Origin of the sequence: Falsiroseomonas sp. HC035 (assembly GCF_050563525.1) — a bacterium.
GTDB lineage: Bacteria > Pseudomonadota > Alphaproteobacteria > Acetobacterales > Acetobacteraceae > Falsiroseomonas.
In genome coordinates this window covers 54,158-165,101 of record NZ_JBNXUN010000003.1, presented here as the reverse complement: position 1 = coordinate 165,101, position 110,944 = coordinate 54,158, and the positions used below count along the sequence as shown (strand labels likewise).

Sequence of the window (110,944 nt, the reverse complement as noted above, 5' to 3'; positions counted from 1 at the left end):
GGGCAGCGCCGCGAGCGTGAGGCGCGCGCCTGCCGCGATGAGCGTTGCTGCCCGGCGCTCGGGCCCGTCCGGAAGCTTTTCGGCGAGGGCCAGCAGCTCCGCGCCAAGCCGCTCGATCGCGGCATGGCGACCTCCGAGGACGTCACCAGCGCCGGCTTCGATCGTCGCGAGCAGCTCGACGAGGCTGGACCGGCAAGACTGCACCTGCTGCGGGTTCATCGACGGGCTGGTTGCGCCACCAAGCCGCTGCTCGGCCCTTTCGCGGGCCTTCATGAGAACGGCAAGCACCGCGATGGACGCTGCCGCCGCGTCCCGGCCGGCGAGCCCGATCGCGGCAACGGAGCAGGCCGCCTGACGCACGCGTGCGGGCGTGATGGTCGGAAGCGCCGCCAAGTGTGGCCAGAGCTGGTGGTCATGCAGGGTCGGCGAAGCGAGGTTGATGGCCGCCTCCCATTTCAACACATAGATGCCGCGGCCGCCGAGGCCAGCCAGGACAAGCTCCGATCCACCTGTAGCCGCGCGACGAAGCCGCGCCCCGGCCAGCATCGGGGTCGTGAACGGGACGGCGACACCTCGTTCGGCGAAGGTCGGGGCGCGGTCGGGCTGCGCCATCGCATAACGATCCAGGATGCCGAGATCCGGTGTGTACATGCGATGCAGGATGACATGCGACCTGTGAACGCGCCCTGAAGGTTCGTTCTTGGACAGGGCGCGCGCGGGCTGCGGAAGCCGACCCGCGGCATGCCCCGGCGTCCCCGCCTGCTTCTGTCACAAAGTCTCAGCGCGACCGTCACACAGCCGTCGCGGCTCGCCCGGTAAGTCCCGCCGCATCGGATGGAGCGATGCGGCATGGCGCGACGGCAGAATGTTCTCCTCATCGTGGTGGATCAGTGGCGGGCGGACTTCGTGCCCGCACTCGGCGCCGGATTCCTGCGCACGCCGAACCTGGACCGGCTGTGCCGCGAGGGCGTGACGTTCCGCAACCACGTCACCAATACCGTACCCTGCGGGCCAGCGCGCGCCAGCCTGCTGACCGGACTGTACCTGATGAACCATCGCGCCGTGCAGAACACGGTGCCGCTGGATGCGCGCCACACCAACCTCGGCAAGCAGTTGCGCCTGATCGGCTACGATCCGGCGCTGATCGGCTACACGACGACGACGCCGGACCCGCGCAGCACCGGCCCGAAGGACCCGCGCTTCACCACGCTCGGCGACCTGATGGACGGTTTCCGAAGTGTCGGCGCCTTCGAGCCGAACATGGATGGCTATTTCGGCTGGCTGGCGCACCAGGGCTATGAGCTTCCGGCGAAGCGCGAGGACATCTGGCTGCCGGAGGGCGAGGACGCCGTGCCCGGCGCCACGAACCGTCCCTCCCGCATCCCGAAGGAGCTGTCGGACACCACCTTCTTCACGGAGAAGGCGCTGACCTACCTGAAGGGCAAGGGCGACAGGCCCTGGTTCCTGCACCTCGGCTACTACCGCCCGCACCCGCCCTTCATCGCGCCGGCGCCCTACAACACCATGTACGACCCGGCCGACATGCCGGCTCCGATCCGCGCGCCGCGGTGGGAGGCGGAGGCGGAACAGCATCCGTTGCTGCGCCACTACCTGCGCGCCATCGGCCAAGGCAGCTTCTTCCACGGCGCCAAGGGCGCCGGCGCCGGGCTCGACGAGGCCAGCATCCGGCAGATGCGCGCCAGCTATTGCGGCTTGATGACCGAGATCGACGACGCGCTCGGCCGTGTCTTTGCCTACCTCGAGCAGACCGGGCAGTGGGATGACACCAGCATCATCTTCACCTCCGACCATGGCGAGCAACTCGGTGACCACTGGCTGCTCGGCAAGCTCGGCTATTTCGACGAGAGCTTCCGCATCCCGCTGGTCGTGAAGGGCGCCGGCGGCACGGCGCGTGCGGGCCAGGTCGACGAGGCGCTGACCGAAAGCGTCGACGTGATGCCGACCATCCTGGAATGGCTGGGTGGCGAGGCGCCACGCGCCGCGGATGGCCGGTCCCTGCTGCCGCTGCTGGCGGGAGACAAGCCTGCCGATTGGCGCGACCTGCACCACTACGAATACGATTTTCGCGACATCCACTACTCGCAGCCCGAGACCGCGCTCGGCCTGACGATGGACACCTCCAGCCTCTGCGTCGTGCAGGATGCCGACTACAAATATGTCCACTTCGCCGCCCTGCCGCCGCTGTTCTTCGACCTGAAGCGCGACCCGAACCAGTTCGAGAACCGCGCCGAGGACCCGGACTACGCGGGCCGCGTAAAGGACTACGCCCAGCGCGCCCTGTCCCTGCGGCTGCGCCACGCTGAACGCACCCTGACCCATTTCCGTGCCACGCCGCAGGGCCTGGACGAGCGCCGCCCGGCATCGCCCGCGCTCCGCGCCGCCGCCGAATAAGGAGCCACGCCATGCAGATCTCCCGCCGCCTGATCCTCGCCGCGCCGGCGCTGGCGCTGCCGCGCTTCGCCATCGCGCAGGGCGACAACCGCCCCTCCATCACCATCGCCGTGCAGAAGGTGGTGAACAGCAACACGCTGGAAGTGCTGCGCGAGCAGTCCAACGTCGGCGAGCGCGTGTTCTTCTCCTCCCTGTGGGAAGGGCTGATCAGCCGCGACTGGCTCGGCCAGCTCGGCGCCGTACCGGGACTCGCCACGGAATGGCGCCGCATCTCGGACCAGGTGGTCGAGCTCAAGCTGCGGCCCGGCGTGCGCTTCCACAACGGCGATGAGATGACGGCGGAGGACGTGGTGTTCTCCTTCTCCCGCGACCGCATGTTCGGCACCACGCTGGCCACCGCGCAGGGCCGCACGATTCCGATCGGGGAGGGGATGCCGGCGCCGCGGGCCGGCAAGGAACTGCCGCCGGAAGTCCCCGCCGTCGCCCGCCGGTCCTGGCCGGCGCTGGAGCGGGTGGAGGCGGTCGACAAGTACACGGTGCGCTTCCACAACGCGACGCCGGACGTGACGCTGGAAGGTCGCCTGTCCCGCTACGGCAGCGAGATCATGAGCCGCCGCGGCTTCGAGGAGGCGGCGACCTGGCTGGACTGGGCGCGCAAGCCCGTCACCACGGGCCCCTACATGGTGGCCGAATACCGCCCCGACGTGTCGCTGACGCTGGTCGCGCATGACGCGTATTGGGGCGGCCGCCCGCCGCTGCGGCAGATCCGCTTCGTCGAGGTGCCGGAGGTGTCCTCCCGCATCAACGGCCTGCTGTCAGGCGAATACCAGTTCGCCTGCGACCTGCCGCCGGACCAGATTCCCGGCATCGAGGCCAACCGCGCCTTCGAGGTGCAGGGCGGCACCATCCTCAACCACCGCCTGATCTGCTTCGACAAGACCTTCCCCGCGCTGCGCGATGCGCGCGTCCGCCGCGCCATCACGCATGCGATGGATCGCCAGGCGATCGTCGACAGCCTGTGGGCCGGCCGCACCGAAGTGCCGAAGGGGCTGCAATGGCCCTACTACGACGAGATGTTCCACGCCGACTGGTCCGTGCCCGCCTACGACCCGGCCTTGGCGCGCCGGCTGCTGCGGGAGGCGAACTACCGTGGCGAGCCGATCCCCTATCGCCTGCTGAACAACTACTACACCAACCAGAACGCGACGGCGCAGGTGCTGGTCGAGATGTGGCGCCAGGTCGGCCTGAACGTGCAGATCGAGATGAAGGAGAACTGGTCGCAGATCCTGGAGCGCAGCCCGACGCGCGCCATCCGTGACTGGTCCAACAGCGCGCCCTTCAACGATCCGGTCTCGTCCATCGTCAACCAGCACGGCCCGAACGGCCAGCAGCAGCAGGTCGGCGAGTGGACGAACGAGGAGATGAACCGCCTGTCGGTGGAACTGGAAACCAGCACGGACCGGCCGCGCCGCCGCGCCATCTTCCGCCGCATGCTGGAGATCACGGAACGCGAGGACCCCGCCTACACCGTGATCCACCAGAACGCGACCTTCACCGCCAAGCGCCGCGACATTCGCTGGAAGGCGAGCCCCGCCTTCGCGATGGATTTCCGTGGCAGCAACTGGGGGGCCTGAGCCATGCATCGCCGCAGCTTCCTGCTTGCACCCGGTCTTCTGGCACCGGGCCTTCTCGCGATGCCGGCGCTGGCGCAGTCCGACCAGCGGCCGACCATCACCATCGCGGTGCAGAAGATCGCCAACACCAACACGCTGGAGACCCTGCGCGAGCAGTCCAACGTCGGCACGCGCACCTGGCACAGCTACGCCGAGACGCTGATCGAGCAGAGCTGGACCGGCGACCTCGGCCTGAAGCCGGCGCTGGCGGAATCCTGGCGCCGCATCGACGACCGCACGGTGGAGCTTTCGCTGCGCCGCGGCGTGCGCTTCCACGACGGCCGCACTATGACGGCGGAAGATGTCGCCTTCTCCTTCAGCGCGGAGCGCATGGGCTGGGGCATGACGGTGGAGCAGGCGCGCAACCTGTTCGCCGTGATCCCCGGCCAGACCCAGGGCCGCACGCCGCCGCCGGAGGTTCTCGCCGTCGCGCGCCGCACCTACCCGGCCTTCGAGCGCATCGAGATCGTGGACAGCCACACGGTGCGCTTCGTGAACAAGGTGCCGGACGTGACGCTGGAAGGCCGCATCAGCCGCAACGTCGGCATGATCCTGTCGCGTGACGCCTTCGAGAAATCCGCCTCCTGGCTCGACTGGGCGCGTCGCCCGATCGGAACCGGGCCATATCGCATCGCCGAGTTCCGCCCCGACCAGTCGCTGACGCTGGAGGCCTTCGACGACTACTGGGGTGGCCGCCCGCCGATCGCGCGTCTGCGCTTCATGGAAGTGCCGGAAGTGGCTTCGCGCATCAACATGCTGCTGTCCGGTGAGGCGGATTTCGCCTGCGACATGCCGCCCGACCAGATCGCGACGGTGGAACGCAACCCGCGTCACCAGGTGGTCGGCGGCCCGATCATGAACCATCGCCTCACGGTGTTCGACAAGAACCACCCGGTGCTGGCCAACCCTCTGGTGCGCCGCGCCTTCACCCACAGCATCGACCGCGACGCCATTACGGCCGCGCTGTGGGATGGCCGCGCGCCGGTGCCGAAGGGGCTGCAATTCCGCTTCTATGGCGAGATGTTCCACGACGACTGGGCCGCGCCGCGCTTCGACCTGGCCGAGGCACGCCGCCTGCTGCGCGAGGCGAATTACCGCGGGGAGGCGATCCCCTATCGGCTGCTGAACAACTACTACACCAACCAGACGCCCACCGCGCAGATCCTGGTCGAAGGCTGGCGCCAGGTCGGGCTGAACGTGCAGATCGAGATGCGGGAGAACTTCCCGCAGGTGCTGTCGCGCGAAGGAAGCCGCGGCGTGCGGGACTGGTCGAACAGCGCCAGCTTCAACGACCCCACCGCCTCCATCACATCCCAGCACGGGCCGCAGGGCCAGCAATGGCAGATCGGCGAATGGCGCAATGAGGAATTTGGCCGCCTGTCCGGCGAGCTGGAGACCAGCATGGACCGTGCCCGCCGCCGCGTTGTGTTCCGCCGCCTGCTGGAGATCGCGGAACGCGAGGACCCTGCCTATACCGTGCTGCACCAGTCGGTGAACCTGACGGCCAAGCGGCGCGAGATCGCCTGGACCGCCGCGCAATCCTTCGCCATGGATTTCCGTGGCCGGAACTGGGGCGCCTGATGGCGGCGCCGCTGGTCACGCTGCAGGGTCTGAAGGTTTCCTTCGACGGGCAGCCGGCGCTGCGTGGCATCGATCTCGATGTCGCGCGTGGTGAATCCGTGGGGCTGGTCGGTGAATCCGGCTGCGGCAAGTCGGTCACTTGGCTCGCCGCCCTTGGCCTGCTGCCTGGACGTGCCAGCATCGGCGGCAGCGTGAGGCTGGACGGACAGGAATTGCTGCACGCCGCGCCTTCGGTACTGGACCGCGTACGCGGCGGCCGCATCGCGATGATCTTTCAGGACCCCGCCAGCAGCCTGAACCCGGTGCATCGTATCGGCCGTCAGATCACGGAAGCGCTGCGCCTGCATCGCGACATGGACGGCGCGCAGGCGCGGGCGGAGGCGAAGCGGCTGCTCGACCAGGTCGGCATCCCGGATGCGGCGCGTCGGCTGGATGCCTGGCCGCATGAACTCTCGGGCGGCCAGAACCAGCGCGTGATGATCGCGATCGCGCTGGCCGGCCGGCCCGAACTGCTGGTGGCGGACGAGCCGACCACGGCGCTCGACGTCACCATCCAGGCGCAGATCCTGACCCTGCTGCAGGATCTGCGGCGGGAGACGGGGATGGCGCTGGTGCTGATCTCGCACGACCTCGGCGTGGTCGCGGATAGCTGCGAGCGCGTCTGCGTCATGTATGCCGGGCGCATCGTCGAACAGGCGCCGAGCGCGCGGCTGTTCGAGGCGCCTGCGCATCCCTATACGCGGGGCCTGATCGGCGCGCTGCCGCCCCTCGATGGCCCCCGGCGAAAGCTTGCCGCAATCCCGGGCGGCGTGCCGGAGCCCTGGGCGATGCCGCCCGGCTGCGCCTTCGCACCACGCTGCCCGATGCATGTCGGTGCCTGCGATGCGGGGGTACCCGACCAGGCCAGTATCGCGCGCCAGCACCGCGCCGCCTGCATCCGCGCCACGGTGCCGGCCAGCCATGCCCAGGTGGTCTACGCATGAGGCAGGATGCGGAGTTGCTGGTGGCGGCGGGCATCACGCGCCGCTACGCCATGCGTCGTGGCCTGATGGGTCGCACGGTGGAGGTGCGTGCCGTCGACGGAGTCTCGTTGAAGCTGGAACGTGGCCGCACGCTCGGACTGGTTGGCGAATCCGGCTGCGGCAAATCGACCACGGGCCGTCTGGTGCTGGGGCTGGAAGCGCCCGATGCCGGCAGCGTCGCCTTCGAGGGAAGGCCAATGCCGGCGCCAGACACGCAGCCTTGGCGCCGCCTGCGTGCCCGCATGCAGATGGTGTTCCAGGACCCGCTCGGCGCGCTGGACCGGCGCCTGACGATCGGCGCGCAGGTGGCGGAACCGCTGGAGATCCACGACATCGGCAACAAGGCCGACCGCACCGCCCGCGCCGCAGACCTGCTGCGCAGCGTCGGGCTGCGGCCGGACCAGGCGGCGCGCTACCCGCACGAACTCTCGGGCGGCCAGCGCCAGCGCGCCGTGCTGGCCCGCGCACTGGCGACCGACCCGGCGATGCTGGTCTGCGACGAGCCGATCAGTGCGCTGGACGTTTCCATCCAGGCGCAGGTGATGAATTTGCTGGTGGAGATCCAGGACCGCCTTGGCCTCGGCATCCTGTTCATCAGCCACGATCTGCGCGCGGTGCGTCAGGTAAGCCACCGCGTCGCCGTGATGTATCTCGGCCGCATCGTGGAGGAAGGCGAGCCCGATGCGGTGCTGCGCGACCCGGCGCATCCCTATGCGCAGGCGCTGGTCTCGGCCATCCCGCATCCCGGCAAGGTCGGACGGGGCATCGTGCTGCAGGGGGACCCGCCGAACCCGGCGGACCGTCCCTCCGGCTGCGCCTTCCATCCGCGCTGCGCCGTCGCCACCGCGATGTGTGCGCGCGAAACGCCGGTGCTGAAGCCGCGCCCCGTCGATGGCCGGCTGGTCGCCTGCCACGTGGCGCAGGGCGAGGTCGCGCCCGGCTTCGGCCCGATCCGAGAGGCTGCCTGAGATGATGCGTTTCCTCGCCGGCCGCCTGCTGCGCGCCGCGGTCACCATCGTCATGGTGGTGACTTTCGCCTTCGTCGTGCTGCGCCTGTCTGGCGACCCGGCGCAGATCATCATGGGCGCCGACGCGCCGCCGGAAGCGGTGGACGCCTTCCGCGTGGCCTGGGGCCTCGACCAGCCCGTCTGGCTGCAATACTTCCACTACTTCGGCGCCATCTTCCAGGGCGACCTCGGCCGTTCCATGCGCGATGGACGCGACGCGATCGTGCTGGTGGCGGAGCGCATTCCGGCGACGCTGGCGCTGACCATCCCGGCGCTGGTCATCAAGCTCGGGCTCGGCATTCCGGCCGGCATCACCGCGGCGCTGCACCGCAATTCCTTCATCGACCGGGCGGTGATGATGCTGGCCGTCGCCGGCTTCACGGTGCCGTCCTTCGTGCTCGGCCTGCTGCTGGTGCTGGTCTTCGCGGTGCAGCTTGGTTGGCTGCCCTCCGGCGGGCAGGAAAGCTGGCGCCATGCGATCCTGCCGATCATCACCATGGGCGTCGGCGGTGCCGCGGTACTGGCGCGCTTCACGCGCAGCGCGATGCTGGAGGTGTTGGGCCAGCCCTACATCCGCACCGCCTCCGCCAAGGGGGTGCCGTGGCGCGCTGTGGTCTGGGGCCATGCGCTGCCGAATGCCGCCATCCCCACCGTCACCATCGTGGGCTTCATGGTCGGCAGCCTGATCGCCGGCGCGGTGGTGGTCGAAAGCGTATTCTCCTGGCCTGGGGTCGGGCGGCTGCTGGTGGTCGCCGTGGCGAACCGGGATCTCGCCGTGGTGCAGTGCATCCTGCTGCTGGTCGCCGCCACCATGGTCACCGCCAATCTGGTGGTAGACCTGCTGTACGGCCTGCTCGACCCGCGCCTGCGCAACCAGCCGAAGCGCGCGGCGGGGGTCGCCTGAACATGTCCGACATCACCGCCCCCGCCACGCCGATCGCCGCCGCCCCGCCCAGGCCGGCACGGCCGCTGCCGCCGCCGATGGTGCTGTTCGGCCTGGCCTGGCTGGGCGCCATGCTGGTCATCGCCGTGCTCGCCGATGTCATCAGCCCCTATGGCTACACCGCGCTCGACCTGCGCAACCGCCTGTCGCCGCCGGTCTTCATGGGCGGCACCTGGCTGCATCCGCTAGGCACGGATGAGCTGGGGCGGGACGTGCTGGCGCGGCTGATCTATTCGATCCGGATGAGCCTGCTGATCGCCTTCGGCGCAACCATCATCGGCGCGGTGGTCGGCACCACGCTCGGCTTCCTGGCGGCGCATTTCCGTGGCTTCGTCGAACAGGTGGTGCTGGCGCTGGTGGATTTCTCCGCCAGCCTGCCCTTCCTGATCCTGGCGCTGTCGGTTCTGGCCTTCTTCGGCAACTCGATGGCGCTGTTCATCTGCCTTCTCGGCTTCCACGCCTGGGAACGCTATGCCCGCATCGCCCGCGGCCTCGCCATCAGTGCCGGGGCGCAGGGCTATGCCGCGGCGGTGCGGCAGCTCGGCGCCTCGCCCTGGCGCATCTATGGCCGGCACGTGCTGCCGAACATCGCCTCCACGCTCATCGTCTCGATGACGCTCGCCTTCCCCGAGATCATCCTGCTGGAATCCGGCCTGTCCTTCCTCGGCCTCGGCGTGCAGCCGCCTGAGACCTCCCTCGGCTCCATGGTGGGCTATGGCCGCGAATACCTGACACGGGCACCCTGGATCCTGCTGGCGCCGGCCTTCACCATCATCCTGACGACGCTCTCCGTCTCCCTGATCGGCGACTGGCTGCGCGACCGCCTGGACCCGACGCTGCGCTGAGCAGGGAGACTTCGACCGGATGCCCCGTTTTGTCCTGATCGCCCTCGACGGGCTGCGCCCGGACATGGTCTCGGCCCAGGCCACCCCGAATCTTACGGCACTCGCCGCGGCCGGGACGCGCTTCGCCAACGCCCGCAGCGTCTTCCCGAGCGAGACGCGGGTGGCGACGCCCTCGCTTATCACCGGCTGCCGGCCGGGCGGGCATGGCATGGTCGCGAACACGCTGTTCGATGCCGCCGCGGCGCCTGGCCGGCTGCTGCGGACCAAGCTGGTGGCCGATGTGATGGCCCTGGCGCAGGGCGCCGAAAGCCCGCTGGAACGCCCCAGTCTGGGCGAGCGCCTGGCCGAGGCAGGGCGCAGCTTCGTCCTGGTCAGCGCCGGCACCGCGGGGGCGGCGCGGCTGCTGCATCCGGCGGCCGATAGGCTCGGCGGCTTCCGCTGGAACGTCGAGGATACGGAGGGTGCGACCGCCGCGCTGGTGCGGGCCGAGCTCGGCGCGACCCCGCCGCATGCCGTGCCGAACCTCGGCCGCATCGCCCATGCCGGCCGGGTGCTGCTGGAACACGTGCTGCCGAAGCTGCGGCCCGATGTGGCGCTGCTGTGGCTGTCGGAGCCGGACATCGCCTTCCACTGGGGCGGCCTGCGATCGCCGGCGGCGCAGCAGGGGCTGCGGGCCGCGGATGCCGTGGTGGGCCAGGTGATGGCCTGGCGGGACGCCCAGCCGGATGCCGCCGAGATCGGTCTCATCGTGCTGTCCGACCATGGCCATGTCACCGGGCGGGGCAAGATCTCCCTCACGGCGGAACTGCGCCGTGCCGGGTTCCGCGCCGGCGATGGCCTGGCGCCGGATGTGGACGTGGTGGTCGCGCCGGCGGCAGCGCCCGGGCTCTGGTTCCGCGACCCGTCCCTGGCGCCGCAGGTGGCGGATTTCCTGGCGACGCAGCCCTGGGCCGGGCCACTGCTGGCGCGCGACCCGGGCATACTGCCGGCCGGCCACGCCATGGCGCTGTCCGTGCTCGGCAGCGGTCATCGCCGCAGCGCGGATCTTGTCGCGACCTTCGCTGGCCATGCGGAGGCCGATGAATGGGGCCTGCCCGGCCACGCGCCTTTCGATGCGCCGGACGTGCCGGAGGGCGGCGGCATGCATGGCGGGCTGCACCGGGCGGAACTGGCGACGGTGCTGGTGATGCAGGGCGGCGGCTTTCGACGCGGCGCAGTGGCGGAAACGCCGGCCGACCTGACCGACATCGCGCCCACCGTGCTGTACCTGCTCGGCCTCGATACCCAGCGCTGCGAGGGCCGGCCCCTCATGGCCGCCTGGGATGCCGCGCGGGACGTGAAGCCGATCGCCGAGCGGCTGGAATTGCCACGCGGCTTCGTGCTGGAGGCGATGCGTGCGGAGCCTGACGGGCGGCTCTACCCGACTGGAATGGTCGCGGAACGGCTGCCTTCCCGGTCCAGTGGTACGGCCTGACAGCCGGATGGCCAGCGTCTTGCCTGCCTCTCGGGCGTTGTTGCGCGCACGCGCCAAGCCGACACTGTTCCAGCGTTTGTGACGGTTTGTTGCCGGCGCGGGTACGCTGGCAACTCCGGCCGCGCCGGGATCGTTGCAGCGCGGATGACAGCCAAGCAACGTGACGCCCCGCCGGCCAGTCGCCGCCTTGCCCTGGCCGGCGGCGCGGTGGCCGCGCTTGCCGCCGCTAGCCTCGCGGCCTGGCTGATGTGGCCGGCGCCGGACCGGCAGGCTGACGCACCCGCGCCGCCGCCGACGCCCGTGGTGCTCGCCACCGCGGACGCCGGCCGCCTGGTGCGGGAAATCCGTGCGCTTGGCACCATCGTCGCCACCAGCAGTGTCATGCTGGCTGCCGAGATCACAGGCCGCGTCACGGAATTGCGCTTCGAGGAAGGCGCCGAGGTGGCCGAGGGCGAGGTGCTGGTCACGCTCGACCCTGGCCCCGCGGAGGCCGAGGCCCGGGCTGCCGAGGCCGAGGCGGCGGAACTGGAACAGCAATTGTCGCGATCCTCCCGCCTCGCCCGTGGCGGCTTCGCGCCGCGCGGCGACGTGGCGGATCTGCGCCAGCGCCTGGCCGGGGCACAGGCGCGGGTGGCGGCGGCCGAATCGCGGCTGTCGCAATCGCGTATCCGGGCACCCTTCGCCGGCCGCCTCGGGTTGAAGCAGGTCAGCGTCGGCACCCTGGTGCAGCCAGGCACGCCGCTGGTGCCGCTGGACGCGGTGGACCCCATTGACCTGCGCTTCGCCGTGCCGGAACAGGAAGCCGCGCGGATCGCGGAGGGCGCCGCCATCCGCGCCACATCCACCGCCCTGCCGGGCCGGATGTTCGAGGGCGAAGTCCGCATCGTGGCGCCCCGCGTCGACCCGGCGCTGCGCACCGTGATCATCCAGGCGCGCCTGCCCAATGCCGACCGGGCGCTGCGCCCGGGCATGCTGATGCAGGTGGTGGTGGCGGCGGAGGTGGTGGAACAGGCGGTCACGGTGCCGCCCCGCGCCGTGGTGCTCCAGGGGCCGGAGCATTTCGTGTTCCGGGTGGAAGACGGCATTGCCCGCCGCACCCCGGTCCGCATCGGCCAGCGCCTGCCACAGCGCATGGAAATCCAGGACGGGCTGATGGCCGGCGCCCAGGTGGTGCTGGAGGGCCTGCAGGGGTTGCAGGATGGCGCCCGCGTCGATGCCGCCGCCCCGGCCGCGGTGGCGCGCCGCGAATGAAAAGCCTGTTCGACCTGCCGGTGCTGCGCCCGGTCCTGGCGCTCGCCTTCAACCTGCTGCTGGTCGCCATCGGCATCGGCGCCGCCTTCACCCTGTCCGTCCGGGAATACCCGGATGTCGACCCGCCCGTGGTCTCCGTCCGTACCTTGTACAACGGCGCCCCGGCGGAGGTGGTGGAGCGCGAGGTGACGCGCATCATCGAGGACAACCTGTCCGGCATCGCCGGCATCCGAATCATTCGCTCGATCACCCGCGATGAAACCTCGATCATCATCATCGAGCTGACCACCGGCACGGACCTGGATGCCGCGGCGGCGGAGGTGCGCGACAAGGTCGCGGGCACCCGCCGCGACCTGCCGGCCGGGATCGAGGACCCGGTGGTGGAGAAGGCCTCGGCCGACGAGGACGCGGTGATGTACCTCACGCTCCGCTCCGACATCCTGAACACGGCCGAACTCACGGATCTGGCGGAACGGCGGCTGGTCGATGCGCTGGGCATCGTGCCGGGGGTCGCGGGCGTCGAGATCTATGGAGGCCGGCGCTATGCCATGCGGGTCTGGCTGGACCAGGCGGCGCTGGCGGCGCGCGGGCTGACCCCGGTGGATGTGGCGGACCGGCTGCGGGCTGAAAACCTGGAGGTTCCGGCCGGGCGGCTCGAGACGGGGCTACAGGAACTGACGCTGCGGGCGCTGACCCGCCTCGGCTCGGTCGAGGATTTCCGGGCGCTGGTGCTGCGGGAAGGAGAGGGGGCCAGCGCCGGCCGCGTCCGCCTCGGCGATGTGGCGCGCGTCGAAATCGGCGTCGAGAACTATCGCTCCGCCTTCCGGGCCGGGGGCGGGGAGGCGATCGCCATCGGGATCCTGCGGCGGTCCGACGCCAATGCGCTGGAGGTGTCCTCCGGCATCGCCGAGACCGCGGAACGGCTGGGTGCGTCGCTGCCGCCGGGCGTCAGCCTGCAACTGTCCTATGACGAGGCGCTGTTCATCCGGGAGACGCTGGCCAACGTCGCCTGGACGCTGGCGATCACCATCGCCATCATCATCGCGGTCATCTTCCTGTTCGTGGGCTCGCTGCGCGCCACGCTGATCCCGGCGGTGACCATCCCGGCCTCCATCATCCCGGCCGTCGCGGTGGCGGCGGCGCTGGGGTTTTCCATCAACGTGCTGACCATCCTGGCGGTGATCCTCGCCATCGGATTCTGCGTCGACGACGCGGTGGTGATCCTGGAGAACATCCGCCGGCGGCAGCAGCAGGGCGAGCCCGTCCTGCTTGCGGCTGTGCGGGCGACGCGGCAGGTGGGTTTTGCCGTATTTGCCTCCTCCGCCGCGCTGCTGTCCGTGATCCTGCCGCTGGCGTTCCTGCAGGGCAACGTCGGCAGCCTGTTCGCGGAATTCGCTGTGGTGCTGGCGGCCTGCGTGGTGTTCTCCACCGCTGCAGCGCTGACGCTGGCGCCGCTGATGTCGGCGCGGGTCTTCGCCGGAATGCAGGAAGATGGGCGGATCGCCCGCACCAGCATCCGGGCGCAGGACTGGCTGCGGGACCGCTACCGGGGCGCGCTGCGTGTGCTGCTGGGCGCGCCGGCGCTGGTGCTGCTCGGCGGGCTGGTCTTCGCCGGGGCGGGCGGGCTGGCCTGGATGGCGCTGCCGCAGGAACTGGCGCCGGACGAGGATCGCGGCTCCGTCCTCATCATCGCCGAAGGCCCGGAAGGCGCCGGCTACCCGGACACGCTCGCCTCGGTCCTGAAGATCGAGGCGGCGCTGGCGCCCTTCGTCGGGGACGACGCCCCGGCCGAGGAGTTCCTCAGCATCGTGGCGCCCGGTCGCGGCGGCGCGGCGCAGACCAACCGCGCGATCGTCATCCTGCGCCTGAAGCCCTGGGCGGAGCGCGAGATGTCGCAGGCCGCCCTGGTGGCGGAGCTGCGTGGGCGCCTGGCATCCATCCCCGGCATCCGCGCCTTCGCCGTGGCGCCACCCAAGCTCGGCCAGCGCCGCAGCGGCCGCCAGTTCCGCTTTGCCGTGGCGGGGACGGAGCGGGAGCGCGTGCGCGAATGGGGCGCCACCATGCTGGGCGAGGCCGGCGCCATTCCGGGCCTGGTCGCGCTCGATACCTCCGACAAGGCGACCAAGCCGCAGCTCGAGATTCGCATCGACCGTGATCGCGCCTCGGCGCTGGGCCTGGATGCTGCGGTGATCGGCGACACGCTCGGCGTGCTGTTCGGCGAGCGCGAGGTGACGCGCTGGCTCGATCGCGGCGAGGAATACGAGGTGATCCTGGCCGCCGAGGCCGAGGACCGCGCCGCGCCCGGCGATGTCCGCAATGTCCACCTGCGTGCCCGCACCGGCGAGCTGATCCCGCTGTCATCGGTCGTGGAACTGCGCGAGGTCGGCACGGTGCGGGAACTGCGCCGGGTGGACCGCCTGGCCGCCGTTGAGATCGGCGCCAACCTGGCCCCCGGTGCCACGCTGGGCACCATGATCGAGCGCACGGAGGCCACCGCCGCCGAGGCGCTGCCGGGCGATGCGACGCTGCGCTGGCTCGGCGAGAGCCTGGATCTGCAGGAGACCGGACAGGCGGTGCTGGTGATCTTCGCGCTGGTGATGGTGCTGACCTTCCTGGTGCTGGCCGCGCAGTTTGAAAGTTTCCTGCACCCGCTGATCGTGATGACGGCGGCCCCATTGGCACTGGCCGGCGGCCTGCTGACGCTGCTGGCCGCCGGGTTGACGGTGAACATCTACAGCCAGATCGGCATGGTGCTGCTCATCGGGCTGGTCGCCAAGAACGGCATCCTGCTGGTGGAATTCGCCAACCAGTTGCGCGACGAGGGGATGGCGCCGGCCGAGGCGGCGGAGGAAGCCGCGGCGCTGCGCCTGCGCCCGATCCTGATGACCACGGCCGCCAGCATCCTCGGCGCGCTGCCACTGGCCTTCGCCACCGGCGCCGGGGCCGAATCACGCGGCACCATCGGGTTGGTGATCGCCGGCGGCTTGACCCTCGGCACGCTGCTGACGTTGTTCGTGGTTCCGGTCGCCTATGCGCTGCTGGCCCGCTTCACCAGCGCGCCCGGAGCGCGGGCGGCGGAGTTGCGGCGGCTGGAGCGCGACGGCGCGCCGCAGCCGGCAGAATAGATGATGGAACCCAGCCGCAGGAGCTTGCAGCCGTGACCGAAACTCCCTTCTGCGGCCTGCCGCCGCTGCCCGGCATGGCGACCTGGAACACCCACCCGGTCCTGCTTGCCGTGCTGCTGGCCGGTGCCGCCGGCAGCCTGTGGTTGGGCCGGCGGGAGGCCGGATGGTCGCTGGCAGGCTGGGGCATGCTGGCGGTGGCGCTGGTTTCCCCCTTGTGCAGCCTGTCCGTCGCCCTGTTCAGCGTCCGGGTGACGCAGCACCTTCTCGTGGTGCTGGCGGCGGCGCCGCTGCTGGCGATGGCGGCGACGCGGCTGCGCCTGGTGCGGCTTGGCGGCGTGGCGCTGCCGGCGGTGGGCTTCGCGGTGCTGCTGTGGCTCTGGCACCTGCCGGGCCCCTATGCTGCGACCTTCGCCGGGGACGGCATAGCCTACTGGCTGATGCACCTGTCGCTGGCGGTCTCCGCCACCTGGTTCTGGGCGGCGCTCGTGCGGCACGGCCCCACCCGGCCGCTCGGCACCTCCGTCGCGGCGCTGGCGACGGCGATCCAGATGGGCGTGCTGGGCGCGCTGCTCACCTTCGCGCCGCGGCCGCTCTATGCCGTCCATGCGCCGGATGTGACGCTGCCCTGGGGCTTCACGCCGCTGGAGGACCAGCAGCTCGGCGGCTTGCTGATGTGGGTGCCGGGCGGGCTGCTGTTCGTGCTGGTGCTCGGCGCCGGACTGGCGCTGGCGCTGCGGCCGCAGCTTCGCGCGGCGCCCTAAACCATGATCCGCGCCAACAGAAGCGCGGACCATGATCTGGTCCTGTGATTTTGCGCGTGACCGACGCCTCCGGCCGTTCCAGCCTTCGGCGACAACGCTCCAGCCCAGCCTTCTCGCCAGCGGGTCGGGATCAGCGCCGATTGCCAACCAGGCTGTTGCCGGGCCGTGGCGTCGGGGCGGGATCTCCCTACCGTTCGAACCGGCGTTCCTCAGGCGCAAAGAACCTCCATCGGGCGCATCATCTCGTGATCCTCGTGACTGAGGATGTGGCAGTGCCAGACGTAGGAGCCAGCCTTCTCGAAGCTCGCCGCGATCTCCAGCATCTCGCCCGTGGCGACGTAGAGTGTGTCCTGGCGGCCGCCTTCCTCCGGCATCAGGGCGCGCAGCGCGTCGCTGATCCAGATGTCGTGCTGGGCGTAGTCGATCGATGCCGCGGTGCCATAGCGGCCGTAGCTGATCAGCCCGTCCGCGGTCGTGTCATCGGGTGTGCCGTCCTCGTCCTCGTCCTGGAAGGCGATGTCGCGGCGGCCGATGCCCTGGTACTGGGTCAGGTGGAGGTGGACCGGGTGCGCGTCGGCGGTAAAGTTGAAGATCTCCCACTTCTCGGTGCTACCGAACAGCGGCGTCTCCGTGACAGGATCGGACCACAGTAGCGGCCCGAATTGGTTGATCTCGACCATGTCGTGTTCGTGTCGACTATGGAACGATCCTGCTTCGGCAGCTCCCAGAAGCGGCTGGACGCGGCCGTACTCGTCGACGCCTTCGAACAGTTCGACCTGGCGGACGTGGTCGAAGGGCCCGGACATGATGTCGTGGTGATTGGGGTTGAGCAGCGTGCCGGGTGCCACGCTCGCGGTGGTGTCGGCCTTGATCGTGGACTTGACCGTGAACTGCATCACGTTGCCCACCGGGTCGGCCGCCGTCGCCGCGGTTGCATCGATGAGGCTCCCTTCGCCGTCCAGGCCCTTGAAGGGCGAGTAGTCGGGCCCCCTGTTGACCAGGCGGACGGTGTCGCCCGGCGAGGCGCCGGAGAAATCGATCGCCACTTTGATCCTGTCGCCCGGCGCCAGCACGAATTCCCCGTTGAGGTCCACGGCGCGGGGCAGCAGCCCGCCATCCGTGGCGACCGCGACAACCTCGGCCCTGCCCTCGAAGTCGAGCAGGTAGAAGCGGCTGTCCGAGCCGTTGAGCAGCGTGAGAGTGTAGCTGCCGCGCCCGACATCGAGGTTCGGCCAAGCGACGCCGTTGACGAGGATGTGGTCGCCGAAGAACTCTGGCAGCGCACTCGCCGCGTCGGCGCCGTTCCACTCGAAGAAGGTCGCCCCGACCTCTCCGAGCACGTAGCCGGACCCGCCGCTCCCGTCTGGCAGGACGTCGCCCGCATGGGCCGGGTAATAGAGCTGCCCGTCCGTGGTGAAGGCCTTGTCCTGGATCACCAGCGGAATCTCGCGGTCCGGCAGGACCCCGTCCTTGATCAGTCGGGCCTCATTGGCATCGGTCAGCTTGTAGTTGCCCGCGAGGCCGGCATAGACGTTGAGGCGCGTGAGGCCGAGGGCGTGGTCGTGGTACCACAGCGGCGCCGCTTCCTGCTCGTTGAGGTAGGTGTAGGTGTCGCCGGCGTAGTGGGGCCCGGTCTCGGCGGGGCCACGAGCCCCCTTGGTCTGGGTGTACCAGGCCTCCGGGTGGCCGTCGAAGGCGGCGTCCGTCTCGCCCCCGTGAAGGTGGGCGACCACGGGCACGAAGCCTTTCTGGATCGTCTTCAGGACTGGGTCCGCCCGATGCACGGTTTCGTCCACCGGCAGCAGGTGGCCGGAGAGCGGCAACTGGTTCTGCCACCGGACAGTCACCGGGCTGCCCTGCTGGGCCAGCAGGGTCGGCCCGAGGTAGCCGCCGGTGTCGCCGACGCCGTAGCCCCAGACGGTCGTGGTCAGCGGTTGCCCGTCCGCGTCGTGCAGGCCCATCTGCACGTCGTTCTCCCGGATCTGCAGGACCAGGCTCGGTCGCTTCGTGAGGTCGATCTCCTTGGGGATGACGAGATTGCTCGTGAAGCCATAGTGCTCGAACTGGTATGTCGCGTTGAGCAGCGCCATCTGCGCGGTCCCTTCCCGATCAGCTCCTTGCCCGCGGCCGCGTCCGCAAACAACGCCGGGGAGGCATGCCCGCGGTCAGGCAGCAAGTGTCTGCAACTCAGGCGCATGCAGGTCCCGGCTGCCTTGATGCCGGTCAACTTTCGGATTCACGTTTGCGCGCAGGTGGCGCCCGGCGTGGTCGCGCGGGCCCGCACCCGACGCGCCGCCGGAACCGGTGTCAGCCGCGCAACAGGGCCAGTGCGGCGCCGTGCCGGGCGACAAGGGCTTCGCGTGCCGCGGCATCCTCGGTGCCGGCGAAGCCCGCATCCCGCGCCAGGTCCAGATGCCCACGCAGCACCGCGCGGCGTTCCGCGTCGCGTTCCAACGTGCTGACGGAGGTCAGGACCTCCATCAGCCGGATGATCACCGCCGGCTGGGTGGCGGCGGCCTGCCGCAGCATGTGGAACATGGCGTCGACCAGGCCGGGATAATCGGTCACCGGGCGGACCAACCGCGTGCGGCCGTCCCGCCGCACCTGGGCGGATGGCAGCGATCGGCCGGCGATTAGGCACAGCGCCGCGCCCAGGCGGTCCAGAACCGTGATCGCGGTGAACGGGTCGTTGATGCCGGGGGACAGGGCGCGGAGGGCGATTTCCACCAACTGCCGTACCGCGAATTCCAGGTCCTGCTCAATGCTGCGGGCATCACCGAGGGAGATGGCCCGGTCCAGCAGATCCTGCGCTTCGGCCCGCAGGCGTGCCGGCACCACCTCCGCCACTTCCGTGCCAATGAAGACGAAGTCGCCGGGGCGGACGCGCAGCCATAGCACCGCGTCCTGCCCTGCTGCCCAATCCGCCAGCGTGTCCTCATCCAGCACGCGCAGGTAGCCACTGGCCGGGGCGGTGAGCGTGGCTGTCGGCTGGTCCGGCCGGGGCGCGGGCGGCAGCGCCGCTGCATCGCCATCCACCTTCTCAAGGGCCGTGCTCAGATCCCGGTGTACCAGCGCCACCACGCGATCCACGCTGATCGAGGTGGCGACGTGGTGCAGGAACCAGATGAGCACGCCGACGCAGCCGAAGGCCATCAGCAGCCCGACCGAAACCGCGAGCTGGGGCACAAAGGCGCCTTCCTCCGCCTCATGCACGGACCGCAGCGCCACCAGCGAATAGGCGAAGGTCGCGAGGAAGGCGCCCAATGCATACTGGTTGCCGGCGTCGCGCGTGAAGTTGCGCAGCAGCCGCGGCCCCATCTGGTTGGAGGCGAGCGTCAGCGCCGCGACGGTGATGGAAAAGGTGGTGCCGGCGACGCCGATGGTGGCCGACGCGACAGTCCCCAGCACATCCCGCGCCCCGGCCGTGCCGCCGGCATAGACCAAGTCGGCCAGCCCATCCGGCAGATCCACCATGCCCTCCGCTCCGACCAGCCCGGCCGCCAGCAGGATGGCGACCAGGGTCATGGCCGAGGGACGCAGCCAGAAGGAGGCCATCAGGTCGGCCCAGGCCTGGCGAAGGCGGACAGGCGTCATGCTTGGTGTCTCATGCCGTTGCTGCCTCGCCGTGGTCGGAGACTTCGCCACGGTCCGAGGTGTCTCACAAGGCTTTGTGACAAATTATCGAATGTCGGATTGCAAATATAAGACTAAAGCGGCCGTCATGAGTGCGTAATCCAATGCATATTGGTAACGGAGGCAACTCCATGGCAGCTTCGGAGGTTCGTCAGTTGAATCCTGGATACAGTCCCGCACATGGAGTGGAAGATTCCTTCGCTTCACTAGATACGAAGAGCAGGAACGAGATCTTAATTGACCCATCCCAGGTCTTCCACTGGCAGTGCCTGATCATCGCCGTGCTCATCCTGGCGCACCTCGCGGTCTCCTGGGTGCACCTCGAGACCGGCCGGGACTACATGCTGGGGCTGAGCCCGCGGTTCCAGCTGTTCACCGAAGCGAGCATCCCCGCCTTCTTCTCCTCTGTCATGCTGTTGGCAGCGGGTGTCGTCGCGGCGGTTCTGTCGCGTGTCGTGGGTGGCTGGGCCTCTCGCGACGGACGCGCATGGGCGTTCATCACCGTGCTGCTGGTTTACATGGCGGTGGACGAAGCCACGGCCCTGCATGAAATCGCCGCCAACCTCGGCCAGCGGGAGGCCGGGTTCGGCATGCTGTACTACGCCTGGGTCATCCCCTTTGGGATCCTGGCCCTGACCTGCATGCTGGTGCTGCTGCCTTTCTGGTTGCGGCTGCCGCCCCGCACGAAGTGGTGGCTCGCCGCCTCCGCCACGCTGTTCCTCGCCTCCGCTATCGGCATCGAACTGGTCGAGGCCACGCTGGTCGCCGAAGCCGGGGAGGAGGAGGCCCGACTGCAATGGAACGTCATCGCCCTGCTTGCGGTGGAGGAGGGGGGCGAGATGCTGGCGGTCGCCATGGCGATCCGCGCCCTGCTGTACCACCTCGCCATGACCCAGCGCGGCGATGGCCGCGTGGTTCGCCTGGGCGTCGGCTGAGGTCAGGTCCCGCAGAAGGTCTGCAGCACACGCTCCTCCGGCTTCGGCGGCAGCGCGTGGCGCGGATGGTCCGGCTGGTCCTGGAAGGGACGGGACAACACATCCACCAGCGTGTCGAACACCGTGAAATCGACGCTCGTCACGGCGGCGGCAATGGCCTCCTCGACCAGGTGGTTACGCGGGATGAAGGCGGGGTTGATGTCCCGCATCGCCTCCGGGTCCAGCGCCCCCTGTGCCCGGCGCGCTGACCAGGCCTCCGCAAAGCCAGCGTAGGCGGCGGGGTCGGCGAACAGCGTGCGGGCGGCGGCGGGGTCGGTGGAAAGGGCACGGAAGGTCAGCGTGAAATCGGCCTCGTTCGCGGCCATGCGCGACAGCAGGTCCTGGATCAGGGACGGGTCATCCTCCTGCACCCCGGCGAAGCCGAATTTCCCCCGCATCTCGGCCAGCCAAGCGGTTTGAAAGATCGGGCCAAATTCCATCAAAGCCGCCTGCGCGGCCTGCATGGCCGCATCCTCGCCCTCGGCCATCAGCGGCAGCAGCGTCTCCGCCAGACGCGCCAGGTTCCACTGCGCGATGCGTGGCTGGTTGGCGTAGGCGTAGCGGCCGGCATGGTCGATGGAACTGAACACCGTGGCCGGGTCGTAGGCGTCGAGGAAGGCGCAGGGGCCGTAGTCGATGGTCTCACCGGAAACCGCCATGTTGTCGGTGTTCATCACGCCATGGATGAAGCCAAGCCCGAGCCACCGCGCCACCAGCGTCGCCTGCCGCGCCACCACACCGCGGAAGAAGGCCAGCGCCGGGCGTTCGGCGGCCGCGGCCTCCGGGTCGTGCCGCGCGATGGCGTGGTCCAGCAGGATCTGCACCGCCTCGGCATCGCCGCGGCTGGCGAAGAACTGGAAGGTGCCGACGCGAATGTGGCTGGCGGCGATGCGGGTCAGCACGCCGCCGGGCAGAGGGGTTTCCCGCATCACCTCCTCGCCGGTGGTGACGACGGCCAGCGACCGGGTGGTGGGCACGCCGAAGGCCGCCATCGCTTCGCTGATGATGAATTCGCGTAGCACCGGGCCGAGCGCGGCGCGGCCATCGGCGTGGCGGGAGAACGGGGTGGCGCCGGAGCCCTTCAGCTGAATGTCGCGGCGCTGGCCGTCGCGCCCGATCACCTCGCCGAGCAGGATGGCACGGCCATCGCCGAGGCGCGGGGTGAAGTGGCCGAACTGGTGGCCGGCATAGGCCTGGGCGAGAGGCTCCGCGCCCTCCGGCACGGTGTTGCCGGCGAGCACATCGGCAGTCAGAGCGGCCGGGTCGATGCCGAGGTCGGCGGCCAGGGCGTGGTTCAGCCGGATCAGGCGCGGCGCCGCGACCGGGATGGGGGACTGCCGGGCGAAGAAGCGCTCCGGCAGGCGGGCATAGGTATTGTCGAAGGGAATACGGGGCGCCATTGGGGGCTCCTTTGGGGGAGGGTGCGCGCACACCCCCACACCCCACCCTCTCCCCCAAGGGGGGAGAGGGCCTTCATGTCAGGCTTCCAGGAAGCTGCGCAGCGCGCGGCCCTGAGAGGATTGGCGCAGCTTGCCGAGCGCCTTCGCCTCGATCTGGCGGATGCGCTCGCGCGTCACGCCGAAGGTCCGGCCGACTTCCTCGAGCGTGTGCTCGCTGTTCATGCCGATGCCGAAGCGCATCCGCAGGATGCGCTCCTCGCGCGGCGTCAGGTCGCCCAGCACCTTGCCGGCCGCATCGCGCAGCCCGGCGCGGGCGGCGGCATCGAAGGGCAGGATGGCGTCCTTGTCCTCGATCAGGTCGCCGAGGCGGGCATCGCCCTCCTCTCCGATCGGGGCCTCCAGGCTCACCGGCTCCTTCGCCAGGCCCTGTACCGTGCGCACCTTCTCCAGCGGCATGCCGAGCCGGTTCGCCAGTTCCTCCGGCGTCGGCTCGCGGCCGGTCTGCTGCGCCAGGCGGCGGCCGGTGCGGACCACCTTGCCCACCGTCTCCGTCATGTGGACGGGGACACGGATGGTGCGGGACTGGTCGGCGATGGCGCGGGTGACGGACTGGCGGATCCACCAGGTGGCGTAGGTGGCGAACTTGAAGCCGCGCCGCCAGTCGAACTTCTCGACGGCGCGCATCAACCCCAGGCTGCCCTCCTGGATCAGGTCGCCCAGCATCAGGCCGCGGTTGCGGTACTTGCGGGCGATGTAGACCACCAGCCGCAGGTTGGCCCGCGTCAGCTCCTCCCGCGCCCGGCGCATGTCGCGCTCGGCGCCGGCGGCCTCGGTGTGCAGGCGGCGCAGCTGCGGCGCCGTCAGGCCACAGGCAGCCTCGATACGCGCCAGATCGGCGCGCACCTCGACCAGGCCGGCCTTCAGGTCGCGCAGCCCGGCGCCCTTCGCGGCGCCCTCCAGACGCGAGGCGGCCCCGGACGCACCGCCATTCCACAGCTTGAGGAACTCGCCACGGCTGATGCGGGCCGCCTCGGCCAGGCGCAGGGCGCGGCCATCGAGCATCATCAGGGCGCGGTTCGCCTCGCGCAGCCGCTCGATCAGCTCCTCGATCCGGGCTGGGCGCAGGCGCAGGCCGGTGACCAGCGCCACCGCCTCGGCCCGCGCCTTGGCGGCCTTCGGCCCGGCGGCGCGCAGCGTGGCGAGGCCTTCCAGCGCCGTCTCGATGGCGGCCAGGGCCTCCGGCTTGAGACGCGCGTCGATCGTCGCGTGCGGCGCCTCGACGGCGGCATCCTCACCCTCCGGCGCCGGCTCCAGCAGGGTTTCCTCGGGCAGGCTTGCGGCGGCGGTCGCTTCCAGCTCGATCACGTCGCGCAGCGGCATGCGGCCGGCGGCGATCGCGTCGCGCCAGGATTCCAGCGCGGCGGCGGTGGTCGGGCTTTCGCACAGCGCGGCCAGCATCGCGTCGCGCCCGGCCTCTATACGCTGGGCGATGGCGATCTCCGCCTCGCGCGTCAGCGGCTCGGCAACGCCCATCTCGCGCAGGAACAGCGCCACAGGGTCGTCGGATCGGCTGGCGGCGGCGGCGGCGGCCACGCTGATGTTGCGGCCGGCGGGCTGGCCGTCCGGCGTCTCCAGCGGCTCATCGGCGCCGAGCGAGGGGCTCTGCGCCTCGTCGTCGTCACCGCCCTCGGACCGTCGGTCGTCGCCGGCGCCGAAGCCGAATTCCTCGAGCAGGGAATTGGCCGCGTCCTCGATCTCGTCCATCGGCAGCGGGTCGGCCACCATCTCGGTGTCGAAGGCATCGCCTTCCGGCAGGCCGGACATGTCGGCATTCGCCCCGGCATGACCGAAGGGCGCCGGCTCCGTGCCGGCCATCTCGTCCTGATCCGTTGCCTTGCGTGCGAACATGCCGTCCATTTGTCGATCCGCTCCTCTTCGCCCCGCACCGCGGTCGAAGATCTCGTCTTCACCAACCCAGCATCACGGCGTCTCCGGCAACGGCGCGGGCCCGCTCCGGCCCTGGAAGGCCGGCAGGCGGGGCCTGCAACGAAGGGGGGACGCGCCGCCTCCAGGGCCTGGAGGCGAGTGGCCCATATGGGAGTTTGGGCCCGCGGAGACACCCCTTATCGGAAGAAACCGGGATTTTGTCCCGGCTTTTCTGCATGGCACACGCGCAAGCGCGAAAATCTGCCACTTGGCACCTGCGTGATCATCCCGGGGCTTTCGCCCGCTCGCCGCATCCCAACCTGGAATGCATGAAGGAAGTCTTTCTCAACCGCATCGCGACCGCGACGCCCCGCCACCAGGTGCACGGCGCCTTCCGTGCCTTCGCCGCCCGGCAGGCCCTGGGTCGGGACAGCATCGCCTTCGGCCGCATGGCCACACGCGCTGACATCGAGACGCGTCATTCGGTGCTGGAGCCCTCATGGCCCGAAGGATCCGGCACCGCCTGCGGCTTCTACCGCCACGGCGGCGCCTTCCCCACGACCCGCGCCCGCATGGCGCGGTGGGAGGCGGAGGCACCTCCGCTGGCGGAGGCCGCGTTGCTGCGCCTGGGGCTGGAGGATGAGGGTCCGCGCATCACCCACATCATCATCGCCACCTGCACCGGCTTCGTCGCCCCCGGCCTCGACCGCCACATCATCGACCGCTTCGGGCTGCCGCTGAACGTGGAGCGCACCACCGTCGGCTTCATGGGCTGCCAGGCGGCGATCAACGCGCTGAAGCTGGCTTGGCACATCACCCGCAGCATACCGGAGGCGCGGGTGCTGGTGGTGTGCCTGGAGTTGTGCACCCTGCACCTGCAGGACACCACGGCGCTGGAACAACTGCTGTGCTTCCTGCTGTTCGCCGATGGCTGCGCCGCCGCCATCGTGTCCTCCGAGCCTCAGGGGCTGCGGCTGGAGGGTTTCGACAGCGTGGTGATTCCGGCGGCGCATGAGCAGATCACCTGGCGCATCGGCGACGCCGGCTTCGACATGACCCTGTCCGGCATGGTGCCCTTCACGCTGGCGCATGCACTGCCGGACCTGGCACCGGTGATGCTCAGCGGGCGGGCGGTTCGGGATGTGGAACATTGGGCGGTGCATCCGGGCGGCCGCAGCATCCTGGATGCGGTGGCGCACGGGCTGGATCTGCCGGACAACGCGTTGACCACCAGCCGCAACGTGCTGTCGGACCACGGCAACATGTCCTCCGCCACCGTGCTGTTCGTGCTGGCGCGGATGCTGGCGGAAGGGCGCCCCGGCGTCGGCTGCGCGCTGGCCTTCGGTCCCGGCCTGTCCGCCGAGGCGATGCGCTTCGAGGCCGGCTGACCATGCCGCGCAGCCAGGCCGCCGAGATCATGGACGACCCCGGCCAGTCCGAGGCGGATTTCGACGCGGCGCTGGCCGACCTGGCGCGCATCAACCGCATGACCTTCGCCACCGCGCCGCTGCTGCGCTTCCTGGACCGGGTGGCCGCGGCCCATCCTGGCGAGGCGCTGTCGGTGCTGGATGTCGGCGCCGGTGGCGGCGATGCGCTGCGGGCGATGGCGGAATGGGGCGCACGTCGCGGCGTGGCGCTGGACCTTTGGGGCCTCGACCGCAGCCCCTGGGCGGAACGGCACGCGCTGGCAAAGGCGACGCCGGCGCGCTGGATCACGGCGGACCTGTTCGACCTGCCGGCGGAGCGCCGCTTCGATGTGGTGGTGTGCGGCCTGTTCGCGCATCACCTGGACGATGCCACGCTTGCGCGCTTCCTGCGCTGGCTGCCGGCCCATGCCAGGCGGCGCTGGCTGATCCTGGACCTGCACCGGCACCCTATCCCCTGGACCGCCGTCTGGGCCGGCACGCGACTGCTGCGGATGCATCCCATGGTCTGCCACGACGGACCTGTTTCCATCGCCCGCGGCTTCGACCGGGCGGATTGGCGACGCCTGATCGCCGAGGCCGGGATCGACGCCACGCCGCGCTGGGTGCTGCCGTTCCGCTGGGCGGTCGAAGGGCCGGGTGGCGCGTGAGCACGCTGGTCCTCGGCGGCGGCCCGGCCGGCACTGCCGCGGCAATTGCCCTCGCCCGTGCCGGGGCGGCGCCGGTGCTGGTCGAACGCGCGGCGGTGACGGCCGAGAAAGTCTGCGGCGAGTTCCTCGGCGCCGACGCGGCGGCGTTGCTGGCCGGGCTCGGCCTGGACCTGCCAGCACTGGGCGCGGTGCCGATTCGGCAGGCCCGCTTCGGAGCCGGGGCGCGCCGCAGCACGGTGGCGCTGCCGTTCCAGGCCTGGAGCCTGCCGCGCGCGACGCTCGACGCCGCGCTGCTCGATACCGCGATCCATGCCGGTGTCCGGCTGCGCCTCGGCGTGGCTGCCGTTGCCGCGGCGCCGGACGCCGGCGGCTGGCACCTGCGCCTGGCGGATGGGGCCGTGCTGCGGGCCGGCAACCTGGTCCTGGCGACAGGCAAGCATGAGCTGCGCGGCCTCGCCCGCCCGGTGTCCGGCGGAGCGATAGGTCTTAAGCTGGCGCTGGAGGGTGCGGAGATGGCGGACGCCATTGCGCTGCTGTCCTGCACCGGTGGCTATGCCGGGCTTCAGCCCCGGGGTGGTGGTGGCGCGAACCTCTGCATGGCGATGCATCTGGGCACGCCGGGTCTGGCGCGGGCGGCGCGCGACCCAGTCGCCTTGCTGGCGCATGTGATGGCAGGATCCGAACTGGCGCGGGACCTGCTGGCGCACGCCCGCCCGGCTTGGGCGCGGGTGATGACGGTGGCGGGCGTGCCCTATGGCTTCATCCACCGGGATGCGGGTCCGGCTGGGCTGTTCCGGGTCGGCGACCAGGCCTCGGTGGTGCCGTCCCTGTGTGGCGACGGCATCGCGATGGCGCTGGCCTCCGGTGTGCGGGCGGCGACGGCCATCGGCGCTGGCGAGGGCGCCGCGCTGCATCATCGTCAATGGGCGCGGGCGGTGGCACCGGGGATGCGGCTGGCGGGGCTGGCCGATGGCCTGATGGCGCATGCGCCGGGCCTGCTGGTGGCGGCCATGGGTGCGGCGCCCGGCCTCGCGCGGTGGGGCGCACGACGCACCAGGATGGGACTGGTCTGAGCCGAAAGGGGTTGACCATCGGCCCGCGTGACGCCATACGCCCGCCATCCCAGCCTGTCCCGTTCGTCTAGAGGCCTAGGACACGGCCCTTTCAAGGCTGTAACACGGGTTCGAATCCCGTACGGGGCATTTCCCACGATCCACGTGCGGCGTCTGCGGTCTTGCTCGGCAGCCAACAGAACTACAGCGCGCGCGAGCCTGCCGGCGCCTGGACCCTCGCGCATCCGGGGCCATCCGATGCGGATGAATCCGAAGCATGTCGGTACTTAAACGCAACGGGATACATCGTATATAACGCCTGGGTTGCCATTCGGTCGCGGATCGTTGGCTCTTGTGCAAGAACAGCGTAGCGAGACGGCACGAAGGCCAAGCTGGCGCCGGTAATGAAGGCCTTCGTCATGATCCCGGGTGGCGCCGCCGAGGATCCTCGCTCGTTTCCGCCGGCTGGCGTCACAGGCAGGCGCTGGGTTCCGCGAGCTGGGCGTTCAGCCGGCTGATCAACTCACGCATCTGCACCGGTTTCTGGATGTGGTCGCTGGCGCCCTGGGCACGGCTTCGCTGGCCCGCGCGCCTGTCGGCCTCGCCGCTCAGGATCAGGATGGGAATCCTGACGCCGTTGAGGCGCAGTCGCTGGCAGAAATCGCCGCCATGCCCATCCGGCAGGTGCTGGTCAAGCAGCATCGCGTCGAAGGCTTCCCCCCGCAGACCGAGCTTGGCGTCCGCTTCCGCGATGCTCGCCGCGCCAGTGGCGCTGAGATCAGCGTCGGAGTCGATGACATCCACCAGCAGGCCGCGCAGGATCGGATCGTCCTCGACCACCAGAATTCGCGCTGCGATTGCCAATCTCGTATCCTGCTACCGGAGATTGCAGGATACCCCAATGAGCTGGATTGCAGCGCAATTAACTTTCTTGGAGCGTTCACGAACGCTGGCGCACGCGCGGCATGGGCGGTGGCAATGGCCCCGGCGTGGTCTGCGGCGGGGTGCGTCCGCCCGGACGCACCGCGGGTCTAGCGTCGGGCCCGGATGATCAGGCCGATGGAGGTTGCGACAAACCCGTCGATGCTCAGTCGCAGGTGCGGCGGCAGGGACGCCGTCCGCGGGAAGGTCTCCGCCAGCCCGTAGGGCGGCAGGTCGACATAGCCGTCGAGGATTCCGGTCCCGGGCGAGAAATCCAATGGCAGAACCTCGTGCCCCGCCGCCTCAAGGCGGCGCGCAACCTCCTCGATATCGCGCTGGCGGAACAACACCGTCGGCCAGTTGTCGAGCGTCACCTCGTTCGAGCCGGCGTTGTATTCCGTGGTGTGCACGGCGATGCCGCCGGGGCGGAGGCAGGCCATGGCCTGCTCGATGAAGTGCAGTCCGGCTTCGATCGAGCCCAGGTGCTCCAGCGAACAGGTCGACCACACCACGTCGAACCGTCCGGTAAGATCGGTCGGGATCGAGGTCATGTCGACCTCGCGGAACGCGCAGCGCTCATGGAACAGCGCGTCGGGAATGATGCCGGGACGTCGCAGCGGGGCGAGTTCGGCGGCGTTTTGCTGCGTTTCCCGCCAAACCTGGGCCCGCGGATCCTGGGAGGACAGGTCGGTGGCCAGGACGCGCAGGCCGCGGGAAGCCAGCACGGCAGGGATCGGCTCCTGCCCCACCGCGAAGCCAAGCGCCTCCACCCCCTCGCGCATCGCCCCGCCTTCCCAGAGGGCCTGCAGCACGAAGCCGGTTTCCCAGACCTTGCGGTGGTACATCGGCTGGATCTGCGCCTGGCCCAGCCAGTATCGCAGCCAGGGGCTTTCGACATCGGCCTGCTGGCACAGCCGTCCGCCGAGCCCCATGCGCGTCGGCGTGCCCGGCAGGTCGCGCATCGGCGCCACCTGCCACAGCCGCTCCGCCTGTTCCGTGCCAAGCACCTTCAGGTTGCTGATCAGGTTCGGGATCTCGCGGATCGCCAGGTGCGCGGGATCAAGGTTCGGCGTGCCTCGCGGCAGGGTCCGGCGCACCATGCCCTCGGCGACCGCATGGACCGCCCTCGGCAGCAGGTCCTGCTCGATGCGCGCTTCCAGCGCCTGGGCGCGGCGCTCGGTCTCGGTCCGCAGGCTCTCGAGTTCGGCACGAAGGGTCGCAACTTCGCGTCGCAGTGAAGCGACCCTCCGCGCCCGTCCGCGCAGCCGCCGGAACAGGTCCATCAAAGCCGAATCTGCCGGATCATGAAGTCGCCCAAGTCAACATGCGCCGCAACATCGCATCGTTCCCCTCCCGCCTCAATGCAGGCCGCTGGGTTGCAGCTTAGGAGCCGCTCCCTCCGGTCGATCCGATACACCGGGTCAAGTTCGCCGGAATTCGGATGACGGTCCAGGGCGCACCATCAGGAGACGGGTACCGCCGCACAAGCCAACTCAGCGCCGGCCCTGAAGCGACATTGCACAATCTCCATTTTTCAAAACGAGAACGAAAAGGGAAGCTGATCGATGAGAAGCCTGATCGAAGCCGCCAGGCTTGCTGGGACCCTGTTGTCTTCCCGTCTCGCCGTGGCGGACAGGATCCCTGTGGCGGATCTCCGGCCCGGCACGATAGCGACGGTCGACGCTAGGAGTGAGGCGGGCTTTGCCGTTCGAGGAGCACTGGCTCCATGATTCCTGGCAGTCGGGTCGGATCGCGGCACGGCTGCCGCGCGGGCAGGATCGTTGCCCTGGCGCTGCGATGCGTGGCACAGGGTGGCGCCCCGCAGGATCGCCACCATGCCCAGGACCCGTTTCAACCTTGTGCTGTCTGGCGTGCGCCTCGACGGCCATTTCGTTGATCTCGGCCTGAGCCAGGGGCGCATCGCCCGGATCGCCCCGGCCGGGACGCTGACTGCGATCGAGGGCGGCGCGGCACCCGAGATGTGCCAGGGCCTGCTGGCATTGCCTGGCCTGATCGACGGCCATATCCACCTCGACAAGACCTTCCTTGGCCTGCCCTGGATGCCGCACCAGCCGGATGCCACGGTCATCGGACGGATCGCCGCCGAAAAGGCGCAACTGGCGGGCATCGAGGAGCCGATGGCGCAGCGTGCCCGGCGAATGGTCGACCACGTCGCCACCCGCGGCACCACGGCGCTGCGTACCCATGTCGATGTCGATGCCGCAACCGGCCTGCGCGGGCTGGAGGCGCTGCTGGCGTTGCGGGCGGAGGTTTCGCACCTGGTTTCGATACAGATCGTGGCGTTTCCCCAATCCGGCGCGCTGGCGCATGCGCAGGTGCTGGAGGATGCGGTCCGCGCCGGTGCCGATGTGGTCGGCGGCCTGGACCCCGCCGGCATCGACAGCGACATTGAGGCGCAGCTGCGCCTGGTGTTCGGTATCGCCGGGCGACACGGCGTGCCGATCGACATCCACCTGCACGACCCGGGCGAACTCGGCGCCTTCGAACTGCGCCGCATCGCCGCCCATGCCAGGGCTACCGGCATGGCCGGCCGCGTCGCCGTCAGCCACGCCTATGCGCTCGGCCAGGTGGGGGAGTCGACGCTGGGCCACACCGCCGCTTCGCTGGCCGAAGCGGGTGTCGCGATCATGACCAACGGCCCCGGGCCGGAGGCCATGCCGCCGATCCAGCGGCTGGTGGCAGAGGGTGTCGCGGTGTTCGTCGGCTCCGACAACATCCGCGACGCCTGGTCGCCCTACGGCAACGGCGACATGCTGGATCGCGCCCGGCTGGTCGGCTACCGCGCGGCCCTGCTGACCGATACGGAGCTGCGCCTGGCGCTGGACCTGGTCACCACCGCGCCGGCCCGGGTCCTGGGCCTGCCTCCGCCGCTGCTGGCCGAGGGCGCCGCGGCGGACCTGGTGCTGGTCGCGGCGGAGCATGTGGCGGAGGCGGTGGCGACGGCGCCGCCGCGGGCGCTGGTGGTGAAGGCAGGGCGGATCGTGGCGCGCGGCGGCGTGTTGGGGTGAAGCGTTAGAAGGAACTGCCGAGGTTGATCGAGAAGCCGCGGTAGCCCTGGTCCGCCTGCATCAGGGTCAAGCCCACGGACAGCGGCAGGCTGGTGCCCCCGGCGATGGATTGCCCGAAGCTGAAATAGCCGCCGTATTCCTGGTAGTTCTTGATGTAGAGCTCGTCGCCGGTGAAGCGCGTATCCACGGCGAAGACCGTGGCCTGGACGTTGCGGTTGAACCAGGTGCCGATGTCCTGCGTCGCCACGATGCCATTGCGGTACATGACGTTGGTCAGCTCGTAGCTGACGCCGTAGCCGCTGACGTTCACCGGCAGCGTCTGCAGACGGCTGATCATGTTGCCCAGGACCAGCCGCGTGCCCGGCCGCGCCTGCCATTGCAGAGAACTGGTCAGGGAGGCCGACCACATGCCGCCGACCGCGCCGATGTCGATCGACCCCACGCCGCCGCCGCGGAGCATCGGCGTCAGCGACCAGGCCAGCGTGTCGGGCAGCCCGATGTTGATCGGCAGCCGCAGGCCGACGCCGAAGGAGCCGGAATAGGATTGCGCGGCCTCGGTCGATGTCAGGGTCAGCGGCACATCGAGCAGCAGCGCCCGGCCATTCTCGAGAGCGAAGGAGGTCGACAGCGGCAGCGTGTAGACGTCGGTGTCATAGCCCTGCGCGCTGTAGCTGCCGAACCGCGCACCGAAGCCGTAGCGCCCGCCGCCATTGCCGCCCAGGCCCAGCGCGCTGCCGAAGTCGGAGGCGCCCATCTGCGACATCAGGCTGTTCGGGTTGCCGGCGACGGGATCGATGGAGGTCGTTGCCACCGCCTGTTGCAGCACCCGCGTCAGCGCCGAACCGCCACGCCCCTTCAGCCATTCCAGCGCCAGGTCCTGGCTTTCGTCACGGGTCGCGCCGGTGAAGGTCTCGTCGACGCCGGCGGAGGGGATGACCAGGCGCAGCGCGGTGGAGGCGAAATCATAGGATAGTTGCGCCGGAACGCCCCGCAGGCTGGCATCAATCGTGGCTTGCGACAGGGTGGAGTAGTTGGCGAACAGCGAGCTCAGCCCGCTGTTGTTGAGAAGGTTGGCGAAGTCCTCCGCGTTGTTGGTGCCAGCGCGCGTGGTCTGCCCATCGACCGTGAAGACTCCTTCATAGATGTCCCGGGCCTGAACGGGACCCGCCAGGACGATGGTCATGAAGGTAGTTGCAAGGACTGCGCGCTGGCGGGTCATCGAGGGCGTCCGTTTCAGGATGTTTGCCAGCAACGACTTTCGCAAGAAATCGTTCAGGTGGCGATACGGCAGCACTTCGTTGCGGAACCGTCCAATCATCTGTGGCGCCATTGCAACAAGGCGGGGCGAACCCAGCCTGCCGCGGGGCGTTGTTCAGATGGGCGACGCTGGAGTCATCCAGCCGTGCGCTGAACCGCGATCGCCAGACCAAGGAGCGAAACGATGGGACTTTTCTCGAAGTCGATCAACACGCTGGACGACCTGTTCGTCCATACCCTGCAGGACATCTACTACGCCGAGCAGCAGATCCTGAAGGCGCTGCCGAAGATGATCGACAAGGCCAGCAACCCGCAGCTCAAGCAGGGCCTGCAGATGCACCTGTCCGAGACCCAAGGCCAGATCCGGCGGCTGGAGCAGGTGTTCGAGATGCACGGCCAGAAGGTGAAGGGCACCACCTGTGCCGCCATGGACGGCATCATCGAGGAAGCCAACGATATCCTCGGCGTCGCCAAGGACAAGGACGTGCTGGACGCTGCCATCATATCCTCCTCCCAGGCGGTCGAGCATTACGAGATCACGCGCTACGGCACGCTGGTTGCCTTCGCCAAGGAACTCGGCCGCAATGACTGCGCGGCCGTGCTGCAGCAGAACCTGGACGAGGAATACGCAGCCGACCGGAAGCTGACGATGATCGCGGAGACCCGGGTCAACCGATCCGCCGCCTGATCGCATCCGGATGACACTGTACACCGGGGCAGGCGCGGCCTGATGCCGCGCCTGCTTTCGGAGCGTCTGTTCGCCCGCATGGCCGGCACTCGCGCCATGCCCGTCCCGGCCCGCTACGTCATCACCGGCCTGCTGGTACTGGCCTCCTTCGGGCTGCGGGTCGCCGTCCTTGGCTGGGCGCCGGCCATGCCCTTCCTGCTGTTCATGCCCGGGATCGTCACCGCAGGGCTGTTGTTCGACCGTGGGACCGGCCTGTTTGCCACCGCAGCCTCGGCCCTACTCGGGATCATGTACTTCCTGCCACCGTCCGGCGTGCTGCAGGTGGGCGGGGCGGCGCAGGCCGTGGAAGTGATAACATTCCTTTCGGTCGGCATCTTCACCGCGGTGGTGCTGGAAGCGTTGCACCGCGCGATCAGCCGGCTGGCGGCGGAACGTGCGAGCCTGGCCGAGGCGAATGAGCGGCTCCGCGCCACATCCTCCCAGGTCGGGACGCTGCTGAGCGAATCGGTCCACCGTGCGCGCAACGACCTGCAGCGAATGGCTGCGACGCTGCGGCTGAAAGCTGGCATGTCGCAGAATTCCGCGGTGCGGGATGCCCTGCAGGAAGCCTCCGGCCGCATCGCGGCGCTGGCCCGCATCAACGGCCGGCTTGACCGGCACCGGGAGGAGGATGGCCGGGCGGAGGTGGAAAGCCGCGGCTTTCTGCAGGGGTTGGTGGCGGATCTGGAGGATGCCGCGGTGGATATGCGCCCGGTGGCGCTCTCGGTGCAGGCGGAAAGCGCCATGCTGCCGATGTCGCGCGCCGTCCCGATCGGGCTCATCGTCAATGAACTCGTCGGCAACGCGCTGAAATATGCCTTCCCCGCCGAAGACTCCGGCAGCATCGCCATCGGCTTCCGCCGCGACGGTGCGCACTTCGTGCTGACCGTGGAGGATGACGGTATCGGCTGCGACCTCGGCGCGCCGGCGCAGGGCAGCGGCCTCGGCACACGCATCAGCCGGGCGCTGGCGGGGCAATTGGGTGGGCGGATCGAGGCCGCGTCCGTGACGCCAGGCACGGATCGCCACGGCCTGCGCTGGACCGTCAGGTTCCCCCGCGGCTGAGCGGACGCAGGTCCGGGTCCGGTGAATCTCGCCCGGCCGAGCCGATCGCGCTGCTCCCGGCCAAGGCCGGTGCAAGCTCACGTGCGAGGCCGACAAAGGCCCTGAATGCGGCGGAGGGATTCTGGCGGCTCGGGTAGTAGAGGCACATTGGCGCCAGTGGCGGTGTCCAATCCTCGAGCACCTGCAAGAGGCGACCCGCCGCGATATCCTCGCGAATATCGGGCTCCATGAAGAAGCCGAACCCGATCCCGTCCAGGACGGCCATGCGCGCAAGCGTCGCCTCATCGAGCGTGATCGGTCCCTGGACGTCGAGTTGGACAGGCTGCCCGCCCTTCTCGAACTGCCATCGATAGAGCGCGCCATTCGGCAGGCGGATGCGGATGCAGGGGTGGCCCAGCAGGTCCTGCGGTACGCGCGGAACCGCATGGTCTTCCAGGAAGGACGCTGCCGCCACGACGGCGAAGCGCCGGGCCGGCCCCAGCGGGATCGCGATGGTATCGCGGGGCACGAGATCGGCGCTGCGGATGCCAAGGTCGAAGCCCTCGGCGACCACGTCGATGAGCCGGCCCTCGGTGACCAGGTCGATATGAACCTGCGGATAGCGCCGGAGGAAGGCGGAGATCAGCGGCGACAGGATCTCCCGCGCGGCGGAGGCGAAGGCGTTGATCCGCAGCGTCCCGGAGGGCGTTTCCTGCTGCGAGCGCGCCGCGCCCATCGCCGCATGGATCCTCTCAAGGGCCGGGCCGACCTGGTCGACGAAGCTCCGGCCGGCGTCGGTGAGCGAGACGCTGCGGGTGGTACGATTGAAGAGGCGCACGCCGAGGTTTCGCTCGAGCTTGCCGATGGCCTGGCTCAGCGCGGTCGTCGACAGGCCAAGGTCAAGCGCGGCCGCGCGGAAGGTGCCCCGCCGCATGATGGCCAGGACGGCCTCAAGCTCAAGGAGACCGGTTCGCGTCATTGTCCTGATTTTCGCAACGTTGCATCCGGCCTTATCCCGATTATCGGCGGTTGCGTCCATCGCTATCTCCGACCGGTCAGGAGGGGCGGCTTCCGCCCCGCGCGCAAGCAGAGGAATGATCGACATGGAACTGTTCAAGCCGATCGCCGACTACTTCGAGGCGGATCGAGGCCGGGATGCCGTGGCGGTCTCCCGGTGCTTCACGGAAGACGCCGTCGTCAAGGATGAGGGACGGACCTGTTCGGGGCGCGAGGCGATCCGCCGTTGGAAGGCCGAGGCTTCGACCAGGTTCAACTATACGGTCGAGCCCTTCAGGATGGACGTCGACGGCAGCCTGATCGTTGTCACCAGCCACGTCATGGGCGACTTCCCGGGTAGCCCGGTGGATCTGCGGTACCTGTTCAAACTGGCCGGCGGGCAGATCAGCGCGCTGGAGATCACCCTGTGATCCCCTTCCTGACGCTGGCGGGCAGGCGGGCTCTGATCACCTCCGGCACGCGCGGCGCAGGCGCCGCGACGGTCCGTCTTTTCCGCGAGCTCGGGGCGCAGGTCCTGACGACGGCCCGGACCAAGCCTGAATCGCTGCCCGATGCGCTGTTCGTCGCTGCCGACCTCACGACGCCCGAGGGATGTTCCGCGCTGACCGTTGCGGTGCGGGAGCGGATGGGCGGGGTCGACATCATCGTCCACATGCTCGGCGGGTCCTCGGCGCCGGCAGGCGGCTTTGCGGCCCTCGACGACGCTCAATGGGGCAGGGAGCTGGACCTCAATCTCATGCCCGCCGTCCGGCTGGATCGTGAACTCGTGCCCGCGATGGTCGCAAACGGCGCCGGCGTCGTCATCCATGTGACCTCGATCCAGCGCGTGCTGCCCTTGCCCGAGGCGACGACGGCCTATGCTGCCGCCAAGGCCGCCCTGTCCAACTACAGCAAGAGCCTGTCGAAGGAGGTCGCACCGAGGGGCGTCCGGGTCATGCGGGTTGCACCCGGCTGGATCGAGACCGAGGCGTCCGTGGCACTGGCGATGCGGATCGGTGCGCAGGCCGGCGGCGGCGTGGAGGAAGGAAGGCGGCAGATCATGAAGTCGCTCGGCGGCATCCCGATCGGCCGGCCTTCGACGCCGGACGAAATCGCAAGCCTGATCGCCTTCCTCGCCTCCGACCGCGCCCGGAGCATTTCCGGTTCGGAATTCGTCATCGACGGCGGCACCGTGCCGACAAGCTGAAGGTGGCGCTGCCGCGCAGTGACGACGTGGTCCTGAGCTACGCGCCCGTCACTCCCACTCGATGGTGCCGGGCGGCTTGCTGGTGATGTCGTAGGTCACGCGGTTGATGCCTCGCACCTCGTTGACGATGCGGTTCGCGACGCGTGCCAGGAATTCCATGCTGAACGGGTAGACATCCGCCGTCATGCCATCCGTGCTGGTCACGGCGCGCAGCGCGCAGGCGCTGTCGTAGGTGCGGCCATCGCCCATCACGCCCACGGTGCGCACCGGCAGCAGCACGGCGAAGGCCTGCCAGATGGCATCGTACAGCCCGGCCGAGCGGATCTCCTCCAGGTAGATGCTGTCGGCGTGGCGCAGGATGTCTGCCTTCTCCTTCGTCACCTCGCCCGGGATGCGGATGGCGAGGCCGGGGCCGGGGAAGGGGTGGCGGCCGACGATCGCCTCCGGGATGCCAAGCTCGCGGCCGAGAACGCGGACCTCGTCCTTGAACAGGTCGCGCAGCGGCTCCACCAGCTTCATGCGCATGCCGGCCGGCAGGCCGCCGACATTGTGGTGCGACTTGATGGTGACGGAGGGGCCGCCGGTTGCGGAGACGCTCTCGATCACGTCCGGGTACAGCGTGCCCTGCGCCAGGAAGTCGGCGCCGCCGATCTTGGTCTGCTCCTCCTCGAACACCTCGATGAACAGGCGGCCGATGGTCTTCCGCTTGATCTCCGGGTCGGTGACGCCGGAGAGCTGGCCGAGGAACAGCTCCGTCGCGTCACGGTGCACCAGCTTGATGTTGAAGCGGTCGCGAAAGGTGGAGACCACCTGTTCCGACTCGTTCGCCCGCATCAGCCCATGGTCGACATAGATGCAGGTGAGCTGGTCGCCGATCGCCTCGTGCAGCAGCACCGCCGCAACGGAGGAATCGACACCGCCGGAAAGTCCGCACACCACCCGGCCGGGGCCGACCTGGGCGCGAATTCGCTCGATCATCTCGGCGCGGAAGGCGCCCATGGTCCAGTCGCCGGAGCAGCCGCAGACGATGTGGGAGAAGTTCCGCAGCAGGGCGGCGCCGTGCGGCGTGTGCACCACCTCCGGGTGGAACATGGTGCCGTAGTAGCGCCGCGCCTCATCGGCGATCAGGGCGAAGGGCGCGCCCTCGCTGCTGGCGACCACCCGGAACCCTTCGGGCAGGCGGGTGATGCGGTCGCCATGGCTCATCCAGACCTGCTCGCGGGCGCCCTTGGCCCACAGGCCCTGGGTGAGGGCGCAATCGCCGGTCACGTCGATGAAGGCGCGTCCGAATTCGCGGGCATGGCCGCCCTCGACTTCCCCGCCCAGCTGTTTCGCCAGGGTCTGCTGGCCGTAGCAGATGCCGAGGATGGGCAGGCCCATGCCGAAGATCGCCTCCGGCGCGCGCGGGCTCTCGCCCTCCGTCACGCTGGCGGGCCCGCCGGACAGGACGATGCCGCGGGGGTTGAAGGCGGCAATGCGTTCGGCGGGGGCCGCGTTGTAGGGCCAGACCTCGCAATAGACGCCGGATTCGCGCAGCCGCCGGGCGATGAGCTGCGTCACCTGGCTGCCGAAATCCAGGATCAGGATGCGGTCGTGGCGTTCCGCGAGGGGGGAGGAGATCGGGGCGAGGACCGATGCCTGGTCCGGGGCTGGCTGCGTCATGGCGGGTCAGGACCACAGACGCGGGGGAAGGGCAAGCCTTCCCGTCAATCCTCCTCCCCCCCGTCAACCCCCCTCCGGCAGCCGCCCTTCCTGCACTGGCGCGGTCGCGGCCAGCAGCGTGTCGATCGGGTCCCAGACCAGCGCCACCTGCTGCACGCCCTGGCCGGCGACCCGGATCGCCTCCTGCATCGCCAGGCGGCCGCCGAGGTGGCGGTAGAAGAAGCGGCTGGGATTCGCCTCCAGCACCCAGGCCATGGCGGAGTTGCAGCCTATGGCGCGCAGATGCGCCGCCATCGCCCGCATCAGGCGCCGGCCGCAGCCGCGCTCTCGATAGTCGTCCAGGACATAAAGGGTCTCCACTTCGCCTTCCGCCAGGCCGCGGCGGCGGGCGCGGCCGCCGGAGGCGAAACCGACCACCAGGGGCGGCGCGACGCCGGGCTGGTCGGCCTCGGCCGCGGTGGCGACGAAGACTGCGTGGCCCTCGCGCCGGTCCAGGATCGCGCGGTGGTAGAACGCGGCCATCCGGGGTTCGGACAGGCCTGCGAGGTAGCCATCGCCAAGGATACCGGCATAGGCGCTGCGCCAGGCGGCGACATGCACCGCCGCGATCGCCGCGGCATCGCCGGGACGGGCGCGGCGGATGGAGATCATGTGGGCCGCCTCTGCAGCACGGCGGCGAAGAACCCATCGGTGCCGTGGCGGTCGGGTGACAGGGCCATGTAGGGGCCCGGACCCGGCGCGGGCACGTCCGGGCGCAGCCCGGCCCAGAGCTCGGGCAGTGGCAAGACCTCGAAGTCCGGGTGGCGTTCCAGGAAGGCCGCCATCTGCATCTCGTCCTCCTCCGGCAGCAGCGAACAGGTAGCGTAGACCAGCCTTCCGCCCGGACGCACCAACTCCGATGCATCGTCAAGGATCATGGCCTGCTTCAACACCAGCTCGTTCAAATCCCGCAGGTTGGTCCGGATGCGGGCGTCCGGGTTGCGGCGCCAGGTCCCGGTGCCGGTGCAGGGGGCATCCACCAGCACCCGGTCGAACTTGCGCGAGTTGCGCTTGCGCCACTTGTCGCCCGACGCCAGCAGGTGGCGCTCGGCGTTGTTGACGTTGGCGCGGCGCAGCCGGCGGCCGGCGCCTTCCAGCCGGGCGGCGGAGGTGTCGCAGGCGACAATGTGGCCGCGATTCTCCATGGTGGCAGCCAGCGCCAGCGTCTTGCCGGCAGCGCCGGCGCAGTAATCCGCCACGCGCATGCCGGGCCTGGCATCGGTCAGCAGGCCGACGAGCTGGCTGCCCTCGTCCTGCACCTCGATCAGCCCGTCCAGGAAGGCCTTGGTGGCGCTGACCGGGCGGCGATCCGCGATCCGCATGCCCCAGGGGGACAGGGGCGTCGGCGTCGCTGGAACGCCTTCCGCCGCCAGCGCCGCCATCGCCTGCGCCCGCGTGCCCTTCAGCAGGTTGGCACGAAGGTCGAGCGGGGCCGCCACCTCCATCGCCGCCGCCTCCGCGGGCAGGGTGTCGCCGAAGCGGGCGGCGAGGCCGGGCAGTGCCCAGGCGGGCAGGTTCAGGCGCGGGCCCTCCGGCATCTCCGGATGGATCAGCTTGCGGCCGACCAGGCGACCCAGCAGGCCGAGTTCCTCGACCGATAGCGGCGCCGCGGCAAAGCGCTCGCCCGAGTAGTTCTGCGCCACGCCCTCCAGCGACCAACCCTCGGCCAGGATCAGCTGCGCGGCCAGCAGCAGGCGGGCAGATGGGGTGGGCACGCCGAACTCGGCGAAATGCCAGGCCAAGCGGATGCGCTGGCGGATCGCGCCCCAGGCGCGTTCCGAGACGTTGCGGCGGTCCGAGCCGCCGATGTAGCGGCGGGTGCGGAAATAGTCGTTGGCGATGGCATCCGCCGGGCGGCGAGGCGAGGCCTCCACGGCGGCGAGCAGGTCGATGGCGGCAGAGAGGCGGGCGGCGGGGGTCATGGGGCATTCCGGGCGGGCCGCCGGGCGGCAAGGCCGGGGGCAGGGGTGTCGCGCCGGAAGAGGCCGGCGGCGGGCGGTGCGGTGCGGGCGCGGGCCGAAGCGGCATCATAGCGCGACGGCGCCGGTTCCGCGATGCCATCCGCGCAGCCGGACGCATCCTTCCGGGTCGTGCATGAAACTTTAGCAACCTGGCGGCGGTCGATCTGGGGCGCAGCAGGCGCCTCGGGCATAGTCGCACAGGCGTCGCATCAAGCGCGCCATTCGGGGAACCTGGACCACATGCTGAAAACCGTTCTGGCCGCAGGCGCGGTCCTGGCCCTGGTGGCCGGTGGGGTGTCGAGCGGGGCGATTGCCCAGCAGAAGGGCGCGGCGCAGCAGCAGCAACTGCCGGATTGGCGCGCCCAGCCGCGCTACGCCACGGTGAACCTGCGCGCCGGCTTCGAGCCCGACCCGCATGAGGTGAGCGTCGAAGCCGGCGGCGACCGTGAGGCGACCGGCGTTGGCCCGGATTGCGCCGGCTGGATCGACTTTTCCAAGCCCGACGTGGACCTGAACTACACCAGCGGGCAGTACCCGCTGTACATCTCGGTGGCCGCCAACACGGATACGACGCTGGTGATGAACGATTCCGCCGGCAACTGGATCTGCAACGACGACCTGGACGGGGTGAACCCCGGCATCGTCATCCAGCGCCCCGCCAGCGGCAACTACAACATCTGGGTCGGCACCTTCGAGCGCGGGGCACCGCAGCGCGCCACGCTGCGGATCTCCGAGGTGCCGCCGCGGCGCTGAGGTGCGGCGCCGGACTACCCCTCGAGGCGGTAGTTCGGCGCTTCCCGCGTCACCGCCACGTCGTGCACGTGGCTTTCGCGCAGGCCGGCATTGGTGATGCGGCGGAACTTGGCCCGGGTCTGCAGGTCCGCGATCGTGGCGGCGCCGGTGTAGCCCATGGCGGCGCGCAGGCCGCCGACCATCTGGTGGATCACGGTGCCGACCGGTCCCTTGTAGCCGACGCGGCCCTCGACACCCTCCGGCACCAGCTTCAGCTTGTCCGCCACTTCCGCCTGGAAGTAGCGATCCGCGGAGCCGCGCGCCATGGCGCCCAGGCTGCCCATGCCGCGGTAGGATTTGTAGGACCTGCCCTGGTACAGGAAGACCTCGCCGGGGGCCTCGTCCGTGCCGGCGAAGACGCTGCCCATCATCACGCAGTCGGCGCCGGCCGCGATCGCCTTGGCGACGTCGCCGGAGGACCGGATGCCACCATCGGCGATGGCCGGTACGCCGCGTTGGCGGCAGGCGGCGGCGCATTCCAGCACCGCGGTCAATTGCGGCACGCCGACGCCGGCGACGATGCGGGTGGTGCAGATGGAGCCCGGGCCGATGCCGATCTTCACCGCATCCGCCCCGGCCTCGATCAACGCCAACGCGCCTTCCGGCGTCGCCACGTTGCCGGCAACGATCTGCACGCTGTTCGACATCTTCTTGATGCGCTCGACCGCACGCAGCACGCCGCCAGAATGGCCATGCGCGGTATCGACCACGAGCACGTCGATATCGGCGGCAACCAGAAGGGTTGCGCGGTGGAACCCGTCCTCGCCAACTCCGATCGCGGCCGCCGTGCGCAGCCGGCCCATCGGGTCCTTCACCGCTCTTGGGTTGGCCTGCGCCTTATCCATGTCCTTCACGGTGACCAGGCCGACGCAGCGGAACTGCTCGTCCACCACCAGCAGCTTTTCGATGCGGTGCTTGTGCAGCAGCGCGCGGGCCTGGTCCTTGGTGACGTCGGCATCGGCCGTCACCAGGTTTTCCCGCGTCATCAGCTCATAGACCCGAAGGTTCGGATCGGTGGCGAAGCGGACGTCGCGGTTGGTGATGATGCCGACCAGCCGCTTGCTGTCGCGTTCCACCACCGGCACGCCGCTGATGTGGTGGGTTTCCTGCAGCGCGCGGACCTCGGCCAGGGTCTGGTCGGGGTGGATGGTCAGCGGGTTCACCACCATCCCGGATTCGAACTTCTTCACCTGGCGGACCTGCGCCGCCTGATCCTCCGGCGACAGGTTCTTGTGGATCACGCCAATCCCGCCGGCCTGGGCCATGGCGATCGCCATGTTGCCTTCCGTCACCGTATCCATCGCCGCGGCCACCAGCGGGATGTTCAGCGAGATCTCCCGCGTCAGCTTCGTGCGGGTATCGGTCTCGGAGGGCAGGACGGTGGAATAGGCCGGGACGAGCAGGACGTCGTCGAAGGCGTAGGCTTCCTCGAACCGGCCGCGCAGGGCGGCCTCGCGGTCGGAGGAGGTCACTGTGTCGGGAACTGCATTGTCTGGGGGCGCCATGGTGGGAACCTCATCTCGATCCGCAACCTTGGCGGCCCCGCCTACACCGGTTCCGGGTGGCCTGTCCATGGCGGGCGCGTGATCAGCCTGGCTGGCGGCCACGGAAGCCGATCGCCACCACATACAACTCCGCGCTGTCCTTTCGGCTGGCCGGTGGCTTGGCGTGGCGGACGGTGGCGAAGTCCCGCTTCAGCGTCGCCAGGAACTCCTTCTCCGACCCACCGGCCAGGACCTTGGTGACGAAGCCGCCACCCGGGGCCAGCACCCGCCCGGCGAAATCCAGCGCGATCTCGGCCAGCGCCATGATCCGCAGGTGGTCGGTGGCGTTGTGGCCGGTGGTGTTCGGCGCCATGTCGGACAGCACCAGGTCGGCCGGGCCATCCAGCGCCGCCAGCACGCGGTGCTCGGCTTCCGCCTCCTGGAAGTCGCCCTGCATCAGGATGGCCCCGGCGATGGGGTCCACCGGCAGCAGGTCGATCCCCACCACCCGCGTCGCCTTCCGTGCCAGCGCCACCTGCGTCCAGCCACCCGGCGCGGCGCCGAGGTCCACCACCCGGCTGCCCGGCTTCAGCAGGTGGAACTTGTCATCCATCTGTTCCAGCTTGAATGCGGCGCGGGAGCGCAGGCCGCGCGCCTTGGCTTCCTTCACGTAGGGGTCGTTGAGCTGCCGTTCGAGCCAGCGCTGGCTGCCGATGGTGCGGCCCTTGGCGGAGCGCAGCCTGTCCGCGAGCTGGCGCTTCGGCGTGCCGCCGGGCGATGAGGGGGTCTTGGCCATGCGTGGGTGTAGGCGCTCAGCCGCAACCCTGCCAGAAGCCGCGTGAGGGCCGCCGCGGGGTGCGGTCGGTGCGCATCAGCCGCAGCAGGATCCCCTCCCGCAGCCCGCGATCCGCGACCGTCAGCTTCGGCACCGGCCAGACACGGCGGATGGCAGCATAGACGGCGCAGCCCGGCAGTACGAAATCCACGCGCTCCGGCCCGACACAGGGATGCGCCGCCAGCCCGTCCCGCCCCAGCGCGAACAGGTCGCCCAGCGCCTGGTCGGCGACATCGGCATCCAGGGTCTGCCCATCCACCAGCAGGCGCCGGTAGCGCGGCAGCGCCATGGCAACGCCCGCGAGCGTGGTGACGGTGCCGGAGGTGCCCATCAGCCGGACGCCGCCTGCATGGATCTCGTGCCCGATGCAATGCACCGCATCGAAGCCGCGCAGCCGGGCCGCGACCTCGTCCACCACCGCATGGAAGCCAGCCTCGGTGAAGCAGGACGGCCCGCAGCGTTCGGAGAGGGTGACAACACCGACAGGGACCGAGATGGTGCCGATCAGTTCCGGCACCGGCCGATCCTGTGGTCCCGACGGGCGTATGCGGATCCAGGCGATCTCGGTGGAGCCGCCGCCGATGTCGAACAGAAGGGCGCGGCGATCGCCGCATTCCAGCAAAGGCGCGCAGGCCTCCATGGCCAGCTCCGCCTCCTCCCGCGCCGAGATGATGCGAAGGCGCAGCCCCGTCTCGGCCTCGACCCGGTTCAGGAACTCCGCGCCGTTGGACGCGCGGCGACAGGCTTCCGTCGCCACCGCGTGCAGCGCCCGCACCGGGCGGCGCGCCAACTTGTGGGCACAGGCGTGCAGGGCGACGATGGCGCGGTCCATCGCGGCGTCGGATAGCCGCCCGGTGGCGCCCAGCCCCTCGCCGAGGCGGACGATGCGGCTGAAGCTGTCCATCACGCGGAAGCTGCCGTAGCCGGTCGGGCAGCCGAGGAGCAGGCGGCAATTGTTCGTCCCGAGGTCCAGCGCGGCATAGCCCGGCGATGCCGGAGTGCCCTGCCAAGCCTGGCAGCCAGTGGCGCGGCCCGGCGCGAGGCGCGGGTTGGCATCGCCGTGGGCCGTGTCGGGGAAGGGCAGATCGTCGGGCATGTCTCGATCAGATGGGGTGTCGCGCTCGCAATCCCGAGTCCCCGGTGCCGGGCGGGTGCGCCCGCCATGATCCGGCGCAGGCGCGCCTCGGGCAAGGCATTTCATGCGTGGCGTGGTTGCCTGCCCAGAAAACGCATGCTAGCACGCCGCTCCCGCCGATCAGTGGCCCAGTGCCCCGATCGGACGGTGGGGGATAGTTTAACGGTAGAACTCCCGACTCTGACTCGGGCAGTCTTGGTTCGAATCCAGGTCCCCCAGCCACGTCCCAATGCCTCGCAAGTCCAGGCATCCTGCCTGTGGCCCTGCGTCCTCAGGCTGCAAATCCGAACCGCCACACGGCCCCTGCCACGCCGAGCAGCAGGGCCAGCGCGACCGCAACCAGCCCGCCATCCCGCGTCAGCAGCCCTGCCGCGAAGAAGGCAATGACGGCCGAGGCGAGCGAGCCCGAGGTCGGAATCACCTCCATGAACGGCATGAACAGGGTCAGGCCCAGGATCAGGACCATTGGCAGGAACAGCCATGGCCGGTGCAGCAGGAAGCTCAGCCGTGGCCGCAGGAAGCGCTCTACGAAGGCCACCGGCTTGCGCAGCCAGGCGACGCCCTTGCGGAGCTTCTCGGTGGACATGTGGCGGCGCGTGATGAACCCGGGCAGCCACACGCATTCGCGGCCGATGATCATCTGCACCACCAGGATGAAGACGATGGTCGCGACGATCGCCGTGATCCCGGGGATGGCGCTGGCCGGCGAGACGGCGATCAACGAGAATACCAGCATCAGCGATGCGAAGGATTTCGGGCCGAGCTTCTCGATCACCTCCTGCACCGCAATGCTTTCGCCGTGGATCGAGCTTTCGAGCCGGTCCAGGACCTCGCTCAAGGCATGCGTTCGGTGGTCGGACATCTGCGTTCCCTGGCTGCGCGCCAGGAACGAGCTCGGGGCGGGCCGGTTGCCCCGACACCGCTTCACAGGCGACGACCAGGGCTGGCTCAGGCTGGTTTCACGCCGGTTTCCGTGATGATGCGGCCGTACTTCGACACCTCGCCCCGCACGAATTCTGCGAATTGTGCCGGCGTCGTCTCCCGCACATCTGCGCCTTCCGCCACCAGCCTGTCCCGCACGGTCGGTTCGCGCAGGATCTGGTTCACCTCGCGGTTCAGGCGCTCGACGATCGCGGCCGGCGTCGCGGCGGGGGCGAAGAAGCCGCCCCACAGGCTGAAATCGAATTCGGCGATGCCACCCTCCTGCACCGTCGGCAGGTCCGGCGCGCTCGGCATACGTCGCGCGGTGGAGACGGCGAGCATGCGCAGCTTACCCTCCCGCACATGTGGCACCGCGGCCGGCATTCCGGAGAAGAAGAAGCCGACGTGCCCGCCCAGCAGATCCGTCAGCGCCGGCCCGGCGCCGCGATAGGGCACATGCACCATCGGCGCGCCGCCGCGGCGGGCCAGGGTCTCAGCAGCGAAATGCCCGGGGGTGCCGGTGCCGGCGGAGGCGAAGGTCAGCGACCCCGGGCGTGCCTTCGCGCCGGCAATCAGCTCCTGCACCGTCCGGTAGGGCGAGGCCGCGTTCACCACCAGCGCCAACGCGGCATTGCCCACCAGCGCCACCGGCGCCAGGTCGGTAGCCGGGTCATAGGGCACGTCCGGCAGGAAGTTCCGCGCGATGGCGATTTCCGGCGTCTGCCCGAAGAGCAGCGTGTAACCATCCGGCGCCGCGCGCACCACGGCCTGCGTGCCGATGGTGCCGGACGCGCCAGAGCGATTCTCCACCACCAGATTCTGCCCGAGCGTGCCACGCAGCCTCTCTGCCACCAGGCGCGCGAACACGTCGCCGGTGCCGCCGGGGGCATAGGGTACGATCAGCTGGATTGGCCGCGTCGGCCAGGACTGTGCCCTGGCCCCCGGCGCCGCCATGCCGAGTGCCGCGAGCCCGGCCAGGCTCCGCCGCGTGATGTTTCCTGTCATTCTGTCTCTCCCTGTTGCCGCACCCAGCGCGCCACTTCGTCGTGGCGCGCGAACCAGACCCGGCCGCCCTGAAGCTGCATGTGCTGCAGGATGCGGTGGACCATGGCGGCCAGGGGCGGGCGGCCGCCGAAATGGGCGTGCACCGTCAGGTTCAGGATCTCCGGACGGCGGCTCAGCATCAGGAAGTCGAAGGTATCGCGGTAGACGTCGAGGAAATCCCTAGGGCTGCCGCGCATCACGCGGTTGTCGGTGAAGTCGCTGTGCTGCAGCGCCACCAGCTTTCCGGATTCCGTCGTCACCACATAGGGCAGGTCGGTGTCGTTGTAGTCGCCGTGCCAGAGGAAGCCCTCCTGTGCCAGGTAGCGCGCGGTGTGCTCGCTCGGCGACATGCGCGGGCTGGCCCAGCCGACCGGCCGTTCGCCCACGGCCTCCTCGATGATGCCGGCGCAGCGGCGGATCAGGGCGAGTTCCTCCGCCGGCTCCATGTAGGGCAGGAACATGTTCTGGGTGTAGGAATGCCCGGCGATCTCATGTCCCGCCGCGTGCAGCGCCTTCACCGAGTCCGGGTAGCGTTCCACAGCGCGGGCATTGGCGCAGATGGTGCCCTTCACGCCGAAATCCTCGAACAACTCGCCAAGGCGCCAGATGCCGGTGCGGCCGCCATATTCGGCCCAGGAAATGCCCTGGCGGTCCACCACCCCCTCCCGCAGCGGGCTGGCCATGGGGGAATAGGGCGGGGTGCGACCCTCCGGCCAGGTCTCGTACATGACGGTGACCATCACGGCGATCTGCGCGCCATTCGGCCACGCCTTCACCTTCGGTTCCGAGACCTGCACCGTGCCGCATCCTCCGCCTTATGCCGGAGGCACGGCCTCACGATCCGCGACCTGTCTGGCGGCGTGCGACCGTGGTCCGGACGTTTCCCTTGCCGAAGCTTCGCTGGCGCTCCGGGCAGGGTCAAGGCGCTGGCGCGGCTTTGCACCGGGTTGCGGTTGACGTGTGCCCCGTGCCTGCGGTCACCTTCGCATCCAAGCCGTCCAATATGGGGAAATGCCATGAACCATGTCAGCACCGCCGCCCGCGGGCCGCGCTACCGGCACGCGGCCGACGCCGCGGCGCCCTATCGCAGCATCACGGTCGAAAAGCTCACGCCCATCATCGGCGCCGAACTGGGCGGCGTCGACATCGGCAATCCCTCGGCCGAGCAGATGCAGGAGATCCACCGCGCACTGGCCGAGAACCTGGTCATCTTCTTCCGCGACCAGCACCTGACGCCGGACCAGCACCTGGATTTCGGCCGCCATTTCGGCGAGTTGCACATCCACCCCGCCGCGCCGACCGAAGGCCATCCTGCCCTGATGGTCATCAAGGCAGACCGCGACAGCCCGCGCGCCAATGGCGAGTTCTGGCACTCCGACGTGTCCTGCGACGAGGAGCCGCCGCTGGGCAGCATTCTCTACATCAAGCAGTGCCCGCCTGTGGGCGGCGATACGCTGTTCGCCAACATGTACGCCGCCTACGACGCGCTGTCGGACCGCATGAAGACGTACCTTGAGGGCCTGACGGCGGTGCATGACGGGGAGGAGGTGTATCGCGGCACCTATGCGAATCTCGGCGTGCATGACAAACCAGTCTATCCGCGCGCGGTGCATCCGGTGATCCGCACCCATCCCGTGACGGGCCGCCGTGCCTTGTTTGTCAACAAGGGCTTCACCCGCCGCATCCTGGACATCCCGGCGGATGAGAGCACCGGCATCCTCGCCTACCTGTTCGAGCACAGCGCCAACCCTCTGTTCCAATGCCGCTTCCGGTGGCGGGAGAATTCCGTGGCGTTCTGGGACAACCGCTGCGCGCAACATCGCGCGATGTGGGACTACTGGCCGGCGACGCGCTACGGCAACCGGGTCACGATCCAAGGCGAACGCCCGGTGTGACCGGCGTAGCTCTTGCCGGAGCGGGGACGCCCCGCCATGTCGAAGGCCCGGCCGCATTGCCGGATGCATGGGAGACGCAAAGATGACCTGGAAGACCCCGAAGATCGTCGAGATCTCGCTGGCGATGGAAATCAACAGCTACGCCTGCGCCGAAATCGCCTGAGCCTCCGCCTGCCTCCATGCTGCGCGCGATGATTCTGGGCGCCGGTGCCGGAGGCGGGTTTCCACAGTGGAATTCGGCCGGTCCCGGTTGCCGCCGGGCCCGTGCCGGAGACCCTGCGGCGCCGCGCCGCAGCCAGGCGAGCCTGGCCGTCAGCGCCGATGGCGAACGCTGGCTTGTGGTGAATGCAGCCCCCGACCTGCGCCAGCAGATCGAGGCAACGCCGGCACTGCATCCGCGCGTAGCGCCGCTGCGCAACTCACCTATTTCGGCCGTGCTGCTGACCGGTGGCGAAATCGATGCCATCGCCGGCCTACTGCATCTGCGCGAACGCCAGCCCTTCCGTCTTTACGCCGCCGCGCCAACGCGCGCCGTTCTGGATGCCAACCCCATCTTCGGTTGCCTGAATCCCGATTTTGTCGGCCGCGCCGACCTGCCACTGGATGCGGCTTTCGCGCCGCAGGATGCGGGCGGCGCCGCGCTCGGCCTGTCGATCACCGCCTACGTGGTTCCTGGCAAGGTGCCGCTGTACGCGGAAACCACCGGACAGCCGGATGTTTCCGAGGACGGGGAGGCGCTGGGCCTTGCGATTTCCGCGGGCGGCGCGGTGCTGCACTACATCCCGGGCTGCGCCATGATGACACCCGCGCTGCGGAACAGACTGCGCGGTGCCAACTGCGTGATCTTCGACGGCACGTTGTTCTCCGATGACGAGATGATCTCGGCTGGCGCCGGCCCGAAGACCGGCCGCCGCATGGGCCACATGCCGATCACCGAGACGCTTCACGAATTTGCGAGTCTCGGCGTCCGCCGCCGCATCCTGACCCACCTCAACAACACCAATCCCGCGCTGCTCGCCGACAGTCCCGAGCGCGCCACATTGGAGGCTGCGGGTTGGGAAGTGGCCGAGGATGGGATGGAGATCACGCCGTGACCGGAATGCTTTCGCCGCAAGCCCTTGAGGATGCGCTGCGCGCCATCGGGGCGGAACGCTACCATGTCCATCACCCGTTCCATCACCTGCTGCACGACGGAAAGCTGAACCTCGGGCAGGTCCAGGCCTGGGCGCTGAACCGCTACTGCTACCAGGCGCACATCCCGATGAAGGACGCCTCCCTGCTCGCGCGGCTGCCGACGCCGGAACTGCGGCGGGAGTGGCGCCGGCGGCTGGTGGACCATGATGGCGATGGCGGACATCCCGGTGGTGTCGAGCGTTGGCTGGCGCTGACCGATGGGCTGGGCCTGGACCGCGACTACGTCACCTCGATGGATGGCATCCTGTCCGGCACGCGCTTCGCGGTGGAGGCTTATGTACACTTCGTACGCGAGCGTAGCCTGCTGGAGGCGATTGCCTCCTCGCTCACGGAAATGTTCTCGACGGACATCATCCGCTCCCGTGTCTCCGGCATGCTGGCGAACTACGACTTCGTCTCGGAGGCGACTTTGGCCTATTTCAAGCCGCGCCTGACGCAGGCACCTGCGGATGTCGCCTTCGCGCTTGACTACGTGAAGCGGGAAGCGACGACGCCGGAGCTGCAACGTCAGGTGCTGGCCGCCCTGCGCTTCAAGTGCGACCTGCTGTGGGCTCAGCTGGATGCGCTGCATTTCGCCTATGTCGCGCCCGGCCTGCCGCCGCCCGGCGCCTTCCGCCCATGACGCCCCGCTTCGCCCCTGGCGTCCGGCTGCAGGAGGACAAGGCGCGCGATCGCTGGATCGTCATGGCGCCGGAACGCATGTTTGTGCCGGACGAGACGGCACTGGCGGTGCTGCGTCTGGTGGACGGCGTGCGCGACGAGGCGGCGATCATCGCGGCGCTCGCAGCGCAATACGATGCGCCGATCGAGGTGATCGGCGCCGATGTGCGCGCGTTGATCGCCGACCTCGTCACCCGGGGCGCGCTGCGCCATGGCTGACGCACCGCTCGCCCTGCTGGCGGAGTTGACGCATCGTTGCCCGCTGCGCTGCCCCTACTGTTCGAATCCCGTCGAGTTGACGCGGGCGCGCCAGGAGCTGGACACGGCGGAATGGGCGCGCGTGTTCCGCGAAGCCGCCACGCTCGGCTGCCTCCAGGTGCATCTGTCGGGCGGTGAGCCGACGGTGCGGCGCGACATCGCGGAGATCGTCGCCGCGGCGCGGGATGCCGGGCTCTACACCAACCTCATTACCGCCGGTGTATTGCTGGATCAGGCGATGATGGACCGACTGGTCGCGAACGGGCTGGATCACGTGCAGCTTTCCGTGCAGGACGCGGAGGATGCCGGCGCCGAGCGCATCGGCGGGATGCGTGGCGCCATGCCGCGCAAGCGGGAGGCCGCGCGCCTGGTACGCGACGCCGGGCTGCCGCTGACCCTGAACGCCGTGGTGCATCGCCAGAACCTGCACAACCTGCCGGCGCTGATCGAGATCGCGCTGGAATGGGGCGCGGCGCGGCTGGAAGTCGCGCATGTGCAATATTACGGCTGGGCGCTGGCCAACCGCGACGCCCTGCTGCCGAGCCGGGCCATGCTCGATGCGGCGACGCAGGTGGTGGATGCGGCGCGCGTGCGGCTGCGCGACCGGCTGGTCATCGACTACGTCGTGCCGGACTACCATGCCAGCCGCCCGAAATCCTGCATGGGTGGCTGGGGCCGGCGCTTCCTGGCGGTGTCCCCCGCCGGGCGCATCCTGCCGTGCCATGCCGCGGAGACGCTCACGGGCCTCGACTTCCCGAACGTGCGCGACACGTCGCTGGAAGTTGCCTGGAACGACAGCCCGGCCTTCAACGCCTATCGCGGCACGTCCTGGATGCCGAGCCCCTGCCAGGGCTGCGAACATGCCGAACGGGACTGGGGCGGCTGCCGCTGCCAGGCCTTCGCACTGACCGGCAACGCCAGTGCCACCGACCCCGCCTGCGCATTGTCTCCGCACCACGCGATGCTGGCGGACGCGGTGGCGGAGGCGGGTGAGACCGACTTCACCTATCGCGGCTTCTCCTGAAACGCGCGTCATCGCACTGGATTGCGTCTTGCCCAATTTCCGGTTGCACCCTTCTATGGTCCTGCAACGGCCTGAACGGCCGGGGAGGGGAAACAGAATGATCCGACGCAGCTTGATGGGTCTCGCCGCCGCCGCGGTGGCGCTGCCAGGCCTCGCCTTCGCGCAGCAGGCCGCACCGGCCCCGGCCTGGGCGCAGGGACGCCCCGCCGAGATGGCGAATTCACCGCTGGCGCCGCACCCGCCGCGCCTGACCAACACGCCGCCCGAACGCATTCCGACCGCCGCGCTGCGCGTGCCCGAAGGCTTCCAGGTGGAGCTTTGGGCGCATGGGCTGCCGGGTGCACGCGTGATGGTACGCGGCCCGGACGGCACCATCTTCGTCGGCACCCGCGCCATTGGCCGCGTCTATGCCGTGCGCGACAACGGCAACGCACGCACCGTCACCACGCTGATGCAGGGGCTGACCCAGCCCTCCGGCCTCGCGGTGCGGGACGGCGCGCTGTACATCGCGGCGATGAACCGAGTGCTGCGCATCGACAATATCGAGCAGAACCTGCAGAATCCGCAGCCGGTCGAACTGACGGAAGCGTTCGGCCAGGCGCCGGAGCCGCATCACGGCTGGAAGCACATCGCCTTCGGGCCGGATGGGCGACTTTACATTCCGCGTGGTGTGCCCTGCAACATCTGCGAATTCGATGGCGAGAAGTTCGCCCTGATCGAGAGCTGGAACCCCGACGGCAGCGACCGCAGGATCGAAGCGCGCGGCGTGCGCAATTCGGTCGGCTTCGATTTCCACCCGCGCACCGGCCAGCTCTGGTTCAGCAACCACGGCCGCGACTGGGCTGGCCACAACAATCCCTCCGACACGCTGCATGTGAACCTGCGGAGCGGCGAGCATCACGGCTTCCCGTGGTGCGCCGGTGGCTTCCAGGACCCGGCGGCGTCCGAGCCGACGCGACTGTGCAACGAATTCCCGCCGCCGGCCCGCGTCCTCGGCCCGCATGTCGCGCCAGTCGGCACGCATTTCTACACCGGCACGCAATTCCCGGAGCAGTATCGCAACGCGCTGTTCGTCGCCTTCCAGGGCTCCTGGAACCGCGAGCCGCTTTCGGGCTTCGAAGTGGTGGTGGTGCGTGAGGCCGAGGGTGGACGGCTGGTGCAGGAACCCTTCATGACCGGCTTCCGTGACGACGCCGCGCAGAAGTTCAACGGCCGGCCCTCGGGCCTGCTGACGATGCCGGATGGCTCCTTGCTGGTCTCGGACACCGACAATGGCGCCATCTACCGCGTGACATATCGCCGTTGATGCAGTGCTACGGATTGCTGACGGCGGCCGCACTGGCCGCCGCCTTCGCCCAGCCCGCCGCGGCGCAGGATGCTGCCCGCGGTGCCGCCGTCGCCGAAGCCCGCCAATGCGCCGCCTGCCACGGACCCGGCGGCCGGAGCGAGACCGCCGAGATGCCGTCGCTCGCTGGCCAGCAGGTGGATTTCCTGACCATGCAACTGGTGCTGTTCCGCGAGGGGCTGCGCCAGGTGCCGGCCATGACGGAGGCGGCGAAGGGACTGACGGACCAGGAAGCCGAGGACCTGGCTGCGCATTTCGCAGCCCAGCCCTCCGGCCCGCCCGCTGATCGCGGCGCGCGTGACGCGGCGCTCGCGGCGCGGGGCGAGGAGTTGGCGGCCGGCCGGAACTGCGGCGTCTGCCACCTGCCAAGCTATGCCGGCCGCGCCAACATCCCCCGCGTCAACCACCAGCGGGAGGACTACCTGGCCCATGCCCTGCGCGAGTATCGCGACAATGTCCGCGTCGGCGCCGACACGCAGATGAACGGTCTCCTGTACGGCATTGGCGACGCCGACATCCGCGCGCTCGCGCATTACCTGGCACACAGCGAATGAAAATCTCCCGCCGCGCCCTGTTCGCCTCCGCCGCCGTGCTCGCCGCGCCAGGTGTGCTGCGCGCGCAGCCGGCGCCGCCACCCATCCTGTTCATCCACGGCAATGGCGACCACGCCGCGCTGTGGCAGACGACGCTGTGGCGCTTCGAGAGCAACGGCATCCCGCGCGACCGCCTGATGGCGGTCAACATGCCCGACCCGCTGTCGCGGGACGATGACCTGGTGCCGCAGCCCAACCGCAGCAGCACCGTGGAGCAGACCGATCGGCTGACGGATTTCGTGGCGGACCTGCGCGCGCGTACCGGTGCACCGCGTGTAGCGCTGGTCGGCAATTCGCGCGGCGGCAATCCGATCCGCGACTTCGTCGTACATCGCGGCGGCGCGCCGCAGGTCTCGCATGCCGTGCTGTGCGGCACGCCCAACCGTGGCACCTCCGACTGGCCGGAGTCGCGTAACCGGGAGTTCAACGGCAAGGGTCCCTTCCTGACCCGTCTGAACGGCGGCACCACCGATGTGGTGCCGGAGACGGATTTCCTGACGATCCGCAGCGCCTGGAACGACGTATATGCCCAGCCTCGCGCCATCTGGTCGCCGACCCCGGACCGCCCGACCGGCACCGATGTCGACGGGCCGGAACTGCGCGGCGCCACCAACCTGGTGCTTGGTGAACTGGACCACCGCGAGACCGCCTATCACTGGCGCGCGTTCCGCGAACAGTTCCGCTTCATCGTGGGGCGAGAGCCCGGCCATATCGCGGTGGTGCCGGAAGCGCGCCCGGTGCTGGACGGTATCGTCACGCAATCCGCCCCCGTCGTGACGAACCGCCCGGTGCCCGACGCCGTGGTCGAGGTGTTCCGCACCGACCCCGAGACCGGTGCCCGCATCGGGGAGGCGCTGCACCGCCGCACGACCGGCGCCGATGGCCGGTGGGGCCCGGTGACGGTGGCAAGTGACTGGCCGCTGGAGATCGTCGTCGCGGCCCCCGGCCACACCACCACGCACATCTACCGCAACGCCTTCCCGCGCAGCTCCGATGTGGTGCACCTGCGCCCCCGCGCGCTGGCGGCGGCGGAGCGTTCGGCGGGTGGCGTCGTGGTACTGCAGCGGCCGCGCGGCTATTTCGGAATCCCGCGCGACATCGTGCTGCTCGATGGCCGGCAGCCGGCCACGCTGCGCCCTGGCGTCGCGGTTGCCGCAGCCGCGACCGTACAGCTTCCGGCGGCGGAACTCGGCCGGCCGGTGGTCGGCGTCTTCAACACCGAACGCATCGTGGCACGTGCCTGGCCCGCTGCGGAAGGCCGCATCAGCGTGGCGGAACTGACCTGGTAGCAGGCGGTTTTATTCACCGCCGGAATGGACGTCATCAGCACTTGGCGCTGGCTGGGGCGGCGCTGCCGCGGATAGACCTCGGCCACCACCAATGCAGGAGACGTTCCCGATGGCAAAGGTCCTGGTTCTCTACTACTCCGCCTACGGCCACATCGAGGCGATGGCGCAGGCGGTCGCCGAAGGTGCCCGCGCGGCCGGCGCCGAGGTCGACGTCAAGCGCGTCCCCGAACTGGTGCCGGAGGAGATCGCGCGCAAATCCGGCTACAAGCTGGATCAGGCCGCGCCCATCGCTACGGTGGACGAACTGCCGAACTATGATGCCATCATCTTCGGCAGCGGCACGCGCTACGGCACCATGACGTCCCAGATCCGCAACTTCATCGACCAGACCGGCGGGCTGTGGGCGAAGGGCGCGCTGAACGGCAAGGTCGGCTCGGCCTTCACCTCCTCCGCCACGCAGCACGGCGGGCAGGAGAGCACGATCCTCACCTTCATCCCGACCATGCTGCATCTCGGCATGGTCGTGGTCGGCCTGCCCTATGCGTTCCAGGGGCAGACGGGCGTCAAGGAGGTCATGGGGAACAGCCCCTACGGCGCGTCGACCATCACCGATGGCGACGGCAGCCGCATGCCCTCTGCCATCGAGCTTGAGGGCGCCCGCTTCCAGGGCCGCTACGTGGCCAAGGTGGCGGCAGCCGTGAAGGCCGGCGGGCCGCTGCTCGGCTGAGGCCGCTCAGCCGGGCGCCAGCGCCGTCAGCAGCGGCGCCATGCCTGCCTCGCCCATCCCGCCTTGCGCCGCCGCCCGCGCGACCGCGAGGTTGGCTGCCACGCGCGGCGGGGCGGCAGGCAGCGCGGCCAGTGCGGCGAACACCTCGGCCGCCTCCGACGCTCGCCCGGCCAGCAGCAGGGACATGCCGAGGTTGTTGGCAATGCCGATGCTGGCCGGCGCCAGAGCCAGCGCCGCGCGATGGCCGCGCTCGGCCTCGGTGTGCCGGCCCAGCAGATCGAGCGCGACCGCCTGCCCGCCGAGGGCTTGCGCATCCTGCGGCGCCGCCGCGACCGCGCGGCGGAAATGATCCAGCGCCTGGTCCGCCGCGCCGGCGCGCAGCCGCAGCCGGCCACTGGCGACCAGCAGGCCGGCATCGGCGGGATGGCGTTGCAGCGCCCGCAGCAGAACCTGTTCCGCCTGCGCCGCGTTGCCAGCCCGCATCAGCGCCGCGGCGAAGCCCGCCTGCACGGCCGGGTTGCCCGGTTCCGCTGCGGCGGCGGAGGCGTACATGGACAGTGCCATGTCGGTTCGCCCGGCCGCCTCGGCCGCGGCGGCGACGCGGAGGCGGGAGCCGGTGTCGTGGTCCCGCGGCCCGGTCGGCGGCGTGGCTGCGCAGCCGGCAAGCAGCAACAGCAGGGGCCATAGGCCGCGCATCATGGGGAACCTCCGAGCGTCTTGCCGATTTCGAGAATGGATGGACCGATCAGCGCGATGAAAAGCGCCGGCAGGATGAACAGGATCAGCGGCAAGATCAGCATCGCTGGCAGGCGGATCGCCTTCTCCTCAAGCCGCAGCATGCGTTCCTGCCGCATGTCGGCCGCCAGCACGCGCATCGCCTGGGCCAGGGGCGTGCCGTAGCGCAGAGTCTGCGACAGTGTCGCGGACAGGCGCTTGAAACCCTCGAGCCCCGTCCGTTCCGCCATGCGCTCCAGCGCCAGGCGGCGATCCGGCAGCATGCGCAGTTCCTGCACCAGGATGTTCAGTTCCAGCGCAATTGCCGCGTTGGAGCCGGCCATCTCGCGGGAGACGCGATCCACCGCCGTCTCCAGCCCCAATCCGGCCTCGGCGGCGACCACCAACAGGTCCAGCGCATCCGGCAGGCCGCGCTTGAGGCGCTGCTGGAAGCCACGGCGCAGCCGGTCCATCACACGGTTCGGCCCGATGACGCCGGCGACCACGCCGCCGAAGGTCAGGAAGATGGCGTTGTGGGTCTCGGCTTCCGTTGCAACGGCGCCGCCCAATGCGGCCAGCGGGAGCGTCAGCATCAGCACGGCCTTCAGCCCGATGAAGACCGGCACGCCGTGCCGCGGGTCGAGGCCGGCGGCCGCCATGGCGCGCTGGAATTCCTGCACCTCCGCGCCGGAGACGATGGCACTGTCCCGCAGCCATTCCCCCAGGCGGCGGAAAGGACGGCTGAGGACGCCCGCGAGGCTTCGTGCGGTGCGCCCGTTCGCCGCGCGTTCCGCCGGTCGCACCACGGAGCGCAGGCGCAGCGCCAGGTCGCGCTCCTCCGCGCCCTGGGCCAGCAGCGTTGCGGCCAGCACGGCGAGCGCGATGGCCACGCCGGCGGCACCCATCGCCATCAGCAGCGACGCAAGCGGCAGCGGCTGCGGCATCAGTCGCGCCCCGCCTGGCGAATCAGCCAGCGGATCGACAGCACGCCGAGGATCATCATGCCTAGGCCGGTCAGGGCCATGGTCCGGCCGGTTGGGTTTTCGGTGAAGGCGCTGATGTAGAAGGGCTGCATGGCGGACATGCCAAGGGCTGCAATGAAGGGCAGCGCCAGCAGCAGCGCCGCCTGGGCCTTTGCCTCTCCGGCCATCGCCTGCGCGCGACGCGCCATGGCGACGCGCTTGCGCACCATCTCGGACAGGTTGTCGAGCGTCTCCGCCAGGCTGCCGCCGGTCTGCGCCTGCAGGCCGAGCGTGACGGCGAGGAAGGCATATTCGGTCAGGCCTGTGCGCTCATGCAGACGCGCCAGCGCCACCTCGATCGGCCGTCCGATCGCCATGTCGCCGATCACCCGGGCGAATTCGTCGCGCGTCGGGGCCGGCATCTCGCGGCTGATGCCGCGCAGCGCCTCGGCCAGCGGCAGGCCGGCGCGGATGGCGCGCACCATCAGTCCCAGCGCATCGGGGATCTGCACGAAGACCTGCTCGCAGTAGCGCGCATGTTGCCAGCCGAAGATGCCACGCGCGGCCAGCACGCCGATCACCGGCGCGACCAGCAGTGCCGGCGCTTGGCCCAGGATTTCGCCCAGCATCAGGGCGGCGCCGATCGTGGCCAGCACCCCGAGCAAGGCAACCAGTGGCCAGGCGATGACCTGTTCCTGTGGCATGTCCGGGTTGAAGCGGAGGAATCGGAAGATGCGCATCGCCAGCGCGCCGTGGCGGCTGCCGCCAACGCGGATGCTCGGCAGCGCCACGTCGGCGCCCTGTGGCGCCACCTGGGACAGGCCGCGCACACGCTCGCGCATCGCCCGCCCCGTGCCGCCATGGATCAATGCCAGCCCGCCCAGCAGCAGGCTGAGCAACAGAGGCAGGGCGATCAGCAGCGCCAGCGCCGTGGACATGTCATGCGTCCCGCAGCGCGTTCATCCAGGCCTCGCCGAGTCCAAAATACTCCAGCCGCTCATAGAAGCCCGGACGGATCGCCGGTGTCACCCAGCGCCCGCGGATGCGCCCGGTGGCGTCGTCGCCCTGGAATTCAAAGGCGAAGATGTCGTTCATCGTCACCACCTCGCCCTCCAGCCCCACCACCTCGCTCACCTGCAACACGCGGCGGCCGCCGTCGCGCATGCGCGCCACCTGCACGATGATGTCGACAGCGCTGGCGATCTGCGTGCGGATGGCGCGGCTGGGCAGGCTGGACTGGCCCATCTGCACCATGTTCTCGATGCGGATGATGGCGTCGCGCGTGGTGTTGGCGTGGACGGTGCAGTAGGAGCCGTCGTGCCCGGTGTTCATCGCCTGCAGCATGTCGAAGGCCTCCGCGCCGCGCACCTCGCCCACGATGATGCGATCGGGGCGCATGCGCAGCGCGTTCTTGATCAGGTCGCGCTGGGTGATCTCGCCGCGGCCTTCGAGGTTCACCGGCCGCGTCTCCAGCCGTACCACATGCGGCTGCTGCAATTGCAGTTCCGCCGCATCCTCGATGGTGACGATACGTTCGCCATGGTCGATCAGACGGCTCATGGCGTTCATCATCGTGGTCTTGCCGGAGCCGGTGCCGCCGGAGATCACCACGTTCAGCCGGCAGCGCGCCGCGATCTCCAGCACCCGGGCCACGGCATCGGACATCGACCCGCCCTCCGCCATCGCGCGCAGGTCCACCTTGCGCTTGGCGAATTTGCGAATGGAGATGCAGGCACCATCGATGGCCAGCGGCGGGAACACGACGTTGACGCGGCTGCCATCGGCCAGGCGGCAATCCACCAGCGGGCTGCTTTCATCGACGCGGCGGCCCACGGTCGCCGCCATCTTCTGCGCGATGGCGGCCAGCTGGGCCGCGCTGCGGAAGCGGATGTCGGTCTGCTGCACGCGGCCGCGCACCTCGATGAAGACGCGGTCCGGGCCGTTCACCATGATGTCGCTGATGCTGTCATCGGCCAGCAGTGGCTCGAGCGGGCCGTAGCCCACCATATCGTCGGCAAGCTCCTGTGCGATCTGCGCCTGTTCGCGCGCCGAGATCTCGATACGCTCGCGGCCCGCGATCTCGTGGACCAGCGATTCCAGCTGCTGCCGCAGCGCCGCGGCCGGCAGTTCGGCCGCCACCACGGGATCGACGCGCTCCATCACCTGCACGCGCAGGCGGCGGACCGGCGCATCGGAGGATGCGACGGGCTTCGGTGGCATCGGTGGTGCAGGGGGCGGCGCCTCGGTGACCGTTGCGGTCTCCAGCCGTCGCCCGAAGGTGCGGCTCATGCGCGGGCGCGCCCGAACAGCCGCGCCAGCAGGCCCGGCGCCGCCTGCGCTGCCGGCAGGGCCGAGATCTCCTGCATCAGCGGTGCCATGGCCCGTCGCAGCGCCGGCACATCCGGCGCCGCCGGACGACCAAGGTTCGCGGCGCGTGGCAGTTGCTTCGGCAGGTCGGGCAGCACCACGTCGGGCGCAGCGCCGAGGCCCTCCTCCACCAGCTTCGGCTTGAGCCCGCCCGGCATCCCGCTGCGGTTCAGCACCAGGGTGGTCTGCGAACTGCCACAACCGGCGATCAGTTTGCGCAGGGCCAGCGCATCCCGGATGCCGGCGATGTCGGGCCCAAGCACCAGCACGGTCTGGCGCGAGGCCGCGAGCGCCGCGCGCTCCGCCGCGCCGGGTGGCATGGGCAGGTCGATGACGACGTGGTTGAAGCGGTGGCGCAGCATCTCCAGCACCTGGCGCAGCCCGGCTTCGGTCGGCGCCGGCAGGCTGTCCATCGGCTCCTCCGCTGCGATCAGGCGCAGGCGGTCGCCGATCGGGATGCCGACGCGGTCGAGGAACAGCGCATCGACGCGATCCGGCTGTTCCAGCGCCACGCGCAGCCCGGTGCCGGGCCGTACGCCCAGCATCAGCCCGGCGCTGCCGCCGCGCAGATGCAGGTCCAGCAGCGCGACATGGCCGCGGCTGGTGGCGGCGAGCTGCACCGCGAGGTTCACCGCCACCGTGGTGGCGCCGCAGCCGCCGCGTGCGCCGCAGACGGAAACCACTTGGCTGCCGCGGCCCAACGCCTCGGCCGCCGCCGCGGCCTGCCCCGCCAGCAGCGGGCCGAACAGCCGCGCCACGGTGTCGCGCGTCAACGGCTTGTGCAGGTATTCCGCGACGCCCAGGTCGCGGGTCATCTGGCGGTAGAAGGCAATGTCGCTGCGCTCGCCGATCACCAGCACGCGCACGTCGGGCGTACACACGGCGGCCAGCGCCTCCAGCGCCGGCACCGCCTCCGTCATGCCGCCGATGTCGATGATCAGGATGGACGGTGTCGCCTCGCGTTCCAGCGCGCGGGTCGCGGCGCGCACGTCGCCGCGGCGGATCTGCAGGCTGCCGAGCAGGTCGGGAAGTCCGCCGCGCAGCGCCGCCTCGCTCGCCTCGTCGGCGACGAAGGCCAGGCAGGCGGGGCGATCGCCGACGGGCGACACCAGCGGCCCGCCGCGGCCGGCATCCGGCGCCTCTCGTGCCATCCGCGGTTCAGCGGGCACCGGACGGCTCCATCGGGGCATCCTGCGTCGTGGCGGGCGCGCCGCCGATGCGGGCAGCGCGACTGTCCGGCAACGACCGGCGGCGATCGCGCTCGAGCCGCTGGATCGCGAGACTTCCGGGCTGCGCGCGGTCGGTCGCTGCCGCCCGGCCACGCATCGCGTCCTGCGGGTCGGCCAGCATCAGGCGCAGATTCGCATCGTTCACGCCGCTGGCCTGCCAAGTCCCGGGCCTGGCGAAGTCGCCGCCACCGCAGGCGGCCAGCGGGTACAGCAGAAGCACGACCAGGATCTTGCGCATCGCCATCTCCCTCAATCCAGGATGAAGCCGGCGTCGATGTCGCTCGGTGGCACCGGCGCCGCGCCACGCGCCACCTGCCGGCGGTGCAGGATGCGGTCGAGGTCGGTTGCCGGTCGGAAGCGATCCGTCGGTGCCGCCAGCGCGCGCGGATCAGACACCGGCTGCACCAGGTAAGGCGTGATGATGATGACCAGCTCCGTCTCGTTGCGGCGGTAGCGGTCGGAGCCGAACAGCGCACCCAGCACCGGCACGTCGCGCACGCCGTTGATGCCGCTGTTCACCATGGTGTTGCTCTGCTGCAGCAGGCCGGCGATGGCGAAGCTCTGGCCGCTGCCGAGTTCCACCGTGGTCTCCGCACGGCGCACGGCCAGTGCCGGGATGCGCACCACGCCGCTGGCCAGCGGCACGCTGATGGAGCCGTTCTCGGTCAGCTCGCTGACCTCCGGCCGCACCCGCAGGTTCAGCCGGTCCGAGCCCAGCACGGTCGGCACGAAGGCCAGGCTGACGCCGAACTGCTTGTACTCGATGGTGATGGAGTTGGTGCTGTTGCTCGCCGCCACCGGCACCGGGAACTCGCCGCCGGCCAGGAAGCTCGCCTGTTCGCCGGATTGCGCCGTCAGGTTCGGCTCGGCCAGGATGGTGATGAGCTGGTCGGCGGCCAACGCATCGACCACGCCGTTGATGTCGAAGGCGGAGCGGCTGCCGGACGGCTGGCGGGCGAAGCCGTTGAGCACCCCGGTCGCGCCGGCGGATTGCAGGCCGATCATCAGCCCGGCGGCGTTGCTGGCGAAGCCCTGCCAGTTGAAGCCAAGCTCCCGGCTCACCTGGCGCGAGATCTCGGCGACGCGGACTCGGAGGTTGACCTGGATGCCGGCGAGCAGCGTCAGGTTGTTGATGACCTCGCGCCCCTCGCCGCCATAGGTGCGGGCGATGGTCTCGGCGCGCTGCGCATCGGCGGCGTTCGGGACCGCGCCGTCCAGCACCAGCGGGCCGCGAACAGTGCCGCCCACGGTCAGCGCGGCGGCGCCGGGCACCAGCCGGCGGATCATGCTTTGCACCGCCGCGGCGCTGGGCGGCGGCGGCGGCGCGGCGGGTACGGCCTCGGCGCCGGCGGCCGGCACCGCCGCGGCACGGCTGGGCAGCACAGTGATGTCGAACTCGGCGACCGGCGCGCCGTCTTCGGCGGTTGCGATGACGGTCGTTCGACCCGGCGCCACCGCCATCAGGAACAGGCTGGTGGGGGAGGCCGGCTGCACGCGGGCGATCCGCGGGTCGGAGGCCAGGACGGTGATGGCGGGCACCGGCAGGCGCAGCAGCCGGCCGGCCCCGGCTTCGAGCAGCACCGAGACCGGCAGCCCTGGGGTCTGCGCGGGTGCGGGGGTGGCTGGGGCCTGCGGCGAGACGCGCAGCGGCTGCGCCGACACGGCGGTGGCGACGATGGCCAGGCCGGCCGCGACCAGGGCGCGTAGGGCGGGGCGCTTCACCGGAACACGACCTCGGTCTTCTCGTCGCCCTGGAACACCTGCATCCGAGAGCCCTGGCTGATGGCGGACCGCGCCAGGGCGGGGGAGACGTCGGCGCCGAACACCGGCGCCGTCGCGCCCGCGGCCTGGACCACCGGCTGTTCGATGGACCGCACCGTCAGCGCGATGCGGCCGAGCCGGCTGGCGACGGCGACGCGTTCCGCCTGCTCGCCCGAAACCTCCAGCGTCACGGTGCGGGCGATGCGGCCGACGGTGGCTTCGGCGGCGCTGGCGCCGCGGGTGAATTGCTGGTCCACGGCAATGACGCGGACATCGACCAGTACCGTCTCGCCGATCACGCGCCGGGCCAGCGGCGCGTCGGTGGCGGCCAGTTCCTGGGTCAGGATCAAATCCACCTGGTCGCCGGGCCAGATCAGGCCGGCGGCCCCGGTCACCACGTCGACGCCGACGGAGATGGCGCGGCTGCCGGGGCGCAGCACGGCGGCGAGGAAGCCACGGTCCCGCGGGCGCAGCACGTCGTCGCGGTGCAGCGGCACCTCGGGCTCGAGGTAGCGGCGCAGGAGCGCGCCGCGCAGTTCGATGCGGGTTTCCTCGCCAGGGGCGATGGCACCGTCCGGCACCTGGTCGGGCCGGACTTCGCGCGTGGCGAAATCCTCGTCCTTCAGCAGTGTGCCCGGCAGCAGTGGCCGGGCGGCGACGACGATGCTGATACGGGCGGGCGGTGGCGGCGCGGCGGGGGCTGCGGCCTGCTGCGAAGCTGGCGCGGTATCGGGCGCCAGCATCTGCCACGCCACGGCGCCGAGGCCCAAGGCGCTCAGCAGGAGGGAGCCGATGAGCAACAGGCGGAGATACATGGCTCAGTGGCCCGCGAGGTGGGTGAAGATGCCGCCGGCAGCGATGGCGACGGCATAGGGCAGGGGACCGCCGCGGCGCAGACGCCGCATCTCGACTGCCACGACGCGGCGCAGGCCAGAACCGCCGAGGGCAGGTGGGCGGCGCGAAACGAGGTATGGGCCCGACATGTAGCCCAGGCCGAGCGCGCCACCGGCCATCACTGTGATCAGGAGGAAATCGAGTATTGTGCCAAGCGGCAGGCCCAGCGCCAGGGCCGTCGCCAGCTTCACATCGCCGCCACCGATCCAGCCTCGCATGGCGACTGCCAGAAGTACCGTGAACAGCAGCGTCGCCGCCGCCGCCGACAGCAGCAGCGGCGACCAGCCCATGGACGCACGCAGTCCGAGCCCAATGGCAGCGACGGCCAGTGCGATGCCATCGGGCAAGGTCCGGGTCAGCACGTCGCGCCAGGCGACGACCAGCAGGAGCATGACGATCGCAATCTCTGCCAGCGTCGTCATGGTGGCGTCTCCCGGAAGCAGACTCCCATCAGCCTCCCCAATCGGCAGCGGCGTGACGCGGCCTAGCTCATGAGGCCCGAAAACTTCGCGACCAGCAGCGGCTGAAGCGCAGCCACGGCGAGGCCGACAGCCACGACGATTGCGGTGGCCAGCACGGCATATTCCGCCGCGGTGACGCCCTTGCGATCTGCCAGGGCGCGGCGGGCGTTGGTGAAGGCGAGAGCGATCATTGTGGCATTCCTTGTCGTCGACACGATGCAGGGTGTGCCGAGGCCTGTATGGGCCCCGCGCCGGAGGTTGCGTGCCATCCGACGCCTGCAATTGGGATGACTATTGAGGCGAGTGCAACGAAAGCTTTGCAACCTATTGTTGTGTGACACTCCCTGACAAATCCTGAAGCAGGCGCTGCTGCGCCGGACCCCCGAGTGCTGCCATATGCGCGTTCCACAACCGGAGCGGGAGAAGCCCGTGCTTCAGGCAGCGCAGATCATCGCCGGACGGCGGGGCCGGCGTGGCTCCGTCGCCGGCATGACGGCCGTCAGCTTCACGGTGCTGATCGGCTTCCTCGGCCTCGCCGCGGAAGGTGGCACCTGGTACCTGGCCGCGCGCAATGCCAGCACTGCGGTCGACCTCGCCGCGCTGGCCGGCGCCATGACATGGGAGGCGGGCGGTGCGGTCGTGGCCGTCGCCACCGATACCGCGACCCGCAACGGCTTTGTCACGGATGGTCGTACCACCGTGGCGATCAGTCACCCGCCCACGACCGGCACCTTTGCCGGCAACGCCGCGGCGGTGGAGGTCGTCATCACACAGCGGCAGGAGGTGCGGCTGGTCGGGATGTTCGTGGATGCGGCGCCCACCATCCGGCGTCGCGCCGTTGCCATCGCCAATATCGATGAGCAGGTCTGCCTTCTGGCGCTTGGCGGCGGGCTGGAACTCGGCGGCAACAGCACCACCCATGCGACGCGCTGCGCCCTCGCAGCGAATACGCCGGCGCCGGGCGGCATCCGTATCTATGGCAGCGCCAGCGTGCGCGCCGCGGCGCTGGTCACCACCGGCACGTGCAGCGGCTGCACAAGTGGCGATGTCTGGGCGGATGCGGCGCGCACCCAGCGGCCGGTGGTGACGGCCGGGCGGGTGAACCCCGTCACCGACCCCTTCGCCGGCCTGCAGGGCTGGACGCCGAGCCTACCCGCCTGCCGCAGCGGCGCTGTCACCTTCACCAGCAACAAGGCGACGCTCTCCCCCGGTGCTGCTATCTGCGAAAACCTCACGATCGGCACGAAGGACCACCTGCACCTGGAGCCGGGCATCTACTATCTCAGGAACGCCGACCTGACGGTGCAGGGAAAGATCACCGGGGATGGCGTGACGCTGGTGATGACGGGCGATGCCGACCGCGTCGGCACCCTCCGCATCAACGCCCAGGCCACCGGCGCGCTGCGCGGTCCCGCCACCTCGCTCATCGCCGGCCATCCGGAAGCCGCCGGGCTGGTCGCGTACCGCGACGCCCGCGCCACCAACAATGGCAGTACGAAGGAGGTCCAGCTGAACGGCGGCGCCACCATGCAGATGTTCGGCGGCATGTATTTCCCAAGCTCCGACGTGGTGGTGAACGGCAACAGCGGCATCGGCTATTCCAGTTGCCTTGGCGTGATCGGCTACCGGCTGTCCTTCTCCGGCTCCTCGGACACCGATGTGGATGTCTCCGGCTGCGCCGGCTTCACGCCGTTCGCAACCCTGCGCACCGTGCGACTGGTGGAGTAGCGCAGATGGCCGGCTGGAACATCCGCGGGCCCGGCGCACGGCGCGGCATCGCCGCCGTGGAATTCGCCGTGGTGGCGCCCGTGCTGCTGCTGGCCATCCTGGCCGCGCACGATGTCGCCAACCTGGCGCAGACCTCGATCCGGCTGGAACGCGCGGCCCGTGCCGGCGCGCAGCAGGCGGCCGCCGACCCGGCGGACCTCGCCGCCATCCGCGCCCGCGTCATCGCAGCCTGGCCGGCGCTGACCGAGGCGGATGTGCCGATGCCGGTGCTGGTCTGCGAGTGCGCGGCCAGCCCCGCCGCCTGCGACCTGCCGTGCCCGGGTGGGGCGACGCGGCTGCTGACCGTCACCGCGACGCGGACGCTGGTGCCGCACCTGCTGCATGGCATGACCCAGGGCACCGGCCATGCCGTCCTGCGCCTGCGCTGAGCCGCGCCGTGCCGGATCCATGATCCGCCTTGGCCGACGCGGCGTGGCCAGCCTGGAGTTCGCGTTGGTCGGGCCCGTCCTGGTCCTGCTGCTGGTCGGCGGGATGGAGGCGGGGCGCTACATGGCCACGGTTGAATCGCTGCGCATGGCCAGTGCGGAGGCAGTGCGCGCGGTGACACTGCGCGGCGGGCGGAACATCGGCAGCGGCCTTGCGGCCTGCACCGGGCTCAGTGGCGCCCAGTCGGGGCAGGCGCAGATCGGCCAGGCGGCAAGCCTGCCGCTGCTCGATCCGGCGAAGCTTGAGGTCACGCTCAGTGACTGCGCCATGGACGGCGCGGTGGCGCGGGTGACGGTCGCCTTGCGCTACCCGCACGCCGCCACCGTGCCCTGGTTCGCGATGACGCTGACGGAAACGACGCAGGCGATCTTCAACTGACCGCTTCGGTCCTTGTATTGCACACGCGGATGTGAGAAATTAACTTTCTAGTATCCGGCGATCGAGCGCGCCCCATGACCGCCATTCATCCCCCGAGCCTGCGGCCCAGCCCCGTGACGATCCCCGTTCCAGATCCCCTTCCGGCACCCATGCACAGCCTGCTGATCGTCGAGGATGATGCGATCCTCGCCGGCGAACTGCTGGAAACCTTCGCGGATCATGGCATGGCCGCACGATCCGTGGACAAGTGGCCCGCCGCCCTGAAGATGCTGGAGGACTGGCAGCCCGACCTCATCATCCTCGACCAGCGCCTGGGCGCGGTCGACACGTTGCTGATGCTGCCGGCGCTGCGGGCGCTGACCGCGGCGCCCGTGCTGTTCCTCACCGGCAACCGGTCGGAGGCCGATCGCGTGATCGGCCTGGAACTGGGGGCCGATGACTTCCTGCTGAAGCCGATCGCGGGCCGCGAACTCGTGGCGCGGGTGCGCGCGCATCTGCGCCGGACGGTGCGGCGCGAGGCAGTGCCGGCCGGCGAGTGGCGCATTGCTCCGTCGGAGCGGCGCCTGTACCGCCCCGACCGCAGCGCCGTGCCGCTGACGGCGGCGGAGTTCACGCTGCTCGCCCTGCTGGCGGAGCGGCCCGGCACACCCGTGGACCGGGAGGTGCTGACCCAGCAGGTGCTGCGCCGGCCCTATCGCGCGGAGGATCGGTCGCTGGACAACCTGGTGCACCAGATCCGTCGCAAGCTGGGCTGCCGCGGCGCGGGGGAAGTGATCGTCGCGATCCGCAACCAGGGCTACGCCTTCAACGGGTTCCCCGAGGCCTGACGCAGGGACGGGCGACCTAGCACTCGGTGCCGGTGAAGCTGCAACTGGCACTCGCGGGCAGGACGAGTCGCGCCACCGCGCCCTCCTGCCGCGCCACCCGGGCCAGCAGGACCAGCGCGCCGCCGTAGTAGTCCGTCGCCTCCGCCTGTGTCGGAAACACCGCGTCCTGCGCCGTGCCGGCCTGCGTCGCCGTCGCCAGCACGATCACCGCCGTGACGCCGGCATGCGCGGGGTAGGGAGCCAGGCTGCCGGTGCGAAGGTCCACCCAGGCGGGGTGCCGGCCGGGCGGGAAGCCGGGGTGGCGCTGGCGCCAGAAGTCGACGGCGGCGCCCAGGGCCGGTGCCGTGTGCTCGCCGGCCCAGCACAGGTTCAACGGCACCCGGATGGCATCCCAGGAAAACCGCGCGGGCCAATCCGCCGCCGGCAGCAGCGAGCCATCGTTGCGCGACAGCGTCACCCAATCCGCCGGCAAGCCCCAGCGCCCGAAGCGCGCCGAGGCCAGCAGCCGGTGCGCGGAAACCTCGAGCGCCGCCCAGCCCGGGTCTGGCGCGAGCCGCGCCAGCGCGCGCAGCGCGGCCAGGTTGTAGTAGGACGGGTTGAGGATCGCGTGGCCCGGCCGCTCGAATCCGTAGGGCCCAGGCAGCAGCACCGTATCGCCGCCCACCAGGCGCACCGACAGGCGCAGCAGGTCCTGCGCGATGCGACTCGCACGCTGATGCCAGGCAGCCTGGCCCCACAGGGCCGCGGCGCGTTGCAGCGCCCAGGCGATGGCGATGTCGCCATCGGTCGCGCTGTTCAGGTCGGTGACCGGCACCGCCTGGTGCGGCTGCCAGCGCCAGGCGAACAGGCCATCGTGCGGCCGCGCCAGATTGGCTTCGGTCCAGGCCCACAGCCTTTCAAAGGTGGGCCGGTCGCCAGCCCAACTGGCCAGCAGCATGGCATAGCCCTGGCCCTCGGAATGGGAGATGCCGTGATTCGCGGTATCCACGGCGCGGCCTTCCGGCAGGATGAAGCGCTGGCGGAACCGCATCCATTCGGCCTGATCCTCTGGCCCCGCGCGGTGCTGCGGTGGCGGGGCGGGCGGCAGCAGGATGGGCCGGAAGGGCGTGCCCATCGCCCCGGGGCGCGTGGGCATCGTGAGGCAGCCGCCGGCGCCGAGCGCCGCTCGCAGCAGTTGGCGACGGGTTGCCTCCGCCCGCGGGGCTTGCTCCGGCATTTGCTGATGGACCGATGGGCGGTGCGGCAGGCAAGGCACTGGCGGACTCCTGCCCCGCGGATGTCCTGCCCGCCCGGACAGGGTGTGGCATCCGCGCGGAGGTGGCCACTGGTGCCGTCGACGAATTTGTCTGCCGCGGGGGCAGGACAAAGCGCGATTCCCGCGCCTGGGTCGGGATTTGTCGCGAAGCATCGCCACGGCTGCGGATGTGTCGGCATCCAGGAAAGATGCTTGAGCCCCCTCTGAATGCAGCCTACGTAACGTCCAGGCGGCGCGCTGGCCGGCCTTGGTCCGAAATCGGCCGCGCCAAGGCGACCGCATCGGCCCGTCCACCAGTTTCACGGATTGGATGAACCTCCCGATGCCGGAAGGCGCCGACATGAAGCGACTGGTGGCCCCGGGCCAGTCGCGCAGCCTTTTCGTGCCGCCTCGCCAGGTTCGCTCGAGCAGCGTTCTGCGTATCGTCGCGCTGATCGCGATGGTCATGAGCTTGACCGCCGTCGCCGTCTTCACCCCGCTGCTGATCGACCTCCGGCAGCAGGCCGTCGAGGCCGAGCGTGACGCGCTGATCGTCCATCACCTGGTCGACGAGGCGACGCTGGCCGCGACGCGGCTCGAACTCGAGCTGGAACATGCGGACACGGCGGCATTCCGTGACCAGGTGGCGACACTCGCGCGGCTCAATATCCGCCATCCCGTCGAAGCCGAGGCCGAAGTGCCGGAGCTTCGCGACCTGCGCGCGTTGATCGACGTGGCGCTGCCGCGGCTTGAAGCGATGGCGGCCCTCGATGCGCCGGATGTTTCGCTGCGGCTGCACGAGGTCCTGCGTGGGCTGTACGCGGGCCTCGAGAAGCTGGCGCAATCCAGCGACGCCGGAATCGATCGCCGGATCCTGGCGCGGCAGGGGACGGGCTACGCGCTGCCGCTGGTCAACCTGTTCATGGTCTGCATGATCCTGGCGGCGCTGTTGTTCCTGGGCGCCATGCTGTACCGCGACCACGCGCTGCGTCGCGCGCATCGGGACCTGGCGGCCTGGGGGCGGGAGATGGCGGCGCTGACCAGCGCCATGCCCGGCGTGCTGGTCCGCAGCCGCAAGCGCGCGGATGGCCGCTGGACCCGGACCTTCGTGGCCAATTCTGTGGTGGCGCTGACCGGATTTTCGGTCGAGGACGCCATGGCCAGCGGCTGGCTGCGCCGCAACATCGAGCCCCCCGTCGCGCCCCTGGTCGAGGCGATGGAGCACGCGCTGGCCGGCGCGGAGCAGGTCGTGGTGGTGCAGTTCCGCCGCCGCGACGGCCGCTGGATCTGGCTGCGCATGCTGATGAAGGCGCATGAGGCAAGGGACGGGGAGGGCGAGGTACTGTCCACCTGGTCCGACGTGACGCGCGAATACGACCTCGCGCAGCGCGCCGAGCACAGTGCGCGGCTGGCCCAGCTGGGCGAGGTCGCGACCAGCATGGCGCATGAGCTGAACCAGCCGCTGTCCGGCATCAGCCTGGCGGCGGAGAATGCGCAGCGCATGCTTTTGCGGTGGCCGGATGCACCGCCGCGCCTTGCTGCCAAGCTCGACGTCATCGTCTCCCTCGCCATGCGCGCGGCCGGGATCATCGACCGCATGCGGGTGTTCGGCCGGGCGGCCGAAAGCGAGAACGAGCCGGTGCGGATGGAGCAGATCCTCGACAGCGCGCTCGGCACGCTGCACGGCCGCATGGAGCAGAGCGGCGTCAACATCCTGCGCGACCTGCCGCCGGGCCTGCCGCCAGCGCACGGCAAGCCGGTGCCGCTGGCGCTCGCGCTGACCAACCTCGTGGTGAATGCCTGCGACGCCTATGACGAGATGGCGGCCCCGCCGCCGCCTGGCGAGCGCTGGGTCCAGGTGGCCGCGCGGGTGGAGGGGGATCGCCTGCGGGTCACGGTGCGCGACCGCGCCGGTGGCGTGCCGCCCGCGATCATGCCGAAGATCTTCGAGCCCTTCTTCACCACGAGGGTGGCTGGCCGATCCCCGGGCCTCGGCCTGTCCGTCAGCCATGGCATCCTGGCCGACATGGGTGGAACGCTGAGTGCGGCGCCGCTGGAGGGGGGGACGGAATTCGCCATCGTGCTGCGCCTGGCCGCGCCGGATGTCACAGTCTCCGGCAATCGGCCGTCGGCCGAGACCTAATCGGGGTTGTACACTATTAAAGATTACAACTTTTGTGCAGTATCCCGGGGGAGGATTAACCTCCGGTAAGGTTGTACATGGACACCGGCCAGATGGAGGTCGCGAGACTTCCCGCCGAACTCACCCGCGGCACCGGGCCGGGCGCGGGTGCGGATCCCGGTGTCTCGCGCGCCTTGCGCTATGCCTGCCGGCTGTTCGGTACCTCAGCGGCGGCGGTGCGCCTGGTTGGGCAGGATGGGCTGGACCTGGCCGGCGTGGTCGGCGCGGTCGACTGGACGGAGGCGGTGGCGAAGCTGTGCGACCAGGTCCGGCGCCAAGGTCGCTCGCTGGTCATTCCGGACCTGCGCCAGGCCGCGCGCTTTGCCGACCATCCTGTGGTAACGGCCTCGCCCGGCCTGCGCTTCTACGCCGGCACACCGATCCTCGACCCCTGCGGCACGCCGCTCGGCACGCTGTGCGTGATGGACCATACGCCGCGCCCCGTGCCCTCGGCGGCCGACCTCGCGATGCTGGAAGACTTGGCATTGTCGGTGCAGGGTCGACTGGAACAACTCGACAATGCCGTGCGCATCGACGCCATGGCACGCCGGGCAGCGCTGATGGAGCGGCTGCTGACGCTCGCAGCCGAGGCGCCGGACTTCATCGGTGCCCTGCGCGCGGCCGGCGGCGCGCTGTGCCAGTCGATCGGCGGGACCTTCTGCCACGTCTGGCGGCTCAATGCCGCCACCGGCCAGGCCGACCTCATCGACGGCACCGGCTTCGGCGCCTTCCAGAATCCGGAATTCCTGTCCAGGCTGCGCCGCCTGACCCTAACTCCCGAAAATTCGCCGGTCTGCCGCGCCCTCGTCACCGGCCGCCAATCCGTGGTGCCGGACCTGGAGGCGGAGGGCGCGCGCTTTCCGGCCGTGGCTCTGGCGGCACGCTATGCGGTGGCGACGTTGGTGGCGACGCCGTTCTCGGTGGGCGAGGACCGCTGCGCCTTCTCCGTCGGCTTCGCCGAGCGGCCGGTGGACCTCGCGGCCAAGGCGGCGCTGCTGTCCGACGCCACGCTGGCGCTGCGGCCGCTGCTGCGGCGACGCATCGACGAGGCCTCGGTGGCGCTGTTCAGGCGTGCTGTCGAAGCCTCGAACGACGTGGTGCTGATCACCGATGCAGTGCTGGATGCACCGGACGGCCCCCGCATCCTGTACATGAACCAGATCGGCGAGCGGGAGACCGGCTACGAGGTGGCGGAGGTGATTGGCCGGACGCCGCGCATCTTCCAGGGTACCGGCACGGCGCAGGCGGCGCTGGCCAGCATCCGCGCGGCGCTGGAGGCCCGGCGCCCGGTGCGGCAGGAACTGCTGAATTATCGGCGCGACGGCACGCCCATGACGGTGGAGCTGGATATCGCGCCGGTAATGGACGAAGCCGGCCATTGTACCCACTACGTCTCCGTCCAGCGCGACATCAGCGCGCGCAAGGCCGCCGAGCGCCAGCGGCTGGAGGCGGCGCAGGAGCTGGAGACGCTGATCCGCGCGATGCCCGGCGCCGTCATCCGCTTCCGGCGCGACGCGGCGGGCGCCTGGATGCCCAGCTATGCTTCGCCCTCCGTCCAGGCGCTGATCGGGCTGGCTCCGGCCGACCTGCTGGCGGGGCGTCTGCCCGACTGCGTTTCGGAGGCCGACCTGGCGGCGCTGCACCAGGCGCTGGACCTGGCCGGCGTGGAGGGGGAGGGTTCCGTGGAATTCGGCTGTGGGCAGCCGGACGGACCGCGCCGGCTGATCCTCGGCCAGCTGCGTGCGACGGGGACGGGCGCCGGCGAGATCATCATGAGCTGGACGGACATTACCGGCACGCGGGCGATGGCGCTGCAACTGGCCCAGTCGGCCAAGCTGGCGCAACTCGGCGAGCTGGCGACGGGCATGGCGCATGAGCTGAACCAACCATTGGCCGGCATCAGCCTGGCGGCGGAGAATGCGCTGCGGGCGCTTTCCGCGGCACCTGGCGCACCCCCCCGGGTACGACAGAAGCTGGACCTCATCATCGACCTCGCGACCCGCGCCTCCGCCGTCATCGACCATATGCGGGTGTTCGGCCGCAACGGCTCCGGCCCACGACGACCAGTGGCGCTGTCCGGCGTGGTGGCCGGCGCCGCACAGCTGCTGCAGGGCAAGTTGGCCGGCCAGGGCGTGCATCTGGTGACGGACATCGCGGAGGCGCTGCCGCCGGTGCTGGGCAAGGCGGTGCCGCTGGAACAGGTGCTGATCAACCTGATCGTCAACGCCTGCGACGCCTATCGTGCCATGCCGGCCCCGCCGCCGCAGCGCACCATCCGCATCGCGGCCGTGGCGCGCTGCGGTCGCATGCGGATCACGGTCGCGGACCAGGCCGGCGGGATCGCGGCCAAGATCCTGCCGCATATCTTCGACCCGTTCTTCACCACGAAGCCCGAAGGCACCGGCACCGGGCTCGGCCTGTCGATCAGCAGCAGCATCATCACCGAGATGGGCGGCACGATCGACGTCGAAACGCGCGACGGCGCCACCACCTTCTCCATCCTGCTGCCGCTGGCGGCCTAGTGGCCACCCCGGTGATCGTGACCGATCACCGCCTTACAAGTCTCGCTCATCGGCATCCGCCGTCTTGGCTGCGCGCCACCTGGCGCGGCGGCCATTCGGCCGCTCGCCCGGCTTCGGCGCGCGCAGGTTCCGATCAATGGGATCCGGCGTGATACGCAGCACGGGAAGGCGTGGCCTTCGCGTGCCCGGCCTGAGCCCACCCGCGACTTACTACTCGGCGGGCAGGATGATGGTGGCGCTGAAGGCTGTTTCCGCAGCGCGCGAAAGCGCCAGCGTGCCGCCGTGCAACCGGGCGACCGCCTCGGCGAAATGGATGCCGAGCGGTGCCACCTGCAGTGCGGCCTCGGAGGCATCGACGGCCTGCGCATCATGCAGCATGGCCGCATCCGCCGCACCGATGCAGAAGCCGACGCGGCCCGCCGCGTCGTGCTGTACCGAAAGCGCCACGGTGCCGCCGCGCGCCGCGCGCTGCATCGCGACCCGCAGCAGGATTTCCAGCGCCCGCCGCAGCAGCACGGGATCGCCCTGTGGGTCGGCAAGCGACTGGTTCGACGACGCCTGATTCAACAGGGTCACGGTAACTCCGGCGGCCTCGGCCTCCTTCGCATGATCCTCGGCCATCCCGCGCAGCAGCCTGCTCGCGTCGAAGCGCCGCAGTGCAAGATGGATCTCGCCGCGCTCCAACTGGGTCAGGGTGATCAGGTTCTCGACGGTCGTGAGCAGCAGCCGCGCACCGCTGCCGATCTGCAACGCGAAATCCCGCGTCTCGGCGGCCGGCTGCGGCATCTCCAGCAGTTCGGCGAAGCCGAGGATGGGCACCAGCGGCGTGCGCAGCTCGTGCATCAGCCCCTGCAACATGGTGACGGAGCGCAATGGCGTGCGATCCGCCTCCGGCCGCGTCGGCGCCCTGTGACCCTGGTGGTCCAGCCGCGCCTCGACCTCCGCCACCCGGCGCCGGCCGATGGAGCGCGCCAGGGCGCGGGAGGTGGCTTCCAGGATCTCCCGCAGGCGGAACGGCTTGCGGACGAAGTCGAAGGCCCCGGTGCGGACCGCGGTGATGGCATCGTCCAGCGTCGCATGGCCGGTGATCAGGATGACCTCGATCGCCTCCGCCTCCCGCCGCATGGCGAGCACCTGGCGCGTCAGTTGCAGACCGTCGCAGCCCGGCATGCGGATGTCAGAGATCATCACGCCGATCTCCGGGTGCCGCGCCACCGCCTCCAGCGCCGCCGCGGCGGAATTGGCGACATGCACGGCATAACCTTCATCCATGGCGGCATCAGCAAGCTCGCCCGCGACATGTACCTCGTCGTCGACGATCAGCAGCGCCAGCGACGTCGCCGCCCTGGCCGGCTCGGCGCCCTCGGCCGACGGTAGAGCCATGGACAAAACCTCCTCCTGCGCCGCCAGCGTGTCACAAAACTGCACCGATCCTCTACCTTTGCTACAGCGCCGGCAACCTAGCGCGAAGGAGGGGTGGATGGTTTCCGGATTTGTCCAGCTTTGTCCGGCTGGCGGTGCCGGCGCCGTGCCGCTTAACTGCCATCGCACGCCGCAGGAGAACCCATGTCCGCCTCCGTCTCGCCCTTCGTCCAGGGAACCGACATCCGCATCGAAGGCCGCGCGGGCGGAACGCTGGCGGATATCCGCTTCGCCGCCAAGGACTTGTTCGACATCGCCGGGCATCCGACCGGCGCGGGCAACCCGGACTGGGCACGGCAGAATCCGGTGCCGCAGCGCCACGCCTGGGCGGTGCAGACGCTGCTGGATGCCGGCGCGACGCTGATCGGCAAGACGGTGACCGACGAGGTCTCGCTCGGTATCCTCGGCGAGAACGCCTTCGACGGCACGCCGCTGAACCCGGCGGCACCCGGGCACGTGCCGGGCGGGTCCTCCTCTGGCTCCGCCAGTGCCGTGGCGCAGGGATTGTGTGAGACGGCGCTGGGCACCGACACTGGCGGGTCCGTGCGGGTGCCGGCCAGCTTCTGCGGGCTCTACGGCATCCGGCCGACGCATGGCCGCATGACGTTGGACGGCATGCTGCCGCAGGCGCCGAGTTCTGACACCACCGGCTGGTTCGCCCGCGACGCCGCGACCTTTGCGCGGGTTTCCGAAGTGCTGCTGGGCGAGGCGCCTGCCGCGGCGCCGGCGACGCGCCTGGTGATCGCGACCGATGCCTTCGGCTTCGCCGAGTCTGAGACCGCCGCCGCGCTGCAGCCGATGCTGGACCGGCTGAAGCGCCTGGTGCCGGAGTGGCGGGAGGATCTGCTGGCCCCGCCCGGCCTGGTCGCCTGGGGCCGCGCGCAGCGCACGCTGCAACCGATCGAGGCCTGGGAGACGTTCCGTGACTGGATCGAACGAGACAATCCACGCTTCGCCTTCTCGGTCGCCCGTGGCCTTGTGCTGGGCGCTGCGGCGCCGGAGGCGGAGCGGGGTTGGGCCGCGCTGATGCGCCAGGACGCCCGCGGCCGGTTGCGCCACCTGCTGCCACCCGGCACCGTGCTGGCGCTGCCGACCACGCCGTTCCCGGCCCCCAAGATGGGCCTGCCGCTATCGGCCCTGGGGCCGGTGCGCGACCAGATCCTTTGCCTGTGCGCGCTCGGAGGGCTGGCGGGACACCCCCAGGTCAGCCTGCCGGGTGCGACGGTGGAGGGGCGGCCGGTCGGCCTGTCCCTGGTGGGTGCGCGGGGTGAGGATGCGCTGCTGCTGCGGATGGCGCTGGCAATGGAGCAAGGCTGATGCAGGTCAACATTCCTGAGGTGGTCGAGGAAGTCCGCGTGCTGTTCGAGCGCTACGAGCAGGCGCTGATCGACAAGGACGTGGAAGTGCTCGACGCCACCTTCTGGAACGCGCCGGAGACCATCCGCTACGCGATCCATGAGAACGGCTACGGCTTCGACGAGATCCACGCCCATCGCGTGCGCCGCCCGCCGGGCCCCGGCATAAAGCTGGCGCGGCGGCGGCTGGTGATCACCACGCTGGGCCGCGACATCGCCACCGTGAACCTGGAATTCGACATGCGCGGCCGCGACATGCCCGGGCGGCAGAGCCAGACCTGGGTGCGCTTCCCGGACCTCGGCTGGAAGGTCGTGGCGGCACATGTCTCGGTCACCGAGGCAACCCCGGCCTACTGAACCCTCACAGGTTGCGGCGCTGCGCCCGCAGCGTCGGCAGCCCGATCCCGGTGGCGTCGAAGCCGCCATCGACTGCGATCACCTGCCCGGTCAGGTAGCTGGCGCGGTCGCTGCACAGGAAGAAGATCGCCTCGGCCAACTCCTCCTCCAGCCCGTAGCGGCCGAGCGGGATGTGGTCGTGGTAGTCCGCGCGTATTTCCGGCGTGTGCACCGCCTTCGCCATGGCTGTGTCCACCGGCCCCGGCGCCACCGCATTCACACGGATGCCGAGCGCGCCCAGTTCCACCGCCTGCTGCTTCGTCAGATGTGCGAGGCCGGCCTTGCTGGTGCCGTAGGCGACGCGCAGCGTGGAGGCACGCAGGCCGGAGATGGAGGTGACGTTCACCACCGCGCCGCCCCCATGTTCCGCCATTAACGGCGCCGCCGCCTGGGTCGCGAGGAACGGGCCCGTCAGGTTCACCGCCAGCACCCGCGCCCATTCCTCCGGCGTCGTCTCCAGGATCGGCTTGAACACGGCGGTGCCGGCATTGTTCACCAGCGCATCCAGGCGGCCGAAATGCGCCGCTGCCTGGCGTACCGCGGTAAAGATGGCGGGTGCATCGGCGACGTCACACGGCAGCGCCAGCGTTGCCTCCGGCGCGGCGAGCGCGGCCATCGCCTGGTCCAGCAGCGCCGCATCGATATCCAGCAGCGCAACGCGCCAGCCATCGGCGCGAAAGCGCCGGGCGGTGGCAAGCCCGATGCCGCGGCCGGCACCGGTGACGAGGGCGGTTCTGCTGGTCATGTTCTGCTGCGTCCCGGTGGCCTGGGTACGCATGTTTCCACGGTCGCCACGAGAGGGCTACCGGCGGCCTCAGGCGTTGAAGCGGGTCCAGCCCGGCACCGTGGCGGCCAGGTTCACCTCGCGCCATTTCGGGTGGCGGGGCGGCCGCAGGAAGCTGTCGAAATTGGCCTGCAACGCCTCGACGAAGCGGGCGACCTTGCGGTGCCGCTCGCTGCCCGGTTGCCAGGCGTAGCAGGCCAGCACGGCGCCCACCGCCACCGTCTCCGTGCCGGATTCCGGCACGACCGACGGGTAGTCGGCCCGGGTGAACTGCGCCGGCAGGTAGGTCTCCAGCAACGCAGGCTCTGTGGGCAGGGGGAGCAGGCGCAGCCCCTCCTCCGGCCGGATGCCGGTGAACAGCCGGGCCGGCTTCCCCGCGACATAGACCAGCGCCGCGATTTCCCCGCGCCGCAGTTGTTCCAGCGCCACGTCCTGCGGCTCATTGCGTTCCTGCACTTGCAGCCCAAGCGCGCTGAACACGAGGGAGGCCGTCATGGCGGTGCCGCTGCCGCGCAGGTCGACATTCACCGGCTGGCCGGCCAGGTCCTGCACCCGCTCGATGCCCGGACGGGCAAGGACATGCACCTCCTCGTCGTACAGCTTGCAGACATACTGGACCAGGCGCTCGACGGAGGGGAACAGCCGCTCGCGCCGCGCATAGGCCAGCACGTCCGACTGCACGATACCGAGGTCGACGCCGCGCAGCACCATGATGTCCGCCAGGTTCTGCACGGAGCCGCGGCCGATCATCGCGATGACGCGGACATTGTCGTTGTCCAGGACGGCGGCGAGGTCGGCTGCGATGCGGATATAGGTGCCGTCCACGCCGCCGGCGATCAGGCCGACCGTGCCGGCATTTGCCCGCGCCGACATGGCGCTGAGTTGCTGCATCGGATTGCCCGAGCCTGATTGCGCCGCGGCATCACGCGCGACGAGACCCGCGGCCATCGCCAGCAGCAGGGCGCGCCGTCCGGGCGGCGCGGGCGGGTGGCCGAGTGTCATGTCCATGCTCCTGTCAGCGTACGGATTCGAGTTCGGCGGCGCGGCGGTACCAGGCGGCCGCCTGCGCCGCATCCGGCCGGATGCCCCGCGCGCCGAGGTTGGTCAGCACCGACTCGTCGAAGCTGCGGGCCATGGCGGTGGCGGCCGCGGCGCTGCCGGCGTTGGCCGCACGAGCGAACAGCAGCCGCGCGCCGGAAATGTCGCCCTGCTGGAACATCTGGTTCCCACGGGCCAGCAGCGCCGCGACCAGCGCCGGGCTGAGCACCGTGGCTTGCGGAGCGGCTTGTGGGGCAGGCGCAAGCGGCAAAGCTGCGGGCTCCGCCGCGCGGGGCGCCGATGCGGGCTCCGCCGCGCGGGGTGCCGATGCGGGCGCCGCCAACTGGGGTGCCGGTGCGGGCTCCGCCGGGCGGGGCGGCTCTGCGGACGCCGCGACGTGGCTTCCAGGATTCTCGCTGGGTGGCGTTCCGGTCTCGGGGGCGGGAGCCTGGGTTGCCGGAGTGGCAACCGCTGGCGGACCGGGCGGATCAGCCGCCACCGCCGCGTCCGCCACCGCCGAGTCCGCCACCGCCGAGTCTGGCGGCCACGACGTTGCAGGTACCGGCGCATCCGCGGCGCTGGTTGACGGCGCCAGAATTCCGGGCGCTGACCCCGGTTGCGGTCCCCGCGGTTCGGTAACCGGCCCGTCCGATCCATCGCCCGGCACAGCTTCCGCTGCCGCCGGGGCGGCCCGGCTCACGGACTGGTCGTTGGGCAGGGCGGGCGGCTGTGCAGGCATCTGGACCGGTGCCGACGCGGCGGCGGGCACTGAGTCCTGGTCCAATGGTGCCGCCGCCAAGTCAGGCTCCGGCGGCTGGGCTACGGCGGCAGGGAGTTCCGGCAGCGCGCTGCTTTGCGCCGCGTTGTCCGGCAGCGGCACGTCCACCGGAACCGTGTCCACCGGCACCGTGTCCGAGCCTGCGGCCCCACCTGCGGCAGCGGCCAGCGCCACCGGGGCGCTCGCACCGGTTTCCAGCGTGTCTGGCCTCGACGCAGCCGGTTCATTGGCCGGCAGCCAGATTTCCAAGACGCCACGCGCCGCGCCCTCGGCCAGGTGGGTGAAGTCCTGTAGCCTCCAGCCCGCCCCCAGGCCGCGCTGCACGTCCTGCGCCGCTGCCAGGTCGGAGTCGTGGAAGTAGCGGACCACCTGGGCCTGTGGCGCGGACGCCGCCGCATCGAAGTCGCGGAATTCGACCAGGTTCTGCGAATGCCGGATCGGCTCGGCCAGCGTCATGGCCGCCACCCGGCGGCCCGGCGGATGGTGCAGCACGATGCGTAGCCCGGCCTCGGTTTGCGCAGCCTGTGTCTCGACAGCCTGTGTCTCGACAGCCTGGGCCCCATCGGTCGGGGCCGCCGGCGGTGCGTCGACCTGGCCCATGTAATGCGCCAGCCCGGCACCGGCCCCCAGCACCAGCAGGACAATGCCGGAGGCTTGCGCCAAGCCTCGCAGGGGCCGGGCTCGGCGCGGCGCCGCAGCCGGCCCGAGCACCGGGGCCTCTGCATTCCCATCGAACGCCGCAGGCAACGGTGCTGGCGGTCTCTCCGCCGCCTCCGCCGTCAGGATGTCGGGCTCCGCCGGGCCGCCAGGTTCCACAGCCGCCACGGCCGGCCCGCGCTGGGTCAGCAGGGCCTGCTGCACGGCCTCCATCCAGGCCCGTCCGTGCAACTCCAGAGGCGGCTCGGCTGCGAAGGCATGGTCCAGCACCAACGGCAGGCGCCACAGGTCCTCCGCCTCCAGGTTCCTGTGGATGATCGGTAGCCAGCCCGGGAAAGCTTTGCCGAAGTCGGCCGCGGCCAGGCGTTGCCGCAGGCGTACGGCCGAATCGGCAGACCGAGCCGGGGCCACGTCCAGCAGCGCGATCCCGAAGCCTGGATGCGCCAGGATCAAACCGGCCTCGACCGAAGGCAGCGCCGAATGCGGCACCTCGTCACGGTGCAGCGCCACCCAGCCCAGGTCCAACAGGCCATGGGCCGCAAGGCGGGGCAGGTCATCCGTGGCAGGAACGGCACGCGGGGCGAGGGTGGGATGAGCGCTAGAATGTATGATCATCTTCCTCGACCGACCCCTCCTGAACTCGAAGGGACCTCGACGGGAGCCGCACGTCGCAGGCCCCAGACTTCGCAGGATGTGGGAGGATGCCGCAAGCTTCCAGGCTTCGCGGTGCCGCTCCGCGCATCGTGAAGCGACAGCGCGAACTCGTGCGGACAGTGAAAAGATCGCGTCGCGGATCGTCCTTAGGGCGCGACGCGATGTGGCGCCGTTTCCGCGACGAAGGCCCGCAACCTTCCGCAATCTGCCGAGGGTTCGGCAGCCGGGATCTGCGCTCCGCGATTCCATTCGTAGCCGTGCAGCGGTCCAACCAGCTCAACCGGCCGCATCTGCGTCTCGATCACCTGTCGTGCCTCGGGTGTCAGCCAGGACAGTGCCAGCGTGCCGCTGACCACCAATCCACGATCAAAGCAGGCAACGATCGCGCTTAGCGATTCGGCGCTGCTGATCATGGGCGTGCCGGTCCGGAAATCGCGGACGAACTCCTCCGCGGGGTCGTTTTCCAGAAGCTGGCTGCGGTTCATGAAGAAGTCGGCACGGGCAACATGGAAAGCTGCCTGCAGATCGTCATCCGCCAGGAAAACCTCCGCCTGGCGCGCCAATGGCAGAAGGCGCGCCCGGCTGGCCTGCCAGCCGCGGCCGGCATCCATGACAAGGGGCCGATCCGGCGGCAGCACGACCGAGCGCGCCGTGCGCTCCAGCACCGGAACTTCCTTCACCAGCAGCGCCGCCAAAAGCAGTGCAACGCCGCCGAGCGCGAGCGGCGCCGCCATCCGCCAACGTGGCGCCAGCATCACCGAGAGCCGCGTCTGCAACGCCCGCAGCATCGGCCAGGCCGCCATCGCCCACAGCGCCGCGAAATAAGGCAGGAGATAAGCGATATAGCGATCCTGCTTCATGCCGCCGAAGGAATGCAGTAGCAGGCCGACGCACAGCACGATGGCGCAGAACAGTGCTGGGCGCGGGAAGAAGGCGAAGGCTGCCACCGCCGCCAGCGGCAGGTAGTTGCCGAGTACGCCGTAATGCTGCGCCAGCAGGTAGTAGTAGAACAGCACGTTGTCGCGGTCCGGCTGCGCCCACAGCGACGCCGAGCGGTAAGTCTCCAGCAGTCGCGCGCCGAACCCGGTCTGCGCAACGAGGAAGGCGAGGCTCGCACCACCCAGGAGCAGCGCCACCCAGCCCACTGCAAGCCAGGCGGGCCGCACCGCATGGCGGATGCGCCAGGTCAGGTACAAGGCCGCCCAGGCGCCGAACCCCATCAGCCCGATCAGCGTGACGATCTGCAACCGCGCCGCCGCCGCGAGCAGCACCAGCGCCAGCCCCGTCTTCAACACGGAGGACAGCCGCGCGCTGCCTTCCGTCACCACGCGGTACAGCAGCGCGGTTCCGGCCCAGAACAGCAGGGCCTGCAATGCGTAGAAGCGTACCAGCGCGCCGACCAGCACGGTCGGGTACAGCAGGATGAGCAGCGCGGCGGCCAGGATCGCGATGCCGAGCCCCGCTTCACGCCGCAGCCACAGATAGACCAGCGCAACAAGAAGCGCGCTGGCCAGCAGTGATGGAATCCGGGCGGCGCCGAGGCTGTGGCCGAACAGGCCCATCGAGGCTGCGACGAGTCGAGTGAAGTCGGCAGCGCGGACATAGGTGCCGGAGAAGACGCCGAAGCTGCCATCTGCCAGGTAGGATTGCGCCGCATAGAAATGATAGAGGTCGTCGGGCTGTGGCGGCAGGCCGGTCATCGCATCGAGCCGCACCAGCAAAGCCAGCAGGAAAACCAGCAGAGCTTCCGCGACGCCGGCCGGGAGCCAAGGGGCGCGCGTTGGTGTCGTTGCCATGCTGGCCGGGACGGCGGAGGCCGGACGATGCATGCGGGTCAGCGGAACCTCCCATGGCTGCTCAGGCACTGCGGAGACGATCCCGCAATCAAGACGAAGATCAGCCCTATACGGCCACGCCGAGCCGAGTCTTCGCAAAAAGTCGCACGCTGATGGCTTGTTGATCCATCGGCGCCCTATCCCCAGGAAAAGAGAGTGAGGGCGCAGAGGCAAGCCTTCACCGGAAACCAGCAACGGCCACCACCGCTCATCGAGTGGTCCTCAAAAGTAAATTGAGTTGCATTCAGAGAACTTTTCTAACTTAAGACCATCGCGACTGGAGCTGGTGTCAATTTCCGACATGTCGATGCACCAATCACATCGTCGCGCGTCGCATTAAGACTAAACAGTCAACGCTTCTGCGTCCGTTGTCGCATGCTACACTCTGGATATCGGGCGGGTATGGCTTTCCATACTGCCGCCGCATCCCGCGTACTACCACGTTGCGCGGGCACCTGAGGAGGGATGCGTGCGCAGGATGAATGGAGCCAGCTCACCCCGCCGCGATGCGCGCCTCGCAGGTCGCCCCGCATGACTGAACTCGCGCTGCCGGAGCTCTCGGTCGTCGTGCCCCTGCACAACGAGGAGGACAACGTCGTCCCACTCTACGAGGCGGTGATCGCGGCGTTGCAGCCGGCCGGCATCCGGTTCGAGCTCGTCCTGGTCGATGACGGCAGCCGCGACAGGACGCATGAGCGTGCGGCCGCGCTGGCGGCGGCAGACCGGCGCGTCTGCGTCATCAAGTTCCGCCGCAATTTCGGCCAGACCGCCGCCATGGCAACCGGCATCCGCCACTCACGCGGAGAGGTCGTCGCCACAATGGATGGCGATCTGCAGAACGACCCGGCGGATATCGTGGAAATGCTGGCGCTGCTGCGTCAGGGCAACGACCTGGTCGTCGGCTGGCGGCACAAGCGGCAGGACGCGACGCTGCGCGTGCTGCCGTCGAAGGTCGCCAATTGGATGATCCGCCGCGTGATGCGAACGGAGGTCAAGGACACCGGCTGTTCGCTGAAGCTGTATCGCGGCGACCTGATCCGCAACGTGCCACTGTACGCCGACATGCATCGCTTCATCCCGGCGCTCGCGAGCCTCGCGGGTGCGCGGCTGGCGCAGATGCGGGTGCGGCATCACCCGCGCAAGTTCGGCGAATCGAAATACGGCTATTCGCGCATCATCGCCGTGTTCCTCGACCTGATCTCGATCCGGTTCCTGCTCGGCTTCACGCGCCGGCCTTACGCCTGGGTGCTGGCCGCCGCGGCGCCGGCCATGCTGCTCAGCCTGTGGGCCATGGGCTTCGGTGTCTGGACCGGATCGATCTCCCAGTGGGGCTATGTCGTGTCGCTCGGCGTGGCGCTGCTGCTGCTTTCGCTGTCGGTCTTCATCGTGACCTGGGGGCTGCTCGGGCTTCTCATCGCGCAGACCGGCGGCCTCAATCTGCAGATCTTCGCAACCATCGCGGCGCGCCTCGGCGACGCCAACCCGGGGCGCAACGCATGACGCACGCATCCTTCCACTTCGCCGATGTGCTGGCGCGACCGCTGTCGCAGGATCGCCAGCCCTCGCTTGCCGTGGTGATCCCGGTCACGGACCGCTTCGATGATCCGGCGGAAGTATTCCACGCCTACCGCGCCGGACTGGCGACGGTCGCACCGGATGCAGAGTTCATCTACATCCTCGATGGCCCTCGCCCCGAGGTGAGCCTGCCGTTGGAGACGCTGCGGGATGGCGGCGCACCGATCCGCATCATCACCCTGCCGCGCCCCTTCGGCGAAGCCTCCGCGCTCAGCGTCGGATTCCAGAACAGCACCAGCCCGCTGATCCTGACACTGCCGCCGTACTATCAGGTGGAACCAAAGACGCTGCCCGCGATGTTCGACCAGCTGGAGAAGGCGGACCTCGTGGTCGCCTCGCGCGACCGGTCGGCCGACCTGCTGCTGAACCGCATCCAGGGCCGGCTGTTCCGCGACCTCGCGCGGTTCTCGGGCGCGCGGTTCAGCGACCTCGGCTGCAGCGTCCGTCTGATCCGCGCCAATGTCGCGCGCGCCATCAACATGTATGGCGAACAGCACCGGTTCCTGCCGGTTCTGGCGGAAAGCCGCGGCTACCGCGTGGCGCAAATCACGCTGCAGCAGCACGACAATGACCGCCGCATGCGCACGCGACGCCCGTCCACCTTCGTCGAGCGGCTGCTCGACCTCGGGACGATGTACTTCCTGCTGCGCTTCACGCTCAAGCCGTTCCGGTTCTTCGGCTCGCTCGGCCTCGCCATCGCGGCGCTCGGCGTGCTGGTCGGGCTTGCGCTGAGCTTCCAGAAGCTGGCCTATGACCTGCCGCTGGCCGACCGCCCGGCCTTGATCCTTGCGGTGCTGCTGGTGGTGCTCGGCGTGCAGGTGACCGCAGTGGGCCTGATCGGCGAGATCGTGGTCTTCACCCGCGCCAAAAGCAGCGATGACCTGCTGATCGAGGCGATGATCCGTTCGGAGGCCGAGCCGGCCGCGGCGGAGCCTGGCGCAGTGGGCGAGCGGCGCCTGGACCACCGAGCCGACAATGTCGCCTGACGCCGAGGCCTACGATGCGGTCATCGCCGGCGGCGGTATCCAGGGCCTGACCCTGGCGACCGAGGCCGCCGCGCGCGGCTTGCGCGTGCTGCTGTTGGAGTCCGGCGCCTTCGGCGGCGGCAGCACCGCGGCCAGCTACGGCATCGTGCATGGCGGCTTTCGCTACTGGCAGGACCTTGACGTGGTGCGGCTGCTGCGCTCACGGATCGAGCAGGCCTGGTATCTGCGCAACTTCGCCGGACTGGTAAAGCCATTGCGCTGCGTGCTGCCCTTCTATGCCAGCGATCGTGCCAAGCCAAAACTGTTCGGCATTGCCGCGATGATGGACCGCCTTGGCAGCGCCGCGGCAGGCCATGCGGCGCCCGACCTGCCGACGCCGCGTCTGCTCGGCCGCGATGAGTTGCTGGAACTCGCGCCATGGCTGGCCGTGCAGCCGGTGCGTGGCGCTGGCTGCTGGCATGACGTCGAGATCGTCGATCCTCCTGCGCTTGTCGATGCGATGGTTGCCCGCGCGCGCCACGCAGGCGCCACCTGCCTGTCGGGCATTGCCGTGCAGGGCGTGCGTCAGGGCGAGAACGGCCGCATCGAGGCTGTGCTGGCGCTCGACACAGCCACCGGCGAACGCCACGCATTTCGCACGACCGTGATGGTGAACTGCACTGGTGCCGGCCTCGCCGCGCTCGCGCGTGCCGCGCATCCGCAAGGTCCTGCCTTCTTCACCCCGCTGCCGGCGTGGAACCTGCACCTGGCGCATGACAAGCCCCTGTCCGCCGCCTTCGCCATCGGGACAGGCAAGCGGCTTTTCGTCCGTCCCTCGGCGCAGGGCCTGCATGCCGGCACCTTCTACGGCGCGCAGGACATTCCGGCCGCACTCGCCGCACTGGACGCCGCGGCACCCGGGCTCGGGTTTGGGCGCGCGCGGGTCCAGCGGGTCAGCCAGGGCGTGGTGCCGGAGGCTGCGCGGAAGCTGGAGCCGGCGCATCGCGACATCATCCTCGACCACGGTCGCCATGGTGGCCCGCGTGGCTTGTTCAGCGTCTCCGGGGTCAAGCTGACAACGGCACGCTGGCTTTCCCGCAAGGTCATCGCCCGCATCTGGCCAGGCGAGCAGACGCGGCCGGCGAAGCTCTCCAGCTTCCTCGCCGACGCGCCCGCATGAACGTCTCGCAGACGCCGGTGGATTGGCATGTCCACGCGCATCAGGCCGGCGACATGGCGGTCGTCCTCGACTCCGCCGCAACCGCATTCGCGCGGGTGAACGGGGCGCCGGTCGGCGTGCTGATGCTGGCGGAGATGCCGGGGCAGCAGGTCTTCGCGGAGCTCGCCGAAGGCACCACGGCGGGCTGGACGATGCAGGCAACGGAGGAGGTGGCCTCGCTGGTCGCGGCGCGTGGCGACGCAAGGATCATCATCGTTGCCGGCCACCAGGTGTTGACGGCGGAGCGGCTGGAAATTCTGGCCTTCGGAACGCGCCTGCGGCCGCGCGACGGAATGCCCGCCTCTACGATGCTGCGTGACCTCGCGCAGCAGGATGTGCTCGCTGTCCTGCCCTGGGGCGTCGGCAAATGGCTTGGGCATCGCGGCACCGTCGTCGAAGGCCTTGTCAAGGATCTGCCGCCGCAGACGCTGGCGCTCGGTGACAACGCCGCGCGCCCCAGGCTGTGGCCGACGCCTGCGGCGTTCCAGGAGGCGGCCCGGCGCGGCATCGCCGTGCTTCCGGGCACGGACACGCTGCCCGGCGCGGCGCCGGCCGCGGGACAGTTCGGCAGCCTAGTGCCGGGTGGCATCAGCCTCAGGCGCCCGATGGCGGCTCTGCGGCGCGCCGTGGAGCGCCCCGCCACGCTGAAGCGCTACGGCACGCTTGCCGGCCCGGCCACCTTTCTGCGCGACCAGGCCATGCTGCGCCTGCGGCGAATCGGCGGGCGGAGGAGCTGAGCGCGTGAAGATTCTGCTCCTCGCGCCGCAGCCCTTCTTCGTGGATCGCGGCACGCCCATCGCCGTGCGCGCAGTGGCCGAAACGCTCGCCTCCGCCGGGCATGCCGTGGATCTCGTCACCTTTCCCGGCGGCCGCGACGTTGCAATGCCGGGCGTGCGGCATGTTCGCAGCGCCAGGCCGCCGCTGGTGCGGGACGTCCCGGTTGGTCTGTCATGGCAGAAGATGCTGTGCAGCCTGTCGCTGTTCGCCACCGCCTTTCGTCTGCTGCGGCGCGAACGGCACGACTGCATCCACGCGGTCGAGGACAGCGTCTTTCTTGCCCTGGTAATGCGGCTGATCTTCCGAACGAAGCTGATCTACGACATGGACTCCATCATGTCGGACCAGATCATTGAGAAGTGGCCGCGGATGCGTCCACTCGGCCGCCTGATGCGCGCCCTGGAGCGCGTGGCGATGCGCGGCAGCGACCAGATCCTGTGCGTCTGCCCGGCACTGGCCCAGCGCGTGGCGGAGGATGCGCCGCGGACGCCATGCCGCGTGCTGCACGACTTTCCCCTGTGGGACGACACCGCCGTGGCGCAGCGCATCCACGGCGAATCGCCTGGGCGGCTCGTCGCGCTCTATGTCGGCAATCTCCAGCACTACCAGGGCGTCGACCTGCTGCTGCGCGCGGCGGAGATGCTGCCCGATGACAGCGTCATCGACGTCGTCGTAGTCGGCGGACTGCCTGAGGATGCTCGGCGAACCGGCGACGGCCGCGTACGATTTCTCGGACCGATGCCGTTGGATTGCCTGCCCGGCCTTCTGGTGCAGGCGGACATTCTCGTCTCGCCTCGTCTGCACGGCGTGAATACGCCCATGAAGGTCTACTCCTACATGATGGCGTCTCGCCCAATCCTCGCCACCGCCATCCTGTCGCACACACAGGTGCTGGACGAAAGCTGTGCTCTGCTGGTGCAACCCAGCGCGGAAGCACTTGGCGCCGGCCTGATGGCGTTGGAGCGCGACCCGGCGTTGCGGCGCCGTCTCGGCACTGCCGCGCGCGAGCGGGTCGAGACGCGCTACAGCAAGGCGCGGTTCGCGGAGATCCTGCTCGGTGCTTACAACGAAGTCGAGCTTGCGGTCGATGCCGGCCTGCACCCGGTCCGGAGTGCCGCATGAGCGAGCACACCGCCGCCATGCCATGGCACCGCCGCCCACTGTCGACACTCAGCGGTCTTGCAGCGCGCTTCTCCGGTGTGCGCGCCTCCGCCATCTACGGGCTCTCGGGCGGTGCCTTCGCGGCGGGCAACCTGCTGCTGGCACGCAGCATGGAAGTCGCGGAGTTCGGCCGCTTCGCGCTAGCCATCGCACTGTTCAACATCTTCGCCGTCGTTGCGCCGATCGGGCTCGACCAGGTGATGCTGCGGCACCGCATCGCGCTGCGCCCGGGCCTGCTGGCGCTACTGGTCGCGGTGGCGGCCGGGTTCGGCACAGGCGTCGGCATCGCCCTGGTACTGATCGCCGGCTTCGGCACGCTGGAAGCCACGATGGTCGCGCTGGCCATTCTCGGCGGCGGGCTCATCTTCGTCGTTGGCGCCCGTCTGCGCGCGGCACTGCGGGAGCTTGAGGCGCTGGCGGCTGCAACGGCAGCCAGTTGGCTGCTGCTGGCGATCGGCACGCTTGGCCTGCTGGTGCCGATGCCGGACGCGCTGTTCCCGCTGGCGCTGTTTGCGGGCGGCAATCTGGTCGTCGCCGGCCTGGGCCTCGCGGCCCTGGCGCGGCCGGGTTGCACCGCGCAGGGTGAGACGGTGCGGATTCCGTGGCGCGAGGCGACGTCGCTGCTCAGCATCGTCGCCATCGGCGCCATTACCATCCAGCTCGAGCGCCTTCTGGTTCCCGTAGCGCTGACGCTGGCCGACCTTGCGCTGTTCAGCGTGCTTGCCTCGGTCGCGTTGTTTCCGTTCCGCATGGCGTCGGCCGGCGCTGGCTTCGGACTGGTCCCGAAGCTGCGCATCACGCAGGACCGCACGACGCGGTTGAAACTGGTGCGGGATGAGTTGCTATCGGTCGGCGCATTGCTGGCTGCCGCAACGCTCGGCGTTGTCGTCGCGGCGCCCTATGTCGCGCATGTGCTGACAGCAGGCCGCTACGAGATCGGGCTCGGTCTGGTCCTGGCGGCTTGCTTGAATGGAGGCGCCAAGGTTTTGCAGGCGCTGCCGCGCGCCATCCTGATCGGCTGCGGCACCGAGCGTGACATGGTCCTGCTCAGCCGCTGGGGCTGGCTCGGCATGGCGGCCGGCGTGGCCTGTGCCTTCCTCTTCGCGCCGTGGGGTTTGGCGGGCGTGATCTGTGGCATCGGCCTGGGCAGCCTCGCCGGCAGCCTGCCGGCGGCCTGGCTCGCGGCACGTCGCTTGAAAGGGTGAGGACCGGCATGGACAGCATTGCCAACATCATCGAACCGGGCTTCGCCGAGATCCGCACCGAATTGCGGGGCCAGGACCCGACGCAGCTCGACGGCGCCTTCTGCCGCGGCGTCCACCGCCGGCTTCGCGCGCTGCGCAACGCGCCCGACCTGCGGATCGGCCTGCTTGGCAACGTGACGCTGGACCTGCTGCCGCCCTACGTCACGACGCACTGTGCGCGCGATGGCTTCCTGGTGCGCACCCACGTCGGCGGCATCGGACAGGAGATGCAGGCTCTCCTCTCGCCGCAGCTACAGGATTTCGCGCCGGACATGCTGGTCCTGATCCTGTCGCTGCGGCTGCTGCGGCCGGAGGCGATGGCGGGATTTCCTGCGCTGTCCGACAATCAGCGCCGCGCTCTGCGCGACGAGGTGCTGGACCATGTCGAGCAATGGGCGTCGCTTGCGGCACAACGGACCCGCGCCACGCTCGTCGTGGCCAACTTCCCCGCACCCGCGCAGCCGGCCTTGGGCATCGCCGACGGCAAGGCCGACTTCGGAGAGGCCGAGTTCCACCTTGACCTCAATCTGGAACTGCTGCGGCGGATGCGCCGGCATGCGCGGGTACAGCTGCTCGACATCGACCGCGTCGCCGCCGGCATCGGCCACGCGCACGCCTTTGATCCGCGCCTGTTCCACCTGGCCAAGATGGACTGGTCGCCGGCGATGATGGCGGCCGTCGGCGAAGCTCTCGCGCGCCATGCCGTTGCCGCTCGCGGCGCCGCGCGCAAATGTCTGGTTCTGGATCTCGACAATACGCTTTGGGGTGGTGTGGTCGGGGAGGAGGGGCCGCAGGGCGTCCTGGTCGGGCCGGGCGACGCGACCAGCGAGGCCTTCGCCGCGTTCCAGCAGCGCATCCGCACGTTGAAGCAGCGCGGCATCCTGCTGGCGCTGTGCAGCAAGAACAACCCGGCCGATGTGGAGGAGGTGTTCGCGTTGCGCCCGGAGATGCCGCTGCGGCGAGAAGACTTCTCTGCCGTCGCCATCGGGTGGAACGCGAAGCATGAAGGCCTGCGCGCCATCGCGCAGGAGCTGAACATCGGCGTGGATTCGCTGGTCTTCATCGACGACAACCCCGCCGAGGTCACGCTCGTCCGCGAGTTGCTGCCCGAGGTCGAGGCGGTGTTGCTGCCGGAGGATCCCTCACGCTTCGTCGCCACGCTCGACGCGCTGCACAGCTTCGAGAAGGTGGTGGTTCTGCCGGACGATATCGGCAAGGCGGAACAGTATGTCCAGGCGGCGGCCCGTACCCGGCTGTCGGCGACGGCGGCCAGCTTCGAGGATTATCTCGCCGGCCTTGAAACACGCGTGAGTCTGCGAGGTGCCCGCGCGGCGGACCTGGCGCGCATCGCCCAGCTCTGCACCAAGACCAACCAGTTCAACGTCTCCGGCAAGCGGCATGCGCTGGGCGAGCTTGAGGCGATGCTGGCATCGGAGGCGCATGAGGTGATCTGCGTCTCCGTTGCCGACCGCTTCGGGGATCTCGGCCTCGTCGGTGTTGCCGTGCTTCGGGAAGCCGAGGCGGCGCTGCATGTCGACACGCTGCTGATGAGCTGCCGCGCGCTCGGCCGCGGTGTCGAGACGGCGCTGATGAACGCCATCAAGACACGGCTGCTGGCGCGGCCCGACGCGGTCCAACTCATCGCTCCCTTCGTACCGACGGCCAAGAACCACCCGGCCGCCGGATATTTCGCGGAACAAGGCCTGGTTGCGGACGATGTCGCATCGTCAGGCACCATCACCTACCGGCTGCCACGTAACATGGCGCGGCCGGTGCCTTGCGACTGGCTCCAGATCCTCGGGGATGAGGCATGAACGTTATCGAACGCCTGAAGCTGCTGGTCAGCGACGTGCTCGAGCTTGACCCGGCCGAAGTGGATGCCGCGGCCGGGCGCGAGAGCCTGGCAGCCTGGGACTCGCTGGCACATCTGCGCATCATCGGCGCGGTGGAAGAGGAGTTCGGCGTGCGCTTCACCATGCAGGAGATCGGCGAGATCGCCTCGCTCGGTGACATCCAGCGATCCATCGCGAGACACGCCGCATGACCGCCGCCGCATCACTCGGGCGAACGGCGCAGTCACGCATGCCCGGCGCGCTGCGCCACACGCTGCAGCATATGCTGCGCACCGGCGCCCTGGTCAGCCCGCGCGCCGAAATCGAGGCGGGGGAGCCACTTGGGCTTGGTCGCAAGACCAACATCAGCGCCTTCACCCTGATCAGCACGGCGCGCGGGCCGGTCGCGATCGGTGAGCGCACGGATGTCGGTACCGGGTGCTGCATCCTTGGGCATCCAGGCGGCATCCAGATTGGCGATGATTGCCTGATCAGCCCGAACGTCGTCATCGGCGGTGCGCTGCACGCGGCGCTGGAGACGACATCGGCTGACAGTGCAACGACAAGGATCGGCAACAACGTCTGGATCGGCTCTGGTGCCGTGGTGCTGCCGGGCGCCGAGATCGCGGACGGAGTCATCATCGCACCCAATTCCGTGGTGTCCGGCAGCGTTGGCCCCAACGCCATCGTGCAGGGCAATCCGGGCAAGGTCATCTTCACCAGGCGCTAATGTGTAGCGCGGTCGGTCGTAAACCCCAGGATCCGCAGAATGGCCGCCCTTGTCTCGAATGTTGTGCCTGAAGCCGACCTCGCGGCGACGCTGGATGGCTCGGTGCCGCTCGCACCAGCGCCGCAGCGCGCACCGCCTGCAGACCGCCAGGAGATGCCCGATGTCGAGACCTCTTCGGAGCGCTATACATTGCGCTTTCGCGGCGCCAGCGGGGCCTATCTGCTTTCGGTGCAGGAGGCAGGCATCATCAAGCTGCTGGACAACGGTGCGGTGCTGCCGGGGCGCATGGTGCTCGATGTCGGCGGCGGGCACATGCAACTGGCCGGTCCTCTGACGCGGCGGGGCGCCAAGGTCACGGTGTTCGGCAGCGAGGCGGCTTGCGGCCGTCGGTGGAGCGCGAGCGCATTGGCCGGGCAGGTGCAGTTCCTGGCGGGAAGCCTGCTCTCGATGCCGATGGCAGACCAGCAATTCGAGGTTGTGGTCTGCATCCGACTGTTGTCGCATATGGAGGATTGGCGCGCCTTGGTTGCCGAGTTGTGCCGCGTGGCGCGTCACAGCATCGTCATCGATTATCCAACGCTTGCGAGCCTCAATGCGCTTTCGCTATTCGCCTTTCCGCTGAAGCGGGCCATTGAGACGAATACGCGCACCTACCGGAGTTTTCGTGACCGGGAGGTCGAGGAAGCCTTCGCGCAGTACGGCTTCCTGCCTGTCGCCAGCTACCGGCAGTTCGTGCTGCCCATGGCGGCGCATCGGCTGCTGGGACGGGTCGGACTGCTGCGCTGGGTCGAGGCGGGCCTGCGCGCCATCGGGGTGACGCAGCTTATCGGCAATCCTGTACTTCTTAGGCTGGATCGGGTGAAGACATGAACGATAGACCCTCCATCGCCATTACCGGCGTATCCGGCTTCACAGGCGGCGCGCTGGCAAAGCAGCTGATTGCCGAAGGCTTCAGCGTGCGTGGCCTGACGCGATCGGCAATCCCGGATCTGCCGCCCGGCAATGAGGTGGTGCAGGGCGACATGCGCAACAGGGACTCCCTGGTCGAGCTGGTCCAGGGCGTCGACACGGTGTTCCACATCGCCGCGATGTTCCGCACCGAGGGCGGGCAGGAGGAGTTCCAGGCAGTCAACCGCGACGGCACGCGCATGCTGCTGGAGGCCGCGGAGGCCGCTGGCGTCAGGCGTTTCGTCTACTGCTCCAGCATTGGCGTGCACGGCCACGTGTCGCAGATGCCGGCCGATGAGAATGCGCCGTTCAATCCGCGTGACTTCTACCAGGACAGCAAGCTGGCGGCGGAGGAAGTTTGCCGGGAGAAGATGCGCGATTCCGCCATGGAGATCGTGATCGTCCGGCCCTGCGGCATCTACGGCCCGGGTGACACGCGGCTGCTGAAGATGTTCCGCATGCTGAACCGCGGCACCTTCCTGTTCGTCGGTGACGGCAAGCCGAACTTCCATCCCGCCTACATCGAGGATCTGGTGCAGGGCTTCATCCTTGCGATGAAGGTACCGGAAGCCGCCGGGGAGACCTTCATCATCGGCAATGACTACCTGCCGTTGCGTGATTTCGTCGCCACCGCCGCGCGCACCATCGACGTGGCGCCACCGAGCCGCCGCATTCCCTACGGCCTGATGCACAACGCCGCGCGGGTCTGCGAGGCGGTGTGCCTGCCACTCGGCGTGCAGCCGCCGCTGCATCGTCGGCGCCTTACCTTCTTCAAGCACAACCGCGCCTTCACGACGAAGAAGGCGCAGAACGTGCTGGGATTCCGGGCGGCCGTGGATCTGGACGAGGGTTTCCGCCGCACCGTCGCGTGGTATCGGAAGACCGGGCTGCTGCCCGCGGCGCGGAACTGACATGCGCATCGGCACCTTCGCCCGCCGTTTCCTGCCGGGGTGGCTGGTGGCGCGCCACTACCGGCGCCGCTTCCAGGCACAGGTCAGTCCGCGCGCCGAGGTGGATCTTTCGCCGCTGCTGCGCCTGGCCCCGGGTGTTCGTGTCGCGCCCTTCACCAAGATCAAGGCTGCCTATGGCCCGGTTTCAGTGGGCGCGGGAACGGAAATCGGCGCGCATTGCACGATCGCGGGCTATGTCGATGGCATCGAGATCGGGCACGACTGCCACATCGGCCCGCGCGTCACCATCATCGGAGTGAACTATCGCTACGACCGGATCGACATGGGCTTTCGCGAACAGGGCCTCATGTCGAAGGGCGTGACGCGGATCGGGAATGGCGTCCGCATCGGTGCGGGTGCGGCCATCCTGGATGGCGCCGACATCGGGGATGGTGCGGTCATTCCCCCGCGCGCGGTGGTCTCCGGCCGCATCCGTGCGGTGGCGTGAGCGCTAGCTGCTCCGTGCAGCCGGCAGTGGCAGCAGGGCGAACCAGAGGCGCAACGCGGCGTTCTCCGCGCGGCCCTGGCGGTAGGCGCCGCTGGCTCGAAGTGCGCGCAGGCGTCCCATGGGGGATGCGGCATGAGCCTCCTCCAGTGCCCACAGCGTGTGCCGTGCTTCCATGGTCAGCCGCGGTCCGTACTGCTTGAGGGCGGCGAGGTGGTTGGACATCGCCTGCAGGAAGGGGCGGGGGCCGCGCGCCGCAGCTGCGGCGGCGCGTCGCCACAGGCCGCGCTGTGCGCCGACGACGTTGTGGGCATGCTGCCGGTACAGGATGTTCGGCTCCGTATCGAACAGCACCCGCCCGCCGACGCCGGACACCACCAGGTAGCACCACCAGTCATGCAGCGCGCCGGCCGGTGGCGGCATGTCCAGCAGCAGCCGGCGTGCGGCACGGTTGAGCACGATGGTGCATCCGGTGGCCACATTCTGCACCACGGCGTTCTGGAACCCGAGCAGGCGGGTCGGCAGCGGGCTCAGCCCGATGGGCAGCAGGGCCTGGTCGACCAGGGTTTGTCGCCCGCAGACCATGGCCGGGATGTCCAGCGGGACCTGGGCCAACCTGTCGCAGGCGCGGCGCAACTTGTCGGGCAGCCAGACATCGTCCTGGTCGGCGAATGCGGCGAATTCAGTGTCATCGGGGACGGACGCCAGCAGCCGCAGGAAGCTGGCGCCGACGCCCAGGTGTTCGGAAGGGCCAAGCGAGGCGGGGGTGATGCGGGCGCCATGGTCCATGATGAAGCGGCCCATGCTGTGGGAGGGCCGTGTTGGCGAGTCATCCCGCCACAGGATACGCCAGTCCACGCCACGCTGCTGCGCGATGCTGCCGAGTTGGGCCGGCAGGAACTGGTCGCCGAGGTACACGGACAGCAGCACGGCGACACGCGGCAGGTCCTGCGGCACGGGTGTGGCCCAGCCATTTCTCATTGAAGTGTCACGCCATGCGGAGAAGACAGGCGCGGGTCCAGCATGGCCACGATTGCTCCTGCATTGGCGGTCGATCACGTCTTCGTGTACGATTTCTCTACCAGCCGCGGCTTGCCTGTGTCCAGCGTTTCATCACCGCGCGGCGGTCACGGGGTCCGCTTTCGCATGGTGAGGCGCAGGTCCCGGCGCACCACATCCTCCTCCTCCGGGGCGATCGCGCGCACCGCGCTGCGCCATCGGGCGACGTCACTGACACGCGAAGGATTGCTGCGCAGCAATTCGCGTTTCAGGAACGGAAAGCCGTTGTCGAGCAGCTTTTCCCAGAGGTTCGCGGTCGGGTTCATGGCCTGGCGTTTCTTGGCAGCGTCCAGGATGTACTGGTCCGCCGTGGCCCGAACGTCGTCGACGTCATCGAAAAGGCGACGCGCGCCGCAGTCCTGACGGACCTGGTCGATCAGGTCGACATAGGGCCAGAGCGCCGCACAGGCGATGCCTTCCCGTAGCATGGCCTGGGTCAGCCCGATCTCGTAGGACGCCACGACGTGCTCCTTCGACCGGGAGGGCAAGACCCGGGTCCAGAAGGTGGACCACGCCCGGCTGCGGAAGGCTTCGGGACGGAAGGACAGGAAATAGGATTGCAGGTGGTAGCGCCGCTGCCAGCTATCGGTCAGCCCGCAGACCGGCTCCGGCGCGGCTTCGATGCGACGCAGGACCTGCCCGAGTGGGCGGAAGGGGCCGTAGACGCTGTCATTCACCAGGATGATCTGCTGGGTCTCCGGCCGGGGCAGGTTGCAGGCCGACAGCGCGTCCCGCCAGGCGCCGAAATCGTAGCCGACGTTGCGCCGCAGGATGATGGTCGCGAAGACCGAATTCGCCCAATTGGCATCCTCGGGGGCCAGTTGTCCCGCATTTGACGTCAGGACGAGCGAGAGGCCCTCCGCCCGCAAGGCTTCGGCGTAGCGCCGCGTGTGCTCCTGAATCCGGCCGCGGCCGTCCCAGTGGCAGAACAGCACCACCCGCGGGCCGATCGGCGTCGTGCCCTGCGTCACACTGCGAATGGCACGTCGCCATTGCTCGGCATGGGCGACAGTCCTGGCGACGGTCAGCCTTGCTAGGAGCAGGGCCGACCAGCCTGCGTCGAAGGCCTCGCGCAGGATACGGTCCCGAAGGCTCATGGTTTGGCACCGGCTTCGGCTGCAAAGCCGGCGGGCGCGGGCGGAAGGGCAGGGTTGGCACGCAGGGCCGGAAGCACGTCGCGGAGGAAGGCCTGCATCTCCGCGTCCGATCCAAGCCGCTCCAGCGCCAGGTGCTCCAGGGTTGCGGTCGGCCAGGCAAGGCTGGCCGACCGCGCGCCAGGCTGTGCCAGTACCCGTCGCAGCAGGCTCTCCCGGGCCAGCCGGGCAAGCCGCAGCGTGGCGGCGGCATCGCCCGGCGGATTGTTCAGTGCCCGGACCGCGCCGGTGAAAAGGCAGTCTATCTCGTCATCCAGCAGGATGTCGCCAACGCGCGCGCGCTCCTCGGCCGCCGCGACCACGTCCTGGAATTCGGCCGCTTCGTCCAGCCTGCCGGCATTGACCAACGTGACGAAGCAGCGCCGGCGCAGCAGGGCCATGCGGTCCTGCGACACCGCAGGGCCGCCCGGTGGCCTGGGGAGACGGTCGAGCCGGCCCGGCGGGGCCGCAATGCCCGCTTCGGCTGCGGCGAGGATCTGTTCTGACCTGGAGACCCAGGCGATATCCTCGGCATCGCCATCATCCGTGCCGATGCGGGCGAGCGCGGCGCGCAGACGCTCACTTGCCGCCGCGGCTTGGCCAAGCAGGTCCTGCACCTGCGCGGCAGGAACTCCGCGCAGGCGTTGATGCATGGCCTGGGCATGCAGCAGCGGGCCGAGCGACAGCGGCTGTTCGCGCGCGAGCACCTCCAGCGACACCGGGGCACCGATCGGCACCAATTCCGGTGGATGTCCGAAGCGCCCCGTCACCTCCGCGCGGACCATCGGCTCCAGCCGATCCGCCGCGGCAAGTTCGCCGCTTGCGACGCAGGCCCGGTAGGCGCGCACCAGCAGGCCGAGGCGAAGGTCGCTGCCCGAGGGCGCGGCGGCCGCGGCGGATTCCAGGTAACCGCGATAGGCCCTGTGGTCAGCCTCGTCCGGCTGCCGCCAGGGTCTGCCGGAATCGCTGGCGTGCGCCAGCAGCGAGGGCCCACGATCCTCAACCGAAACCTCGCTGAAGCCCGCGGCGTGCAGGGCGCGCGTCAGGCTGGCGGCGGTGTGGATGATGGTATGGAAGCCAACCGACAGCAGCGGCACCAGGATGCCCGGCGTCGTCTCGGGCGTGATGGCGCCGGCATTCGGCGTGGTCAGCACCAGCACGCCGCCTGGCCGCAACGCGGACCGCAGCAGGCGCAGGATCTCCACCGGGTGGAACAGGTGCTCGATCACCTCAGAGCACGCCACCGCATCATAGGCCGCGACCTCGCCTTGTTCGGCCGTGAAGTAGCGGTTCGCGATCGGCAGGTTGAGTTGTGCCGCGCCGGCGGCCGCGATGGGGGAGGGGTCGAAGCCCTGCACTTCCCACCCCCGCGCACGCCGCGCGACATCCAGGCCGAACCCGAATCCACACCCGATCTCGAGCATGCGACGCGGGCCGGGCAGGTCCAGGAGCAGGACATTGGCGGCAATGCTCCAGATGCCGGCGCCCTGCTGCAGGTAAAAGGCCAGGGCTTCCGGTCCGCCGGCCGGCTGGTCGCCATAGTCGGGATGCGGCATCGGGTCGAAATGCGTCGCACTGCAGTTGGAACACTGCAGGAGACGCATGCCGTCATGGCTGCCGCCGCAGACGGACAGGACGATGGCGTGCTGGCTGCTTGTGTCGCAGGACGGGCATGTGGCTTCGCCAGAGGGGCCACCAGTCCAACTGAGGTTCACTGCACATTTCCCATTGCTGGCCGCGATGAACGTCGTCGAGTTCATGTACAGCTCGTTTCATCCGGTCGCCCGAAGAGCATATTCCTGGTCTTGCCCTTATGTGCAACTGCGAGAAAAGGCGTACCGGGCGAAGATCGCGCGGGAATTTCGCGTCATGGTTAAGATGTAAGACGCGACGCCCAAGGCGCTTTGCTCAAAAATATAGGCATTTTGGCAATTTTGTCGAAATCCGCAGATGGTTCTTGACTTTTGGCTGGCGCCTGGCGTTTAGGCTTCCGGGTTGCATCAGGGGAAAGAGGCGATGACGCGGCAGAACCTGTTGATCGGCGCGGGCGTGTTGGTGTTGCTGTTCGTCGTCGCGGGCGCCATCGTCATCAGCCAGCGGCCGCCGGAGCCGGGAACCGCCGCGGCTTTCCGGGCCTTGTCTTCGGCCTCCGCCACCGCGGTCCCACATGCCGTCGCCATGCCCGCCCGGCGTGCCGCGGCCGACACCTGCGCCGGCTACAACCTGGAGCTTGAGGAGGGCGCCGGCATCCAGATCCGCATCGGCAACCAAGCGGAGGCGCAGCGCCTGATGGCGATGCGTCAGGATTGCCGCGCTGCCGATTCGGGTGTCGTCCGCTCCGCACGCTGATCCGCCACCCCGATCTACTACGGAACGCGTGGGTGTTGAACGCGTGGCCACCGCGCGCGTTGATGTCCGCATGAACCCCAACCTGTCCGACCCGCCCCCGCCCGAACTGCCTGGTTTGCCGCCGGTCAACCCGCCGAGCCCGGAACGGGAACTGCCGCCGCCCAGTCCCGACACCATGCCGAACCCCCCGGAGGCGCCACCCACCCCAACCCCCGGACCCGACCTGCCTCAACCGGGCCAATATCCGGAGGTTCCGAGCATCAGCCCTCCGGGCCCGCAAATGCCGCAGCCGATCGCCTGAAGCCCGGCCGCCACCGGCCGGCATGGGCAGATGCACGACTCATGCCAGAAGCCAGGCCGGTCCGGCCTTAGGCATTGACTCCGCGTAGTGCCGCGATCACCGCCTCCGTCGTCTGGTGCGTGGTCGAGCGCCCGCCAAGATCGGGCGTCAGCGCCTCCCCCTTCGCGGTGACGCTGGCGACGGCAGCCATCAGCCGCTGCGCCGCCGCCGGTTCACCCAGATGCTCCAGCATCATCGCTCCGGTCCAAAACGACCCGAGCGGGTTGGCCACACCCTTGCCGACGATATCGAAGGCCGAGCCATGGATCGGCTCGAACATCGACGGATTCTTGCGCGACGGATCAAGATTGGCAGTCGCGCCAATTCCGAGCGAGCCGGCACAGGCGGAGGCGAGATCGGACAGGATATCGGCATGCAGGTTGGTCGCCAGCACGGTGTCCACGCTGCCCGGCTTCACCACCATGCGCGCCGCCATCGCGTCGACCAGCATCTTGTCGACCTCGAGTTCCGGATACTGCGCGGTGACGCCCGCGCAGACCTCGTCCCACAGCACCAGCCCGTGCCGCTGCGCGTTCGACTTCGTCACCACCGTCAGCTTCTTCCGTGGCCGCGTCATCGCCAGATCGCAGGCGAAGCGGGCGATGCGCTCGACGCCGGCGCGGGTGAAAACCGCGACATCCATGCCGACTTCCAGCGGCAGCCCGCGATGCGCGCGGCCGCCGACGCCGGCATATTCTCCCTCGGAGTTCTCGCGCACGATCACCCAGTCGATGGCGCGGCCCAACTCGTCCTTCAGCGGGCCGACGATGCCGGGCAGCAGTTTCGTCGGGCGCACATTGGCGTATTGGTCGAAGCCCTGGCAGATCGCCAGCCGCAATTCCCACAGCGTGATGTGGTCCGGGATCTCCTTATCGCCGACGGCGCCGAAGAAGATGGCATCGAAGGGGGCGAGCTGCGCCAGCCCGTCATCCGGCATCATCCGGCCGGTGCGGCGATAGTGGTCGCTGCCCCAGTCGAAGCTGCGGACGTCGAAGCTGAAGCCGCCATCGACCTCCGCCGTCGTCTCCAGCACGCGGAGGCCCGCGGCCACCACTTCCGGCCCGATGCCGTCGCCGCCGATGGCCGCGATCCTGTGCCTACGCATGCGCCGTTCCCCGCTACCGTTTCTCGTCGTCCCGCGGCGTGATGCCATAGGGCGCGACGAGCGACCAGACATGCGCCGGGACCATGTTCTTGACGCGGGCCGGAAGGCTGCGGCGCAGATGCAGCACGGTTTCCACCGCCTTCATCTCCACCCGGGCGCGGCCGAATTCCAGCCCACGCGGACCGATGCGCGGCATCAGCCAGCCGACGATGCCGCGCAGGAAATTCGGCATCCGCCGCAAAGGCAGCCCGCCGGCGGCGCGTTCCGTGTTGGTCAGAAAACCCTTCACCGGCCCGGCCCGCTTGCCGGCGCTTCCCGGCGCGCTGGTCACGACCTCCTCGCCCAGAAGCTTCAGAAGTTCCTCACCGCGGGCGTTGCGCACCAGCAGCCATTGGTCGCCCCCGCCGGCCATGTAGCCGACGGTGATGTCGGCCAGGACGTTGGTGTAGTCGACGCAGGTGCGGCAGGTGAGGGGGAAGAAATCGCCCGGCAACTGGCTGATCGGCAGTTGCAGGAACGGGATTTCCCGGATGCGGCCATCGGCGAAGCGCAGCTCGACATGATAGTCGGCGCGGAATTCCAGATAGGTGATGGTCTCCGGCTGCTCCGACAGCAGCGCAAGGAACTGATGAAAGTTCTCGGTGGTGGTGTTGTCGGAACAGGGCGTGCCGATGACGTAGAGCCGCTCGAATCCCAGCTCCGCTTCCAGCGCCCGCAGCGCATAGACCTGGCAGGGGATGCCGATGATCGCCAGGCGTCGGTGGCCGGCGGCACGCGCCGGCTCAAGCAGCGCCAGCAGTGGCGCGTAGCCCATGCGCATGCCGCGGCAGCCCGCCATGTCCTCGGGCCGCGTCACCAGCACCGGGACCGGACGCCAGGAATCCGCAGGGTCCGGCGCCATTGTCAGCACGGCATCGACCGCGCCGGTCTCCAGCAGCCGCTCCGCCAGCCTGGTGGTGATGCCGGTCCATTGCGCGCCCGGGCGCGGTGCGGCGAGGCGGGCGCGCAGCATCTGGCGGAACGGCCCGAAATGCAGCTCGTCCGGCCGCGCCGGGTCGCGGGCGCGGCCATGCACCTGGGCTTCCAGCCGCGGGTAGTCCGGCTGGATGAACTGGCAGGCGCGTCCACAGGCCTTGGCATCCGCCATGCGGGAGACGCCGCAATCCGTGCAGAGGCTGCGCGGCGCCGCCGGGGGCAGCGCCGGCGCCGTGATCATGTCAGACGCCTTCGCAGCCGAGCTTCCTCAGCGTCGCATCGACCCAGGCCCGGTCGATGGTGCCGGCCTCAATCTCGGCCATCTGCTTCGTCTCGGCGGCATGCTTCGCCTCGGTCGCCTTGCAGACCGTTTCGGCATCGGCATAGGCGATGGAGACGAAGCCATCCTCGTCGCCCAGGATCATGTCGCCAGGCTCGATCACAAGCCCGCCCATGGAGATCGGCACGTTGATCTCGCCCGGGCCGTCCTTGTAGGGGCCACGGTGCGTGATGCCGGCGGCGAACACCGGAAAGGGCTGCTTCGCCAGCGCGCCGCTGTCGCGGATGGCGCCGTTGATGACGATGCCGCCCAGCTTGCGGCGCACCATCTGCGCCAGCATCAACTCGCCGATGATGGCGTTGGTCAGGTCGCCGCCGGCATCCACCACCACCACGTCGCCGGGGGCGGCGATGTCGATCGCCTTGTGCACCATCAGGTTGTCGCCCGGCCGGGTCCGCACGGTGAAGGCTGGCCCGGCCATGACGGCGCCGGAATGCATCGGCCGCAACGTTGGGCCGGCGGCGAAGATGCGCGACATGCTGTCGGAGACGTTGGCCACCGGCAGCTTGCGGAAACGCTCCACCAGCTCGGGCGAGACGGCGCGGGTGCGGGGCAGGATGCGGAAGCCGACGGGCATGGACGCTCACTCCGGAATGTCTTTCCCCTCGCCTACAGGCGACGGGACGCCGCGGCAATACGGGCATGGAAACCGGGCCGCCCGCCCCCCATCTCCCGGCCGCAACTGAGAGAGGGTCCAAGGCATGGCCAGCATTTCCCGCAGCGGCTCGGCGCATTGGCAGGGCGGCGGCAAGGACGGCACCGGCAGCGTCTCCACGCAATCCGGCGTACTCAAGGAAGCCCCTTACGGCTTCAACGCCCGCTTCGGCGACGGCCGCGGCACCAATCCGGAGGAGCTGATTGCCGCCGCGCATGCCGGCTGCTTCACCATGGCCCTGGCCTTCCAGCTCGCTGGCGCGAACCTGACGGCGGAGCGCATGGACACCTCCGCCAAGGTCGGCATGGACCAGGTCGAGGGCGGCTGGAAGATTTCCCGGGTTGCCCTGACCCTGAAGGCCAAGGTGCCTGGCTGCGACGAGGCGACCTTCCGCAAGCTGGCCGAGACCGCGAAGGCGAACTGCCCGGTCTCCAAGGTGCTGAACGCCGAGATCACGCTGGACGCGACGCTCGAGGCCTGATCCTCAGACGATGGGCGTCAATAAGGGGCGCCCATCGATCTGCGCCTCCAGATTCTCCCGCATCAGGCGGCCCATATCGCGGCGGGTCTCTACCGTGCCGCTGGCCGCGTGTGGCTGTAGGACGAGGTTGGGCAGGCGCAGAAATTCCGGGTCGATCTCCGGCTCGTTCAGGAACACGTCGAGGCCCGCGGCCGCGATCCGACCACTGCGCAACGCCTCCAGCAACGCCGCCTCGTCCACCACGGTGCCGCGCGAGACGTTGACGAAGATCACGCCCGGATTGAGTGCCTCGATCGCCGCGCGGTCCACCAATCCGCGCGTCGCGGCACCGCCGGCCGCCGAGACGCACAGGATGTCCACATGTGGCGCCAGGGCGGCCGGCGTCGGGTAGTGGGTGTAGGGCAGGGCGGGCTGCGGCGCGCGCCCGCTGTAGGACACCGGCATCCCGAAAGCCGCCGCCCGCCTGGCGATGGCCCGCCCGATTCGTCCCATGCCGACGATGCCGATCCGCTTGCCCCAGACCCGTGTGGTCAGTGGCATCGGCCCCTTCGCCACCCAGGACCCGTCGCGCACCCAGGCATCGCCCAGCTTCACCTGCCGCGCCGCCGCCAGCAGCAGCAGCATGGCCATGTCGGCCACCTCCTCGGTCAGCACGTCCGGCGTGTTGGTCACGCGGATGCCGCGGGCGCGCGCCGCCTCCAGGTCGATGGCGTCCACGCCGACGCCGTAGCAGGCGATGATCTTCGTGAGTGGCAGCGCATCCATCAGCGCGGCGTCGGCGCCGATCTCGCCCTTGGTGGAGATCGCGACGATACTGCCGGCATGCTCGGCCAGCATCGCGGCCTTGTCCGCCGCCCGCCAGTAATGGTGCAAGGTGAAGCGCTGGGACAGCTCGGAAAAATCCCATTCGGGCAATTCGCCCACCACCAGCAGCCCCGGCTTGTCCATCTCCGCGTTTCCCCGCAGTTTCGCGCCCGCATGAAGGGCAGGAGACGACGATGACGCAAGGGCTGTTCGACCTCAGAGGCCGCCGGGCGCTGATCACCGGCTCCTCCCGCGGCATCGGTTTCGCGCTGGCGCGCGGCCTGGGCCAGGCCGGCGCCTCCGTGATCCTCAATGGCCGCGACCCCAAGGTGCTGGCGGAGGCGACGCGGACCCTGGCCGCGGAGGGCCTGGACGTGACCGAGGCCGGCTTCGACGTCACCGACCCACATGCGCTGGACGCTGCCATCGCCGAGATCGAGACCCGCCTCGGCCCAATCGAGATCCTGGTGAACAACGCCGGCATCAACCGCCGCTTCCCCGCCATCGACGTGACGCCGGAGACGTTCCGGGAGGTGATGTCGACCAATGTGGAGGCGGTGTTCTTCATGGCCCAGGCCGTGGCGCGCCGGATGCTGGCGCGCGGCCACGGCAAGATCGTCAACATCGCCAGTGTGCAGTCCGAACTCGGCCGCGCCACGATCTCGCCCTATGCGACCAGCAAGGGCGCGGTGCGGATGATGACGCGGACGCTCTGCGCCGAATGGGCCAAGGGCGGCATCCAGGTGAATGCCGTCGCACCCGGCTACTTCGCGACGGACCTGACGAAGCCGCTGGTGGACGACCCGAAGTTCACGGATTGGCTCTGCCAGCGGGTGCCCGCCGGCCGCTGGGGCAATGTGGAGGAACTGGTGGGCGCCACCGTCTTCCTGTCCTCCCGCGCGTCCGACTTCGTCAACGGCCATCTGCTGTATGTCGATGGCGGCATGACGGCCGTCGTCTGATGCCCGAATGCCTCATCGTCCAGCCCATCCATCCGGCCGGGTTGGACCTGCTGCGCGCGCATGGTGTGACGCCGCGCCTGGCGAGCGCCGCAGACCCGGCGACCGTGGCGCGCGAACTGCCCGGCTGCGCCGCCGTCATCACCCGCAACGCCGGGCTGAAGACGGCGGCGATGCGGGCCGCGCCATCGCTGCGCGTCATTGCCAACCATGGCGTCGGCACCAACAACATCGACCTGTCGACGGCAGCCGCCCTCGGCATCCCCGTCGTGTTCACGCCGACCGCCAATGCCCGCAGCGTCGCCGAACACGCCATGGCGCTGATCCTGGCGCTGGCGCGCAAGGTGATCCCGGCGGACGCCGCCGTGCGTGGCCTCGACTGGACCCTGCGCTACGAGGCGCAGATGATGGAACTGCATGGCCGCACCCTGGGCCTGGTCGGCTTCGGCACCATCGGCCGGATGACCGGCGCCATCGCCCGAAACGGCTTCGGCATGAAGCTGCTGGTGTTCTCCCCCGGCATCGGCGATGCGATCCTGGTGGAGGACGGTGCCGAACGCGCGCCGAGCCTCGACGTCCTGCTGGCCCGCAGCGATGTGGTCTCCCTGCACCGCCCGCTGCGACCCGACACCGAGAACATGATCGACGCCGCGGCACTCGTGAAAATGCAACCGCATGCGCTGCTGGTGAACACCGCCCGCGGCGGCTTGGTGGACAGCGCTGCGCTGGCCGCGGCGCTGCGCGCCGGGACCATCGCCGGTGCCGCGCTGGACGTGTTCCGTATCGAGCCGACGCCCGCCGAGGACCCGGTGCTGGACGCGCCCAATACGGTGCTCGCACCGCACATCGCCGGCGTGACGGAGGCCGCGATGCGGGAGACGGCGCTGCAATGCGCAGCCCAGGTGTTGGACGCATTGGCCGGCCGCCGCCCACCCCATCTCGTGCAGCCGGAGATCTGGGACCGTCGCCGCAGCTGAGTTCGCCGCGGCCAATCGAGGTTCCAGGCCGCGCCATCCTGGCCGATACTGTCGCCCGATCTTCGGAAGGACCGCATTTCATGGACATCCAGTCCCAGACCAGCATCCCGGCCGGTATCGACCCGGCGGAATGGGCCATCCGCTGCGACCTCGCGGCGCTGTACCGCCTGGTGGCGCATCACCGGATGACGGACCTGATCTACACCCATATCAGCGCCCGCGTGCCGGGGCCGGAGCACCACTTCCTCATCAACCGCTACGGCGTGATGTTCCACGAAATGCGCGCCAGCGACCTGGTGAAGATCGACCTGGATGGCAACGTCGTGGGCGAGGGCGCACCCGCCTCCGAGACCATGGTGAACAAGGCCGGCTTCGTCATCCACTCCGCCATCCATGCGGCGCGGGAGGATGCGATGTGCGTCATCCACACCCACACCTCCGCCGGCATCGCCGTCTCCGCCCAGGAACAGGGGCTGCTGCCGATCAGCCAGCACGCGCTGAAATTCTACGGCCGCCTCGCCTATCACGGCTATGAGGGCATCGCGCTGGACCTCGATGAGCGCGACCGCCTGGTCGCCGACCTCGGCCCGCACCCGGCGATGATCCTGCGCAACCACGGCCTGCTGGTCGCCGGTGGCACCATCCCGCATGCCTGGAGCCTGATCTACTATCTGGAGCGCGCCTGCCAGGCGCAGATCGCGGCCCTGGCCGGCGGCGCCAAGCTGGTGCTGCCGCCGGAGGAGGTGCGGCTGCGCACCGCCGCGCAGTTCGGCAACAACCCGGACAGCCCGCACCAGGCCCTGGCCTGGGAGGCCAGCCTGCGCCTGATCGAGGGCGACCGCACGGATTGGCGCTGCTGACCATGAACGAGACCACCCGCAACCTGCTGAAGCGCGTCAGCACCGCGACCCTCGCCACCGCCCTCTACAAGCGCGGCTTCCGCAGCCAGATGGTTCAGGGTGTGCTGCCGCTGCGCACCCTGGGCGAAAGCATGGTCGGCCCCGCCTACACCATTCGCACCATCCCGGCACGGGAGGATCTCAACAAGCTGGAGGTGTTCCGCGACTGGTCGCACCCGCAGCGCAAGGGCGTGGAGGAATGTCCGCCCGGCCATGTCTTCATCGTCGACAGCCGCAAGGACCCGCGCGCGGCCTCCGCCGGCGGCATCCTGGTGACCCGGCTGATGGTGCGCGGCGCGGCCGGCGTGGTGACGGATGGTGGCTTCCGCGACGCCGCGGAGATCGCGAAGCTGGCAATCCCGGCTTTCCATGCACGCCCTTCCGCGCCGACGAACCTGACGCTGCACCAGCCCATCGAGGCCAATGTCCCGATCGGCTGCGGCGATGCGCCTGTGTTCCCGGGCGACATCCTGGTCGGCGACAATGACGGCGTCATCGTCCTGCCCGCCCACATCGCCGACGAGTTGGCGCAGGAGGCGACGGAGATGACCGCCTTCGAGGATTTCGTGCAGGAGAAGGTCGCCGGCGGCCAGTCCATCCTCGGCCTGTATCCGCCGACCGACGAGACCAACCTGGCGCGCTTCGCCGAATGGCGGCGCCAGCACGGGCGGTAGCCGCCCGTCAGCCTACTCCGAAACGAAGCGCGTGTCGTTGCGCTGGCGGTCCCAGAACATCGTCACGCGGCTGACACGGCACAGGTTCACCTGCCGCAATTCACCTTGACTGCAAAGCCCGGAGCGTAACGAATTTTTCGTCGACGTGCCGCCGCTGGACCTGTTGGTGAGCGGAACCCTCGGCACACATGAACGTTTTGGCAACACAGTCAAAGCGGAGCCGTCTCCATGGCCGACAAGGCGCACGAAAATCCGAAGACCGAAGCCGATCCTGGCTCCAACACCATCAAGGACCCGTCCGACTGGACGACCGGGGAGGAGCCGATGACCGGCGCCCAGGCATCCTACCTCAAGACGCTGAGCGAGGAGGCGAAGGAGGAATTCGACCCCTCGCTGTCGAAGGCCGATGCCTCGCTGCGCATCGATGAGCTGCAGGCAAAGACCGGGCGCGGGAAGTCTCAGGCCTAGACCGCGATCGCCGCGGGTTGGAACGGCCCGAGGCGCGACTCATGCGAAGAGACCGAGGCTTGAACCATGGCCGCGCTTCTGCCGGCGCGGATCATGGTTCAGGCGCGCTCGACCAGCGGGCCGGGCGGCGGCGCGGTGGCGATCTCGCGGATGATCTTGCGCTTCACTGCGGATTCGAAGCTGCCGAAGCCTTCCGCCACCATCAGGAAGGACCCCGGCCCCCCGATCACCTCGTCCCGGTAGTAGTCATCCAGCGGCGGCATCCCGGCCGCCCAGGGCTGCGGCGAACGGTCGATCACCGCCAGCCCGTTCATCACGATTCCCTTGGCCAGCGCTTCGGCCCGCGCCTCCGCCACTGGACGCCCGGAATTGCTGACGCCGTCGCCGGAGATATCCACGACCTTCCGCGTGCCCTCATAGCCCCGTCCAAACAGGCCGGCAGCGTAATCCATGGCGCCGGAGATTGAGGTGTAGAGCCAGGTGCGCCGCGGGGCCGCATCCAGCGCATCGGCTAGCCCATGCGCCGCGGCGCGGCCATCGATTCGCGTCCAGGGCACCAGCAGTTCCTGGATGTGCCAGTCGGACCAGGTGAACAGCGTCACCGCGATCTGACCAAGCGGGCCGCCGGCAATGCCCTCGATCAGCCTGGGGTCACGGAAGGCGGCCGCGTAGCCCTTGAACTGCAACTCCTGCTCGACCTCGTCGACGGAGCGGCTGACATCAACGGCGAGGACCAACTCGATATCGACCGGCTCCTGCGCCCGCGCCGCGCGGCCGGTGAGCAGGGAAGGGGCCGCGAGCATCCCGCCCAGCATGACCCGCCTGCTGGTCCGGCGTCCCAGGATCTCGATCTGCATCGCACGCGCGCTCCTCTACAGCCGTCATGGCCGTGTCTGCGCGTGGCTCCCGTTCGCCTGGATATCAGCGGAAATGCTGCATCGCAACATAAAGCTGTGTGCGCCTACTTGGTCCAGCGTGTGCTGGCGATCGCGGCGATGGCGTTGGCACGGTCGCGCAACGCCGAAAGGGCCGGGAAGCGCCCGGCGACGAGGTCCGGCAGAACCAGGTCGGCGAAGTCCAGGCCGCAGGTTGCCGTGACATCCGCCTGGCTCAGGCGCTCACCGCACAGCCATTCGCCGGGCTCGGCCAGCCGGTCCAGCGCTGCGAAGCCCGCCTCCGCCTGGCCACGCAGCTTCGTCGCGTAGTCCGGCCAGACCAGGGCTTCCGGCCGCCGCGATTCGTAGTAGGCGCCGACCAGCTTCTCCGTCGCCCCGACGGCGAGCGCCAGGGCCCGCAGCACCGCGCGTCGCTCGGCGCCCATGCGCGGCACCAGGGCGCGGTCGGCGCCGGCCATCTCGTCCAACGCGTCAAGGATGGCGACGCTGTCGACCAGCACCTCCCCATCCTCCATCACCAGGGCCGGAACGCGGCCGAGTGGATTGAAGCCGCGAATCGTCTCGGCGTTGTCGGCGGTGCTGAGGGGGCGCTGCGTGTACGGCAGGTCCAGCAGGTTGAGGGAGGCCGCGGTGCGGCGGACGAAGGGGGACAGGTTGCGGCCGATGAGGATCATGTGCGCAACGTCACAGCGATCGGCACAAATGAAAAGGGGGGCGCCTTGCGGCACCCCCCCTTCCGGTCGGCTTCGAGGTGAAGCCGGAGATCAGCGCAGGACGATCTCGACGCGGCGGTTCTGCGGCTCGCGCACGCCGTCGGCGGTCGGGACCAGCGGGCGGCTCTCGCCGAACGCCTGGATCGCCATCGCGGCGCGCGGCACGCCACGGCGCTCGAGCTCGGACGCCACGGCGGCGGCGCGGCGCTCGGACAGGCGCTGGTTGTACTGCGGCGAACCGGCGCGGTCGGCGTGACCGGAGACCTCGATGCGCGTCGTGCCGGCGCGCTGCGAGTTGGTGGCCGCCTCGGCGATGATCTGGCGAGCGCGGTCGGTCAGGTCGGCACGGTCGAAGTCGAAGAACACCAGATAGGTGCGCGCGATCTCGGGGGCCTGCGCAACCGGGGCCTGCGGCGCCACGACCGGCGGCGGCGGCGTCACGCCGAAGGCGTAGCGCAGACCGACCAGCAGGCTGTGGTTGAAGTTGTCGACCTCGGCGGTGCCGCGGGCGGTCGTCGCGCCGTTCGGCGCGCGGCCGACGGAGTCGAACTCGGGCGACAGCGTGCCCATGAAGCGGTACTCGGCGGTGATCGCGAGGCCCGGGGCCGCAGAGATCGGGAATGCTGCGCCGACGATCGCCTGGTAGGCGAACCGGCCATCCTCTCCGTCGATGCTGACAGAGCCGGCCGGGCCGCTGACGCGGGTGCCGTCATACTCATGCCACTGGTAGCCGGCACCGATGCCGACATACGGGGTCACGAAGGCGCCCGGGCCGAGGTCGAAGTCGTACAGGGCGTTCGCCATGACACCGTAGGAGCGGGCCTTGCCGTCCGAGCGCAGCGGGCGGCCGAGCGCGTTGGCGCCGGTGATGCTGTCGACTTCGTTCTCCCGGTAGGAGCCCTCGATCTCGGCGCGGACGCCGTTGCCGAAGCCATAGCCGAGGCTGATCACGCCGACATAGCCGTAGTTGAACTCGGCCGAGGCGGTGCGGGAGGCGGTGGTGCCACCGAACTGGCGGGACAGCTCGACATCGGTCTCCTGCAGCAGGTTCACACCCGCGCCGGCGCCGACATAGAGGCCGCTGATCGGCTGCGCCTGCGCCGCGAGCGGCAGGGCCAGCACGGTGGCGGCAAGAAGGGCGGTTCTCAGGCTCATGGCAAATCTCCTCAAAGGTAGTCACGGCACGGGCGGCGGCTGAGGCTTCTGGCACCGGAGCGCCGGCCGCATCCCAACCGCACCAGATGCGTGACGAGCTATCTACACCCGTTTCGAAGCTTCACCAGCGGTCTCGTGGCACAATCGCCGCGCCGTGATAAATCTGCAACACATCCCTATGACCAAATGGTCACAGTGGCGAGAGCAAAGCCGGATCACGGTGTTGTGCGAGGCTGCCCGATGGCAGGATGCGGGTCGCGTGCCCGAGTTTGCGGCCCGGCCTGGCATCCGTCTTTCCATAGACGTGCAGGGCTACGTCGCCGCAGGCTGCGAGGCGCGGCCAAGCGGCGTAGCTGTCCGGCCCGACCAGATTCTTCATGATCGAATCGGCGTGCCGGCCGGGTTGAGGCAGTGGCAATCCAGCAACAGCCCGAACATGCAGCTCAAACTGGCCATGCTGGCAGGCGTCCATGGTCCAGTGGCCGGAATTGTGCGGCCGCGGGGCCATCTCGTTCGCCAGCAACCGGCCATCGGGCAGCAGGAACATTTCCAGCGCCAGGATGCCAACCAGATCCAGTGCCGTTGCCAGCGCCGCGACATGGGCCCGGCCCTGCACCGCCACGGCGTCCGGCACCTGCGCCGGCGCGATGGTCAGGTCCAGGATGTGGTCCGCGTGGCGATTTTCCGCGAGGTCGAAGGTCACCACCGTCCCGTCCAGCCCCCGCGCCGCAATGGCCGAAACCTCGCGCTCGAATGGGATGAAGGCTTCCAGGATCAGCGGGTGCGGCGACAGGCGGGCAAATGCCGCCTCGGCATCGCCAGGGGACCGCAGAACAGCCTGGCCGCGGCCGTCATAGCCCATGCGGGTGGTCTTCAGCACGGCAGGCAGGCCGAGTGCCGCCACCGCGGCGTCCAGCTCCGCACGGGTCTGCACCGCGCGCCAAGGTCCGACCGGGATGCCGGCAGCTTCCAGGAATGTCTTTTCCGCGATGCGGTCCTGGCCGATGCGCAGCGCCGCGACTCCGGGCCGGCAGGGCACCAGCGGGGCAAGGGCGTCCAGCGTCGCGGCCGGCACGTTCTCGAATTCGAAGGTCACTACATCCACGGCGGCGGCGAAGCGGGCCAGGGCGGCCGCATCGGTGTAGTCCGCCACGGTCCGCGCCGCCGCCACCTGCATGCCGGGCGAATCCGCCTCCGGGCCGAAGACATGGCAGCGGTAGCCGAGTGCGGCGGCGGCCAGTGCCGACATGCGCCCCAACT

General features: G+C 69.7%; 103 protein-coding genes and 2 tRNA genes (2 of these 105 cut by a window edge). 60 read left to right on the top strand and 45 right to left on the bottom strand.

Annotated features, from left to right (window positions below; translation table 11 throughout):
- Positions 1 to 651, bottom strand: partial view of a hypothetical protein gene (locus ACLF3G_RS08460; RefSeq protein ID WP_430668925.1) — the 5' portion only. It extends 363 nt beyond the left edge of the window; only the first 651 of its 1,014 coding nucleotides appear in the window; it begins with the start codon at positions 649 to 651; its stop codon lies beyond the left edge, outside the window.
- Positions 652 to 849: 198 nt separating this feature from the next.
- Between ACLF3G_RS08460 and pehA the strand changes: the two genes are divergently transcribed.
- From pehA to ACLF3G_RS08405, 11 genes are all read left to right on the top strand, one after another.
- The gene (gene pehA / locus ACLF3G_RS08455) at positions 850 to 2,412 is read left to right on the top strand and encodes a phosphoric/sulfuric ester hydrolase PehA (RefSeq protein ID WP_430668924.1); all 1,563 of its coding nucleotides are present in this window, start codon (positions 850 to 852) and stop codon (positions 2,410 to 2,412) included.
- A gap of 11 nt (positions 2,413 to 2,423) precedes the next feature.
- Positions 2,424 to 4,046 carry an ABC transporter substrate-binding protein gene (locus ACLF3G_RS08450; RefSeq protein ID WP_430668923.1) on the top strand — a complete coding sequence of 541 codons (1,623 nt, stop codon included), beginning with the start codon at positions 2,424 to 2,426 and terminating at the stop codon, positions 4,044 to 4,046.
- A 3-nt stretch (positions 4,047 to 4,049) separates the two neighbouring features.
- Positions 4,050 to 5,666 (top strand): ABC transporter substrate-binding protein, encoded by a 1,617-nt coding sequence (locus tag ACLF3G_RS08445; RefSeq protein WP_430668922.1) that lies wholly within the window; start codon positions 4,050 to 4,052, stop codon positions 5,664 to 5,666.
- Positions 5,666 to 6,649 (top strand): ABC transporter ATP-binding protein, encoded by a 984-nt coding sequence (locus ACLF3G_RS08440; protein WP_430668921.1) that lies wholly within the window; start codon positions 5,666 to 5,668, stop codon positions 6,647 to 6,649. Before ACLF3G_RS08445 ends, ACLF3G_RS08440 begins: the two co-directional genes overlap by 1 nt.
- Positions 6,646 to 7,656 carry an ABC transporter ATP-binding protein gene (locus ACLF3G_RS08435; protein WP_430668920.1) on the top strand — a complete coding sequence of 337 codons (1,011 nt, stop codon included), beginning with the start codon at positions 6,646 to 6,648 and terminating at the stop codon, positions 7,654 to 7,656. Before ACLF3G_RS08440 ends, ACLF3G_RS08435 begins: the two co-directional genes overlap by 4 nt.
- Before the next feature lies 1 nt (position 7,657).
- Positions 7,658 to 8,599 (top strand): ABC transporter permease, encoded by a 942-nt coding sequence (locus ACLF3G_RS08430; RefSeq protein ID WP_430668919.1) that lies wholly within the window; start codon positions 7,658 to 7,660, stop codon positions 8,597 to 8,599.
- A gap of 2 nt (positions 8,600 to 8,601) precedes the next feature.
- Entirely contained in the window at positions 8,602 to 9,483 is an 882-nt protein-coding gene (locus ACLF3G_RS08425) for an ABC transporter permease (RefSeq protein WP_430668918.1), read from the top strand.
- A 19-nt stretch (positions 9,484 to 9,502) separates the two neighbouring features.
- Positions 9,503 to 10,957 carry an alkaline phosphatase family protein gene (locus ACLF3G_RS08420; protein WP_430668917.1) on the top strand — a complete coding sequence of 485 codons (1,455 nt, stop codon included), beginning with the start codon at positions 9,503 to 9,505 and terminating at the stop codon, positions 10,955 to 10,957.
- Between the two features lie 144 nt (positions 10,958 to 11,101).
- On the top strand, positions 11,102 to 12,208 hold the full coding sequence (locus ACLF3G_RS08415; protein ID WP_430668916.1) for an efflux RND transporter periplasmic adaptor subunit: 1,107 nt from the start codon (positions 11,102 to 11,104) through the stop codon (positions 12,206 to 12,208).
- Entirely contained in the window at positions 12,205 to 15,333 is a 3,129-nt protein-coding gene (locus ACLF3G_RS08410) for an efflux RND transporter permease subunit (protein WP_430668915.1), read from the top strand. The genes ACLF3G_RS08415 and ACLF3G_RS08410 overlap by 4 nt, the downstream gene beginning before the upstream one ends.
- Positions 15,334 to 15,365: 32 nt before the next feature.
- Entirely contained in the window at positions 15,366 to 16,094 is a 729-nt protein-coding gene (locus ACLF3G_RS08405; protein ID WP_430668914.1) for a cytochrome c oxidase assembly protein, read from the top strand.
- Positions 16,095 to 16,303: 209 nt separating this feature from the next.
- Here the strand turns inward: ACLF3G_RS08405 and ACLF3G_RS08400 are convergent, their stop codons facing one another.
- Positions 16,304 to 18,184, bottom strand: a complete 1,881-nt coding sequence (locus tag ACLF3G_RS08400; RefSeq protein ID WP_430668913.1) for a multicopper oxidase family protein — start codon at positions 18,182 to 18,184, stop codon at positions 16,304 to 16,306.
- A gap of 217 nt (positions 18,185 to 18,401) precedes the next feature.
- Positions 18,402 to 19,688 carry a DUF2254 domain-containing protein gene (locus ACLF3G_RS08395; RefSeq protein ID WP_430668912.1) on the bottom strand — a complete coding sequence of 429 codons (1,287 nt, stop codon included), beginning with the start codon at positions 19,686 to 19,688 and terminating at the stop codon, positions 18,402 to 18,404.
- A gap of 320 nt (positions 19,689 to 20,008) precedes the next feature.
- Here ACLF3G_RS08395 and ACLF3G_RS08390 point away from each other — a divergent pair, with 320 nt between their 5' ends.
- The gene (locus ACLF3G_RS08390; RefSeq protein ID WP_430668911.1) at positions 20,009 to 20,662 is read left to right on the top strand and encodes a hypothetical protein; all 654 of its coding nucleotides are present in this window, start codon (positions 20,009 to 20,011) and stop codon (positions 20,660 to 20,662) included.
- Between the two features lie 2 nt (positions 20,663 to 20,664).
- On the opposite strand, the gene ACLF3G_RS08385 is transcribed toward ACLF3G_RS08390, so the two are convergent.
- Together ACLF3G_RS08385 and rpoD are read right to left on the bottom strand one after the other, a co-directional pair.
- The gene (locus ACLF3G_RS08385; RefSeq protein WP_430668910.1) at positions 20,665 to 22,101 is read right to left on the bottom strand and encodes a protein adenylyltransferase SelO; all 1,437 of its coding nucleotides are present in this window, start codon (positions 22,099 to 22,101) and stop codon (positions 20,665 to 20,667) included.
- 78 nt (positions 22,102 to 22,179) lie between these two features.
- A complete protein-coding gene (rpoD, locus tag ACLF3G_RS08380; protein ID WP_430668909.1) occupies positions 22,180 to 24,018 on the bottom strand; it encodes an RNA polymerase sigma factor RpoD in 1,839 nt (612 codons plus the stop codon).
- 338 nt (positions 24,019 to 24,356) lie between these two features.
- Between rpoD and ACLF3G_RS08375 the strand changes: the two genes are divergently transcribed.
- The 4 genes from ACLF3G_RS08375 to ACLF3G_RS08360 all read left to right on the top strand — a co-directional run bounded on the left by ACLF3G_RS08375 (position 24,357) and on the right by ACLF3G_RS08360 (position 27,303).
- Positions 24,357 to 25,415 carry a type III polyketide synthase gene (locus tag ACLF3G_RS08375; RefSeq protein ID WP_430668908.1) on the top strand — a complete coding sequence of 353 codons (1,059 nt, stop codon included), beginning with the start codon at positions 24,357 to 24,359 and terminating at the stop codon, positions 25,413 to 25,415.
- A 2-nt stretch (positions 25,416 to 25,417) separates the two neighbouring features.
- Positions 25,418 to 26,101, top strand: a complete 684-nt coding sequence (locus tag ACLF3G_RS08370; RefSeq protein ID WP_430668907.1) for a methyltransferase domain-containing protein — start codon at positions 25,418 to 25,420, stop codon at positions 26,099 to 26,101.
- Positions 26,098 to 27,174 (top strand): NAD(P)/FAD-dependent oxidoreductase, encoded by a 1,077-nt coding sequence (locus tag ACLF3G_RS08365; RefSeq protein ID WP_430668906.1) that lies wholly within the window; start codon positions 26,098 to 26,100, stop codon positions 27,172 to 27,174. The genes ACLF3G_RS08370 and ACLF3G_RS08365 overlap by 4 nt, the downstream gene beginning before the upstream one ends.
- 56 nt (positions 27,175 to 27,230) lie before the next feature.
- A tRNA-Glu gene (locus ACLF3G_RS08360) sits at positions 27,231 to 27,303 on the top strand.
- A 321-nt stretch (positions 27,304 to 27,624) separates the two neighbouring features.
- On the opposite strand, the gene ACLF3G_RS08355 is transcribed toward ACLF3G_RS08360, so the two are convergent.
- Entirely contained in the window at positions 27,625 to 28,017 is a 393-nt protein-coding gene (locus ACLF3G_RS08355) for a response regulator transcription factor (protein WP_430668905.1), read from the bottom strand.
- Between the two features lie 167 nt (positions 28,018 to 28,184).
- A complete protein-coding gene (locus ACLF3G_RS08350) occupies positions 28,185 to 29,357 on the bottom strand; it encodes a class I SAM-dependent methyltransferase (protein ID WP_430668904.1) in 1,173 nt (390 codons plus the stop codon).
- A 552-nt stretch (positions 29,358 to 29,909) separates the two neighbouring features.
- Between ACLF3G_RS08350 and ACLF3G_RS08345 the strand changes: the two genes are divergently transcribed.
- A complete protein-coding gene (locus ACLF3G_RS08345; RefSeq protein WP_430668903.1) occupies positions 29,910 to 31,103 on the top strand; it encodes an amidohydrolase in 1,194 nt (397 codons plus the stop codon).
- 4 nt (positions 31,104 to 31,107) lie between these two features.
- Here the strand turns inward: ACLF3G_RS08345 and ACLF3G_RS08340 are convergent, their stop codons facing one another.
- Complete coding sequence (locus tag ACLF3G_RS08340) at positions 31,108 to 32,286, bottom strand: hypothetical protein (RefSeq protein ID WP_430668902.1); 1,179 nt, start codon at positions 32,284 to 32,286, stop codon at positions 31,108 to 31,110.
- A 258-nt stretch (positions 32,287 to 32,544) separates the two neighbouring features.
- Here ACLF3G_RS08340 and ACLF3G_RS08335 point away from each other — a divergent pair, with 258 nt between their 5' ends.
- Together ACLF3G_RS08335 and ACLF3G_RS08330 are read left to right on the top strand one after the other, a co-directional pair.
- Positions 32,545 to 33,048, top strand: a complete 504-nt coding sequence (locus tag ACLF3G_RS08335; RefSeq protein WP_430668901.1) for a ferritin-like domain-containing protein — start codon at positions 32,545 to 32,547, stop codon at positions 33,046 to 33,048.
- 42 nt (positions 33,049 to 33,090) lie between these two features.
- Positions 33,091 to 34,152 carry a sensor histidine kinase gene (locus ACLF3G_RS08330; RefSeq protein WP_430668900.1) on the top strand — a complete coding sequence of 354 codons (1,062 nt, stop codon included), beginning with the start codon at positions 33,091 to 33,093 and terminating at the stop codon, positions 34,150 to 34,152.
- Here ACLF3G_RS08330 and ACLF3G_RS08325 read toward each other — a convergent pair.
- Entirely contained in the window at positions 34,133 to 35,170 is a 1,038-nt protein-coding gene (locus ACLF3G_RS08325; protein ID WP_430668899.1) for a LysR substrate-binding domain-containing protein, read from the bottom strand. The genes ACLF3G_RS08330 and ACLF3G_RS08325 overlap by 20 nt on opposite strands.
- A gap of 64 nt (positions 35,171 to 35,234) precedes the next feature.
- Between ACLF3G_RS08325 and ACLF3G_RS08320 the strand changes: the two genes are divergently transcribed.
- Entirely contained in the window at positions 35,235 to 35,558 is a 324-nt protein-coding gene (locus ACLF3G_RS08320) for a nuclear transport factor 2 family protein (RefSeq protein ID WP_430668898.1), read from the top strand.
- Entirely contained in the window at positions 35,555 to 36,334 is a 780-nt protein-coding gene (locus tag ACLF3G_RS08315; RefSeq protein WP_430668897.1) for an SDR family oxidoreductase, read from the top strand. The genes ACLF3G_RS08320 and ACLF3G_RS08315 overlap by 4 nt, the downstream gene beginning before the upstream one ends.
- A 48-nt stretch (positions 36,335 to 36,382) precedes the next feature.
- Here ACLF3G_RS08315 and guaA read toward each other — a convergent pair whose 3' ends face one another.
- The 3 genes from guaA to ACLF3G_RS08300 form a co-directional block, all read right to left on the bottom strand.
- On the bottom strand, positions 36,383 to 37,996 hold the full coding sequence (gene guaA, locus ACLF3G_RS08310) for a glutamine-hydrolyzing GMP synthase (RefSeq protein WP_430668896.1): 1,614 nt from the start codon (positions 37,994 to 37,996) through the stop codon (positions 36,383 to 36,385).
- 63 nt (positions 37,997 to 38,059) lie between these two features.
- Positions 38,060 to 38,647: an N-acetyltransferase family protein gene (locus ACLF3G_RS08305; protein ID WP_430668895.1), complete on the bottom strand. Its 588-nt coding sequence runs from the start codon at positions 38,645 to 38,647 to the stop codon at positions 38,060 to 38,062.
- On the bottom strand, positions 38,644 to 39,957 hold the full coding sequence (locus ACLF3G_RS08300; RefSeq protein ID WP_430668894.1) for an RsmB/NOP family class I SAM-dependent RNA methyltransferase: 1,314 nt from the start codon (positions 39,955 to 39,957) through the stop codon (positions 38,644 to 38,646). The genes ACLF3G_RS08305 and ACLF3G_RS08300 overlap by 4 nt, the downstream gene beginning before the upstream one ends.
- A 279-nt stretch (positions 39,958 to 40,236) precedes the next feature.
- Between ACLF3G_RS08300 and ACLF3G_RS08295 the strand changes: the two genes are divergently transcribed.
- On the top strand, positions 40,237 to 40,749 hold the full coding sequence (locus tag ACLF3G_RS08295; protein ID WP_430668893.1) for a hypothetical protein: 513 nt from the start codon (positions 40,237 to 40,239) through the stop codon (positions 40,747 to 40,749).
- Between the two features lie 14 nt (positions 40,750 to 40,763).
- Here the strand turns inward: ACLF3G_RS08295 and guaB are convergent, their stop codons facing one another.
- The 3 genes from guaB to ACLF3G_RS08280 all read right to left on the bottom strand — a co-directional run bounded on the left by guaB (position 40,764) and on the right by ACLF3G_RS08280 (position 44,203).
- Positions 40,764 to 42,293 carry an IMP dehydrogenase gene (guaB, locus tag ACLF3G_RS08290; RefSeq protein ID WP_430668892.1) on the bottom strand — a complete coding sequence of 510 codons (1,530 nt, stop codon included), beginning with the start codon at positions 42,291 to 42,293 and terminating at the stop codon, positions 40,764 to 40,766.
- An 82-nt stretch (positions 42,294 to 42,375) separates the two neighbouring features.
- Positions 42,376 to 43,068, bottom strand: a complete 693-nt coding sequence (locus ACLF3G_RS08285; protein WP_430668891.1) for an RlmE family RNA methyltransferase — start codon at positions 43,066 to 43,068, stop codon at positions 42,376 to 42,378.
- A 16-nt stretch (positions 43,069 to 43,084) separates the two neighbouring features.
- Entirely contained in the window at positions 43,085 to 44,203 is a 1,119-nt protein-coding gene (locus ACLF3G_RS08280) for a Ppx/GppA phosphatase family protein (protein ID WP_430668890.1), read from the bottom strand.
- 187 nt (positions 44,204 to 44,390) lie between these two features.
- Between ACLF3G_RS08280 and ACLF3G_RS08275 the strand changes: the two genes are divergently transcribed.
- Positions 44,391 to 44,464 (top strand) — tRNA-Gln (locus ACLF3G_RS08275).
- 49 nt (positions 44,465 to 44,513) lie between these two features.
- Here ACLF3G_RS08275 and ACLF3G_RS08270 read toward each other — a convergent pair.
- The 3 genes from ACLF3G_RS08270 to ACLF3G_RS08260 form a co-directional block, all read right to left on the bottom strand.
- Positions 44,514 to 45,104 carry an exopolysaccharide biosynthesis protein gene (locus tag ACLF3G_RS08270; RefSeq protein WP_430668889.1) on the bottom strand — a complete coding sequence of 197 codons (591 nt, stop codon included), beginning with the start codon at positions 45,102 to 45,104 and terminating at the stop codon, positions 44,514 to 44,516.
- An 86-nt stretch (positions 45,105 to 45,190) separates the two neighbouring features.
- Entirely contained in the window at positions 45,191 to 46,168 is a 978-nt protein-coding gene (locus tag ACLF3G_RS08265) for a Bug family tripartite tricarboxylate transporter substrate binding protein (RefSeq protein ID WP_430668888.1), read from the bottom strand.
- Complete coding sequence (locus ACLF3G_RS08260) at positions 46,165 to 47,004, bottom strand: polysaccharide deacetylase family protein (RefSeq protein WP_430668887.1); 840 nt, start codon at positions 47,002 to 47,004, stop codon at positions 46,165 to 46,167. Before ACLF3G_RS08260 ends, ACLF3G_RS08265 begins: the two co-directional genes overlap by 4 nt.
- 219 nt (positions 47,005 to 47,223) lie before the next feature.
- Between ACLF3G_RS08260 and ACLF3G_RS08255 the strand changes: the two genes are divergently transcribed.
- The 10 genes from ACLF3G_RS08255 (at position 47,224) to wrbA (ending at position 55,192) form a co-directional block, all read left to right on the top strand.
- Positions 47,224 to 48,102, top strand: coding sequence for a TauD/TfdA dioxygenase family protein (locus ACLF3G_RS08255; RefSeq protein WP_430668886.1), 879 nt, complete (start codon positions 47,224 to 47,226; stop codon positions 48,100 to 48,102).
- Positions 48,103 to 48,169: 67 nt separating this feature from the next.
- Positions 48,170 to 48,265 carry a pyrroloquinoline quinone precursor peptide PqqA gene (gene pqqA / locus ACLF3G_RS08250; RefSeq protein WP_430668885.1) on the top strand — a complete coding sequence of 32 codons (96 nt, stop codon included), beginning with the start codon at positions 48,170 to 48,172 and terminating at the stop codon, positions 48,263 to 48,265.
- Between the two features lie 16 nt (positions 48,266 to 48,281).
- Positions 48,282 to 49,196, top strand: a complete 915-nt coding sequence (gene pqqB, locus ACLF3G_RS08245; RefSeq protein WP_430668884.1) for a pyrroloquinoline quinone biosynthesis protein PqqB — start codon at positions 48,282 to 48,284, stop codon at positions 49,194 to 49,196.
- A complete protein-coding gene (pqqC, locus tag ACLF3G_RS08240; RefSeq protein WP_430668883.1) occupies positions 49,193 to 49,918 on the top strand; it encodes a pyrroloquinoline-quinone synthase PqqC in 726 nt (241 codons plus the stop codon). The genes pqqB and pqqC overlap by 4 nt, the downstream gene beginning before the upstream one ends.
- Positions 49,915 to 50,175 carry a pyrroloquinoline quinone biosynthesis peptide chaperone PqqD gene (pqqD, locus tag ACLF3G_RS08235; RefSeq protein ID WP_430668882.1) on the top strand — a complete coding sequence of 87 codons (261 nt, stop codon included), beginning with the start codon at positions 49,915 to 49,917 and terminating at the stop codon, positions 50,173 to 50,175. The genes pqqC and pqqD overlap by 4 nt, the downstream gene beginning before the upstream one ends.
- Positions 50,168 to 51,238, top strand: coding sequence for a pyrroloquinoline quinone biosynthesis protein PqqE (gene pqqE / locus ACLF3G_RS08230; protein ID WP_430668881.1), 1,071 nt, complete (start codon positions 50,168 to 50,170; stop codon positions 51,236 to 51,238). The genes pqqD and pqqE overlap by 8 nt, the downstream gene beginning before the upstream one ends.
- Before the next feature lie 97 nt (positions 51,239 to 51,335).
- On the top strand, positions 51,336 to 52,544 hold the full coding sequence (locus ACLF3G_RS08225) for a PQQ-dependent sugar dehydrogenase (RefSeq protein ID WP_430668880.1): 1,209 nt from the start codon (positions 51,336 to 51,338) through the stop codon (positions 52,542 to 52,544).
- Positions 52,544 to 53,137: a c-type cytochrome gene (locus tag ACLF3G_RS08220; RefSeq protein ID WP_430668879.1), complete on the top strand. Its 594-nt coding sequence runs from the start codon at positions 52,544 to 52,546 to the stop codon at positions 53,135 to 53,137. Before ACLF3G_RS08225 ends, ACLF3G_RS08220 begins: the two co-directional genes overlap by 1 nt.
- The gene (locus ACLF3G_RS08215; RefSeq protein WP_430668878.1) at positions 53,134 to 54,465 is read left to right on the top strand and encodes a hydrolase; all 1,332 of its coding nucleotides are present in this window, start codon (positions 53,134 to 53,136) and stop codon (positions 54,463 to 54,465) included. The genes ACLF3G_RS08220 and ACLF3G_RS08215 overlap by 4 nt, the downstream gene beginning before the upstream one ends.
- A 109-nt stretch (positions 54,466 to 54,574) precedes the next feature.
- Positions 54,575 to 55,192 (top strand): NAD(P)H:quinone oxidoreductase, encoded by a 618-nt coding sequence (wrbA, locus tag ACLF3G_RS08210; protein ID WP_430668877.1) that lies wholly within the window; start codon positions 54,575 to 54,577, stop codon positions 55,190 to 55,192.
- Between the two features lie 6 nt (positions 55,193 to 55,198).
- Here the strand turns inward: wrbA and ACLF3G_RS08205 are convergent, their stop codons facing one another.
- The 10 genes from ACLF3G_RS08205 to ACLF3G_RS08160 all read right to left on the bottom strand — a co-directional run bounded on the left by ACLF3G_RS08205 (position 55,199) and on the right by ACLF3G_RS08160 (position 63,771).
- Entirely contained in the window at positions 55,199 to 55,891 is a 693-nt protein-coding gene (locus tag ACLF3G_RS08205) for a tetratricopeptide repeat protein (RefSeq protein ID WP_430668876.1), read from the bottom strand.
- The gene (locus ACLF3G_RS08200; RefSeq protein WP_430668875.1) at positions 55,888 to 56,850 is read right to left on the bottom strand and encodes a type II secretion system F family protein; all 963 of its coding nucleotides are present in this window, start codon (positions 56,848 to 56,850) and stop codon (positions 55,888 to 55,890) included. The genes ACLF3G_RS08205 and ACLF3G_RS08200 overlap by 4 nt, the downstream gene beginning before the upstream one ends.
- The gene (locus ACLF3G_RS08195) at positions 56,850 to 57,806 is read right to left on the bottom strand and encodes a type II secretion system F family protein (RefSeq protein WP_430668874.1); all 957 of its coding nucleotides are present in this window, start codon (positions 57,804 to 57,806) and stop codon (positions 56,850 to 56,852) included. Before ACLF3G_RS08195 ends, ACLF3G_RS08200 begins: the two co-directional genes overlap by 1 nt.
- Before the next feature lies 1 nt (position 57,807).
- Positions 57,808 to 59,157: a CpaF family protein gene (locus ACLF3G_RS08190; protein WP_430668873.1), complete on the bottom strand. Its 1,350-nt coding sequence runs from the start codon at positions 59,155 to 59,157 to the stop codon at positions 57,808 to 57,810.
- The gene (locus ACLF3G_RS08185) at positions 59,154 to 60,404 is read right to left on the bottom strand and encodes an AAA family ATPase (protein ID WP_430668872.1); all 1,251 of its coding nucleotides are present in this window, start codon (positions 60,402 to 60,404) and stop codon (positions 59,154 to 59,156) included. The genes ACLF3G_RS08190 and ACLF3G_RS08185 overlap by 4 nt, the downstream gene beginning before the upstream one ends.
- Positions 60,394 to 60,702: a hypothetical protein gene (locus ACLF3G_RS08180; RefSeq protein ID WP_430668871.1), complete on the bottom strand. Its 309-nt coding sequence runs from the start codon at positions 60,700 to 60,702 to the stop codon at positions 60,394 to 60,396. The genes ACLF3G_RS08185 and ACLF3G_RS08180 overlap by 11 nt, the downstream gene beginning before the upstream one ends.
- Positions 60,703 to 60,713: 11 nt before the next feature.
- Positions 60,714 to 62,186, bottom strand: coding sequence for a type II and III secretion system protein family protein (locus tag ACLF3G_RS08175; protein ID WP_430668870.1), 1,473 nt, complete (start codon positions 62,184 to 62,186; stop codon positions 60,714 to 60,716).
- Complete coding sequence (cpaB, locus tag ACLF3G_RS08170) at positions 62,183 to 63,040, bottom strand: Flp pilus assembly protein CpaB (RefSeq protein ID WP_430668869.1); 858 nt, start codon at positions 63,038 to 63,040, stop codon at positions 62,183 to 62,185. The genes ACLF3G_RS08175 and cpaB overlap by 4 nt, the downstream gene beginning before the upstream one ends.
- A gap of 3 nt (positions 63,041 to 63,043) precedes the next feature.
- Entirely contained in the window at positions 63,044 to 63,541 is a 498-nt protein-coding gene (locus ACLF3G_RS08165; RefSeq protein ID WP_430668868.1) for an A24 family peptidase, read from the bottom strand.
- 62 nt (positions 63,542 to 63,603) lie between these two features.
- On the bottom strand, positions 63,604 to 63,771 hold the full coding sequence (locus tag ACLF3G_RS08160) for a hypothetical protein (RefSeq protein ID WP_430668867.1): 168 nt from the start codon (positions 63,769 to 63,771) through the stop codon (positions 63,604 to 63,606).
- 238 nt (positions 63,772 to 64,009) lie between these two features.
- Between ACLF3G_RS08160 and ACLF3G_RS08155 the strand changes: the two genes are divergently transcribed.
- The 4 genes from ACLF3G_RS08155 to ACLF3G_RS08140 all read left to right on the top strand — a co-directional run bounded on the left by ACLF3G_RS08155 (position 64,010) and on the right by ACLF3G_RS08140 (position 66,999).
- Complete coding sequence (locus ACLF3G_RS08155; protein ID WP_430668866.1) at positions 64,010 to 65,308, top strand: pilus assembly protein TadG-related protein; 1,299 nt, start codon at positions 64,010 to 64,012, stop codon at positions 65,306 to 65,308.
- A gap of 5 nt (positions 65,309 to 65,313) precedes the next feature.
- A complete protein-coding gene (locus ACLF3G_RS08150) occupies positions 65,314 to 65,736 on the top strand; it encodes a TadE/TadG family type IV pilus assembly protein (protein ID WP_430668865.1) in 423 nt (140 codons plus the stop codon).
- A gap of 19 nt (positions 65,737 to 65,755) precedes the next feature.
- Entirely contained in the window at positions 65,756 to 66,172 is a 417-nt protein-coding gene (locus ACLF3G_RS08145) for a TadE/TadG family type IV pilus assembly protein (RefSeq protein ID WP_430668864.1), read from the top strand.
- A gap of 149 nt (positions 66,173 to 66,321) precedes the next feature.
- The gene (locus ACLF3G_RS08140) at positions 66,322 to 66,999 is read left to right on the top strand and encodes a response regulator transcription factor (RefSeq protein ID WP_430668863.1); all 678 of its coding nucleotides are present in this window, start codon (positions 66,322 to 66,324) and stop codon (positions 66,997 to 66,999) included.
- A 16-nt stretch (positions 67,000 to 67,015) separates the two neighbouring features.
- On the opposite strand, the gene ACLF3G_RS08135 is transcribed toward ACLF3G_RS08140, so the two are convergent.
- A complete protein-coding gene (locus ACLF3G_RS08135; RefSeq protein WP_430668862.1) occupies positions 67,016 to 68,215 on the bottom strand; it encodes a glycosyl hydrolase family 8 in 1,200 nt (399 codons plus the stop codon).
- A gap of 349 nt (positions 68,216 to 68,564) precedes the next feature.
- On the opposite strand from ACLF3G_RS08135, the gene ACLF3G_RS08130 reads away from it, so the two are divergent.
- Positions 68,565 to 70,376: a sensor histidine kinase gene (locus ACLF3G_RS08130; protein WP_430668861.1), complete on the top strand. Its 1,812-nt coding sequence runs from the start codon at positions 68,565 to 68,567 to the stop codon at positions 70,374 to 70,376.
- A gap of 77 nt (positions 70,377 to 70,453) precedes the next feature.
- Positions 70,454 to 72,937: an ATP-binding protein gene (locus ACLF3G_RS08125; protein ID WP_430668860.1), complete on the top strand. Its 2,484-nt coding sequence runs from the start codon at positions 70,454 to 70,456 to the stop codon at positions 72,935 to 72,937.
- Between the two features lie 210 nt (positions 72,938 to 73,147).
- Here the strand turns inward: ACLF3G_RS08125 and ACLF3G_RS08120 are convergent, their stop codons facing one another.
- Positions 73,148 to 74,320 carry a response regulator gene (locus tag ACLF3G_RS08120; protein ID WP_430668859.1) on the bottom strand — a complete coding sequence of 391 codons (1,173 nt, stop codon included), beginning with the start codon at positions 74,318 to 74,320 and terminating at the stop codon, positions 73,148 to 73,150.
- Positions 74,321 to 74,503: 183 nt separating this feature from the next.
- On the opposite strand from ACLF3G_RS08120, the gene ACLF3G_RS08115 reads away from it, so the two are divergent.
- Positions 74,504 to 75,676: an amidase gene (locus ACLF3G_RS08115; RefSeq protein WP_430668858.1), complete on the top strand. Its 1,173-nt coding sequence runs from the start codon at positions 74,504 to 74,506 to the stop codon at positions 75,674 to 75,676.
- Positions 75,676 to 76,071 (top strand): oxalurate catabolism protein HpxZ, encoded by a 396-nt coding sequence (hpxZ, locus tag ACLF3G_RS08110; protein ID WP_430668857.1) that lies wholly within the window; start codon positions 75,676 to 75,678, stop codon positions 76,069 to 76,071. The genes ACLF3G_RS08115 and hpxZ overlap by 1 nt, the downstream gene beginning before the upstream one ends.
- Positions 76,072 to 76,075: 4 nt before the next feature.
- Here hpxZ and ACLF3G_RS08105 read toward each other — a convergent pair whose 3' ends face one another.
- The 4 genes from ACLF3G_RS08105 to ACLF3G_RS08090 all read right to left on the bottom strand — a co-directional run bounded on the left by ACLF3G_RS08105 (position 76,076) and on the right by ACLF3G_RS08090 (position 81,817).
- Positions 76,076 to 76,855, bottom strand: a complete 780-nt coding sequence (locus tag ACLF3G_RS08105; protein ID WP_430668856.1) for an SDR family NAD(P)-dependent oxidoreductase — start codon at positions 76,853 to 76,855, stop codon at positions 76,076 to 76,078.
- 69 nt (positions 76,856 to 76,924) lie between these two features.
- Positions 76,925 to 77,896: a TAXI family TRAP transporter solute-binding subunit gene (locus ACLF3G_RS08100; protein ID WP_430668855.1), complete on the bottom strand. Its 972-nt coding sequence runs from the start codon at positions 77,894 to 77,896 to the stop codon at positions 76,925 to 76,927.
- Between the two features lie 13 nt (positions 77,897 to 77,909).
- Positions 77,910 to 79,892 carry a hypothetical protein gene (locus tag ACLF3G_RS08095; RefSeq protein WP_430668854.1) on the bottom strand — a complete coding sequence of 661 codons (1,983 nt, stop codon included), beginning with the start codon at positions 79,890 to 79,892 and terminating at the stop codon, positions 77,910 to 77,912.
- Between the two features lie 275 nt (positions 79,893 to 80,167).
- Positions 80,168 to 81,817: a hypothetical protein gene (locus ACLF3G_RS08090; RefSeq protein WP_430668853.1), complete on the bottom strand. Its 1,650-nt coding sequence runs from the start codon at positions 81,815 to 81,817 to the stop codon at positions 80,168 to 80,170.
- Between the two features lie 570 nt (positions 81,818 to 82,387).
- Here ACLF3G_RS08090 and ACLF3G_RS08085 point away from each other — a divergent pair.
- From ACLF3G_RS08085 to ACLF3G_RS08030, 12 genes are read left to right on the top strand one after another with little or no spacing between them, the layout of a single operon-like run.
- Positions 82,388 to 83,356: a glycosyltransferase family 2 protein gene (locus ACLF3G_RS08085; protein ID WP_430668852.1), complete on the top strand. Its 969-nt coding sequence runs from the start codon at positions 82,388 to 82,390 to the stop codon at positions 83,354 to 83,356.
- Positions 83,353 to 84,417 (top strand): glycosyltransferase, encoded by a 1,065-nt coding sequence (locus ACLF3G_RS08080; protein WP_430668851.1) that lies wholly within the window; start codon positions 83,353 to 83,355, stop codon positions 84,415 to 84,417. The genes ACLF3G_RS08085 and ACLF3G_RS08080 overlap by 4 nt, the downstream gene beginning before the upstream one ends.
- The gene (locus tag ACLF3G_RS08075) at positions 84,407 to 85,576 is read left to right on the top strand and encodes an FAD-dependent oxidoreductase (RefSeq protein ID WP_430668850.1); all 1,170 of its coding nucleotides are present in this window, start codon (positions 84,407 to 84,409) and stop codon (positions 85,574 to 85,576) included. The genes ACLF3G_RS08080 and ACLF3G_RS08075 overlap by 11 nt, the downstream gene beginning before the upstream one ends.
- Positions 85,573 to 86,352 (top strand): hypothetical protein, encoded by a 780-nt coding sequence (locus ACLF3G_RS08070; protein ID WP_430668849.1) that lies wholly within the window; start codon positions 85,573 to 85,575, stop codon positions 86,350 to 86,352. The genes ACLF3G_RS08075 and ACLF3G_RS08070 overlap by 4 nt, the downstream gene beginning before the upstream one ends.
- Positions 86,353 to 86,356: 4 nt before the next feature.
- The gene (locus ACLF3G_RS08065; protein ID WP_430668848.1) at positions 86,357 to 87,514 is read left to right on the top strand and encodes a glycosyltransferase family 4 protein; all 1,158 of its coding nucleotides are present in this window, start codon (positions 86,357 to 86,359) and stop codon (positions 87,512 to 87,514) included.
- Positions 87,511 to 88,758 (top strand): hypothetical protein, encoded by a 1,248-nt coding sequence (locus ACLF3G_RS08060; protein WP_430668847.1) that lies wholly within the window; start codon positions 87,511 to 87,513, stop codon positions 88,756 to 88,758. The genes ACLF3G_RS08065 and ACLF3G_RS08060 overlap by 4 nt, the downstream gene beginning before the upstream one ends.
- Positions 88,759 to 88,766: 8 nt before the next feature.
- Positions 88,767 to 90,611: an HAD-IIIC family phosphatase gene (locus ACLF3G_RS08055; protein WP_430668846.1), complete on the top strand. Its 1,845-nt coding sequence runs from the start codon at positions 88,767 to 88,769 to the stop codon at positions 90,609 to 90,611.
- The gene (locus ACLF3G_RS08050; RefSeq protein WP_430668845.1) at positions 90,608 to 90,841 is read left to right on the top strand and encodes an acyl carrier protein; all 234 of its coding nucleotides are present in this window, start codon (positions 90,608 to 90,610) and stop codon (positions 90,839 to 90,841) included. The genes ACLF3G_RS08055 and ACLF3G_RS08050 overlap by 4 nt, the downstream gene beginning before the upstream one ends.
- Positions 90,838 to 91,359, top strand: a complete 522-nt coding sequence (locus ACLF3G_RS08045; RefSeq protein WP_430668844.1) for an acyltransferase — start codon at positions 90,838 to 90,840, stop codon at positions 91,357 to 91,359. The genes ACLF3G_RS08050 and ACLF3G_RS08045 overlap by 4 nt, the downstream gene beginning before the upstream one ends.
- Positions 91,360 to 91,398: 39 nt before the next feature.
- The gene (locus ACLF3G_RS08040) at positions 91,399 to 92,229 is read left to right on the top strand and encodes a class I SAM-dependent methyltransferase (protein ID WP_430668843.1); all 831 of its coding nucleotides are present in this window, start codon (positions 91,399 to 91,401) and stop codon (positions 92,227 to 92,229) included.
- Entirely contained in the window at positions 92,226 to 93,218 is a 993-nt protein-coding gene (locus ACLF3G_RS08035; protein ID WP_430668842.1) for an NAD-dependent epimerase/dehydratase family protein, read from the top strand. Before ACLF3G_RS08040 ends, ACLF3G_RS08035 begins: the two co-directional genes overlap by 4 nt.
- Position 93,219: 1 nt before the next feature.
- Positions 93,220 to 93,705: an acyltransferase gene (locus tag ACLF3G_RS08030; RefSeq protein ID WP_430668841.1), complete on the top strand. Its 486-nt coding sequence runs from the start codon at positions 93,220 to 93,222 to the stop codon at positions 93,703 to 93,705.
- Positions 93,706 to 93,708: 3 nt separating this feature from the next.
- On the opposite strand, the gene ACLF3G_RS08025 is transcribed toward ACLF3G_RS08030, so the two are convergent.
- From ACLF3G_RS08025 to ACLF3G_RS08015, 3 genes are all read right to left on the bottom strand, one after another.
- Complete coding sequence (locus tag ACLF3G_RS08025) at positions 93,709 to 94,683, bottom strand: glycosyltransferase (protein ID WP_430668840.1); 975 nt, start codon at positions 94,681 to 94,683, stop codon at positions 93,709 to 93,711.
- 146 nt (positions 94,684 to 94,829) lie between these two features.
- Positions 94,830 to 95,858: a rhamnan synthesis F family protein gene (locus tag ACLF3G_RS08020; RefSeq protein ID WP_430668839.1), complete on the bottom strand. Its 1,029-nt coding sequence runs from the start codon at positions 95,856 to 95,858 to the stop codon at positions 94,830 to 94,832.
- Positions 95,855 to 97,498 (bottom strand): class I SAM-dependent methyltransferase, encoded by a 1,644-nt coding sequence (locus ACLF3G_RS08015; RefSeq protein WP_430668838.1) that lies wholly within the window; start codon positions 97,496 to 97,498, stop codon positions 95,855 to 95,857. Before ACLF3G_RS08015 ends, ACLF3G_RS08020 begins: the two co-directional genes overlap by 4 nt.
- A 412-nt stretch (positions 97,499 to 97,910) precedes the next feature.
- On the opposite strand from ACLF3G_RS08015, the gene ACLF3G_RS08010 reads away from it, so the two are divergent.
- A complete protein-coding gene (locus ACLF3G_RS08010; protein WP_430668837.1) occupies positions 97,911 to 98,243 on the top strand; it encodes a hypothetical protein in 333 nt (110 codons plus the stop codon).
- A 368-nt stretch (positions 98,244 to 98,611) separates the two neighbouring features.
- Here the strand turns inward: ACLF3G_RS08010 and ACLF3G_RS08005 are convergent, their stop codons facing one another.
- From ACLF3G_RS08005 to ACLF3G_RS07995, 3 genes are read right to left on the bottom strand one after another with little or no spacing between them, the layout of a single operon-like run.
- Positions 98,612 to 99,688: a tartrate dehydrogenase gene (locus tag ACLF3G_RS08005; protein WP_430668836.1), complete on the bottom strand. Its 1,077-nt coding sequence runs from the start codon at positions 99,686 to 99,688 to the stop codon at positions 98,612 to 98,614.
- Between the two features lie 13 nt (positions 99,689 to 99,701).
- The gene (locus ACLF3G_RS08000; RefSeq protein ID WP_430668835.1) at positions 99,702 to 100,904 is read right to left on the bottom strand and encodes a Coenzyme F420 hydrogenase/dehydrogenase, beta subunit C-terminal domain; all 1,203 of its coding nucleotides are present in this window, start codon (positions 100,902 to 100,904) and stop codon (positions 99,702 to 99,704) included.
- Between the two features lies 1 nt (position 100,905).
- Positions 100,906 to 101,580 (bottom strand): RraA family protein, encoded by a 675-nt coding sequence (locus ACLF3G_RS07995; protein WP_430668834.1) that lies wholly within the window; start codon positions 101,578 to 101,580, stop codon positions 100,906 to 100,908.
- Positions 101,581 to 101,704: 124 nt separating this feature from the next.
- Here ACLF3G_RS07995 and ACLF3G_RS07990 point away from each other — a divergent pair, with 124 nt between their 5' ends.
- Positions 101,705 to 102,139 (top strand): OsmC family protein, encoded by a 435-nt coding sequence (locus ACLF3G_RS07990; protein WP_430668833.1) that lies wholly within the window; start codon positions 101,705 to 101,707, stop codon positions 102,137 to 102,139.
- A 3-nt stretch (positions 102,140 to 102,142) separates the two neighbouring features.
- Here the strand turns inward: ACLF3G_RS07990 and ACLF3G_RS07985 are convergent, their stop codons facing one another.
- Positions 102,143 to 103,087: a 2-hydroxyacid dehydrogenase gene (locus ACLF3G_RS07985; protein ID WP_430668832.1), complete on the bottom strand. Its 945-nt coding sequence runs from the start codon at positions 103,085 to 103,087 to the stop codon at positions 102,143 to 102,145.
- Positions 103,088 to 103,137: 50 nt separating this feature from the next.
- On the opposite strand from ACLF3G_RS07985, the gene ACLF3G_RS07980 reads away from it, so the two are divergent.
- From ACLF3G_RS07980 to ACLF3G_RS07960, 5 genes are all read left to right on the top strand, one after another.
- Positions 103,138 to 103,905 (top strand): SDR family oxidoreductase, encoded by a 768-nt coding sequence (locus ACLF3G_RS07980; RefSeq protein ID WP_430668831.1) that lies wholly within the window; start codon positions 103,138 to 103,140, stop codon positions 103,903 to 103,905.
- Entirely contained in the window at positions 103,905 to 104,879 is a 975-nt protein-coding gene (locus tag ACLF3G_RS07975) for a hydroxyacid dehydrogenase (protein WP_430668830.1), read from the top strand. The genes ACLF3G_RS07980 and ACLF3G_RS07975 overlap by 1 nt, the downstream gene beginning before the upstream one ends.
- A gap of 80 nt (positions 104,880 to 104,959) precedes the next feature.
- A complete protein-coding gene (locus tag ACLF3G_RS07970) occupies positions 104,960 to 105,739 on the top strand; it encodes a class II aldolase/adducin family protein (protein ID WP_430668829.1) in 780 nt (259 codons plus the stop codon).
- Positions 105,740 to 105,741: 2 nt separating this feature from the next.
- Positions 105,742 to 106,452, top strand: coding sequence for a ribonuclease activity regulator RraA (locus ACLF3G_RS07965; RefSeq protein ID WP_430668828.1), 711 nt, complete (start codon positions 105,742 to 105,744; stop codon positions 106,450 to 106,452).
- A gap of 228 nt (positions 106,453 to 106,680) precedes the next feature.
- Complete coding sequence (locus ACLF3G_RS07960) at positions 106,681 to 106,920, top strand: DUF3072 domain-containing protein (protein ID WP_430668827.1); 240 nt, start codon at positions 106,681 to 106,683, stop codon at positions 106,918 to 106,920.
- Between the two features lie 98 nt (positions 106,921 to 107,018).
- Here ACLF3G_RS07960 and ACLF3G_RS07955 read toward each other — a convergent pair whose 3' ends face one another.
- The 4 genes from ACLF3G_RS07955 to ACLF3G_RS07940 form a co-directional block, all read right to left on the bottom strand.
- Entirely contained in the window at positions 107,019 to 107,777 is a 759-nt protein-coding gene (locus ACLF3G_RS07955) for a DUF1194 domain-containing protein (RefSeq protein ID WP_430668826.1), read from the bottom strand.
- A gap of 104 nt (positions 107,778 to 107,881) precedes the next feature.
- On the bottom strand, positions 107,882 to 108,490 hold the full coding sequence (locus ACLF3G_RS07950) for a glutathione S-transferase family protein (protein WP_430668825.1): 609 nt from the start codon (positions 108,488 to 108,490) through the stop codon (positions 107,882 to 107,884).
- 90 nt (positions 108,491 to 108,580) lie between these two features.
- On the bottom strand, positions 108,581 to 109,684 hold the full coding sequence (locus ACLF3G_RS07945; RefSeq protein ID WP_430668824.1) for an OmpA family protein: 1,104 nt from the start codon (positions 109,682 to 109,684) through the stop codon (positions 108,581 to 108,583).
- A gap of 190 nt (positions 109,685 to 109,874) precedes the next feature.
- A protein-coding gene (locus ACLF3G_RS07940; protein WP_430669274.1) for a 5-(carboxyamino)imidazole ribonucleotide synthase crosses the window boundary here: on the bottom strand, positions 109,875 to 110,944 show its 3' portion. The gene runs 43 nt beyond the window's last position; 1,070 of the gene's 1,113 nt are visible here — the last part of the coding sequence; its start codon lies off the right edge, out of view; its stop codon occupies positions 109,875 to 109,877.

Excerpts from the sequence above, each read along its gene's own strand:
- pehA (WP_430668924.1), top strand. The coding sequence starts at position 850 with ATGGCGCGACGGCAGAATGTTCTCCTCATCGTGGTGGATCAGTGGCGG.
- ACLF3G_RS08450 (WP_430668923.1), top strand. The coding sequence starts at position 2,424 with ATGCAGATCTCCCGCCGCCTGATCCTCGCCGCGCCGGCGCTGGCGCTG.
- ACLF3G_RS08445 (WP_430668922.1), top strand. The coding sequence starts at position 4,050 with ATGCATCGCCGCAGCTTCCTGCTTGCACCCGGTCTTCTGGCACCGGGC.
- ACLF3G_RS08440 (WP_430668921.1), top strand. The coding sequence starts at position 5,666 with ATGGCGGCGCCGCTGGTCACGCTGCAGGGTCTGAAGGTTTCCTTCGAC.
- ACLF3G_RS08435 (WP_430668920.1), top strand. The coding sequence starts at position 6,646 with ATGAGGCAGGATGCGGAGTTGCTGGTGGCGGCGGGCATCACGCGCCGC.
- ACLF3G_RS08430 (WP_430668919.1), top strand. The coding sequence starts at position 7,658 with ATGATGCGTTTCCTCGCCGGCCGCCTGCTGCGCGCCGCGGTCACCATC.
- ACLF3G_RS08425 (WP_430668918.1), top strand. The coding sequence starts at position 8,602 with ATGTCCGACATCACCGCCCCCGCCACGCCGATCGCCGCCGCCCCGCCC.
- ACLF3G_RS08420 (WP_430668917.1), top strand. The coding sequence starts at position 9,503 with ATGCCCCGTTTTGTCCTGATCGCCCTCGACGGGCTGCGCCCGGACATG.
- ACLF3G_RS08415 (WP_430668916.1), top strand. The coding sequence starts at position 11,102 with ATGACAGCCAAGCAACGTGACGCCCCGCCGGCCAGTCGCCGCCTTGCC.
- ACLF3G_RS08410 (WP_430668915.1), top strand. The coding sequence starts at position 12,205 with ATGAAAAGCCTGTTCGACCTGCCGGTGCTGCGCCCGGTCCTGGCGCTC.
- ACLF3G_RS08400 (WP_430668913.1), bottom strand. The coding sequence starts at position 18,184 with ATGGCGCTGCTCAACGCGACATACCAGTTCGAGCACTATGGCTTCACG.
- ACLF3G_RS08395 (WP_430668912.1), bottom strand. The coding sequence starts at position 19,688 with ATGACGCCTGTCCGCCTTCGCCAGGCCTGGGCCGACCTGATGGCCTCC.
- ACLF3G_RS08385 (WP_430668910.1), bottom strand. The coding sequence starts at position 22,101 with ATGGCGCCCCGTATTCCCTTCGACAATACCTATGCCCGCCTGCCGGAG.
- rpoD (WP_430668909.1), bottom strand. The coding sequence starts at position 24,018 with ATGGACGGCATGTTCGCACGCAAGGCAACGGATCAGGACGAGATGGCC.
- ACLF3G_RS08375 (WP_430668908.1), top strand. The coding sequence starts at position 24,357 with ATGAAGGAAGTCTTTCTCAACCGCATCGCGACCGCGACGCCCCGCCAC.
- ACLF3G_RS08370 (WP_430668907.1), top strand. The coding sequence starts at position 25,418 with ATGCCGCGCAGCCAGGCCGCCGAGATCATGGACGACCCCGGCCAGTCC.
- ACLF3G_RS08350 (WP_430668904.1), bottom strand. The coding sequence starts at position 29,357 with ATGGACCTGTTCCGGCGGCTGCGCGGACGGGCGCGGAGGGTCGCTTCA.
- ACLF3G_RS08345 (WP_430668903.1), top strand. The coding sequence starts at position 29,910 with ATGCCCAGGACCCGTTTCAACCTTGTGCTGTCTGGCGTGCGCCTCGAC.
- ACLF3G_RS08340 (WP_430668902.1), bottom strand. The coding sequence starts at position 32,286 with ATGACCATCGTCCTGGCGGGTCCCGTTCAGGCCCGGGACATCTATGAA.
- ACLF3G_RS08335 (WP_430668901.1), top strand. The coding sequence starts at position 32,545 with ATGGGACTTTTCTCGAAGTCGATCAACACGCTGGACGACCTGTTCGTC.
- ACLF3G_RS08330 (WP_430668900.1), top strand. The coding sequence starts at position 33,091 with ATGCCGCGCCTGCTTTCGGAGCGTCTGTTCGCCCGCATGGCCGGCACT.
- ACLF3G_RS08325 (WP_430668899.1), bottom strand. The coding sequence starts at position 35,170 with ATGGACGCAACCGCCGATAATCGGGATAAGGCCGGATGCAACGTTGCG.
- ACLF3G_RS08320 (WP_430668898.1), top strand. The coding sequence starts at position 35,235 with ATGGAACTGTTCAAGCCGATCGCCGACTACTTCGAGGCGGATCGAGGC.
- guaA (WP_430668896.1), bottom strand. The coding sequence starts at position 37,996 with ATGACGCAGCCAGCCCCGGACCAGGCATCGGTCCTCGCCCCGATCTCC.
- ACLF3G_RS08305 (WP_430668895.1), bottom strand. The coding sequence starts at position 38,647 with ATGATCTCCATCCGCCGCGCCCGTCCCGGCGATGCCGCGGCGATCGCG.
- ACLF3G_RS08300 (WP_430668894.1), bottom strand. The coding sequence starts at position 39,957 with ATGACCCCCGCCGCCCGCCTCTCTGCCGCCATCGACCTGCTCGCCGCC.
- ACLF3G_RS08295 (WP_430668893.1), top strand. The coding sequence starts at position 40,237 with ATGCTGAAAACCGTTCTGGCCGCAGGCGCGGTCCTGGCCCTGGTGGCC.
- guaB (WP_430668892.1), bottom strand. The coding sequence starts at position 42,293 with ATGGCGCCCCCAGACAATGCAGTTCCCGACACAGTGACCTCCTCCGAC.
- ACLF3G_RS08285 (WP_430668891.1), bottom strand. The coding sequence starts at position 43,068 with ATGGCCAAGACCCCCTCATCGCCCGGCGGCACGCCGAAGCGCCAGCTC.
- ACLF3G_RS08280 (WP_430668890.1), bottom strand. The coding sequence starts at position 44,203 with ATGCCCGACGATCTGCCCTTCCCCGACACGGCCCACGGCGATGCCAAC.
- ACLF3G_RS08270 (WP_430668889.1), bottom strand. The coding sequence starts at position 45,104 with ATGTCCGACCACCGAACGCATGCCTTGAGCGAGGTCCTGGACCGGCTC.
- ACLF3G_RS08265 (WP_430668888.1), bottom strand. The coding sequence starts at position 46,168 with ATGACAGGAAACATCACGCGGCGGAGCCTGGCCGGGCTCGCGGCACTC.
- ACLF3G_RS08255 (WP_430668886.1), top strand. The coding sequence starts at position 47,224 with ATGAACCATGTCAGCACCGCCGCCCGCGGGCCGCGCTACCGGCACGCG.
- pqqA (WP_430668885.1), top strand. The coding sequence starts at position 48,170 with ATGGGAGACGCAAAGATGACCTGGAAGACCCCGAAGATCGTCGAGATC.
- pqqB (WP_430668884.1), top strand. The coding sequence starts at position 48,282 with ATGCTGCGCGCGATGATTCTGGGCGCCGGTGCCGGAGGCGGGTTTCCA.
- pqqD (WP_430668882.1), top strand. The coding sequence starts at position 49,915 with ATGACGCCCCGCTTCGCCCCTGGCGTCCGGCTGCAGGAGGACAAGGCG.
- pqqE (WP_430668881.1), top strand. The coding sequence starts at position 50,168 with ATGGCTGACGCACCGCTCGCCCTGCTGGCGGAGTTGACGCATCGTTGC.
- ACLF3G_RS08225 (WP_430668880.1), top strand. The coding sequence starts at position 51,336 with ATGATCCGACGCAGCTTGATGGGTCTCGCCGCCGCCGCGGTGGCGCTG.
- ACLF3G_RS08220 (WP_430668879.1), top strand. The coding sequence starts at position 52,544 with ATGCAGTGCTACGGATTGCTGACGGCGGCCGCACTGGCCGCCGCCTTC.
- ACLF3G_RS08215 (WP_430668878.1), top strand. The coding sequence starts at position 53,134 with ATGAAAATCTCCCGCCGCGCCCTGTTCGCCTCCGCCGCCGTGCTCGCC.
- wrbA (WP_430668877.1), top strand. The coding sequence starts at position 54,575 with ATGGCAAAGGTCCTGGTTCTCTACTACTCCGCCTACGGCCACATCGAG.
- ACLF3G_RS08205 (WP_430668876.1), bottom strand. The coding sequence starts at position 55,891 with ATGATGCGCGGCCTATGGCCCCTGCTGTTGCTGCTTGCCGGCTGCGCA.
- ACLF3G_RS08200 (WP_430668875.1), bottom strand. The coding sequence starts at position 56,850 with ATGCCGCAGCCGCTGCCGCTTGCGTCGCTGCTGATGGCGATGGGTGCC.
- ACLF3G_RS08195 (WP_430668874.1), bottom strand. The coding sequence starts at position 57,806 with ATGTCCACGGCGCTGGCGCTGCTGATCGCCCTGCCTCTGTTGCTCAGC.
- ACLF3G_RS08190 (WP_430668873.1), bottom strand. The coding sequence starts at position 59,157 with ATGAGCCGCACCTTCGGGCGACGGCTGGAGACCGCAACGGTCACCGAG.
- ACLF3G_RS08180 (WP_430668871.1), bottom strand. The coding sequence starts at position 60,702 with ATGCGCAAGATCCTGGTCGTGCTTCTGCTGTACCCGCTGGCCGCCTGC.
- cpaB (WP_430668869.1), bottom strand. The coding sequence starts at position 63,040 with ATGTATCTCCGCCTGTTGCTCATCGGCTCCCTCCTGCTGAGCGCCTTG.
- ACLF3G_RS08165 (WP_430668868.1), bottom strand. The coding sequence starts at position 63,541 with ATGACGACGCTGGCAGAGATTGCGATCGTCATGCTCCTGCTGGTCGTC.
- ACLF3G_RS08160 (WP_430668867.1), bottom strand. The coding sequence starts at position 63,771 with ATGATCGCTCTCGCCTTCACCAACGCCCGCCGCGCCCTGGCAGATCGC.
- ACLF3G_RS08150 (WP_430668865.1), top strand. The coding sequence starts at position 65,314 with ATGGCCGGCTGGAACATCCGCGGGCCCGGCGCACGGCGCGGCATCGCC.
- ACLF3G_RS08145 (WP_430668864.1), top strand. The coding sequence starts at position 65,756 with ATGATCCGCCTTGGCCGACGCGGCGTGGCCAGCCTGGAGTTCGCGTTG.
- ACLF3G_RS08140 (WP_430668863.1), top strand. The coding sequence starts at position 66,322 with ATGCACAGCCTGCTGATCGTCGAGGATGATGCGATCCTCGCCGGCGAA.
- ACLF3G_RS08135 (WP_430668862.1), bottom strand. The coding sequence starts at position 68,215 with ATGCCGGAGCAAGCCCCGCGGGCGGAGGCAACCCGTCGCCAACTGCTG.
- ACLF3G_RS08130 (WP_430668861.1), top strand. The coding sequence starts at position 68,565 with ATGAACCTCCCGATGCCGGAAGGCGCCGACATGAAGCGACTGGTGGCC.
- ACLF3G_RS08125 (WP_430668860.1), top strand. The coding sequence starts at position 70,454 with ATGGACACCGGCCAGATGGAGGTCGCGAGACTTCCCGCCGAACTCACC.
- ACLF3G_RS08120 (WP_430668859.1), bottom strand. The coding sequence starts at position 74,320 with ATGGCTCTACCGTCGGCCGAGGGCGCCGAGCCGGCCAGGGCGGCGACG.
- ACLF3G_RS08115 (WP_430668858.1), top strand. The coding sequence starts at position 74,504 with ATGTCCGCCTCCGTCTCGCCCTTCGTCCAGGGAACCGACATCCGCATC.
- hpxZ (WP_430668857.1), top strand. The coding sequence starts at position 75,676 with ATGCAGGTCAACATTCCTGAGGTGGTCGAGGAAGTCCGCGTGCTGTTC.
- ACLF3G_RS08105 (WP_430668856.1), bottom strand. The coding sequence starts at position 76,855 with ATGACCAGCAGAACCGCCCTCGTCACCGGTGCCGGCCGCGGCATCGGG.
- ACLF3G_RS08100 (WP_430668855.1), bottom strand. The coding sequence starts at position 77,896 with ATGACACTCGGCCACCCGCCCGCGCCGCCCGGACGGCGCGCCCTGCTG.
- ACLF3G_RS08090 (WP_430668853.1), bottom strand. The coding sequence starts at position 81,817 with ATGGCAACGACACCAACGCGCGCCCCTTGGCTCCCGGCCGGCGTCGCG.
- ACLF3G_RS08085 (WP_430668852.1), top strand. The coding sequence starts at position 82,388 with ATGACTGAACTCGCGCTGCCGGAGCTCTCGGTCGTCGTGCCCCTGCAC.
- ACLF3G_RS08080 (WP_430668851.1), top strand. The coding sequence starts at position 83,353 with ATGACGCACGCATCCTTCCACTTCGCCGATGTGCTGGCGCGACCGCTG.
- ACLF3G_RS08075 (WP_430668850.1), top strand. The coding sequence starts at position 84,407 with ATGTCGCCTGACGCCGAGGCCTACGATGCGGTCATCGCCGGCGGCGGT.
- ACLF3G_RS08070 (WP_430668849.1), top strand. The coding sequence starts at position 85,573 with ATGAACGTCTCGCAGACGCCGGTGGATTGGCATGTCCACGCGCATCAG.
- ACLF3G_RS08060 (WP_430668847.1), top strand. The coding sequence starts at position 87,511 with ATGAGCGAGCACACCGCCGCCATGCCATGGCACCGCCGCCCACTGTCG.
- ACLF3G_RS08055 (WP_430668846.1), top strand. The coding sequence starts at position 88,767 with ATGGACAGCATTGCCAACATCATCGAACCGGGCTTCGCCGAGATCCGC.
- ACLF3G_RS08050 (WP_430668845.1), top strand. The coding sequence starts at position 90,608 with ATGAACGTTATCGAACGCCTGAAGCTGCTGGTCAGCGACGTGCTCGAG.
- ACLF3G_RS08045 (WP_430668844.1), top strand. The coding sequence starts at position 90,838 with ATGACCGCCGCCGCATCACTCGGGCGAACGGCGCAGTCACGCATGCCC.
- ACLF3G_RS08040 (WP_430668843.1), top strand. The coding sequence starts at position 91,399 with ATGGCCGCCCTTGTCTCGAATGTTGTGCCTGAAGCCGACCTCGCGGCG.
- ACLF3G_RS08035 (WP_430668842.1), top strand. The coding sequence starts at position 92,226 with ATGAACGATAGACCCTCCATCGCCATTACCGGCGTATCCGGCTTCACA.
- ACLF3G_RS08030 (WP_430668841.1), top strand. The coding sequence starts at position 93,220 with ATGCGCATCGGCACCTTCGCCCGCCGTTTCCTGCCGGGGTGGCTGGTG.
- ACLF3G_RS08025 (WP_430668840.1), bottom strand. The coding sequence starts at position 94,683 with ATGAGAAATGGCTGGGCCACACCCGTGCCGCAGGACCTGCCGCGTGTC.
- ACLF3G_RS08020 (WP_430668839.1), bottom strand. The coding sequence starts at position 95,858 with ATGAGCCTTCGGGACCGTATCCTGCGCGAGGCCTTCGACGCAGGCTGG.
- ACLF3G_RS08015 (WP_430668838.1), bottom strand. The coding sequence starts at position 97,498 with ATGCGTCTCCTGCAGTGTTCCAACTGCAGTGCGACGCATTTCGACCCG.
- ACLF3G_RS08010 (WP_430668837.1), top strand. The coding sequence starts at position 97,911 with ATGACGCGGCAGAACCTGTTGATCGGCGCGGGCGTGTTGGTGTTGCTG.
- ACLF3G_RS08005 (WP_430668836.1), bottom strand. The coding sequence starts at position 99,688 with ATGCGTAGGCACAGGATCGCGGCCATCGGCGGCGACGGCATCGGGCCG.
- ACLF3G_RS08000 (WP_430668835.1), bottom strand. The coding sequence starts at position 100,904 with ATGATCACGGCGCCGGCGCTGCCCCCGGCGGCGCCGCGCAGCCTCTGC.
- ACLF3G_RS07995 (WP_430668834.1), bottom strand. The coding sequence starts at position 101,580 with ATGCCCGTCGGCTTCCGCATCCTGCCCCGCACCCGCGCCGTCTCGCCC.
- ACLF3G_RS07990 (WP_430668833.1), top strand. The coding sequence starts at position 101,705 with ATGGCCAGCATTTCCCGCAGCGGCTCGGCGCATTGGCAGGGCGGCGGC.
- ACLF3G_RS07985 (WP_430668832.1), bottom strand. The coding sequence starts at position 103,087 with ATGGACAAGCCGGGGCTGCTGGTGGTGGGCGAATTGCCCGAATGGGAT.
- ACLF3G_RS07980 (WP_430668831.1), top strand. The coding sequence starts at position 103,138 with ATGACGCAAGGGCTGTTCGACCTCAGAGGCCGCCGGGCGCTGATCACC.
- ACLF3G_RS07975 (WP_430668830.1), top strand. The coding sequence starts at position 103,905 with ATGCCCGAATGCCTCATCGTCCAGCCCATCCATCCGGCCGGGTTGGAC.
- ACLF3G_RS07970 (WP_430668829.1), top strand. The coding sequence starts at position 104,960 with ATGGACATCCAGTCCCAGACCAGCATCCCGGCCGGTATCGACCCGGCG.
- ACLF3G_RS07965 (WP_430668828.1), top strand. The coding sequence starts at position 105,742 with ATGAACGAGACCACCCGCAACCTGCTGAAGCGCGTCAGCACCGCGACC.
- ACLF3G_RS07960 (WP_430668827.1), top strand. The coding sequence starts at position 106,681 with ATGGCCGACAAGGCGCACGAAAATCCGAAGACCGAAGCCGATCCTGGC.
- ACLF3G_RS07955 (WP_430668826.1), bottom strand. The coding sequence starts at position 107,777 with ATGCAGATCGAGATCCTGGGACGCCGGACCAGCAGGCGGGTCATGCTG.
- ACLF3G_RS07950 (WP_430668825.1), bottom strand. The coding sequence starts at position 108,490 with ATGATCCTCATCGGCCGCAACCTGTCCCCCTTCGTCCGCCGCACCGCG.
- ACLF3G_RS07945 (WP_430668824.1), bottom strand. The coding sequence starts at position 109,684 with ATGAGCCTGAGAACCGCCCTTCTTGCCGCCACCGTGCTGGCCCTGCCG.